The following is an 81,495-nucleotide window of genomic DNA, read 5'->3' as shown; positions in this document are numbered from 1 at the left end:
AGACACCCAAAATGGCCCGCCGCGCCGTCATGCGCTACGTCACCCGAGACATCTACCGCTACCTCGAAGACAACAGCCCACAACCAGCCCCCACCGCTTGACAAAATCGATAAGAGCGTCGAGACCCGGGGCGCGATCACCCCACGGGCTGATGGACACGGCGGCAGAAGTCGACCAGCAGCGCCGTCGCGCGGCGGTGCGGGTCGAGCATCAGGCCGCCGTGTGCCTGCCCGTCGAGGACGTGGAACTCGCCGCGGGGCAGGTGCCGGGCGGCCTCGCGACTGCCCGCGGGCGGGAAGAAGACGTCGTTCTGATAGGCGATCACCAATGTCGGCGCGTCGATCGCCGCCAGACGCTCGACGGTCGGCTCGCCGGCGGTCATCCAGGCGTGCGAAGCGGTGAGCTGGCCGCGCAGCCCGTCGTCGGACGCCCACGGGGTCTGCGAGCCCTCGGTCATCTGCCGCCAGCCGCGCACGGTGGCGTCGTCGGTGAGCATCGACGGGTCCAGGGTGGTCATCAACTGCTCGAACGCGACGACGGTGTCGGGCACGGTCCCGAGACGGTCGATCAGATTCAGTTCCATCTCGTTCACCAATTCGCCGATCGCCGACGACCGCAGGCCCGCGACCATGGCGACGCCGCGGACCCGGCCCGGCCACGTCGAGACCAGCGCCTGCGTGATGTAGCAACCCATCGAATAGCCGACGAGGACCGCCTCGTCGACGCCGAAGTGGGCGAGGACGGCGGCGGCGTCGTCGGCCATCTGTGCCACCGAATAGGGTGCGGGCGGCGCCGACGAGGGCTTCAGCCCGCGCGCGGTGTAGGTGATCACCGAACACCCCGACTCGATCAAGGCGTCGGGCAATCCGCTGAACTGCCATGTGCCCGAGGGCATTCCGAGGCCGGGACTGAGCAGTACCGCAGGACCGGCGCCCTGCCGGGCGGCGGCGATGCGGACGCCGGGAGCGGTCGTGATCAGTTCCAGCCTCGGGGTGTTCACGATGGTGAACCTACTCGTGCGCGGACAGGCCGTGGATCATCGCGTCGATCGACTCCTTGGTTCGGGCCATCACCACGGCGCCCTCGGTGACCACCAGGGGCCGCTGGATCAGCGACGGATGCGCGACCATCGCCTCCAGCAGGGCCTCGTCGTCGGCGTCGTCGAGGCCGAGTCGGGCGTACTCCGGCTCGCCGGTCCGGATCGCGTCCCGTGCGGTCAGGCCCGCCGACGCGAACAGCTTGCGCAGCTCGTCCTTGCCGGGGGTGTCGGTCAAGTACTCGACCACGTTCACCTCGGCGCCCGCCTCGCGGAGGGTCTCGAGGGCGTGGCGGGACTTGCTGCAGCTGGGGTTGTAGTAGATCGTCGCGTCCATCGCGATGCCTTTCGGGTCGGGTCGGGTCGGGTGGTGGTGGCCGGTCGGGTAGCCGGACCGAAGTCAGTCGAGCAGGCTAGACAGTGCGACGTCGGGGTCGGCGAGTGCGGCGGCGTCGACGGGCTTGCGAGCGGCGACGAGGGCCGACAGATCGTCGCCGGCGTCCCAGATGTTGACGTTCATCGCGGCCAGCACGGCACCGGCGTCGTCGACCCAGAAGGCCAGGAAGTTCAATCCGGGCACGTCGCCGCGGGTGATCACCCTGCTGTACCCGGTCGCGTCGCCGCGGTACTCCATGCCCAAGTCGTACTGGTCGGTGAAGAAGTACGGCATCCGGGTGTACTGGCTGTCGGTGCCGACGATCCCGGCGGCGGCGACGGCCGGCTGATTGAGCGCATTGGCCCAGTGTTCGGTCCGCACGACGGTGCCGAGCACGGGGTGTTCGGCGGCGGCGATGTCGCCGACCGCATACACATCCGGTGCGGAGGTGCGCAGCGAGGCGTCGGTGCGGACACCACCCGCCTCGGTCGCCAGCCCGGCAGCGGTGGCCAGCTCGATTGCCGGCCGCGCGCCGACGGCCACCAGGACGGCGTCGGCGGGCACGGTGGAGCCGTCGTCCAAGGTCAGTCCGGTCGCCCGACCGGCGTCGGTGGTGATCGCCGAGACCTTGCGTCCGGTGCGCAGGTCGACGCCGTGCGCCCGGTGCAGATCGGCGAACGCGGCGCCGATCTCGGGTCCCAGCGGACCCTGCAGCGGCTGGTCGGCGGCTTCCACGACGGTCACCGCGGTGCCGGCGTTGCGGGCGCCGGCGGCCACCTCCAGCCCGATCCATCCGCCGCCGATGATGGCCAGCGCCTTGCCCTCGCCGAAGGTCTCGCGCAGCGCGGTGGCGTCCTCGATGCTGCGCAGGTAGTAGACGCCGTCGGCGTCGGCGCCGTCGATCGGCGGATGCACCGACGTCGAACCGGTCGCCAGTACCAGCGACGAGTAGTCCAGGCCGGTGCCGTCGTCGAGTCGCACGGTGCGGGCCTCGGTGTCGATGGCCTCGGCACGAACGCCCTGACGCAGCTCCACATCGTGCTCGGCGTACCACTGCGCCTCGTGAACGGTGAAGTCGGGCAACGACTTCGAACCGGCGAGGAACTCCTTCGACAGCGGCGGACGCTCGTACGGCGCGGCGGCCTCACCGCTGACGAGGGTGACCGGACCGGTGTATCCCTGCTCGCGCAGCTGCTCGGCGGTCTTGGCGCCGGCCAGCCCGCCGCCGATGATCACGACCGGTGCGGAAGAGTTGCCTGAATTCGACATCGCGTTCTCCTTCTGGTGGAAACTGCTGCCAACGGGGTGCTCGCACGGGCGCAGGATCGCTCGGCGGGTGCCTGACTCGCCTGTTCTGCCCGGTGCGGCATGTCCCTACTTCGAATCTGCTCTGTTCGGGGCGGGTTGTCGAGGGCCTGCCGGGATCAGTGCTGGGGGGAGGGTGGTGTGGGGGTCAGCGCGGGTTGGCGCGGGCGCGGGTGAGTTCGAGGAACTCCGCTCGGGCGGGACCGCTCTCGCGAAGCAGGCCGCGCAGGGCCGAGGTGGTGGTCCACGAACCGGCCGAGCGGACGCCGCGCAACGACATGCACATGTGCTCGGCCTCGATCACCACGCCCACCCCGCGGGGCTGCAGCTGGTCGTCGAGCCAGTCGGCGATCTGCATGGTGAGCCGCTCCTGCACCTGCAGGTCGCGGGCGAACATCTCGGCGACGCGCGCCAGTTTCGACAGTCCCAGGATGCGACCGCCGGGCAGGTAGCCGATGTGTGCGACGCCCCGGAAGGGCAGCATGTGGTGCTCGCACAGGGACTGGATCTCGATGTCGCGGGCGAGGACGAGCTCGTCGTACCCGGATTCGTTGGGGAATGTGGTGAGATCGAATTCGCGCGGTGTCAGCATCTCGCGATAGGCGTGCGCCACCCGACGCGGCGTGTCGGCCAGGTGGGGCCCCTCGGGGTCGCGACCCAGGGCGCGAAGCAGGTCGGCGACGGCGCGCTCGGCGGCGGCATCGTCGATCGGCGGTCGGCCGTTCAGCTCGCGCAACTCTGCAGAGGTGATCGTCACAGTCATCCGGCAGTTCCTTCCACTAACGTCAACAATTATTGATTATAGAGCGACGGTAGCCGTCGCCGCAGTCGGCTGGCAAGTGGACAGCGAACCGGTTCACAGGGCGGACGCGATGAGCAGGCCGCCCAGGAGGCTCATCACCACCGCGATCGCGGTGTCGAGAGCCCGCCACGCCCGAACCGATGCGAACACCGGGGCCATCCGCCGGGCGCCCAGGCCCAGCATCAGGAACCACAGCAGCGATGCGATGCACGCGCCGAGGGTGAACGCCCACCGCGCATCCGCGTGGCTGTTGGCGAGAGAGCCGAGGGTCAGCACGGTGTCGAGGTAGGTGTGCGGGTTCAGCCAGGTCAGGGCTAGTGCGGTGCCCAGCGCCATCCACAGGCTCGCCGTCCGCTCGGTGGTCGCGCCGGGCGTGGCGAGCGGCGCCGCCCGCCAGGCGCGCCGCGCCGCGAATGCGCCGAGCACGATCAGGTAGCCGCCGCCGACGAGTTTCGCCGCCGACACCATCTCCGGGTGGGCGGTGACCACGGCGCCGAGCCCGGCGGTGCCCGCGCTGATCAGCACGATGTCGGAGGCCACGCAGACCCCGATCACCGGCAGCACGTGACTGCCGCTGATGCCCTGCCGGATGACGAAGACGTTCTGCGGGCCGATGGCGATGATGAGCCCGGTTCCGGTGACGAGGCCGGTGAGCAGGGCGAGGAGATACGTGTTGGTCACGTAGGTTCACGTTAAGAACTCCCGCACCATCAATCCAACGAATGATTCTTAGGAAACATTAGAGTTGCTAACTATGGATTTCGGGACGGAAGGTCTGGTCACCTTGGTCGCGGTGCTGCGCGAGGGGACCTTCGAGGCCGCCGCGGCATCGCTGCACGTGACGCCATCGGCGGTGAGCCAGCGCATCAAGGCGCTCGAGTCGGCGGTCGGGCGCGTGCTGCTTCGCCGCACCAAACCGGTCACCGCCACCGCCGACGGCGAGATCCTGGCCAGGCTCGGCGAACAGTGGGACGTCCTCGTCGCCGAGGCCCGGGGCGAGCTCCTGGGCGCCGCTCCCGGATTCGACGGCGACCCGCGACACCTGCCGCGGGTGGAGCTGTCGATCGCGTGCAACGCCGACTCGCTCGCCACCTGGTTCCTGCCGGTCCTGGCCCAGATGCACGACGAGCACGCGGTGTGCCTCGACGTGAACCGCGACGACGAGTCGGTCACCACCGCGCTGCTGCGCGCCGGCGACGTCATCGGCGCGGTGACCTCCGATCCCATCGGGGTCCGCGGCTGCCAGACCGTCGAGCTCGGTTCGCTGCGGTACTTTCCGGTCGCCTCGAGCGCCTACCTGGCGCGCTGGCTGCCCGACGGCGTCCGTGCCCGCGACCTGCGGTATGCGCCGATGGTGATGTTCGACCGCAACGATCACCTGCAGCTCAAGGCGCTCCGACAACTGGTGGTCGAGCCGATGTCGCCGCCGGTCAACTACGTCCCGGCGGCCGCCGAGTACCGGCGGGCCATCGCCGCGGGCATCGGTTGGGGCGCGGTCCCGGAGGTGGAGCTCGACGACGAGTACACCGGCCGCGACCTGGTGAAGCTCTCGCCCAAACCGATCGACGTCCCCCTGTTCTGGCAGTACTGGAAGCTGCGGTCGCCCGCCGTCGCAGCGCTCACCGACATCATCGTCGATCACGCCCACCGCAGTCTCGTGCCGCCGCGGCGAGCCACGTCGGCGCAGGCGCGGCCGCTCGGGAGCCGATGAGGCCCGAGCCGGTTCGCGTGTCGATAACAGTTCGCGACAATCGCGCTCCCCGAAGGCGCGCCGGCCGATAGCCTCGGTATCGTGACCGGGTTGAACGAGTTGTTGAGTCCAGAAGCCATCTCGCTCGACGTCGCCGCCGACGACTGGCGGCAGGCGATCACCGCGGCAGGCGACCTGTTGGTCGCGACCGGCGTCGCGACCGCCGAGTACACGGCGGAGATGATCGCCAGCGTCGACGAGAAGGGTCCGTACATCGTCATCGCGCCCGGGTTCGCGTTCGCGCACGCCCGCCCCTCGCCCGCGGTGCTGCGAACCGGCATGTCGTGGGTCAGGCTGGCCCAACCGGTCGCCTTCGGGCACCGCAGCAACGACCCCGTCGACCTCGTCGTGGCCCTCGCCGCGACCGACGCCAAAGCCCACACGGCGGCCATGGCCCAGCTGGCCAAGGTGATCGGCGATCCCCGCCGACGAGAACTCCTCGACACGGTGCTGACGCCCGCCGAGGTGATGGCGGTGCTCGACGACCAGGCGCCGCCGGCGGCGGAGGCTCCGGCGCACACTCCCACCAATCTGATCCTCACCGTCTGCGGCAACGGCCTGGGGACCAGCCTGTTCCTGAAGAACACCCTCGAGCAGGTGCTCGACCGCTGGGGATGGTCGAGGTTCATCACGGTCGAGGCCACCGACACGATCTCCGCCAAGGGCAAGGCCAAGGACGCGGATCTGATCCTGACCTCCGGGGAGATCGCGCGCACCCTCGGCGACGTCGGCATCCCGGTGACCGTCATCGAGAACTTCACCAGCACCGCCGAACTCGACGCGGCGCTGCGAGCCAACTACGACGTCTGAAACGAGGACTCATGAACTGGTTGGTCACGATCGCAGAGTTCATTGTCAATGAGATCCTCGCGGTGCCCGCGTATCTCATCGGCATCATCACCGCCGTCGGTCTGATCGCGCTGCGCAAGTCGGTCGGCGAGGTCATCGGCGGCGCGTTGAAGGCGACGCTGGGCTTCCTGCTCATCGGCGCCGGCGCCACCCTGGTGGTGGCCTCGCTGGAACCGCTCGGCGTCATGCTGCAGGGGGCGACCGGCGCGCACGGCGTGGTCCCGACCAACGAGGCCATCGTCGGCATCGCGCAGAACAAGTACGGAGCCCAGGTCGCGTGGTTGATGATCCTCGGCTTCGTCGTCAGCCTCGTCCTGGCCCGCTTCACGCCGCTGCGATACGTCTTCCTCACCGGCCACCACACCCTGTTCATGGCGACGCTGCTGACCATCGTCCTGGCGACCAGCGGACTCAACGCGGTCACCGTCGTCATCGCGGGCGGTGTCCTGCTCGGCGTGGTGATGGTGGCGCTCCCCGCCATCGCGCAACCGTGGACCCGCCGCGTCACCGGCGACAATTCGATCGCCATCGGTCACTTCGGCACCCTCGGCTACGTCGTCTCGGGCATCGTCGGCCGGTGGACCGGCGGCAAGCGCAGCCGCTCCACCGAGGACTTGAAGCTGCCCGAGTCCCTGCGCTTCCTGCGCGACTCGATGGTCGCCACCGCGCTGTCGATGGTGATCATGTACATCGTCGTCTCGCTGGTCTACGTCGGCCGAGTCGGCAGCAGCGAGGCCTTCCTGGCCTACGCCGCGGCCGACGGCACGGGCGGAGCCACCGGGATGGGCAACTTCCTGATGAACGGCGTCACCCAGGGGCTCGGCTTCGGCGTGGCCGTCGCGGTGATCCTGTTCGGTGTCCGCACCATCCTCGGCGAACTGGTGCCCGCCTTCCAGGGCATCGCCGAACGCGTGGTCCCCGGTGCGGTGCCCGCGCTGGATGCGCCGATCGTGTTCCCCTACGCCCAGAACGCGGTCCTGATCGGCTTCATCTCCAGCTTCGTCGCCGGGCTGGTGGGGCTGGCGGTGCTGACCATCTGGCTCGGACCGTCGTTCGGTTGGGCGTTGGTCCTGCCCGGGCTGGTGCCGCACTTCTTCACCGGCGGCGCCGCCGGCGTGTACGGCAACGCGACCGGCGGCCGGGTCGGCGCGGTGTGCGGCGCCTTCGCCAACGGCCTGCTCATCACCTTCCTGCCCGCCCTGCTGCTCGGGGTGCTGGGCAACTTCGGCGACGAGAACACCACCTTCGGTGACACCGACTTCGGCTGGTACGGCATCCTGCTCGGCAACGCCGGAAAGATCGGCGGGGTGTGGGGCGTGGTGGTGATGCTGGCGATCGGTGCGGCGATCCTCGGCCTGGCCGTCCTGGTGCAGAAGAAGCTGGGCGACACCGGGTGGGATCCGTCCCCGGGCCGCCCGACCTCGGGTGGAGCGATGCCCGCGGCGAGCACGGCGGGCCCGGCCGCCACGCGCACCTACGGCAAGATCCCGCCGCCGGCGGGCGCACCGAAGCCGCCGCCCCCGCCCGAGGGACGCGTACGACAGTGAAGTGCCATATCGGAAGAGCGAAGGAGAGACCGTGACCCATTTCCACGACACCGAGGACATGAAGTACCTTTCCGAGCTGCGGAAGGCCGCCCCGGAGGAGTTCAAGGCCTGGGTGAACTTCGATGCGATCGTTGGCCGCGAGGACGGTGCCATCCCGCACAAGTACCGGGAGCTGATCGCCATCGCGAGCGCCACCGTCACCCAGTGCGTGTACTGCCTGGACGCGCACACCGCTGCCGCCAAGAAGGCCGGTGCGACGCGTGAGGAGGTCGCCGAGGCCGGCCTGATCGCGGCCGCCCTGCGCGCCGGCGCCGGCGGCACCCACGCCACCCTCGCCTTGAAGATGTTCGACGCCGCGCCGGAATAGCGACCGTTCGGCAGCAGAGTTCACCGCTCAACGGGGTTCACAGTGCGGCATTGCCTCACTGTGGACCCCGCTCGGCGTCGGTGGGATCACAGTGGCAGCGGGCGATCGTCGGCGACAACCTTCATCACAAGGGTGGAGCTGAGCCGCTGCACCCCGGGGAGGCCGGCGAGACGGTCGTCGTACAGCTGTTGAAAGGCAGGCAGGTCTCGGGTTGCGACGCGGAGCAGATAATGGGATCGCCGAAGAGTCGTTGCGCCTGCAGGACGTTGTCGATGTCGATCACCGCAGACTCGAACGCTTGGAGCGTGACGTGATCGGCGGCGTGCATGGTCACGAAGACGAGTGCTTCGAAGGTCAGGCCGAGTGCGCGGGCGTCCAAAGCGGCGCGATACCCGGTGATGACGCCAGAAGCCTCCAATGCCCGGGCGCGGGAGCCGGGACGGTCGGCGGTGACGAGGTCAGCGACCGGCCCAGGCGATGCCGAGTGCGGCCGGATCGAACACCGTGAGATACGACAGGACGAGCACCGCGGCCGTGCAGGCGGCCAGCAGCAATCGGTCGGCGGGCCCGGACGCGGTGATCCGCAGCAGCGACGGCAACCGGACGTCGTACCAGCGTCGACCTCCGATCGGTAGCGGGGCGAACAGCGGAACGCCGCGCTTGGTGATCATGTCGCCGAGCAGATGGGTCAGGACACCGACGGTCACCGCCGCACCGAGCGCGACCGGGCTGGCCGACTCGGGCAACTGGGTCCACGTCGCGTAGGCCAGCACTGCGGCCAGACCGGTGACGAGGAACCAGTCGTTCTTCTTCGACCAGTTCGGAAACAGGCCACGCAGGGCGAGGCCGAGCGTCACGAACAGGATCGCGATCGCCGCGCTCTTGCCGAACGCCGTCGTCGCCGCGCCGGTCGCCAGCCCGGTGAGCACGGCGAACAGCAGGGTGTGGGTGGCGGTCCGGTGCCCGTTGTGGCGGCGGGCGTCCTTCGGCGACCTCGTCGCGGTGTGCAGCAGCTGGGCGGTGTTCTCCGTGACGCGGGCCAGCACCTGGCTGGCCGGACCGAAGCTGCGGGCGATCGTGGCCTGCGGGCTGTCGAGGTCGGGAAGCAAGGCGGCGCCCGCGGTGACGCTGACGAAGACGAAGGTTCCAGCGATCGAGGTGGGGCCGCCCCACTCCGGCGGCAACAGCGTCGCCATCACCAGGCCCGCGGTGGCGCCGCTCATGGCATGCGTCGGCCCCATCACCATCTGGTCGCCGTCCCTTCGGGCGAGTGAGTTGTCATGGCCCCATCGTTGCAGCACCCTCTGACAATTCGTGATGACGCAGAAGTGCGGCAGGCCAAAGGCTTTCGTCTCGTCGAGTGGTCGGTCGGGCGGTCTCGATACGCGGCCTCGCTTCGCTCGGTCGCTACTCGACCGGCCTGGGGGAGTTGCGCTAGGTCGCTGCGCGGCCGGCCTGCCAGGGTGATCGAGTAGCCCGCGAACGGAGTGAGCGAGTGTATCGAGATCCGGGCGGGCGCAGTCGAACCGCTACGCGGACTCCAGAATCATCGTGACCGGCCATGCCGCTGCCCGCGCAGATCGACATCAGGGCGCGCGAGCCCGGCTTGCCCGCAAGCAGCTTCGAGACCGTCGCCACGATGCGACCGCCGGTGGCGCCGAACGGGTGTCCGGTCGCCAGCGAGCCGCCGCGGACGTTGAGCTTGGTGCGATCGATCTCGCCGAGCGCACCGTCGAGATTCAAGTGCGTGCGGCAGAAGTCGTCGTCGGCCCAGGCGGCGAGGGTCGAGATCACCTGCGAGGCGAAAGCCTCGTGGATCTCGTAGAAGTCGAAGTCCTGCAACGACAATCCGTTGCGCCGCAGCAGCTCGGCCACCGCGTAGACCGGCGCCATCAGCACGCCCTGCGTCTTCGGATCCCCGTCGACGTAGTCGACCGCCCAACTCTGCGCGTCCACCACCCGCGCGAGCGGGGTCAGCCCGCGCCGCTGCGCCCAGCTCGCGGTTCCCAGCAGCACCGCGGACGCGCCGTCGGTGAGCGTCGTCGAATTGGCGGGCGTCATCGTCCCGTCCGGTCCGCCGACGCACGGCGCCAGCGCGGCGACGCGGTCGGCGGTGAGGCCGCGTCGCAGATTGTCGTCCTCGGTGAGCCCGGCGAACGGGGTCACCAGATCGTCGAAGAAGCCGTCGTCGTAGGCGGCAGCGAGATTGCGGTGCGAGTCGAGTGCGATCGCGTCCTGCTCGGCGCGACCGACACCCCACGCCGCGCCGGTGATGGCCTGCGCGGCACCGGGTACCAGGCTGGTGCGACGTTCGGCCGGGCTGGGGATGTCGAAATCGAGCGACAGCGGGATCTGGGCGGCCTCACGCAGTCGGTCGCTCAGACTGCGGGCGGCGTTGACCCGGACCAGCCGATTGCGCAGCTTGGGGCCGAAACCGATCGGCGGATCGGAGGTGGTGTCGGCGCCGCAGGCGACACCCGACTCGATCTGCCCGCACGCGATCTTGTTGGCGATGTGGACCACCGCCTGACCGCCTGTCGCGCACTGCTGCTGCACGTCGACGGTGGGGGTCGCGCGCGAGAGCTGGGTGTCGAGCAGGGCCTCGCGGGTCAGGCTGTGATCGCGCGCCAGCTTCACCACGGCGCCGCCGGCCACTTCGCCGAGCCGGCTCTCGTGCAGCGAGTACCGGTCGACGAGCCCGTTGAGCGTCGCGGTCAGCATGCTCTGGTTCGTCTCGCCCAGGTACGCGCCGTTCGACCGGGCGAACGGGATGCGATTGCCGCCCAAGACGTATACGTTCTGCAGTTCGCGAGATGCCATGCGAAGAAAGCTACCATCGACTGATGTAAAGGTTTCTTGGCGGCCTCGGCGCGTCGGTAGAGTCGGTGCTTGTGCAAGGACGACGAGCCCGGTGCGCCTTCATCGGCGTGATGCTGGCCCTGGCGGGGATCTGCTACTCGTCGTGGGTCCTGGACTACTTCCTGCATTCCGGGCTCGATCCCATGCGGTCGTTCCTGTCCGAACTGAGCAGCGCACACATGCCGCACCGCAACGTCTACGTCGCGGGCGACGTGCTGACGGGGATCTTCTCGATCCTGGCCGCGGGCGGCCTGCTGTTTCCACCGAGGCTGGTGCGCAACAGGTTCTCCGTCACCGCCGCGGTCGCCGTCGGACTGTTCGGGGCATCGACTATCGCCGATGCGCTGATGCCGATCGAATGCATCCCCGGCCGTGACGCCGGTTGCCCCGACCAGTCCCGCGGGCTGCTGCCACAGTTGCACCACATCCACGCGCTGACCAGTTCGCTCGCCGTGTTCGGGATCTTCATCGCGATGATCGCCGCATCGCTGGCCGCCTGGCGGGCCCGGGACTGGCAGTGGCTGCGATACGGCGGCGGCCTCGTGTTCGTGATCGTCGTGCTCGCGACCGTCTGGATGCTGGGCGCCGACCGGCTCGGCGGCGACTACCGGCTCGGGCTCGCCCAGCGCATCCAAGTCGGCGGGATGAGCCTGTGGCTCGTGTTCTGGGGGGTGGCGGTGGCGTCGTGGCAGGCCGGTGGGCCGACGCCGCGGCGAGGCCCGGGAGCGAGCCCCGCCGACGAGATCAGCGACGATACGTCGTCGTGAACGCCTGACGCGAGCCCGGTCGGGTGGCCGACACCTCGTGCGCGGTCAGCGACACCGCGTCGGCGCCGATGTCGAGCGTCATGAAGCCGCGGTCGGTGTAATTCTCGTACCGCGCGCGGTATCGCTTCGACGACTTGCCGTTCACCGACTTGGCGGCCGCCCCGGACACGATCTGGCGGGTGCCCTTGAGTCCGCTGACGTTCTCGAGGACCTGTTGGCTGTGGTCGTGCCCCGACAGCAGGAAGTGGGCGCGGCCGGCCACGTGCTTCTCGATGAAGCGCTTCATCTCGACGCCGTTGAGCGGGGCGGGCAGACCGTCGAAATCGCCTGCCGGACCGTGCGGTCCGTTGTTCGCGTAGGGGTGATGGGTGCACACGATCTTCCACGGTGCGGTGGACGTGCGCAGCGCCCTGTCGAGCCAGGCGGCCTGCCGCGTCATGTAGTGGCCGCCCGGCTGCCACTCCGGTGACAGGAAGGGTGGGATGTACGCCGCGAGGGGGTTCATGTCGAGGACGAAGAAGTCGGCGACGCCCAGGGCGACCGAGTAGTACCGCGCGGGCATGTGCCACCGGCGCGACCCTCGGTGGTAGGCCACCTCGGCGTCCCCGCGAAGCAGCCAGCCGCCGTCGCCGGGGAAGATCGCGGTGTTGTCGTGGTTGCCCAGCGCCATCAGCCAGGGGAAGTCGAGGCCGGTGTTCGGCTTCTCGAACTTGGTGGTGAACTGGTGGTCGTCCGGACCGCTGGGGCCGGCCTCGTAGATGTTGTCGCCCAGTCCCAGTGCGATGTCGAAGGGCTTGGCGGAGTGAATCTCTCGGGCGGCTGCAGTGACCGCGTACTGGGGCTTCTCGCCGGTGCCCGCATCGCCGGTGACGAGCACGTGCACGCGGTCGGCGCCGGTCGGGAGGGGGAAACGGGTGGCCGCAGCGGCGCGCGGAGCGACGGTCGCGCCGAGTCCGGCGACTGCTCCCGCGGCGGCCGCGCCGGCGAGGAACGATCGGCGGCCGACGCCGCGGGACGAGGGCTGGGGGCTGTTCTCGGTCATGGAGCGTGATGCTTTCACGGCCAGATGAACGAAAAGTGCCCGATGGGGAGTTTGACCGTAAGGTTGGCGCCGCCTTGGCTTTACCCGCGAGTAACTTGAAGCTGCCAGCGTTGCATTGGTGTCTGAAATACGAAACTCCCTCCCCGTCTCCGGTTCCGAGCCCGCTGCCGGTCGAGTCTCTCGCCGCGTGTTCATGGGTGCCGCCGGTGCCGGTGCTCTCGCTCTCGGTGCGCCCGCCGTCGTCGGGGCTGCCGGCTCCGCGCAGGCGGCACCGAGAGCCGCCGCGGCGTTCCGGCACGGCGTCGCCTCCGGCGACCCGCTGCCCGGCGGCGTCATCCTCTGGACCCGCCTGACGCCGAGCGCCGACGCCGACCCCGGCTCCGGTCGCGGGGCCGCCTCCACCCTGGTCTGGGAAGTGGCCGCAGACAAGCGCTTCGGCCGAATCGTCCAGACGGGCTCGGCGGGCACCGGGGCCGCGTCCGATCACACGGTCAAGGTCGACGTGGCAGGTCTGGCGGCGGGCACGGTCTACTGGTATCGCTTCCGCGTCACCGGTGGTCCGGCCGTGGGGGCCGTATCGCCGATCGGGCGCACCAAGACCGCGCCCGCCGACGACGCCGACCTCGCCAAGGCCCGCTTCGGCGTGGTGAGCTGCTCCAACTGGGAAGCCGGGTACTTCGCGGCCTACCGTCACCTGGCCGCGCAGCGCGATCTCGACGCCGTCGTGCATCTCGGCGACTACATCTACGAGTACGGTGCCGGGGAGTACGGCGGCAAGAACGGTCCGGTCCGCACGCATCGGCCGGCCCACGACATCGTCTCACTGGCCGACTACCGAATCAGGCACGGCCAGTACAAGACCGACCCGGACCTGCAGACGTTGCACGCGGAGTACCCGTTCATCGTCACCTGGGACGACCATGAGACGGCCGACAACTCTTACCGCACCGGCGCGAACAACCACGACCCGCGCACCCAGGGCAGCTGGGCGGTGCGAAAGGCCAACGCGGACAAGGCGTACTACGAGTGGATGCCGGTGCGGCCGGTCGTCACCGCGACCAACCGTCACATCTACCGGCGCCTGCGCTACGGCAAGCTGCTGGAACTGTCGATGCTCGACCTGCGGACCTATCGCGACCAGGAGACCTCCCGGTTCAGCAAGCGGTCGGAGAGCGACCAGGTGTCCATCACCGGCCGCGCCCAGATGGAATGGGCCACCGGTGGCATCACCACCTCGACCACCCGCTGGCAACTGGTGGGCAACTCGGTGATGATCACTCCGCTGCTGATGCCGCCGCTGAACCCCGCCACCACCGGGGCGCTCACCGACCTGATCGGCATCCCCGAGAACGGCATTCCGTTCAACACCGATCAGTGGGACGGCTACACCAGGGATCGCGCGCGACTGCTCGACGCCGCCGACAGGGCGGGCAAGCGCAACGTCGTCTTCCTGACCGGCGACATCCACATGTCCTGGGCCAATGAGATCCCGCGCAAGCCCGCCGACTACCCCGGTGCAGGCACCCTCGGCACCGAGTTCGTCGTGACGTCGGTGACCTCGAACAACGTCGACGACATGGTGAAGGCGCCCGAGGGGACGGTCGGACAGGTGGCGGCTGCGGCGCTGACGTCGACCAACCGTCACGCCCGCTGGGTCGACACCGACGCCCACGGATACGCGGTGCTCACCGTGACCGGGGCGGCGGCGCAGATGGACTGGTACTCGGTCCGCGACCGCACCGACCCGCGGACCGGTCAGTACCACTCGCAGTCGTGGAAGGTGCTCTCCGGCACTCGGCGGATGACGAGGGCGGCCGGCCCGGCGTCGTGAGGTCGAGCGTGGTCGCCCGTCGAACTGGCAAATAGCAAAGTGATATCATTTCGCTAGTGGCTGGCGACGGGTCGGCCGGACTGGGAGGTAGTCGTGGAGTTTCGGAAAGCGTGGCGGACCAACGGGTTCGTCGGACTGGTCGTCGCACTGGTGGTCCTGCTGGCCGCCGCGGCGGTGACCATCGGCAGCATCGCGCTGGTCGCGGACGGGTCGTCGCCCGCGCTGATCGTCGTCACGGTGCTCGCCGTGCTGATCGGCGTCGTGGCGCTGCTGGCGATGACGGGGCTGACCGTGGTCAGCCCCAATGAGGCCAAGGTCCTGCAGTTCTTCGGCCGTTACGTCGGATCGGTGAGCGAGGCCGGCTTCTACCTCGTGACGCCGCTGACCGACCGCCGCACCATCTCCCTGCGAATCCGGAACTTCGAGACCCAGAAGCTGAAGGTCAACGATGCCGACGGCAATCCCGTCGAGATCGCCGCCGTCGTGGTGTACCGGGTCGTCGACAGCTTCAAGGCGGCCTTCGCCGTCGACGACTACGAGGAGTACGTGGCCATCCAGTCCGAGGCCGCCGTCCGCCATCTCGCGACCGCATACCCGTACGACTCGCACGAGACGAACACCGTGAGCCTGCGCGACGGCGCCACCATCGCCGAGGAGATGACCGTCGAACTGCGTGAACGCACCCAGATGGCGGGCATCGAGATCATCGAGGCGCGCATCACCCACCTGGCGTACGCGCCGGAGATCGCGCAGGCGATGCTGGTGCGCCAGCAGGCCGCGCAGGTGGTCGCCGCCCGCCAGCAGATCGTCGAGGGCGCCGTGGGCATGGTCGGACTCGCCCTCGACCGTCTCGCCGAACAGGGCGTCGTCGAACTCGACGAGGAACGACGCGCGGCGATGGTCTCGAACCTGCTCGTCGTGCTGTGCGGTGACCGAGCCACCCAGCCGGTGGTCAACACGGGCTCCCTCTACGCCTGATGAACCCGAAGTCGGACGCCTCCCGTCCGGCCAAGCGGGAGGCCAAGAAGGTGCTGCTGCGCCTCGACCCGGAGGTCCATGCGGCGATCGCGAAATGGGCCGCCGACGACCTGCGCAGCATCAACGGGCAGTTGGAGTACGCATTGCGGCTGGCGCTCAAACAGGTGGGCCGGGAACCCTGACACCGCCCTGATCGTTCGCACCACTTCTGTTGTGCGCCCCATGTCGCGACATGGAGCGCACAACAGAAGTGGTGCGGGCGCGCTCTCAACGCGCGGGCGCCAGACAGCTCGCCGGCGCGGCCACCAACGAGCAGAAGGTGGCCGGCCGCGTCGGGCGGTAGGTGCGGCCGACGCCGTTCGCGGCGATGACCTCCCGGTACGCGGCGACGGCATCGGTGGGATGGCGGGCGAGCGTGGGATCGGACAGCACGTTGACCGTGTACAGGCCGAACCGCGGTGTGTAGCTGCCCCACTCGTAGTTGTCGGTGAGGCTCCAGTAGTTGAAGCCGATCACCGGCACCCCGTCCCGCCGCGCCCGCTGCAGCCAGTAGACGAGGTCGCGCAGATGATCGGCGCGCCGGTAGCGGTCGGGGCGGGGCTTGCCGTTCTCGGTGGCCATACCGGCCTCGACCACGTACAGCGGTTTGCCGGGGAAGCGGCCGGCCATGTCGCGCAGCGAGTAGTAGAGGCCGTCGGCGGCCACCGACGCCTTCCAGAACTCGCCGGTGCCCGCGCTCACCGCGCTGATATCCGTCGGCGAGACCGAGTAGTAGTAGTCGAGTCCCACGTAGTCGAGGCGGTCGCGGACCCGGTCGAGGAACAGACCGTCCAGGCCCGGCTCGACGGTCGGGATGTAGGCGACGTTGGAGCTGACCTGCGCGCCCGGATCCTTGCGGTGGATGTATGCGTACATGGTGCGGTGCGCGCTGACCAGGCGGTCGAACATCGTGCGGGCCGCGCGGGCGGGAAGTCCGCCGAACTGGACCTCCTTCATCACGTAGGCGCTCGGCTCGTTGACGGTGATCCACAGCGGGTGATACTTCGCGTACCGGTCGACGATGATCCGGTTGTGTCGCAGCCACGCCGGCAGGGTGCCCGGGTCGGCCCAGCCGCCGCGGTCGGCGATCCAGCCCGGATACACCCAGTGATCCAGGGTGATCATCGGTCGCATGCCGGCGGCGACGATCGCCTTGACGACCGCGTCGTAATAGTCGAGTTCGCGGGCGGCGAGCATCCCCGGCCGAGGTTCCACCCGCGCCCACTCCACTCCGATGCGATACACCTTCGTGCCCAGGCTCGCCGCCCGCGCGATGTCGTCGAGATACCGGTGCCGGAAGTCGACCGACGTCCCGATCGGATCGGCGGTCTTGCCCGCGGCGATGTATCTGGTCCAGTTGCTGTCGGGCGAGTGCCCCTCGGATTGGAACCCCGACGACGCGACGCCCCACAGGAAGCCTGCGGGCAGTGGACCGGGCGATCGGGCCGGTGCCGCCGATGTCGGCGCCGCAGGCAGTGCTGATAGGGCGAGAATCGCGCTCAGTACGACGGCCGCGACCACGGAGTAAACAGTTCCGTGACCGCGGCCGACGAGGGACATGCCTGCGACGATAGCCGCTTATCGAGCACTGCGGTCGGGGTTCGAGGTCACAGATTACGTCCACTGTTCGGAGGTATGCCGATCAGATTCGTGCCGTACCGTCTGCGCAGGTGGAGTATGCAGCGCCGGGCACCTTAGATTCACCTCAACTGTGACGGTGCAACCGAAGGAATCTCATATGTCACGCAGGAACGTCAGCCGAGTCGTCGGCGCAGCCGGAGCCGCCGCGCTCGCGGTCGGCATGGTCGGGGCGCTGGTCCCCGGCGCTGCGAACGCAGCTTCCGACTCGAAGAGTGACACCGCGAACAACTGGAAGGTCACGCGGACCGTTTCGGACACGACCCCGAAACCCGGCGACGTTGTGACCGTCTCCGCAAAGTTCGAACGCACGGGCACTCCAGATCGGTTCCTCACCGTGATCAAGGACCTGCATCCCAGCTGCATGGTGTACGTCCCGGGGTCGGCATCCGGGTTCAACTTCAAGACCGTGGTGGCCACCGCGAATGATCCGGAAGCTCCGGGCATGGGCAACGTCCGAGTCACGTTCCCGGACGCACGTGTGTCCAACCTCTTGGGGTCCGTCCAGACGCAGACGTTCACGCTCAAGTACACGGTCGGCGAGAACTGCGCACGAGAGGTTCCGCTGTCCGGTGGAACGCACCTGTCGTCGTCGATCGGCCCGGATACGGCGTTCAACAACCTCGGTCCGTCGATCACCATCGCCAAGAACACCACCACGACGTCCCTCGCTGCGATCAGCGGTGCTCAGGTCGGTAATGAGACGACGCTGACCGCGACGGTCAACGGCGGTGCGGCCGGAGATCCGGTCGAGTTCTACAACGGCGCTGCCAAGATCGGCACGGAGAACCTGAACGCCGACGGCAAGGCCGTCTACAAGTGGACGCCGGGAACCAAGGGTGCGGCGGCGATCAAGGCGGTGTTCCCGAACACCAGCCGGGCCAACTCTTCCGAGTCCGCCGTCCAGAACATCACCGTCACCCAGGCCAACCAGGCCTCCTCGACCACCGTCACGGCGGCTGCAGGCGCGCAGGTCGGCACCGGCACCCTGCTGACCGCGACCGTCACCCCCGGCGGGAACGGCGGCACCGTGACCTTCAAGGACGGCACCACCGTCCTGGCGACCGCGCCGGTCACCGCAGGCAAGGCCACCTACACCTGGGTTCCGCAGACCAGCGGCAACCGCACCATCCACGCCGACTTCTCCGGCCGCGAGGGCGTCTCGGCGTCGAACGGGCAGACCACCGTCAGCGTCGCCGACAAGCCGGCCGAGACCACGTCGTCCACGACGGACCTGACCGTGGGCGCCGCGCCGACCGTCGGCGCCGCCACCACGCTGACGGCCAAGGTCACCCCGGCCGACGCCGGCGGCACCGTGACCTTCAAGGACAACGGCGAGGTCATCGGTTCGGCGACGGTCAACGACCAGGGCATCGCGACGGTGCAGTGGAAGCCGGAGAACGCAGGCCAGCGGACCATCAGGGCCGAGTACTCCGGTGCGGGCAAGGTTCAGGCCTCGGATGACAGTGTGTCGGTGGACGTGATCGGTCTTCCCGGCGGCGGCGATAACGGCGGCGGGGACAACGGTGGCAACACCGGTGGCGACAAGGGCGGCAGCCTCGGCAGCGGCAGCCTGGGCGGCAGCGGCAGCCTCGGCGGCGGCAGCCTCGGGGACCTGTTCGGCTCGAGCAAGTAGTCCCCGCAGATCTGATCTGCACCCCTGAGCACGCAAGGCGGGCCCGGCGACAGCCGGGCCCGCCTTGCCTCACTCACCACCCATTGGCCCGGTCAGGGAGTCGCCGATCCCATCGGCTCGATCCGCCCGCGGGCGTCCCGGACCGACACTATGGTCGGCCACATGCATCGATTCAGCGGGGCCGTGAGGAGATGGGCGGGCGTGCTCGCGGTGCTGGCACTGGTGGCCGGGCCGACGACCTCAGTCGCGGCAGCCGCCCCCGCCGACACGATCACCGTCGCCGGCGACACCGGCAACACCCTCGTCGGTCTGCGACTGCTCGGCGCCGGCGACGCCCTCAGCCTGCCCGGTCTGGAATCGGAGACCGGCCTGACCATCGCGGTCCCCGACGGGCTCACCCCGCGCGCGATCATCGGCGCGGTCAGCGTCCCCGCCTCCTCGCGCGGCGTCGTCGACGTCCGGCAGGACGGCCGGCTCCTGTCCCGCACCACGCTGCCGGCCGCGGTCCCGGCAGATCTGCTCCTGCCGCTGCCCGGCCTGCGCGTCGACCGGCAGCGCCGCTCGGCCGACGTGGTGATCTCCACCCGCCTGCAGAGCGACGGCCTCTGCACCGACGACCCCGACGACGGCGTCCGATTGACCGAGCCGCAGGTGCGATACTCGGGCACCGAAACCCGGCCCGCCGCGGTCGGTGCGTTCCTGCCGCCGGTCCTCGGGGCCCTGACGATCACCGTGCCCGACGACGTCAACGCCGCCGAGGCGCAGGCCGCGGTCGGGCTGGCGACCGCCGTCGCCGCCCGCTACGGCAGCGCCCCGGTCGACATCCGCCTGCGGACCGCGCCGCGTACCGCACTGCGCCCCGAACGCTCCGGCCCACTGACACGGCAACTCCTGATCAGCACCGCCCTGCCCGCCGGCCTGCACCTGCGCACCGACGACGGCGTCGACTACCTCGCGGTCGGCGGCACCGACACCGAACTGGCCGCTCAGGCCGGTTTCCTCACCTCCGATCTGTCGCCGCTGGCCTCCACTCCCGGGGTGATCGCCGGGCAACTGCGCGACGCACCGCAGTTGCCGCGCGACGTGCAGACCCTCGCCGACCTCGGTGTCCCGGACCAGCGCGTCACCGCCGCCGGCCGGCCGCGGTTGACCATCGGCATCGACCAGACCCGGCTGGCCCGCCCCGCCCACGCTGTCCGCGTCCAACTGCACGGCACCTACACCCCGCCGTCGGAGGCTGCCGGCCGCATCGTCGCCACCGTGGGCGAGCGTGTCGTCGGCTCCTGGGCCGCCGACGCCGGCGGCACCTTCGATGAATGGGTACAGATCCCCGACGACCTCCTGTCCCGCTACACCGCCCTCACCGTGACCGCCGAATACGGAGGCACCCGCGCCCAATGCGGCCAGGCCGACCTGGCGACCCTGACATTGGACTCGTCGGGGCAGGTCGAGGCCGCACCGGTGGACCCGCCGGTCCCGGCCGGTCTGCAGTCGATGCCGCAGGCGCTGATGCCGCGCGTGCAACTCGGCTGGAGTCGCGGAGACGCCGCCGACGTGCGCCGCGCGGTGTCGATCATGAGCCACCTGCAACAGCTGTCGGCGGTACGCCTCGGCGTCGACGTCGGCCCGGTCGACGACGCCGCGCAATCACCGCACCCCGCAGTCCTGATCGCGGCCGACGGCAAGAACCTGCCCCGAAACCTGACGCTGCCGGTGTCGGCGGACGGGAACCGGCTCACCGTCATCGGCGGCGGAGCGGGCCGGGCCGACCGCACCCTGACATTGAGTCCGGGCACCCGGTACGGCGCACTGCAGGCGGCCCGGGCCGGGGACCGCAGCGTCCTGGTGGCCTCCTCGGCCGGTGACGCCGCCGACCTCGACGGACTGCTCGACTGGCTCACCGCCGATCCCGACCGCTGGTCCGGCCTGTCCGGCGACGCCGTCGTCAAGGCCCCCGGACAGGAGCCGGTGTCGGTGACGGCCGCGCCGGAGGCGTCGGCCGAGCGCAGCCACACCGGGTTGTACGTCGGGGTCGCGGTGGCGGTGGGGCTCGGCCTCCTGGTGGGCGCGGGACTGCTCGTCTGGATGCTGCGCCGCCGACGCAGACAGTCCTGAGGCGGCCGGGAGTGCACGGATGACCAGCGAATCCATCATCGGGGACGTCCCGGCCATCGAAGACGCATCCGGCCGGTCCGCCGACGACCGCAGAGGCGGTCAGACCGCGACGATCGTCGGCCGAGTGCTGCTGCGATGGCTGATCATCGCCGTCCTGCTGGTGTTCGCGTACTACGACACGCTGGTCGCGGTCGTCTCGGAGATCCGCGCGCAGACCCTCCTCACCTATCTGCCCGCCGCGCTGGCGCTGGTGCTGATCGCCGCCCTCGGGGTGAGCCTGCGCAACGACGACGAACTGCCGATCTACGACCGCCAGACCGATGTGATCGTCGGCGGCATCCTGTTGACGTTGGCGGCGAGCCTGCAGGCGATGCTCAACGTCCGCTACAGCCAGATGTACCTGGCGGTGCACATCGATCTGCTGTCGCTGTGGCTGTTCCTGCTCGCCGCCGCGATCCTGATGTTCGGGCTGCGGCCGACGGCACGCTACCGCTGGGTGTGGCTGCTGCTGCTGTCGATCTTCCCGCTGCCCTTCCGCATCGTGGTCCTGACCTTCGGCTCCGACCGTTACGCCGCGGGACTGGCGATGCTCATCCTGGCCGTCGGCTGCTCGGCCGTCGCGGTGGGCCGCTCACCCCGGCATGCGGCCGTCGGCGCGCTGCTGTCGGCGGCCGCGGGCGCCGTGGCCCTGCTGCTGATCATCGTGCTGCACCGCGACATGACCCGATTCGGGTATGTCGCCATCCCGTCGCTCGCGGCCGCCCTGCTGACCGCCGCCGTGATGTACGTCGATCAACGTCGCGATGCGGGCTCGCTGCGACCGTATCCGCACCGGCCGGTCAATCCGCTCACCGCCGGCAACGTGCGGGCCGGCGCGGTGCTGCTCGCCGTGGGAGCGGTGCTGATCAGCCTGGTGCACGTGCCGTCGGTCCAGGTCCGCCGGGGGCCGACCTTCCCGCAGCTGAGCACGGCCCTACCGCTGGCCGTCCCGGCGGGCTGGAAGCAGACCGGGCTCGAACCGTTGGGCTTCGACCGCTACTTCGGCCAGCATGCGCGGTCGGTGCGGCAGATCCTGCAGCAGACCCACGGCGACCCGCGCTTCGACAAACTCGCCCGGCCGCGCACCGTCGTCGCCGACTCGGTGACCACCGAACGGCCGATCACCCTGGATGTCTATCACCCGGTCATCGTCTACGACACCGTCAGTGACCGCACCAGTGCCGCCCGCGCGGTCGACCTGGGCCACGGCATCACCGGGCAGCTGCAGACCATCGTCGACGACAAACGCGTGCTCACCTTCAACCGGCTGATCTGGCGGTGGAACAGCGGGGCGACGACCATGCAGGTGGTCCTGTTCTCGGTCGACAATCATCTGCCCGGGGCGCCCTTTCCGCGATCGGCCCGCAATCCGCTGCGCATCATCAATCCGATGCTGACGATCCTGCTGCGCGGCAACGCCGTCACCGCCGACCAGACCCCGTCGTTCAAGGATTGGCAGCTGTTGACCGAATGCGCCGCCGCCCTGATCGAGGCGCAACTCGCCGTGAGCGGGGAGGCGTCGTGACCGAACCCGTGCGCGATCCCGCCGACCTGCTCGCCGACCCCGACTATCGGGCCCGCGCCCTGCACGATGCCGTCGACGGACTGCGGGAACGTGATCCGGCGATGTCGGCGTCGGTGGCGTTCACCCCCGTGCAGAAGGCGATCGGTCTCGGCGGCGCGGGAATCCTGGCGGTGGCCGCCGCCCTCGCGCCGGGCGTCACCGGCGCCGTCGTGGTGTCGGTGCTGACGGTCGTGTACATCCTCGCGCTGCTCGACCGGCTGGTCCTGTTCCGGCGGGGTCTGATGAACGGCGCGCTCACGATCTCCGACGACCGCGCCCGCGCCGTACCCGAGGACGAGCTCCCGTCGTACACGGTGCTGGTGCCGGCCTACAACGAGCCGGAGGTGGTCGGCGAGCTGATCGGCAACATGCGGGCCCTGGACTATCCGGTCGGCAAGCTGCAGGTGCTGCTGCTGTTGGAGGAGGACGATCAGGTCACCATCGATGCGGCGAAAGCGGTGGCCGCCGACGATCTGGTGACGGTGGTGCTGGTGCCGCCGGCCGACCCGCGCACCAAACCGAAGGCCTGCAACTACGGGTTGCACTTCGCCACCGGCGACATCGTCACCATCTACGACGCCGAGGACCGGCCCGATCCGCTGCAGTTGCGGCGGGTGGCCGCCGCTTTCGCCGACCTCGACGACGACGTGGTCTGCATCCAGGGCAAACTCAGCTTCCACAACGGCACCGACAACGTGCTCACCGCCTGGTTCACCGCCGACTACGGCATCTGGTTCGGGTATCTGCTGCCCGGGGTGATGGCCAGCCGCGCCCCGATTCCGTTGGGCGGCACCTCCAATCATTTCCGGCGGTCGTTGCTCGACGAGATCGGCGCCTGGGATCCGTTCAACGTCACCGAGGACGCCGATCTGGGATTGCGGATCGCGGCGCGCGGCTATCGGACCGCGGTCATCGACTCGGTGACGATGGAGGAGGCCAACGTCGACGCCATCAACTGGATCCGGCAGCGTTCGCGCTGGTACAAGGGCTATATGCAGACGTGGCTGGTGCACATGCGTCATCCGCGCGCCCTGCTGGAGACCCTCGGCCCGGTCTCCATGTACCGGTTCACCATGCTGCTGGCGGGCACCCCGGTCATCGCGTGCGTCAACATGATGTTCTGGCTGATCGCGGCGGTGTGGGTGGCCGGGCAGCTGCCGGTGATCTCGACCCTGTTTCCGGGCCCGATCTACTATTTCGCGTTGATCTCCCTGGTCTTCGGCAACAGCGTCATGGTCTACATGAACATCATCGCGCTGCGCGAAGACGGTCGCGGCGACCTGTTCTGGCCCGCGCTGATCGTGCCCGCGTACTGGCTGATGATGAGTGTGGCCGCGATCAAGGGCATGTGGCAGCTGATCCGCAATCCGTCGTACTGGGAGAAGACCTTCCACGGGATCGCCAAAAGCGCTGAGGAGCCGGGCGCAGGGGAGCCGGGACCAGGGGAGTCGAGCGCAGGGGCGGGTTCGTGACTGTGCCCGGACTGCGGCGGCGCAGCTGCGGCGCGATCGCGGTGTTCGTCGCCGCGGCGCTCGGCTATCTGCTGGTCGGCGCCTATCTCACGGTGGACCGCCAGTTCTTCGCCGGCGACGCCCTCTCCCGGGTGCAGTCGGCGCAGGCGGTGCTGTTCAGCCGTGATCCGCACCTGTCGGCGATCGGCTTCATCTTCACCCCGCTGACCGCGGTGGCCGAACTGCCGTTGGCGGCGTTGGCACCGTGGTGGCCGGCCCTGATCACCCAGGCGCTCACCGCCGTCGTCATGTCGGCACTGTTCATGGCCGGCTCGGTGACCCAGCTGGCGGGTATCGCTCGCGACCGCGGCCTGTCGCCTCTGGTCGGCACGGTGGTGGTCCTGGCGTATGTGCTCAACCCGATGATCGTCTTCTACGGTGCCAACGGGATGAGCGAGGCGCCCTACCTGTTCTGTCTGCTGTGGGCGGTGCGGCGGCTGATCCGCTGGGCCGACACCGACGACGTCCACGACCTGGTGACCGCGGGCGCCGCCCTCGGATTGAGTTATCTGACCCGATACGACGGCGGCGCGGCCGCCCTGGCGGCGACGGGATTCGTCGCCGCCGTCAGCTACCGGCGCCGGCCCGCCGCCGCCGACGGCGTCGACGTGCGTCGCAGGCGGGCGGTGATCGATGCGGCGGTCGTGGCGATTCCGACCGCGACGACGTTCCTCGTCTGGGCCGTGACCAGCTGGCTGATCACCGGAAACCTGTTCGCGCAGTTCACCTCCGAATACGGCAATGCGGCGATCATCGCGCAGCTCGGCGGCACCGGCTCGGACACCGTGCCCGCGGCGGTGGCGTTCTCGGCGGCGGCGACGGCCATCATGGCGCCGCTGCTGGTGCTGCTGGTGCCGACCGCCGTGCTCACCCGCCGTCACCGGTTGCGGGCGGTGGCCGCCGGTCTGCTGGTGTTCGGGGCCGTCCTGGCCTTTCAGGTCCTGGCGTATGCGCGCGGCACCACGTTCGGTTTCCTGCGTTTCTATCTGACGGTGATCCCGCTGTCGGCGGTGCTGACTGCGCTGATCGCGCCCGCCGGACGGCTGATGCCGTACCGGCGGCTGGGGCCCGGCAGCGAACTGCCCGAGGTCCCGGAGCGGCCGCGCCGATGGGCGCGGCCGGTGACGGTGGCAGCGGTCTTGGCGCTGGTGGCCGGGGTGTTCACCACGTGGGCGGGGATGGCGTCGCCGAAGTATGCGCCGCAGGAGTTCGCGTTGCGGGCGGTGATCGCGCCGGATCGGCAGTCCACGGCGCCGCTGCAGTTGGATGCACGGAAGGTGGCGCGCTCGTTCTCCACCGAACGGGAGATCGCCGCCTACCTGGATGCGCTGGCGCTCCCGGACGGTGCGGTCCTGTGCGACACCGTTTACGGTTTCGCCGTCGTCGTCCGATCCCGGCATCCGCGCCAGTTCGTGATCCCGTCCGATCAAGACTTCGCCCGAATCCTCAACAATCCGGCCGCGCACGGTGTGCACTACCTGCTGGCCGTCCCGAACGAGGGCCGTGGCCGCAGCGACGCCCTCAACGTGCGGTTCCCGACCCTCTACGAGAACGGCGCGCAGATCGCCGCGCTGGCCCTCGAGGCCCGCAACCAGGGCGCCGACCTGCCCGATTGGCGGCTGTACCGGGTGATCGATCAGGAGTGAGCGCTCGTCGGGAGTCGAGCGCTCGGGAGTCGAGTGCCCGGGAGGCGACTCCTCAGGGCCTGGCGAGGGACTGCCAGGCCGGGTCCTGCGGGCCGATGTCGTAGGTGCATTCGGTGGTGCGGGGGTCGGGGACGAACGCCCACAGCAGGGCGCCGGCGACGCCGTCGGCACGGTGGGCACGCAGCCGCGCGGCGAACCGGTCGGCTCGGGCCGTCGTCGACAGGCAGGCGCCGGCCTTGATGCCGAGCTCGCCGACGAGCAGCGGCTTGCCCGCCTGCCGCGCCTGGGCGAGCCGCCCGGTCAGGGTGTCGATTTCGGCGGGCGTTCCAGACTCGTCCGGATAGTCGTGGAAGTCCAGGACGTCGACGCCGGGGGAGCGGGCCAGCAGTAGATAGCCGTCGCCGACGGTGCCGCACTGGTCGCCGCCGGCGGTCCCGGTGAACACCAGGCTGCCCGGCGCCGTGCGGTGGATGCGGCCGCCGACGTCGTCGAAGAAGGTGCGCAGCACCTGTGCGGCGTCGGGGGCGCAGGTGCGTTCGGGCCAGGTGCAGCCGGCCCGAGTGCAGTCGCCGGGTTCGGGTTCGCCGACCGGTTCCCAGCCGGCGAGTGAGGGCTCGTTCCGCCAACGGCGCACCGCGGTGTCCACCCATTGGGCGAAGGTGCCGTGCGGACCGGTTTTCGCGGTGCGCCACCCTGATCGGTACCAGTCCCGGTCTTTGAACTGCTCGTCCTCGCAGGGCCCCTCGCCGCCGGTCAGGACCGGGAGCAGCAGCTGGTGGTGGCGTGCCGCGGCGCCGAACACCGCGTCGACCGCCCGGTAGTCGGGCAGGCCGGTGGCCTTGTCGACGGCGAGGGCGGCGAACAGGTTGAATCGGGTCAGCGACCGCGGGGGCAGTGCACCGAAATAGCGGTCGAGGTCCACCTGCGCGCCGCATCCGACGTTGACGGACCAATCGGTCGCGAGCTGGTAGGCGTCGAATCCGGTCGGCCACCACGGGCGATGGTCGAGCATCAGCCCGGCCGCCGAAGCAGAGACCCGGCCGGCGGCCCGGTCGGGGACGCTGCTGGAAGCCGCGCAGGCCGTCGCCGGGCCGAGGACGAGAGCGATGAGGAGCACGGCGAGCAGCCGCAACACCGAAACACCCGGCACCGGAACATGCAGCGCACGGCGTGCGGGGGAAGCCATAGCGTGGAAGCTTACCGGCGTCCCCGCACGCCGTGCGGTGTCTGTGGGGTTCAGGCCGGGATCTTGCCGCCGTCGTAGAGGACGTCGAAGAACTGGGTGGCGACGAGCTGTTCGCCCTTGTCGCGGTTCATGCCGAGCGCCTTACGGTAGGCGAGCACGTGCTGCAACGACAGCGCCGAGTACAGCAGCGGCATGTGATCGTGCTTCTGGTCGTAGACATCCGAAGCGCCCTTCGCGGCATCCCAGTCGACCTTCAGCCGGGTGGGATGGCGCAGCATGTCGCGCATGACGGCGGTCTTGATCATCTTGCGGCGGCCGGCCGGGACGGTGACCAACTCGCCCGGGTTGAACAGGGCGGTGTCGAACTCCTCGGCGGTGGCGATGGTGCAGCCGGAGGTGGGTCGCGGATTGCACTCGACCATGTGGTGGACGCCGTCGTCGGTCACCAGGTAGTCGAAGCTGATCTGGCCGTGCCAGTTCAGCTCGCGGGCGATCTTCTGCGCCGCGGCCAGCGACTCGGGCGAGTCGACCGATTCGAAGACGATGCCGCCGCGGTCGTCGATCGACAGCGGATGCTCGTAGCAGGAGTGCAGGACGATCTCGCCGTGGTGGGCGACGCTCCAGCTGCAGCGGTCCACACCCTTGAGGAACTCCTGGACCAGCCAGGGATCCTCGGCGGTCGGGATGATCGTCGACAGGTCGGCCTCGTCGGCCAGCGGCCCGGTGTTCGTGGCGATGTCAAGGCCGCCGCGGCCGTAGGCGGCGCGGGCGAACCAGTGATCCCAGCGGCCGAGCGCGGCGGTGAACTCCTCGGGGCTCGTCGCGGTGATCGACTCGGCGACCGGCAGATCGAGGCTGCGGCACAGGTCGGCGAAGGCCACCTTGTCGTGCACCCGGTGCAGGGTCTCGAAGTCGGGGAAGAAGAGCTCGGTGTCGGGGTGGGCGGCGGCGATCTTGTCGCGGTTGGCCGCCAGGTAGAAGACGTCTTCGAACATCGGCAGCACCCAGTTGATGTCGTGCTTGCCGATCAGCGCGACCACCTCGTCGATGAATGCCGCCGTCTCCTGGGTGGGAGCCGGTGTGACGGTGTGGTCGGCGGCGCCGCGCGAGTGGCTGCCGGGCGAGGCTTTGAAGGTGTCGGTGGCGAGGACGTAGCGGCCCGTCTCGCCGAGTTTGTGAATCTCGTCGACGGCGAAGGGCATGCGGGAGGTGGTGGCGAGAACTCGCGGATCTGTGACGGCCATGCGGCACACGGTAGCCGAGGTCCCGTCGCGGCGTTTGCCGCAATCGACAGGTTGGCGCGATTGGGCGCCTCTCCGTCACACATGGGGGTTACAGTCGGACAGTGACCGTCACCACACGCTCTCGCGTTGCTCTGACCTCACTCTGTCTCGCAGTCTCGGTGGTGACCGTCGTCGGTGCGGGGCGCGCGGCGGCGTCGCCGAACCACGGTCCGGGGGTCGTCGTCACGGTCGACGCCGCGGTCCCCGGCCGGGTGATCCCGACCGATTTCGTAGGGCTCTCGTTCGAGGCGAACCAATTGCACCGGACCTGGACCGATCCGCAGCGCGGCAACGTCGCCGCGCTGCTCGGGAACCTCGGGGTCGGCAACCTGCGGTTCAGCGCCAACCAGGTCGATCAGACCGCGTGGATGCCGCGGCCCGACGAGCCGACGCCGTCGTGGGCGGTGAACCGGCAGCGGATCGAGCCCGACGACCTGTCCCGGGTGGGCAGGCTGGCCGCGAACACCGGCTGGAGCGTGGACCTCGGCGTCAACCTCGGACACTTCGACCCGGCGGCCGCAGCGGATCAGAGCGCCGCCGCGAAGGCCCGCATCGGTGCCGGACTGCGGTCCATCCAGATCGGCAACGAACCCAACCTGTTCGTGCTCAACGCCCCGACCGGAACTCGACGCGCGTACAACCCGCAGTCGTATGTGCGCGATGTCTTGGTGTACCGCAAGGCGATTCGCGCGGCGGCGTCCGGGGTGCCGATCGAGGGTCCCGACACCGCCGGTGCGGGCCTCGGGGTGCCGCCGCTCGACGCCGCGGCCTGGCCAGGCCTCGTGCAACCGTGGCTGACCGCCTACACCGCCGCATTCGGTGATCGGAGTCGAACCCTCAACCAGCACTACTATCCGTACGTCAACGTCACGCGGGTCGGCGTCCCCGGCGCGGCGGCCGACGCCCTCGGTGCGTTGCCCACCGTCGAGCGCCTGCTCGACCCGGACACCCGGGCCAAACAGCGCACCTTTCTGCGGCAGTTCTCGGCCACCGCCTCGCGTGCCGGGCTGAAACCGCTGCTCAGTGAGGCCAATTCGGTCGCCAAGGAAGGCAGGGATGGTGTCACCGACACCTTCGGCGCCGCGCTGTGGACCGTCGACTTCCTGATGGCCGCCGCCCGCGAGGGAATCGTCGGCGTCAACCTGCACAATCAGGTCGACGACTGTCGGAGTTACCCGCTGTTCTGCTTCCCCGACTCCGCCGCGCGCCGAGCGGACACCGCCCGGGTGAACCCGAATTACTATGCGGCGCTGATGGTCTCGCAGATGGTCGGGGGAGCTCTGCTGTCGACGTCGGTCTCTGGCGGCGCGCACGTCACCGCCTACGCGGTGCGGATGCCGACCGGCGAGATCAAGGTGATCGTCGACGACTTCGACCGCGCCTTCCGCGGTTCGGTCACCGTCCGGCTGAAGGGTGCGCGGGCCGGCGCGGCCTCGGTGCAGCGGTTGACCGGCCCATCGATCCATGCGGTGCGCGGCACCCGATTCGCCGAGGCGACGGTGACGCCGGCCGGTCGATTCACCGCGCGGCCGGGGACTGCGATCGTCGGGACGGCAGGCGACTACCGCATCGGGCTCAGCAGGCCGGGTGCCGCGCTGCTGACCGCGCGGTGACCCGGTTACCGGCATACCGGTGCACTGCGACTCCGGTGCTCCGCGGCGGCTGCCGTCGGCGGCGAACTTTGGCTGCATGGAGGCCCTATGGAGGGGTCGATGCAGCAAACGTTGTGTGCCGGTCCGGATCGCCTGGGGTGAACGCGAAATCCCCCGGCCAGAATCACTCTGACCAGGGGATTTCGTGGAGCCGATGACGGGAATCGAACCCGCACTCTCAGCTTGGGAAGCTGATGTTCTACCACTAAACTACATCGGCAGCGCGCCTCGAACCGCGAGGCGAACTTGCGGAACCAACCCTAGCAAACGTCGGCCGGGGTGCGTCGCGCGACACGGTCGACATGCGCGGGCGCGGAACCGCGGCGCAACGACTCGTCCGACATACTGTGACGATGGACTTCCTGAACACCTTCGTGCTGACCGCCGGAGACAAGCTGTGGACGTGGCTGGTGCTGCCGGTCGTCGTCGGGCTCGGCCTCTACTTCACGGCGCGGTCGGGAGTCGTCCAGTTCCGTCTGCTGCCGGAGATGTTCCGGACGCTGCGCGACAAGACCCCGGTCGATGAGAACGGTGAGCCGCAGTCGGTGTCGGCGTTCGGTGCGTTCACCATCTCGGCCGCCTCGCGCGTCGGGGTCGGCAACATCGCCGGCGTCGGGACGGCGATCGCCGTCGGCGGCGCCGGTGCCGTGTTCTGGATGTGGGTGATGGCGTTCATCGGCGGCGCGTCGAGCTTCATCGAGTCGACCCTGGCCCAGCTGTTCAAGGTGCGCGACCGCGGCGAGTTCCGCGGCGGCCCGGCCTACTACATGCAGCACGGACTGCGCAGCCGCGCGATGGGCATCGCCTTCGCGATCATCCTCATCGTCTGCTTCCCCTTCGCCTTCAGCTCACTGCAGGCCAACACCATCACGGCGACGGTCACGAGCACGGTCGGCGAGTCGCCGTCCTGGCTGCCGTGGGCGATCGGTGCGGGCATCGCCGTCCTGACCGCGGCCGTCGTCTTCGGCGGTGTGCGCCGCATCGCGTCGGTCACCCAGACCCTGGTACCGCTGATGGCGCTGGTCTACCTGCTGCTGGGCCTGGCGGTGGTGGCGGTCAACATCACTGAGTTGCCGACCGTCGTCGAGCAGATCCTCGGCAGCGCGTGGGGACCGAACGAGGTGGTCGGCGCGAGCCTGGGCTACGTGGTGCTCACCGGCATCAAACGTGGCATGTTCTCCAACGAGGCGGGTCTGGGCTCGGCGCCCAACGCCGGCGCGAGCGCCGCCGTCACCCACCCGGTGAAGCAGGGCCTGGTCCAGACCCTCGGCGTCTACTTCGACACCTTCCTCGTCTGTTCGATCACCGCGTTCATCATCCTGGTCTCCGCGCCCGACCTCGCCGACGCCGAACGCGGCATCGGCCTGACCCAGAACGCGCTCGTCGACGCGCTCGGCTCCTGGACGAACGTCGCGCTCGCGATCATCGTCTTCATGCTCGCGTTCTCGTCGATCCTCGGCAACTACTACTACGGCGAGTCGAACATCGAGTTCATCACCCGTCGCCGCCAGGTGCTGGTCGGCTACCGCGTGCTCGTGGTGGTCGCGGTGCTCCTCGGCTCGGTGGCCTCGGCCGACCTCATCTGGAACTCCGCCGACGCGGTGATGGGCGTCATGGCGTTGATCAACCTCGTCGCGATCGCGGCGCTCTCGCCGATCGCCTTCCGACTCCTGCGCGACTACCGCGCCCAGCGGGCGAACGGCCGCGACCCCGTCTTCACCCGGGACCGGATGTCCGACATCAGGGGCGTCTCGTGCTGGGAAGACGAAGCCTCCGTGACCGGTGAGATGCCGACCGTGCGCTGACCGATGACGAACTCGCAGGAGCATCCTACCGTCGACGGCCTGGCCCTCGTCGCGCTGCTGCGCCCGATCGGCGCGATGATCGTGCTGCTCGTCGGATACTTCCTGCTGCCGATCGGGCGCGACAACGACGGGCGGCTGGCCGGCATGATCGCGGGCGGCTGTCTGCTGGCCGCCTTCTGCCTGTGGGAGATCAGGCACTTCGCACGCGAGCGCACTCGCCCGGTCGAAGCCGCCGTCGAGATGCTGGCGGCCGTCATGTGCTTCTACATCGTCTCCTTCGCCACGACGTACTTCCTGCTCAGCGAGTACGGGGCCGGGTCGTTCACCGAACGACTCACCCGGGTCGACGCCCTCTACTTCTGCTTGACGGTCTTCACCACGACGGGGCTCGGGGACATCACGGCGGCCTCGCAGGGTGCACGGATCGCGGTCTCGATCCAGATGGCCAGTACGCTGATCCTGTTGGGCCTGGGCATCCGGTTCGTCAACATCCTGGTGAAGGATCGGATCTCGGGCAGGGAGCGGCTCCGGGAGTACCAGCGACGCTCGGTGCAGGCGGACTTCGACGACGACTAGGACACCCAGCCGAAGGGAAGGCCGCCGCAGATGACCGCACCCGTTCCCGCGCACGCCGGGCGTTCCCCGTTCGGGCCGCAGCCGCCGACCTCCCGTCCCCTGCTGTACGGCCGCGCCGAGCCGCCGCCGCAGTTGGCCGAAGGCGTGGCTGTCACCTGCGGCGGCAAGACCTTTGTTCCGCGTGAAACCGTCGTCTGGATCGACGTCGACGGGTACCCGCTGCCCCCGATGCCGTGGGGCCGGATCGAGGTGCAGGTGATCCCGGGTCGGTACCGGTTCCGCGTCTTCCTCCGTCGCGGCGAGGAGATCGTCAGCGTCGCCGAGGCCGACGAGGAGGTCCGACCGGGCGAGCTGCTCGAACTCGCCTACGGCTTTCCGGCGTACCCCGGCAACAGCGATTCCGCTCGGCCGCAGGGCCGCAGGGCCTTCCTTGTCGCCGAGCCGTCCCACGGCGGTCGGGTCGCAGTCGTCGCGCTGCTGTTCGGGTTCATCGCCGTGACGATGCTGCTGCTGATCGGTGCCGCACTGCTGCTGCGGTGAGCCGCGGCGGGCCGGCGCCCGTCGAATGCAGCCACCCGAGCCGACCGACTACCCTTGATCCCGTGCTGCTATCAGACCGCGACATTCGTGCCGAACTCGAGGCCGGACGTCTCGGCATCGATCCGCTCGATCCGGGACTGGTCCAGCCGTCGAGCGTCGACGTGCGCCTGGACTCCCTGTTTCGGGTCTTCAACAACACCAAGTACACGCACATCGATCCGGCGAGGCAGCAGGACGAGCTGACCACCCTGGTGGAGCCCGCCGACGGCGAGCCCTTCGTTCTGCACCCCGGGGAGTTCGTGCTCGGTTCGACGATGGAGCGATGCTCGCTGCCCGACTTCCTGGCCGGACGGCTCGAAGGCAAATCGTCGCTGGGACGACTGGGGCTGCTGACACATTCGACCGCCGGTTTCATCGACCCCGGGTTCTCCGGGCACATCACGCTGGAACTGTCGAACGTCGCGAACCTGCCGATCACGCTGTGGCCGGGGATGAAGATCGGGCAGCTGTGCCTGTTCCGACTCACCAGCCCCGCGGAGAATCCGTACGGCAGCGCGGCGGTCGGGTCCAAGTACCAGGGGCAACGGGGACCGACCCCGTCGAAGGCCTACCTGAACTTCGTGAAATGAAACCGAGCCCCGGTTCAGTGAGCCGATAGAAAGGGGGCGTCATGGCGGGTCCGTTCACTCGTCGGCCGGACTGGCTGACCGGGTTCGACCTGCCCGACGCCCCGACCGGCGCGGTCATGGCCCTCGACCTGGGACCGGCCGGGCTGTGGGCGGCCCGCATCGTCGACGGCGCGGCCGTCGCCGCGGATACCGAGAGCCGCATCCACCCCGGCGTCCTCGACGCGCGGATCGCCGGCTACCTGCGCGACACGGGCCGCGTCGAGGTCTCCGACGACGCGGTGTTCGCCGCGCTGATGACGGTGGCCGCGCACGCACGGGAGGCGCTGGCCGACCGGGACACCGCCCTCGTCATGGGCGGCGAGGGACTGCGGTTGGTGACCGTGACGATCGACGACGTCGTGGAGGCGACCGTCCCGGAGGCCAATCGGGCGCACGGCATGATCGTCGAACTCGCTGGGCCGCTGCCGGTCGACGCGGTCCTGCTGGGCCCCGGTCTCGACGACTGGCCCGGCCTGTGGGAGGCCCTGACCGAACGGGGCTTCTCGGCGCTGATGCCCGGCGACCGATTCCCCGAGACCTTCGGCGGCGACGACGCACCCACCGACCTCCTCGACGCGGTGCCCCCGCAGCCGGAGGTCCGGGCCTGGGACAACAGCGGGCAGAACGCCGCGCTCGTCGACCCCGCAGACTACGGGCTCGATCGATTCGGGAACACCGTCGACGTCTACCGCGACGAGGCCGCCGACGAGCCGTCGACCCGCGGTGCGGAGGCCGAGGGCGGCGACGACGACTCGGGCGAGTCGGCCCCCGGCATGCGGGGACGGATGATCGCGGCGGCCGCGGTGACGCTCCTGGCCGTCGGCGGAGGCGGTGTCGCGCTGGCGCTGAACGCGAACGTGCGCTCGGGTCCGGAGGCGACCTCGACCAAGGCTCGCGAGGCCGACGGGGTAGCGGCGATGACGCCGACGTCGACCCTGGAACACATCAACAGTTCGGTGAGTCCGGCCGATCTCGCTGCTGCGCGGGCGCCGATGGCCAAGTACACCACGCCGCCGCCACCCCCGCCGCCGAAGCCGACCAGCACGCGGACCGCAGTGCCGAAGACCGGGCCGGAACCGCAGGCGCCGACCACGCATCGGCGGCGCATCATCCCGAATCCGATTCCCGGTTTCCCGCCGATCGTGATCGGCTAACCGACGCCGGGCTGTGCGGTCTCCGGGCGGGGCGCGTCGTCGTTCTGGTCCCGCCGCTGTTCGCGGCGCTCGCGCGCGACGGCGAGATAGTCGTCGACCTGGCGTGCCAGTTCACGATCCAGTGCTCGATACAGGGTGTTGTGGGCCGCCACCCGTCCGGTGCTGCGCAGGGCGCCGAGGAACGACGAGGCCCAGTCGGATTCGGCCCCGCTCTCGGGGATCCAACCGTCGAACCGGCCCTCGGTGATCGCGCGGCGGCCGGCGCTGATGAGCGTCTTGGCTGCCCGCAGCATGTCCTCGTCGAGCTGGCGCTGCATCCCCAGGATGTACGGCAACGGGATCCCGATCTGCATGAGCCGCTGGTAGGCGTCGATCGACTCGACGTCGTTGATGCGGTACTGCGCGGGCGGATCGTCGTCGCCGATCGGTTCGACGAGCCCGAACTCCTGCAGCTGGCCGAGCAGTTGGGGATCGCTGGTGTTGAGCTTGGCGTGCAGGTCCGACGCTGAAACCGTGTCGGTCGCGGTCTGCGACCACGGCTGCGAGACGACCTCGCGCAGGCCCAGGGACTCGGCGATGTCGTCGCCGGTCTGCACGCGTTTGAAGAAGTCGCCGATGTGGGTCATCGTGAAACCGCGGGCCAGCAGGTCGTTGATCACCCGCAGCTTCGCCAGATGCTCGTCGCCGTAGATCGCGACCCTGCCGCGGCGGACCGGCCGGGGGATGAGGCCCCGGTCCTGGTAGCCGCGGACATTGCGCGTGGTGGTGCCCGCGGCACGCGCCAGATCGTCGATTCGGTACTCGGTCATGAAGTGCATTGTCCCAAACCGGCTGCACGGAGTCGTGCCGGTTGCGCGTGCAGGGTGCGGGCCGGGTGGCCGTGGTGCGGGGATCTCGTCACTTTGCTCCGGGCAACATGCAGGGTGGTCGAGTAGGGCTGGCGGGGATCTCGATGCGCGGCCGTCGCTTCGCTCCGGTCGCGTACTCGATCAGCCTGGAGTGGAGGAGCGCAGCGACGGAACGCATCGAGACCCGGCGAGTCACATGTCGACGGTCAGCGAGTCCCCGGTGCACCGCGAGACGCAGGGCAAGAACCAGCCGTCGTCGCGTTCGGGCTGGGTCAACAGGCTGTCGCGATGATCGACGTCGCCCGCGAGCGTGCGCATCCGGCAGGTTCCGCAGAAACCCTGCTGGCACGAATACGGGACCGCCGGATCGACCCGGCGCAGCACGGTCAGCACCGATTCGTCGGCGGCGACGGTCTGCACGGCGCCGGTGGAGCCGATGGTCACGGTGAACTCGGTGCCGTCGAGGATGGGCGGCGGCGAGAACCGCTCGAAGTGCAGTTCGATGTCGTCGCGGTCGGTCAGGAACACGCGCAGGGCTTCGAGCATCGGGACCGGGCCGCAGCAGTACACCGACAGTCCGGCGTCGTCGTCGGGGGTGGGCCCGACGAGGTCGGCCATCGACGGCAGTCCGTCGACGTCGTCGGTCCGGACGGTCACCTTGTCGCCGTAGCGGGACAGTTCCTCGATGAACGGGATCGAGTCGGCGCTGCGGCCCGAGTACACCATCGACCAGTCGAGGCCGTAGCGGTCGGCCATGGCGACCATCGGCAGGATCGGCGTGATCCCGATGCCCGCGGCGACGAACCGCAGTCTCCGCGACGGCGATCCGAAACCCGGAAGGACCAGCGGAAAGGCATTCCGCGGTCCCTTGACCTGCACCGAGTCGCCCACCCGAAGCCCCTCGTGCACCTCGATCGACCCGCCGCCGCCGTCCGGGATGCGGCGCACCGCGATCCGGTAGGTGCGGCGGTCGGCCGGGTCGCCGCACAGCGAGTACTCGCGCATCTTCCCCGACGGCAACAGCAGATCCAGATGAGCCCCCGGATGCCACTGCGGCAGAATCGCACGGTCGGGCGCGGCGAAGGTCAGCGCGATCACGTTCTCGTCGACCGCGACCACCTCGCGGTCGACGATGTCGAGGGTGAGGATGCCGTCGTCGGCGGCCCGTTCGCGCAGCGGCGACACCGGATTCCAAATCGGGAACCACACCTTGCCGACGCCGGTGAGGAAGCGCATGAGCGGATCGCGTCGATACTTGCCGTACAGGTGCGGCGGCTCGGTCGACAGGTCGATCGAGCGGGGCGCGCGAACGGAGTCCATGATCGTCACGCCGCTCGTCGGGCCCCCGGCGACGCGGCCAGGAAGGCCACGGCCTGCGCGGTGTCGCCGATGTCGGTGGGGGAGAAACCCGGCTTGAAGTAGGTGGCCGTGGCGATCGCGAGCTTGGAGATCTTCGGGAACACCCCGAGCCGGGAGTCGCGGAAGTAGCCGGTGACCGTCAGGTATGCCTTCTTCACGGCGCTCTTGTCCGCCATCGTCGGGTCCTGACTGTTGATGAACCGGTATCCGCGCAGCATCAGCCACACCAGGAAGGGCAGGGCCAGGCTCATCGCGCGGGCGCGGCGCAGCGGGCTGTCGGCGAAGTAGGCGGCGGCGTCGTGGGCGACGGCCCGATGCTCCACCTCCTCGGCGCCGTGCCAGGTGAACATGTCGGTCATGTTCGGGTCGGCGCAGTTCTCGGCCCACGTGCAGTTCAGGGTGAAATCACCCAGCAGTGCGGTGTAGTGCTCGATCGCGGCGATCAACCACAGCCGCTCCACCAGGTGCTTCTGCTTCTGCTCGGGCGTGCCCTCGCGCGGTCCGAGCACGCTGCGGAAGATCCACTCCATCTGCTTGAGGTAGCCGGTCGGGTCGACGCCGCGGTCGCGCAGCCAGTTCTCGACGGCCCGGTCGTGGACCTCGGCGTGCATGGCCTCCTGCCCGACGAAGCCGCGCATGTCGGCGGCGAGCGCCTCGTCCTTGATCAGCGGGAGGGCCTCGTTGAACGTCTCGACGAACCAGCGTTCCCCTTCGGGCAGCAGCAGGTTCAGCACGGTGATCATGTTCGACGACAGCGGGTGGCCGGGAATCCAGTGCAGCGGTGTGTCCGAAAGGTCGAATGCGACGTTGCGGGCGTGCAACTCGACCTTGCCGGGGTCGGTGTCGGCGGTCGCGTGGGAATGTTCGGTGGTCATGGGTGCCTCCGGAGTTCGAGGAGTCAGCGGTCGGAGCGGATCAGGCGGCCGGATCAGCCGGCGAGCCTCTGGCGTGCGCCGATGCGCGAGGCCCACGGGAAGAACCGGTACACCCGGTAGCCGACCTCGGCCTCCGGAGTCACCGGCACCACGGCCCTGTTGCCTCGGATGGCCGCCACGATGTCGGCCGCGACGCGGTCGGGAGTGAAGTTGCGCTTCTCGTAGAAGCCGTCGACTTTCTTGCGGGTGGCGTCCTCGTCGGCGGCGCCCGCGAACTCGGTCTTCGACGTGATGTTGGTGTGCACGATGCCGGGGCAGATCGCGGTGACCCCGATCCGATGCTCGGCCAGCTCGGCACGCAACGACTCGGAGAACATCAACACGCCGGCCTTGCTCGCCGAGTACAGGCCCAGTTCACGGGAGGGCGTGAACGCGGCGGCCGAAGCGAGGTTGACGATGTGTCCGCCGGCGCCCCGCTTGACCATCTGCTTGCCGAACGCGCGGCTGCCGCTGATGACGCCCCGGAGGTTGATCGCCAGCAGACGGTCCACCTGCTCGTCGGACGCGGCCAGCGCCGACCCCGCCAAGGCGATGCCCGCGTTGTTGACGACGATGTCGGCGACGCCGTGAGCGGCCCGCACCTTGTCGGCGAACTTGGTGACGGCCTTGGTGTTCGAGACGTCGAGCCGGTAGGCCGTCGCCAGCACACCCCTGCTCTTGCACTCGGTGGCCGTGGCCTTGACGGCCTCGAGGTCGATGTCGGCGAGGACCACCTCGGCACCGAGGTCGGCCAGGGCGTACGCGGTCTCGCGACCGATGCCGCTGCCGGCGCCGGTGACGACCGCCAGCTTGCCGATCAGCTCGGGTGCCGGGCCGGTGACGTGCGCGCGGTCGATGGTGTTCGGTGCGCTCGAGGAGCCGGAGGCGATCATGTCGATGAACTCGCGCGCGGTGTCGGCCAGGTAGTCGGGGTTGGTGTACGGCAGCCAGTGGCCGGTGGTGCTGCGCTTGCGCCACAGCTTGTCGGCGTGGGTGTGGGTGTGTTCGTAGATCGCCGGGCGCAGGGCGATGTCGCGGTCGTTGACGATCTCCAGGACCGGTACGCGGGTCGGCCGCGGAGTCGGCTTCGCCAGCTTGCCGCGGATGTTCGCGCGGTACAGCTTCAGGCCGTTGACCATGTCGTCGCGCAGGGTGGGGCCGAATTGGGCGTTCTCACGCGGCGTGCCCTCGATGGCGTGCAGGAAGCGGGTCCACGTCTGTTCGGAACCGAAGGTGCGGAAGAACAGATCGGACGCTCCGGGCAGCTGGAAGAAGGCCGTGTAGGCGGACGAGGCGACCTGCGAGAGCGCCTGGCCGATGTTGCCGGGGGTCGGCCGGGCGATCTTGCCGTGCGCCCATTCGCCGAGGAAGTCGAGGTTGGGGCCGGACACGGAGGTGAACGAGGCGACGACGTCGTCGGCGCCGGGGGTGGTGACGGTCTCCCAGGCCTGGACCGAACCCCAGTCATGGGCGATGAGGTGCGTCTTCCCGTCCGGGTTCACCGCGGCCAGGACCGCGAACATGTCCTTCGCCAAGACGTCGAGGCGGTAGGACGGGACGTCGGTCGGGCGGTCGCTGTCGCCGAAGCCGCGAGTGTCGTAGGCGTAGACGCGGTAGTGCTCGGCCAACTGCGGGGCCACGATGTCCCACAGGTGGTGGGAGTCGGGCCAGCCGTGCACGAGCAGGACCGTCGGCCTGTCGGCGGTGGGCTCGCCGGGCGTTCCGTATGAGAACGCCGCGAGTTCCACCCCGTCACCGGTGACAGTGAAGCGATGCCAGTCGGTCATGTCCGTCTCCTTGCAGATCCGCGGATTTGAATAGACGTTACCACCCGTCACGGACAACTGCTAGCAGTAGTTAGCACCCGATGCGAGAAGCCCCGGACCAGCCGTGTCGGCGAGTCCGGGGCTTCCCTGAGCGTGAGATTCAGGCGGTCACTGACGGTAGGACGACAGGAAGTTGCCGATGCGTTCGATGGCCTCGGACAGGTCGCGGGCCCACGGCAGCGTGACGATCCGGAAATGGTGCGTGTCGGGCAGATTGAAGCCCGAACCCTGGACCACCAGGATCTTCTCCTGCAGCAGCAGATCCTGGACGAACTGCTCGTCGTCGTGGATCTCGTGGACCTCCGGATCCAGCCGCGGGAACGCGTACAGGGCGCCCATCGGCTTCACGCAGCTCACGCCCGGGATCTCGTTGAGCTTCTGCCAGGTCACGTTCCGCTGCTCGTACAGCCGGCCGCCGGGCTCGGTGAGCGCATCGATGCTCTGGTAGCCGCCGAGCGCCACCTGGATCGCGTGCTGGGCCGGGACGTTGGCGCACAACCTGGTGGACGCCAGGATGCCCATGCCCTCGATGAATCCCTTGGCGTGGTCCTTGGGGCCGGTGCGGACCACCCAGCCCGACCGGTACCCGCACACCCGGTACGCCTTCGACAGGCCGTTGAAGGTGAGGACCAGCAGGTCGGGGGCCAGCGAGGCGATGCTGATGTGCTGGGCGTCGTCGTAGAGGATCTTGTCGTAGATCTCGTCGGCCAGGATCAGCAGCGAATGACGTCGCGCGACGTCGACCAGGCGCTCGAGGATCTCGCGGGAGTAGACGGCGCCGGTCGGGTTGTTCGGGTTGATCACGACGATCGCCTTGGTGCGGTCGGTGATCTTGGACTCGATGTCCTCGATGCTCGGATTCCAGCCGTTGTTCTCGTCGCACTTGTAGTGCACGGCCGTGCCGCCGGACAGCGCCGTCATGGCCGTCCACAGCGGGTAGTCGGGCGACGGGATCAGGACTTCGTCGCCGTTGTTGAGCAGCGCCTGCATGGTCATGGTGATCAGTTCGGAGACACCGTTGCCCAGCAGCACGTCGTCGACGTCGAAGTACGGGAAGTCGATCATCTCGTAGCGGGTCACGACCGCGCGTCGCGCCGACAGGACGCCGGCCGACTCGGAGTACCCCTGCGAGAAGGGTAGAGCGCGGATCATGTCGCGCATGATCACATCGGGGGCCTCGAAGCCGAACAGCGCAGGATTGCCGATGTTGAGCTTCATGATCCGGTGGCCGTCGGCCTCCAGGCGTGCTGCGTGCTCGTGCACCGGACCGCGGATCTCGTAACAGACGTTCTGCAGCTTCTCGGACTGCTCGAGCGGGCGCAGATTAACGGTGGGATGCGATACACGAGGGCGGCTCATGACGTCCATTCTGTCAGCCCGGGGCAAGTGATTTGAATTCGACGCCGGAGGCGCAAGGTGTGTCGCCCAGTGCTTCTGGGGCATTCTGGCCTCGTGGGATCAGCGGAGATGACGGTCGGCTCGTTCAACGTCAACGGCATTCGGGCCGCGCGGCGACGCGGCTTCGACGAGTGGCTCGCCAGGTGCGCGCCCGACGTCGTCGGGCTGCAGGAACTGCGGTGCCCACCCGGCGAGGTCGGCGAATTCCCTGGGTACACGGTCTCTTTCGACACCGGGTCGATCCCCGGGCGCAACGGCGTGGCGATCGCGACTCGGGTGCCGCCGACTGCGGTCCGGTCATGGGCGAGCCACCCGCCGAAGGCGCGCGGGCTGGCCGCGTACGCAGACCACGGCCGCTACCTCGAATGTGACCTGGCCGACGAACCGGTCACGATTGCCTGTTTGTACCTGCCCAAAGGTGGACTGCCCGCGCAGTTGCAGCGGCCCGGGAACATTCGGGAGAAACCGGACGGCGGCGCGAAGTATCGACGCAAGATGGCCTTCCTGGACGGCTTCGCGCGCGAACTGAACCGCAACCGACTCGCCGCCAAGCGCGCCGGGCGCGAGTTCGTCCTGATCGGCGACCTCAACGTGGCGCACCTGGAGCACGACGTCACCAACTGGCGTGCCGCGCGGCGGATGGAGGGCTTCCTGTCGGAAGAACGTGAGTGGCTGGGAGCGCAGCTCTCGCCACGCAAGCTGGTCGATGTGGTCCGGGCGCTGCACGGCGATCGCCCGGGTCCGTTGACGTGGTGGAGTTGGGCCGGCGAGTCGTTCACGAAGGACGTCGGCTGGCGGATCGACCATCAGCTGGCCACGCCCGGGATGGCCGAGCGTGCGAGATGGGTCCGGGTGGACAAGGAGTCGGGGCCCGACCGGCGATTGTCGGACCATGCGCCCCTGGTCGTCGGGTACGAGCGGTTCTCGTAGCCGAGACAGAACGTTGGCTGCATGAAGGCCCTATACGGGGGTCGATGCAGCCAACGTGCGTGTCGCGGAACCGAATGCCCGTCCGCTGCGTCTAAACGACCATGGGGGACAACACGGTATGCGGCGATCGGCCGGAACTGGCGGTGGCGCGGCATCTGGCCGACCGGGACGGGGTGATCACCGCAGCCGAGGCGCGCGAGCGCGGGCTGTCGCACAAGAGGATTCAGCAGAGACTCGATGACGGGCTCTGGACCTCCGAAGCGCTGGGTGTGTACCTGTCCGCCGAGCATCACCTGACCGAGGCCGCACGGCTGCGGATCGCGGTCGCCTCGCACGGCGGGGTGGCCGATCGGACCGCGGCCGCGTGGTGGCACGGACTGATCGCCGAACTCCCCTCGCCGGTCACGATCTCGGTACCCCGCTCGAAGCGGGGGAGCCGCTGCGGATTCGACGTCCACGCCAAACGGCGCACCTTTCCGGCCGAGGACGTGTGCACGGTCCGCGGACTGCCGGTGACGGGCGTGCCGCTGACGGTCCTCGCCGCGGCGGCTGAACTCGAGGACGGCATCTCGATGATGGACCGCGCGCTGCAATGCGGACGAGTTCATCTGACCGATCTGCGCCGAAGTCTCGAGCGGAACAGCGGCGCACACGGCATGAGGCGGGCGCGCGTGCTGCTCACCGCCGCCGAAGATCCCTCGGAATCGGTCGCCGAGCGCCTGTTCGCGAAGCTGTTGCGCCTGCGAGGCGTCGACGGCTGGACCCAGCAGGTGCCGTTCTGCGGATACCGCCTCGACTTCGCGTGGATCGAGGAACAGATCGGCATCGAGATTCACGGGTGGAACTTCCACCACACCCACGACCAGTGGGAACGCGACCAGCGCAAGACCAATCAGCTGGCCCGGATGGGATGGCTTCCGTTGATCTACACGTGGTCGAGGCTCGTCAGCGAGCCGGAGGCCTGCGTGGGGGAGGTCATCGAAGCGGTCGAAGCACGACGTGCCATGTAGTCGGCGGGGGCGTGCCGGGGCAGCCTGGCGGGTCGGACCGTCTGCCGGGTGGTCGAGGAGCCATTGAGCGCAGCGAGACGGCGTATCGAGGCGGGGGCATCTCGATACGCTCGCTCACTTCGTTCGCGGGCTACTCGATGAGCCTGGGCCGCTCGCCTGCTTCTGCTCGGGCGGGTTACTCGATGAGCCTGGGCCGCTCGCCTGCTTCTGCTCGGGCGGGTTACTCGATGAGCCTGGGCCGCTCGCCTGCTTCTGCTCGGGCGGGTTGCTGGATGAGCCTGGGCCGGTTGCCGGGTTTTGTTTCGGGCGGGTTATTCGATGAGCCTGGGCCGCTGCTGGATGAGCCTGGGGTGGGTCCGCGGGTCGGACCGTGTGCAGGGCGGTCGAGTAGCCATCGAGCGCAGCGAGACGGCGTATCGAGACCCGGGGTCCGGGCAGACTCGATGCGGCTGAACAACGATGGCGACATCAAGGCCCTGTGGGGGCCTCGATGTCGCCATCGTTACGAGGTGGAGCGGTACTACTTCTTGCCGGGGCGCTTCTTGCCCGCGGCCAGGCCGAAGCCCTTGGCCTTGGACTCGCCGACCTCCGCGATCGTGCGGCTGTCGTCCCCGCCGGCGGACGCCGCCGGAGCGGCGGTCTCCGCAACCGCAGGCGCCTCGGTCTCCGCCGGGGCCGGGGTCTCCTCGACCGCTGCCGGGGCAGCCTCGGCGGGCTCCGGAGCTGCGGGTTCCGGGGCTGCGGGCTTCGGGGCGCCGGGCTTCTTCGCACCCGGCTTCTTGATGCCGCCGGCCATGCCGAATCCCTTGGCCTTGCCCACCGTTCCCTCGGTCACCGTGGCGGCGGCCGGCTCGGAGGCCGGAGCCTCGGTGGTCGCCGGAGCCGGAGTCGCGGCAGCGGGAGCCTCGGCAGCGGGAGCAGGCGCGGGCGCGGCGGCCTTGGCTGCGCCGGGCTTCTTGGCGCCCGGCTTCTTCAGCCCGCCGGCCATGCCGAAGCCCTTGGCCTTGCCCTCGGTGGCCGCGGTCTCGGCCGGAGCCGACGCCGACGCGGTCTCGGCAGCGGGAGTCGCGGCAGGCTCTGCGGCCGGAGCCGGTGCGGCGGCCTTGGCCGCGCCGCCGGGCTTGGGTGCCCCGCCCGGCTTCTTCAGTCCGCCGGGCTTCTTGAGCCCGCCACCCATCGCCAGTCCCTTGGCGGGAGCTGCCGCAGTGGTCTCAGCCGCAGCGGTAGCGGCTGCGGGTGCTGCCGCCGGAGTCGCGCCGCCGGGCTTGGGTGCCCCGCCGGGCTTCTTGAGGCCGCCGGGCTTCTTGAGCCCGCCACCCTTGGGTGCCAGTCCCACGGCCGGCTTGGCCTCGGCGGGTGCCGCCGCTGCCGGAGCAGCCGCGGCCTTCGGAGCAGCGGCGGGAGCCGCGACCACCGGCTCGGGAGCCCGCTCGGTCTGGATGGGGCCCAGGAACTTGCCGCCGCGCGTGACCTGCTGGCGGCCGCGGTTGACGCCCTCCAGGATCAGCTGGGCGACGTCGACGACCTCGACCTGACCCTCGTCCTCGGTGCCCGAGGTCTGGGCGGTCACGCCGTCGGTGAGCATCACGCGGCAGAACGGGCAGCCGGTGGCGATCTTGCGGACCTGCTTGGCGCCGTCGGCGCCCACCGGTCGCGAGTTCAGCGTGTCGAGCGCCTCGTCGACGCGGTCGACGTTGATGCGCTTGCCGATCTGCTCTTCCATCCACATCCGCGCACCGCCGGCGCCACAGCACATGGACCGTTCGCCGTGACGCGGCATCTCGGTCAGCGTGGAGCCCGACGACTCGACCAGCTCGCGCGGGGCGTCGTAGACCTTGTTGTGGCGCCCCAGGTAGCAGGGGTCGTGGTAGGTGACCTGCTCGCCGGCCGGCGCGGCGACCGGGACCAGCCGCTTCTCGCGCACCAGGCGGTTCAGCAGCTGCGTGTGGTGGACGACCTCGTACTTGCCGCCCATCTGCGGGTACTCGTTGCCGATGGCGTTGAAGCAGTGCGCACAGGTCACGACGATCTTCTTGCGCTGCTGCGGGGCGGTCGCGAACAGCTCGTCGAAGGTCTCGATGTTCTGCTGCGCGAGCATCTGGAACAGGAACTCGTTGCCCGCACGGCGAGCGGAGTCGCCGTTGCAGGTCTCGCCCTGGCCCAGGACCATGAAGTCGACGGCGGCGATGTCGAGCAGTTCGGCGACGGCCTTCGTGGTCTTCTTGGCGCGGTCCTCGTAGGCGCCGGCGCAGCCGACCCAGAACAGGTACTCGTAGCCCTCGAACGAGTCGACGTCCTGGCCGTAGACCGGGATGTTGATGTCCATCTCGTCGATCCAGGCGGTGCGCTGCGAGGCGTTCTGGCCCCACGGGTTGCCCTTGTTCTCGAGGTTCTTGAACATGCCCGCCAGCTCGGACGGGAAGTCCGACTCGATCAGCACCTGGTAGCGGCGCATGTCGATGAAGTGGTCGACGTGCTCGATGTCGACCGGGCACTGCTCCACGCAGGCGCCGCACATGGTGCAGCTCCACAGGGCCTCGGCGTCGATGACGGCACCGGTGGTGCCCTCCGACTCGCCGACCAGCTTGCGCTCGGCCTCCAGGCGCGCGGCCTCGGGGACCTTCGCCAGCCGCGCCTCGTCGACGTTGCCGTCCTTGTCGACGATGCCGACCTCGTCGCCGGCCATGTCCTTGCGGCCGCCGGCGAACAGATACGGGGCCTTGGCCTGGCCGTGGTCGCGCAGCGACATCATCATCAGCTTGGGCGAGAGCGGCTTGCCGGTGTTCCACGCCGGGCACTGGCTCTGGCAGCGACCGCACTCGGTGCAGGTGGTGAAGTCGAGCCAGCCCTTCCAGCTGAAGTCCTCGATCTTGCCCGCGCCGAAGGCGTCCACGTCCGGGTCGGCGGTCTCCATGTCCAGGACCTTGCCGCCGCTCATCATCGGCTTGGCCGCACCCAGTGCGACGTCGCCGTCCGACTCACGCTTGAAGAAGATGTTCGGGAACGCGGCGAAACGGTGCCAGGCGACGCCCCAGTCTATGTTCAGACCGACGACGGCCAGCCAGATCATGCCGCTCATCAGCTTGACGACCGCGGCGGCGGTCACCCAGTAGACGGAGGAGCCCTCGAAGAGCTGCGCGAAGTAGTGGGTGAAGAACGAGGTCCAGACCGGCGGATCCTCCAGGCCGGAGGAGATCTTGAAGGTCTTGACGAAGATCATGCCCAGGCCCTCGATGAGGACGACGAGCTCGACGAAGTACGCCGCGCCGAATCGCGAGCCGGAGAAGCGCGACAGGCGCGACGGGAGGCGCGGGTGGTTGAGCTGACGGATGATGATCAGCACGGTGATACCGATGACGGTGCCGAGTCCGAGCACCTCGTCGGCGAAGATGTAGATGTTCCAGGCACCGATGACCGGCCAGTGGAACGACGGGTCGAAGATCTGTCCGTAGGCCTCGAACCAGAAGATCGCGCCGATCATGAAGCCGAACATCACCAGCCAGTGAGCCCAGCCGACGGTGCGGAACTTGGTCATGCGGGTGTGTGCGACGAACTCCTTCATCATCGTCGCGAAGCGCTTGCCGGGATAGGCGAATCGCGAGGACTCGACCTTCTGTCCCTGGGCGATGGAACGAACCATCGTACCGACGCCGCGAAGGAAGAGCGCCCAACACATGAGGCTGACTAATGCGGCGGTTGTTCCGATCGCAACGGTAGTCGTCGTCACTGGAAGTACCGGCCTTTCTATCCAGGTCGTACCGAGACAGAGTGAGGCGATGGCCGTCGCACCCCTCTGTCAACCTTTGTTCCTGGTAACCGTAAAGGTTCCACCCTGCTCAGCGCTGCCAAGGTTTACCTAACTACGCTGACGAGTCGTCGAATGCGGCCCAGTGGAAACCGATGTTACTCATCGGTAACCTTGTGGTCCAGTCGGACGCCGCCGACGCGGGTGCGATCAGGCGGGCGGCAACTCCTCGAGTTCCTGCAACGCGGTCTCCAGATGCGCGAGGATCCGCTGCAGTCCCGGCAGCTGTGCGCGGGCGCCGATGATGCCGAAACCGGCCTTGCCTCCGATCGTGGTGATGGTGATGTTCATCGCCAGCCCCTCGGTCGGGATCGACACCGGATAGCACCCGTCGAGGGCGGCGCCGTTCCAGTACAGCGGCGCATCCGGGCCGGGGACGTTCGAGATCATCAGATTGAACCCGCGCGGGGTGTACTCGACGAAGCCGGGGACGCTCGCGAAAGCCAGCGGCCAGCCCGTCGCCGCGCCCAGCGCCAACGCCTGCAGCGGCTTCAGACTGCGGACCACCTTCTTGGCGCCCGCGCTCGAGGCCTTGATCGCGGCGACGCGGTCGGCCGCCGAGTCGAGATCGGTCGCCATCCGGACCGCGATGAGCGTGACCGCGTTCCCGTCGGTGTCGTTGTCGGTGTGCAATGAGACCGGTACCGCCGCGACGAGCGACTCGTCGGGCAGTCCGTCGTGATCGGCGAGATACGTGCGCAGGGCGCCCGAGCACATGGCGACGATGACGTCGTTGACGGTCATCCGCTGGGCCTGCGCCACCGCGCGCAGGCGCGTCACCGGCCAGTCCTGGGCGGCGAATCGGCGCGCCGAGCCGATCGGCTGGTTGAGCATCGTCCACGGCGCCATCTGCATCGGCGCCACGTAGTCCTTGTCGAAGACGCCCGCGGTCGCGATCCGCGCGGCGGCCGGCGCCATCCCGAGCAGCTGTCCGGCGGTGTCGACGACGGCTCCGGCCGCGCCGGTGAGGGTGTCGAGCAGACTGCGGTCGGGCTTCGCCGCGGCTTTGCGCCGGCGTCGTCGGCGTTCCAGCTCCATGTCCCACATCGCGGTGCCGGTGCGGTCGTCGGGATCGGTCGACAGCGACCGCTGCAGCAGGCGCAGGGCGGTGACGCCGTCGACCACCGAGTGATGGATCTTGGTGTACAGGGCGACGCGACCGTCCTGCAGGCCCTCGATGATGTGGACCTCCCACATCGGCCGTCGGCGGTCGAGCAGCGCGCCGTGATTCTGGGAGACGTAGCGCAGGAGGTTCTTGATCTCGCCCGGGCGCGGCAGAATGGTGCGCCGGATGTGGTAGTCGAAGTCGATCTCGTCGTCGTACGTCCACGCGGTGTACCCGGCCAGCTGTGCCGGGGTCGCGGGCCGCTTGCGGAACATCGGGGCGATGTCGGTGGCGGCGTGGAAGCGTTCGCCGATCTCGTCGGCGAGCTCTTCGGCCGACTGTCCCGCGCGGGGAATGAACAACTGCAGGCCGCCGACGTGCATCGGCTGATCGCGCGTCTCGGCGATCAAGAACATCGACTCGGTGACCGGCATGTATTCCATCGACATCTCCCCACATCCCTGCGGCACCGGCGGCGCGCTGCGAGCATTGTGGCATGAACCCCGGCCGGTCGCGGGCCGCTGAACGGTATGCGTGAGTTCAGCGGACTCGCCCGGGTCGATTACCGTGAATCGGTGCCCGCCGTCCCGATCGTCTCGCGCCGCACGCGCAAGCTCGTCTGCGTGGCGGTGATCCTCGTCGAGGCCGTCGTCGCAGTCGCCTCGCTGCTGGTGACCGTCGGCGCGCGCGGACGGGTGGTCGGTGCCGGCGACCTGCCCGACGACGCGCCTCGCACGATGATCGTGCTCGGCGCCAAAGTCCGTGACGGCAGGGTCGGCGACTACGTCGGCGCCCGGCTCGACGTGGTCGTCGACGCCTACCGCGACGGTCGGGTGGATCGCATCGTGAACTCGGGCAACGACGCCGACAGCGCAGGCAACGAGGTGCGCGTCATGCGGGCCTACCTGGAGGCCCACGGCATCCCGGCGACGGCGATCGTCGACGATCCGCTGGGGTTGAACACGAACGCCACCTGCCGCCGTGCCGCGACGATGTACGACGTCTCCGCCGCGATGATCGTCACGCAGAACTTCCACATCGCCCGCGCGGTCACCCTGTGCCGGGCGTGGGGGATCGACGTGCTGGGCGTGGTGGCCCCGTGCGACGAGTGCTCGGTGCCGAGCCTGATCCGCAACCAGCTGCGGGAGGCCCTGGCGTCGCGCCCGCGGGCCGTCCTCGACTCGCTGCGCGCGATCGCGCGGGGCTGACCGGGCGTCGTCGGCCGGGTGGCCTCGGCCGGGCGGCCCGACCGGTGTTCGACGCGGGCGCGGCGGCGCGCCCGCGTCGACCGGAGTCAGCGCCAGTAGTTGTTGGCGGCGGCCACCGTCTGGAAGTTCAACGCCACGACCTGCGATCCGGCGATCAGCGAGTCGGCGTCGTTGGCGTAGTCGGGGCGCAGCTTGTGCAGGACCTCGCCGTCGGGCTGGGTGTACTTGACGCCCCGCCGACTCAGCGTGATCGCCAGCTCGAAACCCTCTTGCGGACTCGCGGTGATGAGGCTGGTGAGCCAGGTGTCGGACATGGGATCTCCCTCTCGGTCGCTTCAGGCCCGTAAAATTGCATCGGGCATGCGCATTTTACCCAGACGGTCCGACATTCCTGTCAGATCACCGGCCGGAAGGGCAGCCGCGGGCGCCCGGTCAGCGACAGCGAGCCCGGAAGTCGGCGAAGGACCTCGACCACGAGCAGTGAGACGGCGAGCGTGCACAGGTAGACCGTCAGCGTCGCGAAGGGCTGCGGGATGTGTGCGATCAGCCACTTCTGGCCATCGTCGGAGGTCGGGCGGAGCAGGAAGAACAGCACCATCACGTGGACCAGGAACACCGGGAACGACCGGTTGGACGCGTAGCTGACGACCTTCGCGGTGATCGGGGTGCGGTCGCGGTGCCGCTCGGCCCAATGCAGGCCCATCGCGTACAGCGAGACGGCCGCGACCACGATGAACGGAAGCAGCGTCAGCTCGAAGGCGCTGCGCGGATCGTTCACCGGCGCATCGTTGAACACCACCCGGTGCACGTAGGTGCCCACCGCCAGCAGACCGGTGCCGAGCAGCAGCCAGCCCAACAGCTCGCCGCGCCCGCGGAGCCATTCTCCGACCGCGATGCGGTGGTCGGCGGCCAGCGCGCCCAGCACGATCAGCAGCTGATACGGCAGGAAGGTCGCGTACAGGTGGCCCCACAGCTCGGCGAACCCGGCGGGCGGAGTCCAATAGCAGATCAGGCTCAGCACCGTGACCTGCACGACGACGCTGCCCGCCAACAGCAGCCAGTGGTGTCCGCGGGTGGCGGCGATCAGCTTCCGAAGCAGCGGGAACAGCAGATACACCTGCAGCATGACGAACAAGAAGTAAAGGTGGTAGGCGGCCGTGCCCCACGCGATGCGCTCCCACAGTTCGGACACGCTGGTCGGGATCTCGCCGACGCGGCCGTCCGCCCACATCACGGTGACGATCCAGTACAGCACCGACCACACCAGGTACGGCACGATGACGAGCTTGATCCGGCGCCGCCAGAACCCCGTCGCCCGGAAGTCGGAACGATCGAGGTACTGATACATCAGGACGAAGCCGGTGAGCGCGAAAAAGATGTTGCGGGTCGCGTGGAACAGCAGCGCGGTGCCGTTGGTGCCCATGCTGGAGAACTCGGCGGTCGTCGAGGTCAGCGTGTGGACGAAGATGACGAGCGCGAAGGTCGTCGTCCGGATGAGATCGACGTGGTGCAGATAGGGACGCTTGGCGGTCGTCGGTCCTGCGCCGACGGTGCCGGTAGCCACCACGGGGAGGGCAGCTGTGGTCGACATCGAAACCTCAACGAACTGACTAGACGATTCGGGTCCGGGCGGACCCAGGGGGCCACGCTAACAGCCGTCCCTGTGCACTCCCTGTGCACCGACCGCGGGCGCGTCGCCCTCCCGGTTACCACCAACCGGTGGCTTTACGCAGGTCAGGCTCCAAGAACGGCACCAGGCTCCGCATGAACGCCGTCGTCACGTGGTGGTAGTCGTGCCACACCAGGATGTTGCCGACGACCGCCGGGCAGTACGTCGGCGTGCAGAATCCGTTGCTGTAGTCCAAGAACGTCATGTTCGGGAACTCGGGGATCAGCTCGTCGGCGGGGTTCTCGGGGGAGAGCGCCCGGGCGCGGGGGACGCCGCACACCCGCGGCAGCTTCCCGGAGGCGATGCATTCGGGCGGCGACTGCGGACCGCGCGGCCACGGCGTGTCGCGCACCGCGATCACCTTCTGGCCCCGATCCCGGAACTCGGTGAAGAAGTCGATGTAGCCGCGCGGCACCACGTCGCCGCGCTGGCCGTCGGGCGCCGGGCGGGTGGCGGTGGTGAAGACGAAGTCGGGCTTGTCGACCGCCAGCTTGTCGACGACCCGGCGCGACCAGTCGTTGCACTCGGTGAGCGTGCGCCCGTCGAGGACGACCTCGGCTTCGGTCGAGAGCGCGCAACCGGCCTTCATATAGGTGGTGACGCGGAAGCCGCGCGTCTTGCCGATCTTGTCCAGCGCCGTCATCCAGTGCTCGGAGTGCGAGCCGCCGACCAGCGCGATGGTGCGCGTCGCCGTCGCATCGCCGTACGAGCCGACCTTGATCGCGGGATCGCCGAAGTTGGAGAAGTGCGGCAGATGGCTGACGGGCCAGTCCTCGGCGGCGGCCTCCGGCGGCGGCGCGATCGGCACCGCGGGCACCGGCGCGTCGGCCAGGAAGGCGCGGGCGCCCGGGTACTCGCGCGGATCGAGGTTGGTGGTGTCGACGACCATCCGACTCTGGCGGTACTGCCAGTAGCCCGCGCTGGTGAAGGCGAACAGCGAGGCGACGACCAGCACCAGTGTCAGGATGCGGCGGTAGCGCATGGTGAAGCCGTCGCCGCGTCCGGCCCGCAGTGGTGCCTCCACGAACTTGGTCATCAGCCACGCCAGGATCACCGAGATGACGAGGACGGCGGTGCCCTCGACGAAGGTGACGTCGTCGATGAATCGCCAGTTCATGTAGAAGATCAGCAGCGGCCAGTGGATCAGGTACAGCGAGTAGGCGATCGAGCCGAGCCACACGATCCACGGATGCGCGAGCACCCGGCCGGCCAGGCTGAGGTCGTTGCCGGGGACCGGGCGCGGCGCGGTCGCCGACGAGCCGATCCAGATGAGCAGCAGCGTCGAGCCGGCGGGAACGAGCGCGAGCATGGCCGGATACTCCTGGACGCCGGCGATCCAGATGCCCGAAGTCGCGATCATCGCGACCGCGAACACGGTCAGCAGATTGCGCAGCCAATCGGCCATCCGCAGCTTCGGCATCCAGATCGCGAGCAGACCACCCGACATCGGTTCCCAGATGCGGGCGACGGTGTCGTAGTAGTTGAAGGGCTGGTTGATCCCGTGTCGGTAGTTCGCCCACGCGAACGAGACGAGGGTCACCACCAGCAGGGAGCCGCCGACGATGGCCCGGATCACGTTGTAGCTGGTCAGCACCTCCCAGCGGGTGGCACCCCACTTGAGCAAGCCGCCGAGAGCCAACGCGGTCAGCAGGGTCAGCGCGAAGAACTGCCCCTGCATCGACATCGACCACAGGTGCTGCATCGGGCTGATCGCCGAGTCGGCTGCGCCGTAGTCCTGAGACAGGAAGCCCAGGTGATAGTTCTGGTAGTACAGCGCCGAGGCGATGATCTCTTTGCCGAGCGGGCCCCAGCGGGTGCTCGGCATCAGCCACCAGACGCCGGCTGCGATGAACGCCAGCAGCAGGAACATCGCCGGAATGAGGCGACGGAGCAGTCGGCTGAGCCGCGGCCAGGGATCGATCGCGGCGCGCCAGGAGACCTCGGCGGGCTGCGTCTTGACCACGTGCTTGAGCAGTGAGGCGACGAAGAAGTAGCCCGACAGCGTGAGGAAGACGTCGACGCCGCCGGAGACACGGCCGAACCACACGTGGAAGACGGCGACGAGGAAGATCGCGATGCCGCGGAGGCCGTCGAGATCGAGCCGGTACCCGGACGTGTTGCCGGTGGCCGCGTCCTCGTTGTGGCGAGACGGGACGGGGCTCGTCAGGTCGGTTCCGGCAGACTTCACATGCCGGATGCTACTGGGACGGCGAGGTCGATTTCCATTTCCGACCCCGGCGAGGCGCCGATCGCACAGGTCAGGACGCCACCGGGTCGGCGCGGGTCGCGCCGGCCGGGTCAGCGGCTTCCGTGGGCGGCGTCGACGATCGTCGCGAGGAGTGCGCGGTACGCCGGCGAGCTCGATCGGAACATCGACGTGTGCGTCTGTCCGGGCAGCAAGCGCAGCTCGGCACGACCGCTGCGCAGCAGGTACTCGGCGACGAACCGCTCGGAGTTGATCATCGAGACCAGATGGTCGGAGGTGCCGTGCACGGCGATGATGCGCGGCCCGGTCGCCGGGGTCGCGGTCGTCTGGAGCACTGCGAGAGGGTCGACCGCCCGGTAGCGGCCCGGCACCGTGCTCGGGGTTCCGCCCAGCACGCGCACCACGCGGGAGTCGCCGTGGTCGGCGGCCCAGCGCATGTCGAGCGGACCGGCCACGCTGACCACGGTGGTCGGCGTCCACCGCGGCGCGCTCAGTTCGGGACCGGGACCCGCGGCCGTGCGCAGCGCATCCCACACCGCCAGTTGGGCGCCGGCGCTGTGGCCCACCAGGACCGAATCCTGCAGGGTCAGCTGCCGATGGCGGGCGATCACCGCGGGCAGGTTGTCCAGGGCCGCGCCGACGTCGGTGAAGGTCGTCGGCCAGCCGCCGCCGGTCCCGACCCGGCGGTACTCCACGTTGTAGACGGCCACCCCGCGGGCGGTCAGATCGCGGGCGACGCGGTCGAAGCTGCGCGCGGTGACCCCGCGCGCCCACGAGCCGCCGTGGACCAGCGCGACCACCGGCACTCCGGTCCGCTGCTGGTAGTCGCCGGGCAGGTACAGGTCGGCGCAGTTCTGGGCGGGATCGGGGTTCGCGGCCGGATACGGGATGCAGCGCTGCACGATCGGCGCGGGCGCGCGGTCGTGATGTGCGGCGGCGGTGACGGTCGCGGTGTGCGAGTGCGGAGCGGGGGCGGAGTGCGGGGACGCGGGCGTCGCGAATCCCCACAGCAGGATCGTCGCGCACGCCAAGGCCACCAGCAGCGTGGACACGATGCCGGTGACGATCGGGTGGGGGCGCGGGATCCTCATGACTGTCGATTTTCTGCTTCCGTCCTGGCATTTTCCTTAACGGACCGATTCCCGGCGGGGAACAAGTACGGACGATGCCCCCGCACCGGCGCCGATCCGCCGAAACGGGATGCGCCGACTCCGAATCGGGAGACGATGAAGGTGGGTCGTCTCGTGTGACGACCGGCACATCACCGAGGGAAGGCGTGATCGCGATGAAGACGAAGGCCGCAGTTCTGCACGGAGTGAATGAGGAATGGAAGGTCGAGGAAGTCGAACTCGGCGATCCGGTCGCCGGTGAAGTGCAGGTCCGGCTCGTCAGCTCCGGGCTGTGCCACTCCGACCACCACCTGCGGACCGGGCAGAGTCCGGCGCCGATGCCGGTGGTCGGCGGGCACGAGGGCGCCGGTGTGGTCGTCAAGGTGGGCGAGGGCGTCACCCGGTTCGCCGAGGGCGATCACGTCGTGACCGCGTTCATCCCCGCCTGCGGTGTCTGCGGCCCCTGCTCGCGCGGGGCGCAGAACATCTGCGACGAGGGCGCCGGGCTGCTCACGGGCCTGTCGATCTCCGACAAGACCCACCGCGTGACCCAGAACGGTCAGGGCCTGACCCAGATGTGCCTGCTCGGCACCTTCTCCCCGTACATCACCGTCAACCAGGCGTCGCTGGTGAAGATCGAGGACGACATCCCATTGCAGCAGGCCGCGCTGCTCGGCTGCGGGGTGGCGACCGGCTGGGGTTCGGTGACCGAGATCGGCGGCACTCGCGTCGGCGACACGGTGGTCGTCGTCGGCATCGGCGGTGTCGGCATCAACTCGATCCAGGGCGCCAAGGCCGCGGGGGCGCGGCACGTCGTCGCCGTCGATCCGGTGAAGTTCAAGCGGGACATGGCCGAGAAGCTCGGTGCCACCCACACGTTCGAGAGCATGGAGGACGCGATCCCGGCCGTCGGCGAGATGACGTGGGGAACCATGGCGAACACCGTCGTCCTCACGGTGGGGGAGATGAAGGGCGAGTACATCGCGCCGGCCATGGCGATGGCGGGGAAGGGCGGGCAGGTCGTGGTCGTCGGCATGGGCGACTACGCGGCCATGGACGTCAAGCTCAATCTGTTCGAGATGACGCTCCTGCAGAAGCGCGTCCAGGGCGCGATCTTCGGCGGCGCCGGCCCCCGCACCCAGGTGCCGAAGCTGCTCAACGAGTACCGGGCCGGGCAGCTCAACCTCGCCGACCTGGTCACGCAGACCTATCGCCTCGAGGACATCAACAAGGCGTACGACGACATGCTCGAGGGCAACAACATTCGCGGCATGGTCGTCTTCGACGAGGCCGACTGGTAGTCGGGCGGCGATTCCCGTGCGCTGAATGAATCCGGGGCGCTGACAATCCGGTGCGCCTGTGCGGAGCGGGGCCGCACAGGCGCACCGACTCTCGGCTCGCGGATACGCGCTGATCGCCGAGGGAGAACACACTTCTGAAATAAATGCAATACCCCCGAGGTTGAGTCGGTCAGACTGAACTTTGGAGGTGTCATGTCAGAACACATTTCCGTCCCCGTCCTGTTCGTGCCCGACCTCGTGGTGCTGCCGGGCATGGTGGTTCCGGTGCCGCTCGACGATGCGGCGCAAGCGGCGGTCGACGCCGCCCGCGCCACCGAGAGCGAGGAGTTCGGCGGCGGCAGGATCCTGGTCGCGCCGCGCCTGGCCGACCGCTACCCGACGCACGGTGTGATCGCGTCGATTCTGCAGGCCGGGCGGATGCCGGGGCGCGACGGCTACGTGGCCGTCGTCCGCGGTGAACAGCGCGCGCTCATCGGAGCCGGAACGTCCGGACCGGGGGCGGCGCTCTGGGTGCAGGTGGAGCCGGTGGTCCAGCCGGAGACCACCGAGACCACCCGCGAACTGGCCGCCGAGTACCGCAAGGTGGTTCTCGCGATGCTGCAGCGCCGTGAGGCGTGGCAGGTCATCGACGCGGTCAACCAGATCTCCGACCCGTCGGCGCTGGCCGACACGGCGGGCTACTCGTCGTGGCTCAGCGATGAACAGAAGCGGCAGCTGTTGGAGGCGGCCGACGTCGACGAGCGGCTGCGGCTGCTCATCGACTGGACCGGCGAGCATCTGGCCGAGACCGAGGTGAGCGACAAGATCGCGACCGACGTCCGCGAAGGCATGGAGAAGACGCAGAAGGAGTTCCTCCTGCGCCAGCAGCTCAACGCCATCCGCAAGGAACTCGGTGAGGACGAGCCCGACGGCGCCGACGACTACCGAGGACGCGTGGAGGCGGCGGATCTGCCCGACAAGGTCCGCGAGGCCGCGTTGCGGGAGGTCGGCAAGCTCGAGCGCGGCAGCGATCAGAGTCCGGAGGCGGGCTGGATCCGCACCTGGCTCGACACGGTCCTCGACCTGCCGTGGTCGGTGACCACCGACGATTCGACCGATCTGGCCGGCGCTCGGGCCATCCTGGACGCCGACCACCACGGTCTCGACGACGTGAAGGACCGCATCGTGGAGTACCTGGCGGTGCGGGCGCGGCGTGCCGAGCGCGGCCTATCGGTGGTCGGCGGACGAGGGTCGGGCGCGGTGATGGTGCTGGCCGGTCCGCCCGGTGTCGGCAAGACCTCGCTCGGCGAATCGGTCGCGCGGGCGCTCGGCCGCAGGTTCGTACGCGTCGCTCTCGGCGGTGTGCGCGACGAGGCCGAGATCCGCGGGCATCGGCGCACCTATGTCGGCGCGCTGCCCGGCCGGATCGTGCGCGCGATCGGCGAGGCCGGTTCGATGAATCCGGTGGTGCTGCTCGACGAGATCGACAAGGTCGGTTCCGACTACCGGGGCGACCCGGCGGCGGCGCTGCTCGAGGTCCTGGACCCGGCGCAGAACCACACGTTCCGCGACCACTATCTCGACCTCGATCTGGACCTGTCCGACGTCGTCTTCCTGGCGACCGCCAATGTCGTGGAGAACATCCCGTCGGCGCTGCTCGATCGCATGGAGCTGGTCACCATCGACGGCTACACCGAGGACGACAAGGTCGCGATCGCTCGCGACTACCTGGTTCCGCGTCAGTTGGAGCGGGCGGCGTTGACTTCCGCGGAGGTCACGGTCACCGAGGAGGCGTTGCGCGAGATCGCCGCGAACTACACCCGTGAACCGGGTGTGCGGCAGTTCGAGCGGATGCTGGCCAAGGTGGCGCGGAAGGTCGCGGTGAAGGAGATCGGTGCCGCGGAACCGGTGATCGTCGACGCCGCGTCGTTGGCCGAGTACCTCGGTCGGCCGCGCTTCACGCCCGAGATCGCCGAGCGCACCGAGGTGCCCGGCGTCGCCACCGGACTCGCCGTGACCGGGATGGGAGGTGACGTGCTGTTCATCGAAGCGCTCCGGGTCGACAGTGCGTCGGACAGGGGCGGTACATCAGACAAGGGCGGCGGCACGGTGGGGCCGCAGCTCAAACTGACCGGCCAGCTCGGCGATGTGATGAAGGAGTCGGCGCAGATCGCGCTCAGCTACGTGCAGGCGCACGCCGCGAAGTTCGGCATCGATCCGGCCGCGCTCAACGGCACCGTGCACATCCACTTCCCGGCCGGTGCGGTGCCGAAGGACGGGCCGTCGGCGGGCGTCACGATGGTGACGGCGCTGGTGTCGATGCTGACCGGGCGTCGGGTGCGCAGCGACGTCGGCATGACCGGCGAGGTGACCCTCAACGGTCGGGTCCTGCCGATCGGCGGGGTCAAGCAGAAGCTGCTGGCCGCGCAGCGCAACGGTTTGAAGACGGTGTTCATCCCGAAGCGCAACGAGCCCGACCTCGATGAGGTGCCCGCGGAGGTCCTCGACGCGCTGGAGGTGAAGCCGATGACCGATGTCGCGGCGATCGTCGCGCAGGCGCTGGAAGGGGCCGACGGGGTGCAGGCGGCGGCCTGACGGAGGACGGCCCGACGGCGGCGAGCGCGATGGGGCAAGAGTAGAGACGACGATGCCCGGACGGTTCATGGTGAGCCGTCCGGGCGTCGTCGTCTCGCGAGGTCGGGCCGATCAGTGCACGGGCTCGGCCGGGGTGTTGTCGTCGTCGGTCAGGCTCTGCGCGTAGGCGACGCCGAGCGACAGCAGCACCAGGCCGGCGACGATGAAGGCGATGACTCGCAGGACCCCGTCGAGGGCGGCGAGGTCGAACAGGAACAGTTTGGCGACGGCGATCACGATCACCGACAGGCCGGTGATGAGCGGCAGCGTCCGCGCCGATCCGCGCGCGGTCCGGGCCGCCATGAGTGCCGCGGCGGCGGCGCCGAACCAGATCAGGGTGGCGGCCAGGTGTCCGCCGCGGAACCCGGCGGCGGTGCCGCCGGAGGCGAGGTCGCCGATGCTGATGCACACCGCGGTCACCAGCCAGAGGTCGATCAGGCCGCCGACCAGCCAGATCCGCTGTGCTTCGCGGGGGACGCCGATGCCCCACTCGTAGGCCAGGACCGTCGTGACGGCCGCCCCGAGGAGGGCTCCGATCAGGATCGTCGTCTGCCCGGCGGAGTCGACGGAGCCGGCGACGAGCAGTTGGCTGCCGCCGCCGATGCCGGCGAGCATGGTCAGCCCGAGCCCGGCGAAGACGGTGGCGACGACGCGGACGGCGTGCTCCAGATCGTCCGACCACCGGGCGGCGCCGACGAGCACGACCGAGAGTGCGAGGAAGCCGAGGTGCTGGCTCGACGCGGACATCGCGGTGCCCAGGGCGAGGGCGGCGAGCACGGCTCCCCAGCTCAGCCACGCCACCCGGCACGAGAAGGGCACCGCGGTGCTTCGCCGGGTGCCGACCGCGGCGGCGATGAACAGCAGTGCGCCCAACGCGGTGACGGCCACGGCGGTGGGGGTGTCGGTGAGCCCTTGATCGCCGATCAGGGGCAGGGGGACGCCCGCGACGACGGCGACCAGTCCCACCAGCACGGCCCGGCTGCTGCCGGGTGCCAGCAGAACGGCTGAACCCAGTGCCAGCGCCGCGTTGACCAGCGCGGCGAGTGCCGGAAACCATGCCGCCGAGTCGTTCGCGGTGAACACCAGGACGATCAGCGGAAGGGTCGTCGCAGCCGTGTTGACCAGGTACAGGGCGGTCCAGTCGCGGCCGATCTGCATCCAGAGCGTGCTCGCCGCGTACGCGAGCATGAAGCAGACCAGCAACGGGTCGACGCCGCCGGCCGCCGCGGGAGCGAAGATCAGGAGCGGCACGGACACCATCAGTCCGAGCGTCTGACTGTCCCACCGCTGGGCCAGGGCCAGTCCGGTGGCGCCGATCGCGCCGCCGATCAGCAGCGCCGCGATCTCCGGCAGCCAGTGGTAGATGGAGGTGGCGGCCAGGACGTCGAACAGTGCCGCGGCCACGCCGGTCGCGACGAGGGCGACCGCCCCCGAACGCTTCTGCGGTCGGCGACCGATCCGGTAGCCGACGGCGGCCAGTGCCGCGGCGAAGACGGCGCCGCCCGCAACCCTCAGTTCGGGGCGCAGCAGCCCGGCCTGCGCGGCCAGGACCAGCAGCAACACCACGCCGATCAGTGTGATGCCGACGCCGACCGCGGCCAGGACGCGGCCGATCACACCGCGTTCGGCGGCGTCGGACAGGCGTTCGCCGACGCTGCGGGTCGGGACCGGCGGTGCGGCCGAGTGCCACTGCGGGGCGGGGCCGGCCGGGGGCGTCGGGGCGCTCGTCGGCGCACCCGGGAACGGACCGAACGGTGCCGTGACGTACTGCAACTGCGGTTGCGGCGGGTACGGTCCCGGCGTCGGCGGAGGAGGAGGCGGCGTCGTCGGGTGGGGTGCCTGCGGACGGTGGTCGGACCACGGGTCGGGCGCGCGCGGCGCCTGGACCGGCGCTGGCGTCTGGGCGGGGGCCGGTGGCACCTGGACGGGGGCGGACGGTTCGACTCGACCGGCCGGAGTGCCGGCGAGCTGTTCGACGAGTACTGCGAAGTCGGCGGAGACCGTCGACATCCTGCCCGCGATGCTCGACAGCTCGTCGCGGAGGCGGGCGGCCGCGGCGGCTGAATCGGTGCTGTTCGTCATGCCTCTCACCCTTCCGCGCGGCGGCCTGCCGGACATGCGCAGAACTACGCAGATCGAGTGGTGAGTTGCGCGTGGGGAGAAGCCGAACGGAGGCTCAGGCGGTGGTCGGATCTGCGCCCCAGGCCCGGGTCCGACGGGCCTGCTACTCCTGGTCGAGGCCGTGCTCGATCGCGTACCGGGCCAGCTCCACCCGGTTGCCGAGCTGCAGTTTTCGCAGTGCCGCGCCGACGTGGTTCTCGACGGTCCGCGGACTGATCTGCAGTCGTGTCGCGATCTGCCGCGACGAGAGGCCCTTCGCGACGTGGCGCAGCACTTCGGTCTCCCGCTGAGTGAGGGTCGGCGTGTCGGGTGCGGGGGACCGGGCGATGCGGCGGTACTCGCCGAGGACCAGGCCGGCCAGACCCGGGGTGAAGACGGCCTGACCGTCGCCGGTGGCGCGGACCGCGGCCACCAGCTCGGCGCGCTGGGCGCTCTTGACGAGGTATCCGGTGGCGCCGGCCTTGATGGCCTCCAGGACGTCGTCGCGCTCGTCGGAGGCGGACAGGATCAGCACGCGCGCTCCGGGGTGGGCCTGCAGCACCTTCGCGGTGGCTTCGGCGCCGGTGCCGTCGCCCAGCTGCATGTCCATCAGGACCACGTCGGGCCGGGCGGCGGCCGCGCGCGCCGCGGCGCCGGCAACCCCGTCGGCGGTCGCGACCACGTCGAAGCCCTCTTCGGTGAGGTCGCGGGCGACGCCTTCGCGCCAGATCGGATGGTCGTCGACCACCATCACCCGAAGTGTCTTCACTCCTGGTCCTTTCGCCGGTTGACCGGGACCGTCAGCTCCCATTCTGTCCCGGCGTCGGGCGCCGATTCCAGTCGCGCACGGCCGCCCAGTTCTTCGATGCGGCCGATGATCGACCGTGAGATGCCCATCCGTCCCTCGTCGACGGCTTCGGCGAGCCTGCCCGGTTCGATCCCGACGCCGTCGTCGCGGACGCTGACGACGATCGCGTCGTCGAGGTCCTCCAGCAGCACGAAGGCGCGGGCATCCGGGCCGGCGTGGCGCGCCGCGTTGTCGAGGATGTTGCCGACCGCGGCCAGGACCTGGTCGACGACGGCGGCGTCCAACAGCACCGGCTCGCCCGGTGCGCTCACCTGCACGCGGTCGGAGGCGAGAGCCCGCAGCGCCCGTCCCAGATCGGCGTCGTCAGCCGCGGCGGAGACCGGTGGGGCGGCGGCGATCAACTGCCTCAGCACTCGTTCCTGTTCGGCGGCCAGCGTCGCGAGTTCCTGTGTGGGGCCGCCGATCTCACGTCCCCGCCGGGCGATCAGCGCCAGCACCTGCAGGACGCCGTCGTGCACCTCACGGGCCAGTCGTTCGCGTTCGGCCGACTGCGCGGCCAGCGCTATCGCCTCGGCCAGCCGATCGTGGGTGAGGCGGGCGCGGGAGGCGGCCATGCCGACGGCCATCGCCGCAGCGATCAGCAGGATCGCGGTCGCGTTGCGGCCGAAGTTCACCATCAGGACGCCCTTGACGTAATAGTTCGTCAGGCCGATGGCGGCGGCCCCGACGAATCCCCAGCGGGCGCCGCCGATCACCGCGGCCGACAGCGCGGCGTTCGACATCCACAGGGTGGTCGGCCAGGTCTGGTTGTCGGCGATCCAGTCGCGGGTCGCGACGAACTCGGTCGAGAGCATCATCGCGACCGACACGACCACCTCGACGGCGACGAACCACGGCCGCCGCCCGAACCCGGCGAGGTAGCCGGTGGTCCACCAGATGTTCGCGATCGTCATGACGGCGAACAGGATCCAGACGACGACCGGTCGTTGCAGGTCGCCGTTGACCGCGATCTGGAAGCCGAGCGCGTAGACGAAGCTGACGAGTCGGAAGATCTGGGCCGCGCGCCACAGCGGTCCCACGGGATCGTCGTCGTCGAGCCCGCGCCACAGCGCGGCCGGGTCTGTCGCGGTGCGGCTCGTTGTCATCGCGTCACCTTCTTCGGGATGGTGCGGGGGTCTCGATACGCTGCCTCGCTTGGCTCGGTAGCTACTCGACCGGCCTGGGGTGTTTCAGGGTTGTCGAGTAAGCGGGGGAGCGGAGCGGAGGAGCGCATCGAGGCTGCGGGGTCTCGATACGCTGCCTCGCTTCGCTCGGTAGCTACTCGACCAGCCTGGTGGGGCGCGGCGCTCGAACTCGGCCCGGTGGCCGAACCCGTCACACCTGCCGGTCTTCGAACTGCGGCACCTCCTTGGCGATTCCCGCCTTGCGGGCGATGGCGGCGTTGCGACCGCGCAGCAGGCGCAGTTGCAAGGCTTTTTCCACGGGAAACGACAGTCGGGAGCCGTTGTACCAGGTGTTCTCGAACAACGACTTCGACAAGGCGACCGCATCGGGGGAGCGTTGCTTGACCAGGTCGATGAACGCGTCGGCGGCCGCGAACGGATCGTCGTGGACCTCACTGACCAGACCCCAGGTCAGCGCCTGCGCGGCCGAGAACTTCTCGCCGGTCATGGTCAGCCGCTTGGCGACATCGATGCTGGTGAGCTGGGCGATGCTCGCCGACAGCGACATGTCGGGGATCAGACCCCACTTGGCCTCCATGATGGAGAAGTCGGCGTCGGGCGTCGCGTAGCGGAAGTCTGCGCCGAGCGCGATCTGCAGGCCGCCGCCGAAACAGTGCCCGGTGATCACCGCGATCACCGGGACCGGGACACCGCGCCACGCCCAGCCGGCGGCCTGGAAGTTGTTGGCCGCCGACGAGCGCTTCGGGATCATGTTGCGCAGCAGCCGGCCGCGTTCCCGGCCCGCCGAGGCGAAGTCGAGGCCGGAGCAGAACGACGGCCCCTCGCCGGACAGGATCACCGCGCGCAGGCTCTTGTCCTTGGCGGCGCGGTCGGCGGCCTCGGCGAGATCGTCGATCATGTCGAGGGTGAGCCCGTTGTGCTTGTCGGGCCGGTTGAGACGGACGTGGGCGACCCGGTCGCGGACCTCGTAGTCGATGTGGATCATGTGATTCATCATGACTGGTCCGGCCACAGCGCACATAGGCCTGTGCGGCACCGAGACCGGCCCCGTGTCTTCACCCCCAGGGGTGAAGACACGGGACTCATCGCGGCCATAGGGTGAATTTCGGGCGCCGGGATCGGAGCGAAGTCAGCTCGGATTCCGGTGTTCGGATTTCGGGCCGGAGATCATCCGGCCTGCATGAGCTGCCGGATGAAAGGAATGGACGAATGATCGCTCTGGGCGTGATCCTGTTGATCATCGGATTCATCATCAAGATCCCCATCTTGTGGACCCTCGGTGTCATCGCCGTGGTGATCGGACTGGTGCTGTTCGTCGCCGGAATGCTGGGCCGGGAGGTCGGCGGTCGGCGTCACTGGTACTGACCGTCTGCCGATACTGACCGTCTGCTGATGGTGATCTTCTGATCGAGAGGACTCGACAGAGCTGCCGTCACGGCGTATCGGTTGAGAGGGGGAGCTCGCCGAGTGCGTCGGTGAATTCGCCGAATCGATGTCATCTCATTCATCTTCAAGGGAAAGGACTCCACTCATGGGTTTGCAAGACAAGTTCGAGAACAAGGCCGAGGAGCTGAAGGGCCGCGCCAAGGAGACTGCGGGCGCCGCATCCGGCGATGAGGACCTGAAGCACGAAGGCCAGATGGATCAGGCGAAGTCGGCGCTGCACAAGGGCACCGAGAAGCTCAAGGACAAGGCCAACGAGGTCGCCGACAAGGTCCTCGGCAACGAGGACGAGTAGACCTCGAACCCGTCAGGGCGATCGTCCCGGAAGTGGAGATCGCCCTTGAATGGGGGATCGGCGCAGCCCCGCGACGTGCAGACGACGCGGGGCTGCGACGAGCAGAATCCAATCCGGTGGCCATGCCGCCGGATTCCGGAGCGAGTCGGCGGGCGTGACAGGACCCCGTCGGCTCGCTGCTCGTCTGTGGGCCGGTCTCCACTGTTCGTCGGCGGCCGGCGCCGCCCGTCGGCTATGTCTCGTCCACGGACTGCGCTGTCACGTCTCGTCCACGGACTTTCGTGACCGATCGGGGACGAATCCGTGGGCCACCCCCCACAGCACGGCCTGGGTGCGTGTCGTCACCCCGATCCGGCGATAACAACTGCGGATGTGCGTTTTGATCGAGTTGATCGACAGCGCCGACCGCTCGGCGATGTCGGCATTGCTCAGTCCCTGCGTGATCAGCGCGAGCACCTCCGCTTCGCGGTGCGAGAGCCCTTCTTCCCGTCCTGGCCAGTCGCCCGCGACGATCTTGGTCTCGCCCCCGTCGATCGGATGGAGCGTCTGGTCGCCGCGGTGCACCGATTCGAGGGCGTCGACCAGACGGGCGGCCGGCAGTCCCTTGGAGATGTAGCCGTCGGCGCCGTTCGCGAAAGCACGGGAGATCCGATGATCATCGAAATTCCAGGTGTAGACGACGGTCTTCCCGATCCGGGGATTGGCTGCCAGATCGCGCACCTGAATGCTGTCGCCCTGCGGATTGGCGAATGAGTCGTACAGGGCGATGTCGACGCGTTCGGCGACGTCGGCATTCGTGTCCAACTCCACCACCTGCACTCGTTCTCGGTAATTGCGGATCATCGCGGCCAGACCTTGGACGACCACTTCGTAATCGTCGACCAGTGCCAGGGAAAGGTGTGCCATAGGACGATTTTATCCCCGGTGTCTTCACCCCTCGGGGTGACGACGCCGCCGGACCGGGGCGTCGGCCTCATTCGAGGAGTTCATCGATCACCCGGTTCTCGATCAGCCGGTTCTCGATCACCCGGTTCTCGATCACCCGTAGGTGAACGAGAACACCTGCAGGGCCGGGGAGACCGACACCTCCAGGTGGCCTGCCTCGTTGCGGCCCGGACCGGCGATCCGATGCAGGGTCGGCGGGCCGCTGATCGGGATTGTCGAGACGGCGCCGTCGCGGGTGACGGTGACACTGCCCGTGCCGCCGACGACCAGATAGACGTCCGCCGCGTGATAGTTCAGGGAGATGGAACCGCCGGTGCCCGCGGTGGCGCCCTGGTAGTCGAGCGTCCAGGGCCCGCGGAGCGCGAACGTGTCGGCGCGCTGCTTGTCCGGATAGGCGAAGTCGGCGGTGCCCGCCCGGTACGGGGCGGCGCCGTCGTAGTTGACGACCTTGCCGACTCCCAGATACGTCTCGGGGGTGGTGGGTGCGGTGGGGGTGGTGTCGGCCTGCTCGGTCGGCGGCGGGAGCTCGATGCCGGGATGCGCGTCGGTCAACAGCTGCCGGATCAGCTTCTCGGACTGGGCATAGCCGCCCTCGCCGAATTCGATGTGCCGCACCGTGCCCGATGCGTCGATCAGATACTGCGCCGGCCAGTAGCTGTTGCGGTAGTTGGTCCACGTCGAATACGCGGGATCCAGCGCGACCGGATAGTCGATGCTCAGCTTGTCTGCCGCAGCGATCACATTCGACGGCACCCTCTCGAACGCGTACTCGGGAGTGTGGACGCCGATCACCTGGAGCCCGCTGCTGCGATAGGTGTCATACCAGTCCACGACGTGCGGGATGGCCCGCTGACAGTTGATGCACGAGTACGCCCAGAAGTCGATCAGCACCACTTTGCCGCGGAGGTCGGTCAACGGCAGCGGGGTGTCGCCGGGAGTGTTGAACCATTGGGTGATGCCGGTCAGACGGGGTGCGGTGCCGCAGCTCTGCAGTTCGGCGGCACCGTCGGTGCAGTTCGAGAGTTCCCGATTCTCATCGGTGACGATGCCGCCCAGGTTCAGCCTGCCGTTCAACTCGTCGGTGCCGCCGACCGAGTTCTGCAGCGAACTGGTGTAGTCGGGGATGGCGCGCTGCAGCATGGCCGGAACGTTGAACACCAGTCCGACGGCGAGCGCGATCATCACGATGCCGCCGACGATGCGGATCTGCCGCTGCCGCTTGCGGAATGCGTTGACGCGCTCGGCGACTCGGCGGCCGGCGAGAGCGAAGACGAGCAGTGGGAGCGCCGCGCCGACTGCGAACGACAAGGTCAGCGCCACCGTCGACAGGCCGATCTCGCCGGTGGCGCCGGCGACGACGATCGCCGCCAGGACCGGTCCGGCACACGGCACGTAGAGCACGCCCAAGGCCAGTCCGAGACCGAAACCGGAGCGGCCCTGCCCCACCGAGCGCTGGGGCAGTCGGGCGAAGGGCTTCTCCAGCAGCTGCTCCACCGTCGGGAAGATCAACCCCAGCCCGATGGCGGTCAACACGATCAGTCCCGCCCAGCGGATGCTGTCTTGCGGCAGGTGCACCAGCGACAGCAGGCTCGACCCGATCAGGGTGACGACCGAGAAGCTGACCACCAGTCCGGCGATGACCCGATAGGGGCGCGAACTCTCGGCGAACCGTTGTCGGCGCGACGGTGCGGCCGGCTCGACGGCCACGGCCACCGACCCGGCTCCGGCCGGGGTGGGCTCGCCGGAATCCCCCGGCGAGTCGGTGTCGCCATTGCGGCGGGAATCCTCGCGGGCGTTCTGGGCGCCGGAGAAGAACAGCACCGGCAGAACCGGGAGGATGCACGGTGAGATGCCGGTGATGAGACCGCCGACGAAGCCGATCGCGATCAAAGAGTTCATGAACGGCATTCGGTGAGGCCGGTCGCCCGGATGGGTATTCGCACCGACCACGCGAGGTCGGTGCGACCCCGTCGCCGCGCGCACCGAAGCCCGACCGCGCGGATGCGTGAGACGGTGCCCGGAAAATTTCTGGTGATCTGACCCATCCGCCTTCGCCGCCGCCCCGAACGACTGATGTCACTGCTGACCGACACCGACGCCAGTCGGGGTCGACGACAAGGGAGATCAGTCGATGAGAACCACCACGAAGACGGGCACGAAGATCGTTGCGATGGGCTTCGCCTTCGCTGTCGCAGCCACCATGACCGCATGTTCGAGCACGGATTCCGGCACCACGGCCTCGAGTTCGGCGATGCCCACCACCGCGATGAGCTCGTCGGCGATGAGCTCGTCGGGGATGACCGCCGATCCGGCCGCAGACCTGGTGGGTGCGGGCTGCAAGGCGTACGCCGAGCAGGTGCCGACCGGCCCGGGTTCGGTGACCGGCATGTCCACCGAACCGGTCGCCGTGGCCGCCTCCAACAATCCGATGCTCACCACGCTCACCTCGGCGGTGTCGGGCAAGCTCAACCCGCAGGTCAATCTCGTCGACACCCTCAACGGCGGTGAGTTCACGGTCTTCGCGCCGGTCAACGCGGCCTTCGAGAAGGTCGACTCGGCCGCCCTCGACTCGCTCAAGACCGACGCGCCCGCACTCACCTCGCTGCTGACCTACCACGTCGTGCCCGGCCAGCTCGGCCCCGACAAGATCGCCGGTGAGCACAAGACCGTCCAGGGCGACACCGTGGACGTCACCGGCAGCGGCGACGACCTGAAGGTCAACGGTGCGAGCGTGATCTGCGGTGGCGTGCACACCGCCAACGCGACCGTCTACATGATCGACCAGGTGCTGATGCCTCCGGCCAAGAAGTAGCGGGTCGCAACTCCGACAGGAAGACAGAATCTGCGGTGCGCCGACCCGAAGCCGGGCCGGCGCATCGCTCCCTCCCGACAAAGGTGCGGAAAGCATGTCTCGATCGAGCAGAATCCTCCCCGGCCGGACCGGCCGTCACCATTCCCGGCTTCGTCGGGGGACGGTGTTACTTTCAGTCCTGATCGTCCTCGTCACCCTCGGCGGTGGAGTGGGTACCGCGCAGGCCCTGCCTGCACCGCCGGCCCCCGTTCCGCACCTCGACATCACGCGCTACGCGGGACTGTGGCACCAGCTCGCCGCTGTTCCTCAACCATTCAATCTGGCCTGTGCGCGAGACACCAGGGCACGATATTCCCTTGATGCTCGGGGCGAGGTCGTGGTTCAGAATTCGTGCACCACCTGGCAGGGGGCCACGAACGCAATCACCGGAAGAGCGACCGTGGTGGACCAGCGGACGGGGGCCCAGCTTCACGTCAGCTTCCCCGGAGTCCCTACGCAAGAGAACAGGTTCGGTCCACCGAACTATGTGGTCGTCGCGCTCGGGCCCGACTATTCGTGGGCGCTGGTGACCGATCCCTATCGCGTCTCGGGCTTCGTCTTGTCGCGAAAGCCATCGCTGTCGGCCGACCAGTGGCGTTCGGTGCGCACTGAGATCGCGAAAGCCGGCGAGAACGCGTGCTGGTACCTGACATCGCCGGTCACCGGGGGCATCGGAGAAATTCGTCCACTGTGCTCGCGATGACCATTGTGTTCGCAATGACCGCCGTGCTCGCGATGACCACTGTGCTCGCGATGACCGCCGTGCCACAGCTGTGACGACGAAAGGGAAGAGGCGATGAGCGCACTCGACACCGTGCTCGATCGTTCGGTGATCGGCGGATATTCGCGGCTCGGTTACGCTGCTCGAGCGCGAAGATGGTCGGCGAAGGACCCGCGACCCGGATCGCTGGCCGACCGCACCGTGGCCGTCACTGGTGCGACGTCCGGGATCGGCGCGGCCATCGCCGCGGGAGTCGTCGAACTGGGTGGGCAGGCGATCCTGGTGGGGCGTGACCGTGATCGGGCCGACGCCGTCCGCGCGTCGATCCGGTCGCGACACTCGAACGCGAAGGTGGAGATCGAGCTGGCCGACGTGTCGGACCCGGCACAGGTGACGACGCTGGCCGAGCAGCTGGCCGGATATGAGATCGACTCGCTGATCCACAATGCCGGCGTGATGCCGCCGGAGCGGACCGAATCGGTGGACGGTCATGAGCTGTCCCTGGCAACCCATGTGCTGGGACCGCTCCGGCTCACCGACCTGCTCGTCGAGCGGCTGGCGCACAGTGTCGACCCCCGCGTGATCTTCATGTCCTCAGGCGGAATGTATACGGCCGCGCTGCCGACCGACGACATCGAGTACCGCAGCGGCCGGTACCGTGGCGCGCGAGCCTACGCCCGCAGCAAGCGGATTCAGACGGCCCTGCTGCCGATCCTGGCCGACCGGTGGGCATCGGCAGGGGTGATGGTGGCCGCTATGCATCCGGGCTGGGTCGATACTCCGGGCGTAGCCGACTCCCTGCCGGGCTTCAAGACTGTCGCCGGGCCCCTGCTGCGCTCGGCGGAGGAGGGGGCCGACACCGCCCTCTGGCTGACAGCCACTTCCGAGACGCTGCCTTCGGGCCGGTTCTGGCATGACCGTGAGATCCGCCCACTGCACTACCTGCCGGGTACTCGTTTCAGTGAGGCCGACCGCCGCGCGATCTGGCGGACCGTGAGCGCGGCAGCCGGAGTCGGCGAGGAGCTCGACAAGCCATGAGGGTGATCGTTTTCGGCGCGACCGGTTATATCGGCGGCCGCCTCGTCCCGGAACTGTTGGCGCAAGGCCATGAGGTGCGGATCATGGCCAGGACACCGACGAAGCTCACCGACGTCCCTTGGCGTGCCGGCGTCGACGTGGTCCGCGGCGACGTCACCGACCCGGTATCGGTCGCGGCGGCGTTGGCCGACGGCGACGTGCTCTACTACCTCGTCCACTCCTTGGTGCAGCGGGACTTCGTCGACGTCGACCGGCGTGCGGCGCAACTGGTCGGTGAGGCAGCACATGCCGCCGGTCTGCGTCGCATCGTCTATCTCGGCGGCCTGGTCCCGAATGAAGCGCATTTGTCGCCGCACCTGGCGTCGCGGGCCGAGGTCGGTGCGATTCTACGGTCGAGCGGAGTGCCCGCGGTGGAGCTTCGGGCGGCCGTGATCCTCGGTTCCGGGTCGGCCAGCTTCGAGATGCTGCGCTACCTGTCCGAACGTCTGCCCGCCATGATCACACCGCGCTGGGTGAACAATCGCATTCAGCCGATTGCTGTGCGGGATGTTCTCCACTACCTGACTCACGCGTTGAGCCTGCCCGCCGAAGTGAATCGGGCGTTCGACATCGGCGGCCCGGACGTGTTGACCTACCTGGACATGATGCGTGAGTACGCGGTCATCGCCGGGTTGCGACGCCGGCTGGTGCTTCCGGTGCCGGTGCTGACGCCCTGGTTGTCGGCACAGTGGGTCAACTTGGTGACTCCGGTACCCCGGTCGATCGCGGTACCCCTGATGGAGTCGCTCATCCATGAGGTCGTCTGCCGAGACCACGACATCGCCGAATACATTCCCGATCCATCGGAGGGATTGACTGGCTACGCGCGAGCTGTCGAACTGGCGCTCGCCCGGATCCGCGACCTGGACATCCCGACCCGTTGGTCGGACGCGACGGCACGAGCCGCCCCCTCTGACCCGTCTCCGCTCGATCCGCTGTGGTCGGGTGGAACGCTGTACAAGGATGAACGGCAAGTGACCACCTCGGCCTCCCCGGAGTCCCTGTGGGATGTCATCGAGGCGATCGGTGGAGAGACCGGCTGGTACTCGTTTCCACTGGCGTGGAGCGTGCGCGGCTGGATCGATCGTTTGACCGGTGGCGTCGGCCTCCGTCGCGGGCGACGCGATCCACGTCGTCTACGGGTCGGCGAGGCGCTGGACTGGTGGAGGGTGGAAGAACTCGATCGACCCCGATCACTGAGACTGCACGCGGAGATGAAAGTCCCCGGACAAGCATGGCTGGAGCTGTCGCTGACGCCGACAGCCGACGGCGGGTCCATCTACCGGCAGCGCGCATTGTTCAAACCCAATGGTCTTGCTGGACAGGCTTATTGGGCGTCAATAATGCCTTTTCACGGCATCATCTTCAGCGGTATGGCGCGCAACATCACCGGTCAGGCGGAGAAGCAGCAGAAGGCCGGGCCCACGGAAGGGAATCAGTCGTGATCGAAATGCAGTGCACCGTGACGACGACGGCTCCGGCGCACGCGGTGTTCGACTATCTGGCCGATTTCACCAACGCCCAGTTCTGGGATCCGAACGCCGTCCGGGTGATCCGCTGCGGCGGCGACGGCGGTATCGGCACCGAGTATCGCGTCACCAGCAGATTCGCCGGTCGCACTACCGAACTCGGGTACCGGCTCACCGATCTCGAGCCGCCCCTGTTGATCCGGTTGCGGGGGGAGAAGAACTCGGTGACCGCCGTCGACACCATCGTGATCGAGCAGACCGAAGCTGCCGGACCGGAGACCGGACCGCCCGAGACCTCGGTCACGTACGCGGTGGCCTTCGACTTCCACGGCGTCCTCGGGATCCTCGAGCCGCTGCTGCGCTCGGCCGTACGTCGACTGCTGGTTCAGGGGGCCGACGGTCTGCGCGCAGAACTGCAGAAGCTGCGGTAAGCGCCGACCGGTGCGACGGGCCGGGGCGCGGTCAGCGTTCGGCGACCGCCTTCATCCGCTCCAACGTCCGCCGCATGTCGTTGCGGACGCGGCGTCCCCGCAACCCGCCGAGCAGGATCCAGTAGGGGCGCAGCCACAGCGTCGAGGTGAAGGCGAAGGTCTCGGTCACGTCGACGCCGCCCGGCCGCGGCGTCAGACGGTATCCCCAGCGGGTCAACGGATTGGCGGAGGCGCCGACCCCGAATTCGAAGACCCGGCCCGGCTCGCACGCCAGGACCGTACAGGTGGTCCAGTACACCGGGCCGATCTCGTTGCGGCGCACATGTCCGCGGAACCGGGCCCCGACCGCCGGCCCGACGGCGTCGCCGAGCCATTCGGCTTCGAAGGTCTCGGGCGAGAACTCGCCGATCCGGGTCACATCGCTGACCAGACTCCACACCTCCTCGACGGACGCGTGCATGGTGACGGTGACTTCTTCTTGCTTCATGGTTCTACGGCCTCCCTTCGTGCGGTGCGATCATCGGTTCGCCCCAGCTGGTGGCGCAGGCACGCGTCGAGGGTCGGGCGACGGAACCGGTGCCGGGACCTCGCGAGCACGGCCGGTGTCACCCGTTGGTCGGCCAGGGCCAGTTCGCGGGCGCCCTGCCTGCCGAGTATCAGTGCGGGGCCGAACGCCGGCGTCGGCAGCAGTGCGGGACGGCCCATCACGGCGGCCAGGGTGCGCGCGTAGTCGGCGGCGGTCACCGGGTCGGGCGCGGTGGCGTTGACCGGCCCGATCAGCTGGGTGTCATAGAGTGCCCGGTGATAGACGTCGATCAGATCGTCCAGATCGATCCACGACAACATCTGCCTGCCGTTGCCGAGCCGACCACCGAGCCCGGCGGCGAACAGTGGTCGCTGCAGGCGCAGGGTGCCGCCGAGCGGGCTCTGCACGATTCCGGTGCGGACCTGCACCACGCGCAGACCGGCTTCGCGTGCGGGCGCGGTGGCCGCCTCCCAGTCCCGCACCACTTCGGCGAGGAAGTCGTCGCCGGAATCGGCTGTCTCGGTCAGGGTTTCGCCGGGACGGGCATGGCCGTAGAAGCCGACGGCGGAGGCGCTGACGAAGACGGCCGGGCCGGTGCGGCTCTCGGCGGCGAGCGCGGCCAGCCGCCGGGTCGGTCCGACGCGGCTGTTCCGGATCGCCGCCTTGTGGCTGTCGGTGAAGCGGCCGGCGATGGGGGCGCCGGCCAGGTGGATGACGGCGTCGACGCCGTCGAGCAGCCCGGCGGCGGGGGCCTCGGGGTCCCACGTCCGCTCATCGCGGCCGTCGGCGTTGCGGCGGACCAGCCGGATCACCCGATGCCCGCCGGTGGTGAGGAAGGCGCACAGCTGTGTGCCGACCATTCCGGAGGCGCCGGTGACGGCGACCGTCAGCGGCGCCAGGCTCGCTGCGCGCGCCTCGGCGTGCCGGGCGAGGTCGTCGGCGACCTGCCGGTGCCGGAACTCGAAGGTGGGGCGCAGCAGTCGTGCCGGGACCGGGGTGTGCACATGATCGGTCATCCGGGTGCGGCCGCCGGGCGCGTCGTCGAAGAGATGTGCGTGACGCCACGGCCCGGACAGTTCGGCGGGCAGGCCGCGCACACCGTCGACGACGCGTTCGTCGACGAAGCGGTGCGGTGGGTCGTAGTCGGCTCGCCGATGGCCGGCGTGCCAGCGCAATCCGCCCGGCAGCCCGAGGATCGCGTGGCCGTCGGCCAGCGACTGGGCTTCGCTGATCGCCCGCATCGGCTGCCACGGCGGCAGTAGGCGGTGCAGTGCTCCGGGGCGGGCATGCCAGGCGAACACCTCCGAGCGCGGGACGTCGACGATACTGGAGTGGACGATGCTCATGGTCGGATGTCCTTTCCAAGCTGGGGAAGCACGTGCTGACTGAATTCAGTTCGGCGGACAGCGCCGAGGTGGCACTGTCCGCCGATCGCGGCACCGCTATGCGGGAAGCGAACTGATCACCCATTGGTAGAGGTCAACCAATGGCATGTGGATCGACATGAACACTTGCTCGAACAGCTCACGCATCACCCGCTCCTTTCGGGAAGTCGCCGTGTGCGCCCTCCATGAGGCATTCGGTGCCGCACCGAATTCGGATGACTCTGATTTCGGAGCACGCTGTTCCGCCGCTGGACCGCCACGATCACAGCCTCGCGTATCGGTCCAGTGCCTCCTGTCGTTCGAGCGCGTGGTCGACGATCGGCGCCGGATAGGCGCGGCGTGCGCCGGCGTCGAACAGTCCGGTGTCGGGCTGCTTCCATGGCCGGTGGACGGCTCTGCCTTCGATGTCACGGAGTTCGGGTACCCATCGGCGCACGTAGTCACCCGTCGGGTCGAACCGTTCGCCTTGGGTGATGGGGTTGAACACCCGGAAGTAGGGGGCGGCGTCGGTGCCGCAACCGGCGGTCCACTGCCAGCCGTGCTGGTTGGACGCGAGGTCGCCGTCGACGAGGCAGGTCATGAAGTGGCGGGCGCCGCGCCACCAGGGCAGGTGGAGGTCTTTGGTGAGGAACGACGCGACGATCATCCGGACACGGTTGTGCATCCATCCCTGTGCGAGGAGTTGGCGCATGCCGGCGTCGACGATCGGGTAGCCGGTGCGGCCGGTGCGCCAGGCGTCGAAGGCGGCGTCGGCGGTGGGCCCGGCGTCGTATTCGAGGCCGTCGAACTTGGGGTTGTAGTTGCCGCGTGCGGTGTCGGGGCGGTGGTGGAGCACGTCGGCGTAGAAGTCGCGCCAGGCGAGTTCGCTGCGCAGGGTGACGGCACCGGGATCGGTGCGGGTCCGGATGTCGTGCAGGAGGGTTCGGGGATGGATGCAGCCGAACTTGAGGTAGGGCGACAGGCGGGTGGTGGTGTCGAGGTCGGGACGGTCGCGGTCGTCGGCGTAGCGGTCGAGGCTGCTGTGTGGGCCGTGTCGGAAGGCGTGCCAGCGGAGCCGGGCGGCGTCCTCGCCGGGGGAGTTCAGCGGGGCGGCGTCCTCGCCGGGGGAGTTCAGCGGGGCGGCGTCCTCGCCGGGGGAGTTCAGCGGGGCGGCGTCCTCGCCGGGGGAGTTCAGTGCGGCGGCGTCCTCGCGAGGCTCGGGGAGCGCGGCGGCTTCGGGTAGTCCGCGTGTCGTGGCGGGGTCGAGCCAGTCGAGGGTGTCGGGGCCGGTGCGGGCGGGGGTGTGCCAGCCGTGATCGAGCCAGGCGCGGCGGTAGGGGGTGAACACCTGGTAGGGCCGACCGGTCTTGGTGTGGATGCGGCCGGGGGAGACGGCGTAGGGCGAGCCGGTCCGGATCAGCGGCACCGGTGTCGGGAGCGCGGCGAGGGCGGCCTCGACGGCTCGGTCGCGGGCGGAGCCGTAGGGCCCGAAGTCGGCGCTGATGTGCACTGCCTGCGCGTCGACGGCGGCGGCGAGCCGGGGGAGCTGCTGGACGGGATCGCCGGCCACCAGGAGCAGGCGGCCGTCGAGGGCGGCGTCGAGGGCGCGCAGGCAGCCGGTGAGGAAGGCCACGCGCGGCGCACCGGACGGGGTGAGCAGGGCGTCGTCGAGGACGAATACGGCCAGGGCGGTGTCGGTGTGGTCGGCGGCGGCGAGCAGCGTCGGCAGGTCGGACAGTCGCAGGTCCCGGCGGAACCAGACGATCGCGGGAGCACTCATGGATCCAGTGTGCGTCACGACACCCATCCGGTGGCGACGCGGTTCCGAATGCCTGATGTGACTGACGTAGATGCTTTCTCCTCCGCGGGCCGGGTGGCCGTCATCGGCAGCGGCGTGGCCGGGTTGACCGCGGGTTACCTGCTTTCGCAACGCCATCGGGTGACGGTGTTCGAGGCCGACGGCCGGCTCGGCGGGCACGCGCACACGCACCGGCTGCCGGCGGCGGACGGTTCGGAGGTGGCGGTCGACTCCGGGTTCATCGTCCACAACGACCGCACCTATCCCACGCTGTGCCGATTGTTCGATCAGCTCGGGGTGGCGACGCAGGAGACCGACATGTCGATGTCGGTTCGCTCGGAGCTGACCGGCCTCGAGTTCGCGGGGGCGCGCGGCGCCGCGGGGCTGTTCCCCACCTGGCGCAATCTGACGCGAGGCCGCTACCTGCTGATGCTGGCGGAGATCAAACGGTTCCACACCCTGGCCCGCCGCGTCTTGGATGAGCCGGTCGGTGGGGAAGCCGCCGACGAGCCGCTCGGCGAGTTCGTCCGACGCAGCCGCCTGTCGGGCTATTTCCGCGACAACTTCCTGTTGCCGCTGGTGGCGGCGGTGTGGTCGTGTGATGAGGCCACCGCCGAACGCTATCCGGCCCGCTACCTGTTCACCTTCCTCGACCATCACGGGATGCTGTCGGTGTACGGTTCGCCGTCGTGGCGGACGGTGACCGGCGGTTCGGCGACGTACGTGCAGGCTGTTGCCGACCATGTCGAAGGCCGCGGCGGCCGGTTCCTGTTCGCGACGCCGGTGACCGGCGTGCGGGAGACCGGCGGCGGTGTCACGGTGACTGCCGGCGGCACCGAGACCGCGTTCGATGCGGTGGTGATCGCCACCCATCCGCATCACGCGTTGACGATGCTCGAATCACCGACCACAGCGCAGCAGGAGGTGCTGGGCGCGATCGGCTACGCCCCCAAGCCCGCCGTCCTGCACACCGACGAGTCGCTGCTGCCGCGTGCCGCTCGGGCGCGGGCGTCGTGGAACTACCAGATCCGCGACGACCGGTATGAGGGGCGCTCGGAGACCGATCCGGCCGCGGTGGCGGTGACCTATGACATGACCCGGCTGATGCGGTTGCCCACCGGCACAGCAGCTTCCGGTGATTCTCAGGGCCCCGGCCGGGCGCGTCCGATGCCGCCGCGCTACCTGGTGACGATGGGACGGGTCGACCTCGTCGACCCGGACACCGTTCTGGCGTCGATGACCTACGAGCATCCCGTCTACGACACCGCTTCGGTGGCCGCCCAGCGCAGGCTGCCGTCGATCGACACCGGCGTCGTCGCCTTCGCCGGCGCCTACCACGGGTGGGGATTCCACGAGGACGGTGCGGCAGCCGGTGCGCGCGCGGCCGAGCGGTTCGGCGGCGTCTGGCCCGACCGGGTGTCGCCCGACGATGTCGGCGCCTTGAGCCGGGTGCCGTCATGAGTGTGGCGACGCCGGCGCTGGTACGCACCCGCATCGGCCACATCCGGCGTGAACCCGTCGACCATCGGTTCGCCCACCGCAGTCTGAGCTGGCTCGTCGACGTCGACGAGTTGCCCGTCCTGCCGCGCGGGCTGCGGTGGGCGGCCCGCTTCCGCGCCGCCGACCACTTCCCGCAGGCCCCGCATCCCGGCGACACCTTCCGGAGCCGGCTCGTCGACTACCTCGTCGAGGTGGGTGCCGAGCCTCCCAGCGGCACGGTGACCGCGCTGCTCTCACCGCGGGTGGCCGGATACGTGTTCAACCCGCTGACGGTGTTCTGGTGCCACGACCGGGCCGGTCGGCTGCAGTACGTGGTCGCCGAAGTCCACAACACCTACGGCGGGCGCCACTGCTACCTGGTGGAGACCGACGACGCCGGTCGCGCGCAGGTCGACAAGGCGTTCTACGTCTCCCCGTTCAACGACGTCTCCGGCCGCTACCGGCTGGTGCTGCCCGAACCGGACGCCGGCGGCCGCATCCGGCTGGTCGTGACCCTCGACCGTCCCGGGCACGCCCCGTTCACCGCGACTCTGGACGGTCGGGCCCGCCCGGCCACCACCGCGGCGGTGATCGGCGCGCAGTTGCGTACGCCGCTGGCCCCGTGGCTGGTGGCGGTGCGTATCCGGGTCCACGGCGTCTGGCTGTGGGCTCGCGGCGTGCGCATCCAACCCCGACCGGCCCTGCCCGATCCCGAACGCAAAGGACTCCCGCGATGACCGTCAACGACCACCGCGAACCCGCCGACCAGCGCGAACCCACCGACTGCCGCGACGTGGACCCGCAGGCGTGGCCCGACGTGGCGCATCCGCCTGCGGCGCGCCTGCGCGGCCTGGCCGCCCGCAGCCTGTTCTCGGCGGCCGTCCGTCGACTGCCGATCTGCGTCGAGTATCCCGACGGCACCCGTCTCGGGCAGCGGTCCGGGCGCGTCGTCCCGCGGATGATCGTGCGCCGGCCGCAAGCCCTGTTCGCGCGGGTCGGGTCGGCGGGCCTGATCGGTTTCGGGGAGGCGTTCATGGCCGGCGACTGGACGACCGACGAACTGGTGGGAGTGCTGACGCCCTTCGCCGAGCGGGTCGCCGAGCTGGTGCCCGCGCCGCTGCAGCGGTTGCGGCCGCTGGTGCTGCCGCGGCATCCGGCCGACGAGCAGAACACCGTCGCCAACACGCGCTCCAACATCGCCCGGCACTACGACCTCTCGAATGAGCTGTTCGCGACCTTCTTGGACGAGACGCTGAGCTATTCCAGCGCCTACTTCGGGTCCGACGCCGTCGCCGACACCGCCGACTGGCCGCAGTTGGCCGACGCGCAGCGCGCCAAGATCGACCGGCTCCTCGACCAGGCCGGCGTCGGTCCGGGCACCCGGCTGCTGGAGATCGGCACCGGCTGGGGCGAACTGTGCCTGCGGGCCGCCCGCCGCGGCGCCCAGGTGCGCTCGCTGACCCTGTCCAGTGAGCAGCGTGAGCTGGCGTTGCAGCGGATCGCCGACGCCGGACTCGCCGACCAGGTGCGCGTCGACCTGCTGGACTATCGGCTCGTCGACGGCGAATACGACGCGGTGGTGTCGGTGGAGATGCTCGAGGCGGTGGGCCGCGAGTTCTGGCCGACGTACTTCCAGACCGTCGAGCGGGTGCTAGCGCCGGGCGGTCGCGCCGCGATTCAGGTGATCACCATGCCGCACGCCCGGATGCTGGCCTCGGCCGGCACGTACACCTGGGTGCACAAGTACATCTTCCCCGGCGGGCAGCTGCCGTCGATCGAGGCGTTGCGGCAGGTGACCGCCGAGCACACGAGCCTGCGGATGGTCGACGAACTGTCGATGGGCAGGCATTACGCCCGCACGCTGCGCCTGTGGCGTGAACGCTTCGCCCACCGGTCGGCGGCCGTGACGCAGTTGGGCTTCGACACCGTCTTCCAACGGATGTGGACGTTCTATCTGGCGTACTCGGAGGCCGGTTTCCGGTCGGGCTATCTCGATGTGGTTCAGCTCCGTCTCGACAAGCCGCCCGCGCCCGGTAGACGCGGACCGTCATGACCGCGGTGCTCGCGACGGCTAGGCTGTCAATCGATGACATCCTTGCAAGCGCGGGCGCGCCGCCGGTGACCGCCGAAACCGAGCAGTTGGGGCGCCTGCTGCTGGCCACCGCCGACGGTGACCGCGCCGCCTTCGCCGACTTCTACGACCGCACCAGTGCCCGCGTCTTCGGCATGGTGGTCCGCGTGCTGCGCGATGAGGGGTACAGCGAAGAGGTGACCCAGGAGGTGTACCTGCAGGTCTGGCGTGATGCTGGCGGGTTCCGCACCGAGCAGGGCAGCGCGATGTCGTGGCTGTTGACGATCGCGCACCGGCGGGCCGTCGATCGGGTGCGCTCGGAGTCGTCGGCGGCGGCTCGCGACACCCGCTATGGGTTGCGGGATCTGGTGGAGGTGAATGCGGGCGTCGAAGACGAGGTGACCGCGCGTGAGGAGAGCCGGCGAGCCCGCCACTGTCTGGGTACGCTCACCGCGTTGCAGGCCGAGGCCGTCACCCTGGCGTATTACGACGGGCTGACTTATCGCGAGGTGGCGCAACAACTTTCGGTGGCGTTGCCGACGATCAAGAGTCGTATCCGAGACGGACTCAAGCGACTGAGGGGGTGTCTGGCCGGTGAGTGATGAGACCGGCGGAGCCGTCGACCCCGGCGGTCCCGGCGACGATCTGACCGCCTATGCGCCGCTGCTGGCGTTGGACGCCCTCGACGAGGTGGAGCGGGCCCGACTGCTGCGCGCGGTGGCGCGGGCTCACCCGGATGAGCGTGCGGCGTTCGACGCCGAGGTTCGCGCGGTGCGTGAGGCGATGGCCGAGCTGAGCGAGGCGACCGCGGCGCTGCCGCCGGCCGGGTTGCGGGACCGGCTGCTGCAGCGGATCGACGGCGACCTGGCCGGTGCCGACACCGCGGAACCGCCGGTTCGGGTCGTCGACGAGCAGACTGTCCGGCCCGACGGTTCGGCCGACCCCGGCCGGTCACGCGGGCGCGGCGGTTTCACCAGGATGCGGATGGTCGCGGCCGCTGCCGCAGCAGCCGTCGTGCTGGGGGTGGGCGGCGCGGTGATCGGCTACTCGATCGCACATCAGCCGGCGCCGGAGTCGAAGACCGAGCAGATCTTCGCCGCCCCCGACGTGCGGACCACCAGCGGCACGCTGGCCGGCGGGCGCGCGACGGTCACCTATTCGCCGTCGACCGGCGAGGGCGTGCTGGTGATGAACGACGTCCCGCAGCCGACGGCAGGCACCCTCTATCAGATGTGGCTCGTCGGACCGGACGGGCCGCGGCTGGCGGGCACCATGACCGACGCCGACGTGTCGGCGTCGACCACCGCGGTCATCAGTGGCATGCACGGTGCGACGGCGGTCGCGTTCACCGTCGGTGATGCGGCGACGCCGGAGAAGATGATCAGCGCGCCGGTCGCCCAACTGCCGCTGAGCTGACCGGTGCCCGGTCGCATCGGGTGAGCGGAGTCAGGGCTGTGCGGGGTCAGGGATGTGCGGGGTCGTCGACGAATACGGTCAGAGCGAGCGGTGCGCGGCCGTGGAATTCGATCATTGCGACGGCGTGCTCGGTGCCGCGGGTCAGGCTCGCGGTGACGAATGTTCCGGCGGCGATGAACTTGTCGGCCTCCCACCCGGTCAGTAGATCGGTGGAAGTCGCTGCGGCCGTGGCTGTTCCGTACTGCACGCGCAGGTTCTGCGGGAGGGCGTCGTCCGCTGCGGCAGTGCGCAGGAGTTGTGCTGCCGTGCGCTTGTGCGCGGCGCCGACCCTGTGGAAGCCACGCGCGAATCCCGCAGTGCCGGTGAGTTTCTGGTTCTGCAGCAGGCGTCCGGTGAGCCGGGTGGCAACGGGTATCGCCGGCAGCCCCTTGCTCAGCAGCTGCGTCACCATGCCGGGCAGCTCCCAGTGCGCGGACAGTGACGCCAGCTTCTCGGAGGAGGCCATCTCGTAGCGCAGGTGTACCGGAACCTGCAGTGCCACAGCGTCGCTCATGGTGATTTCGAGCGTGCAGTCGCGGATAACGGTATCGCCGCACACGATGTCGTGGCGGGGCCGGAAGGCGATCCGGTTGGGGGCGATGAACGTGTCGTAGAACCGCGCCAGTTGCGCGTGCCCGCGGTGCGGGCTCGACCCGACGGGGTCGGTGACGACCGCATCCGGGGCGAACAGGTCCAGCCATGCCTGCTTGTTGTGCGCGGCGACGGCCGCCGGCGAGCCCTCGACGATTGCGAGCTTCTGCGCGCGGGAGTTCATCGTTGCTCCATTCGGTCCCACATGAACTGAAACACGTTCTAGTTTAGCTTTCATTTTCTTAGGTTGGTTGAGCCCGGCGAAGCGAAGCGGAGCCGGTGTCGAAACCTCGCGACATCCGCTGAAACTCCAAACCGCCTGCTCACCACCACCACCATCAGCACGGAATTGTCAGACCCTCGCGCTAGTCTTCACACATAGAATCGAACACCTAGTGAACCACCGCACATTGAAGGGGAGGTGACCGGCATGACCAGCCCGTTCCAGGCTCTGCCCGATGATCCGGCCGAGCTCGCCGCTCTCGCTGATGCGGTGTTCGGCAAGTTGGCTGCCGCCCCGATGGCGGCGGTCACCGAAGACGGTCTCCTGGCTGTGGTCGACACTCTGGAGGCGGCGCGTCGTCGTCTCGACGGCGTCGACGCCGCCGTGCTCACCGAGGTCTCCGATCGTGCCGCGTTCCGCAAGGCCGGCTACCTGTCCCTGCACGCCTACCTGTCCGCCGGTCTGCGCCTGGGTGATGGTGCGGCCAAACGCCGCCGCACCTCGGTGGCCGCGATCGGCCGGTTCACCAACCTGCAGGGCCAAACCCTGGCGCCGGCGTGCCCGGCCACCGCGGCGGCGGTCGCCGACGGCGCGATCGGCGCCGACCATGTTCGCGAGATCGACGCGGTGATGGACAAGATCCCCGCCGCCGTCGACCCGCAGACCCGGGGGCGAGCCGAAGCCCAGCTCGCCGCGGTGGCCCGCGACCTGACCCCGGACGGTGTCCGGATGGCCGGCGTGCGGTTGTTGGCGCATCTGGATCCGGATGGGCAGCTCACCGATGATCGGGACCGCCGCCGGC

Annotated in this window: 70 protein-coding genes, 1 tRNA gene and 1 pseudogene; 37 read left to right on the top strand and 35 right to left on the bottom strand. The window is 69.3% G+C overall.

What is annotated here, in order from left to right; all coding sequences use genetic code 11:
* Positions 1–136: 136 nt before the first annotated feature.
* The 5 genes from AAFO60_RS18255 to AAFO60_RS18235 form a co-directional block, all read right to left on the bottom strand.
* Positions 137–1,000: an alpha/beta fold hydrolase gene (locus AAFO60_RS18255; protein ID WP_347957657.1), complete on the bottom strand. Its 864-nt coding sequence runs from the start codon at positions 998–1,000 to the stop codon at positions 137–139.
* 10 nt (positions 1,001–1,010) lie between these two features.
* Positions 1,011–1,373 (bottom strand): arsenate reductase (glutaredoxin), encoded by a 363-nt coding sequence (gene arsC, locus AAFO60_RS18250; RefSeq protein ID WP_347957656.1) that lies wholly within the window; start codon positions 1,371–1,373, stop codon positions 1,011–1,013.
* A gap of 63 nt (positions 1,374–1,436) precedes the next feature.
* Entirely contained in the window at positions 1,437–2,681 is a 1,245-nt protein-coding gene (locus AAFO60_RS18245; protein ID WP_347957655.1) for an NAD(P)/FAD-dependent oxidoreductase, read from the bottom strand.
* A 184-nt stretch (positions 2,682–2,865) separates the two neighbouring features.
* Positions 2,866–3,480: a GTP cyclohydrolase I FolE gene (folE, locus tag AAFO60_RS18240; RefSeq protein WP_347957654.1), complete on the bottom strand. Its 615-nt coding sequence runs from the start codon at positions 3,478–3,480 to the stop codon at positions 2,866–2,868.
* A gap of 93 nt (positions 3,481–3,573) precedes the next feature.
* On the bottom strand, positions 3,574–4,200 hold the full coding sequence (locus tag AAFO60_RS18235; RefSeq protein ID WP_347957653.1) for a LysE/ArgO family amino acid transporter: 627 nt from the start codon (positions 4,198–4,200) through the stop codon (positions 3,574–3,576).
* Between the two features lie 73 nt (positions 4,201–4,273).
* On the opposite strand from AAFO60_RS18235, the gene AAFO60_RS18230 reads away from it, so the two are divergent.
* The 4 genes from AAFO60_RS18230 to AAFO60_RS18215 all read left to right on the top strand — a co-directional run bounded on the left by AAFO60_RS18230 (position 4,274) and on the right by AAFO60_RS18215 (position 8,032).
* The gene (locus AAFO60_RS18230; RefSeq protein WP_347957652.1) at positions 4,274–5,230 is read left to right on the top strand and encodes a LysR family transcriptional regulator ArgP; all 957 of its coding nucleotides are present in this window, start codon (positions 4,274–4,276) and stop codon (positions 5,228–5,230) included.
* Positions 5,231–5,311: 81 nt separating this feature from the next.
* Complete coding sequence (locus tag AAFO60_RS18225) at positions 5,312–6,079, top strand: PTS sugar transporter subunit IIA (protein ID WP_347957651.1); 768 nt, start codon at positions 5,312–5,314, stop codon at positions 6,077–6,079.
* Between the two features lie 11 nt (positions 6,080–6,090).
* Entirely contained in the window at positions 6,091–7,665 is a 1,575-nt protein-coding gene (locus AAFO60_RS18220) for a PTS ascorbate transporter subunit IIC (RefSeq protein WP_347957650.1), read from the top strand.
* Between the two features lie 31 nt (positions 7,666–7,696).
* Entirely contained in the window at positions 7,697–8,032 is a 336-nt protein-coding gene (locus AAFO60_RS18215; protein ID WP_347957649.1) for a carboxymuconolactone decarboxylase family protein, read from the top strand.
* A gap of 86 nt (positions 8,033–8,118) precedes the next feature.
* On the opposite strand, the gene AAFO60_RS18210 is transcribed toward AAFO60_RS18215, so the two are convergent.
* From AAFO60_RS18210 to AAFO60_RS18200, 3 genes and pseudogenes are all read right to left on the bottom strand, one after another.
* Positions 8,119–8,217 carry a hypothetical protein gene (locus tag AAFO60_RS18210; protein ID WP_347957664.1) on the bottom strand — a complete coding sequence of 33 codons (99 nt, stop codon included), beginning with the start codon at positions 8,215–8,217 and terminating at the stop codon, positions 8,119–8,121.
* A gap of 273 nt (positions 8,218–8,490) precedes the next feature.
* Complete coding sequence (locus AAFO60_RS18205) at positions 8,491–9,333, bottom strand: metal-dependent hydrolase (RefSeq protein ID WP_347957648.1); 843 nt, start codon at positions 9,331–9,333, stop codon at positions 8,491–8,493.
* 228 nt (positions 9,334–9,561) lie between these two features.
* Positions 9,562–10,852 (bottom strand): annotated as a pseudogene (locus AAFO60_RS18200) (acetyl-CoA C-acetyltransferase).
* A 110-nt stretch (positions 10,853–10,962) separates the two neighbouring features.
* Between AAFO60_RS18200 and AAFO60_RS18195 the strand changes: the two are divergent.
* A complete protein-coding gene (locus AAFO60_RS18195; RefSeq protein ID WP_347957663.1) occupies positions 10,963–11,658 on the top strand; it encodes a DUF998 domain-containing protein in 696 nt (231 codons plus the stop codon).
* Here AAFO60_RS18195 and AAFO60_RS18190 read toward each other — a convergent pair.
* The gene (locus tag AAFO60_RS18190) at positions 11,636–12,700 is read right to left on the bottom strand and encodes a metallophosphoesterase (RefSeq protein WP_347957646.1); all 1,065 of its coding nucleotides are present in this window, start codon (positions 12,698–12,700) and stop codon (positions 11,636–11,638) included. The two genes, AAFO60_RS18195 and AAFO60_RS18190, sit on opposite strands and share 23 nt — an antisense overlap.
* A 193-nt stretch (positions 12,701–12,893) precedes the next feature.
* Here AAFO60_RS18190 and AAFO60_RS18185 point away from each other — a divergent pair, with 193 nt between their 5' ends.
* The 3 genes from AAFO60_RS18185 (at position 12,894) to AAFO60_RS18175 (ending at position 15,691) form a co-directional block, all read left to right on the top strand.
* Complete coding sequence (locus AAFO60_RS18185; protein ID WP_347957662.1) at positions 12,894–14,531, top strand: alkaline phosphatase D family protein; 1,638 nt, start codon at positions 12,894–12,896, stop codon at positions 14,529–14,531.
* A 93-nt stretch (positions 14,532–14,624) separates the two neighbouring features.
* Positions 14,625–15,509, top strand: a complete 885-nt coding sequence (locus AAFO60_RS18180) for an SPFH domain-containing protein (RefSeq protein ID WP_347957645.1) — start codon at positions 14,625–14,627, stop codon at positions 15,507–15,509.
* Positions 15,509–15,691, top strand: coding sequence for a toxin-antitoxin system HicB family antitoxin (locus AAFO60_RS18175; RefSeq protein ID WP_347957644.1), 183 nt, complete (start codon positions 15,509–15,511; stop codon positions 15,689–15,691). The genes AAFO60_RS18180 and AAFO60_RS18175 overlap by 1 nt, the downstream gene beginning before the upstream one ends.
* An 85-nt stretch (positions 15,692–15,776) precedes the next feature.
* Here AAFO60_RS18175 and AAFO60_RS18170 read toward each other — a convergent pair whose 3' ends face one another.
* Positions 15,777–17,108, bottom strand: coding sequence for a family 1 glycosylhydrolase (locus AAFO60_RS18170; RefSeq protein WP_347957643.1), 1,332 nt, complete (start codon positions 17,106–17,108; stop codon positions 15,777–15,779).
* Positions 17,109–17,286: 178 nt separating this feature from the next.
* Here AAFO60_RS18170 and AAFO60_RS18165 point away from each other — a divergent pair, with 178 nt between their 5' ends.
* From AAFO60_RS18165 to AAFO60_RS18145, 5 genes are all read left to right on the top strand, one after another.
* Positions 17,287–18,822 carry an Ig-like domain-containing protein gene (locus tag AAFO60_RS18165; RefSeq protein ID WP_347957642.1) on the top strand — a complete coding sequence of 512 codons (1,536 nt, stop codon included), beginning with the start codon at positions 17,287–17,289 and terminating at the stop codon, positions 18,820–18,822.
* 162 nt (positions 18,823–18,984) lie between these two features.
* The gene (locus AAFO60_RS18160; RefSeq protein ID WP_347957641.1) at positions 18,985–20,937 is read left to right on the top strand and encodes a hypothetical protein; all 1,953 of its coding nucleotides are present in this window, start codon (positions 18,985–18,987) and stop codon (positions 20,935–20,937) included.
* A 19-nt stretch (positions 20,938–20,956) separates the two neighbouring features.
* Entirely contained in the window at positions 20,957–22,501 is a 1,545-nt protein-coding gene (locus AAFO60_RS18155; RefSeq protein WP_347957640.1) for a hypothetical protein, read from the top strand.
* Positions 22,447–24,012, top strand: coding sequence for a glycosyltransferase (locus AAFO60_RS18150; RefSeq protein WP_432211725.1), 1,566 nt, complete (start codon positions 22,447–22,449; stop codon positions 24,010–24,012). The genes AAFO60_RS18155 and AAFO60_RS18150 overlap by 55 nt, the downstream gene beginning before the upstream one ends.
* Before the next feature lie 11 nt (positions 24,013–24,023).
* Positions 24,024–25,697 (top strand): glycosyltransferase family 39 protein, encoded by a 1,674-nt coding sequence (locus AAFO60_RS18145; protein WP_432211726.1) that lies wholly within the window; start codon positions 24,024–24,026, stop codon positions 25,695–25,697.
* A 52-nt stretch (positions 25,698–25,749) separates the two neighbouring features.
* Here AAFO60_RS18145 and AAFO60_RS18140 read toward each other — a convergent pair whose 3' ends face one another.
* Positions 25,750–26,883 carry a beta-mannosidase gene (locus AAFO60_RS18140; RefSeq protein WP_347957637.1) on the bottom strand — a complete coding sequence of 378 codons (1,134 nt, stop codon included), beginning with the start codon at positions 26,881–26,883 and terminating at the stop codon, positions 25,750–25,752.
* Between the two features lie 50 nt (positions 26,884–26,933).
* The gene (locus tag AAFO60_RS18135; RefSeq protein ID WP_347957636.1) at positions 26,934–28,127 is read right to left on the bottom strand and encodes an ATP-grasp domain-containing protein; all 1,194 of its coding nucleotides are present in this window, start codon (positions 28,125–28,127) and stop codon (positions 26,934–26,936) included.
* Between the two features lie 101 nt (positions 28,128–28,228).
* Between AAFO60_RS18135 and AAFO60_RS18130 the strand changes: the two genes are divergently transcribed.
* Entirely contained in the window at positions 28,229–29,779 is a 1,551-nt protein-coding gene (locus AAFO60_RS18130; RefSeq protein WP_347957635.1) for a hypothetical protein, read from the top strand.
* A gap of 185 nt (positions 29,780–29,964) precedes the next feature.
* On the opposite strand, the gene AAFO60_RS18125 is transcribed toward AAFO60_RS18130, so the two are convergent.
* A tRNA-Gly gene (locus AAFO60_RS18125) sits at positions 29,965–30,038 on the bottom strand.
* Positions 30,039–30,171: 133 nt separating this feature from the next.
* On the opposite strand from AAFO60_RS18125, the gene AAFO60_RS18120 reads away from it, so the two are divergent.
* The 5 genes from AAFO60_RS18120 to AAFO60_RS18100 all read left to right on the top strand — a co-directional run bounded on the left by AAFO60_RS18120 (position 30,172) and on the right by AAFO60_RS18100 (position 34,561).
* Complete coding sequence (locus AAFO60_RS18120; RefSeq protein ID WP_347957634.1) at positions 30,172–31,623, top strand: alanine/glycine:cation symporter family protein; 1,452 nt, start codon at positions 30,172–30,174, stop codon at positions 31,621–31,623.
* 3 nt (positions 31,624–31,626) lie between these two features.
* Positions 31,627–32,199, top strand: a complete 573-nt coding sequence (locus AAFO60_RS18115; RefSeq protein ID WP_347957633.1) for a potassium channel family protein — start codon at positions 31,627–31,629, stop codon at positions 32,197–32,199.
* A 30-nt stretch (positions 32,200–32,229) separates the two neighbouring features.
* Entirely contained in the window at positions 32,230–32,739 is a 510-nt protein-coding gene (locus tag AAFO60_RS18110; protein WP_347957632.1) for a hypothetical protein, read from the top strand.
* 62 nt (positions 32,740–32,801) lie between these two features.
* A complete protein-coding gene (gene dcd / locus AAFO60_RS18105) occupies positions 32,802–33,368 on the top strand; it encodes a dCTP deaminase (protein ID WP_347957631.1) in 567 nt (188 codons plus the stop codon).
* Positions 33,369–33,409: 41 nt separating this feature from the next.
* Positions 33,410–34,561 carry a hypothetical protein gene (locus AAFO60_RS18100; protein ID WP_347957630.1) on the top strand — a complete coding sequence of 384 codons (1,152 nt, stop codon included), beginning with the start codon at positions 33,410–33,412 and terminating at the stop codon, positions 34,559–34,561.
* Here AAFO60_RS18100 and AAFO60_RS18095 read toward each other — a convergent pair.
* From AAFO60_RS18095 to AAFO60_RS18075, 5 genes are all read right to left on the bottom strand, one after another.
* A complete protein-coding gene (locus AAFO60_RS18095) occupies positions 34,558–35,370 on the bottom strand; it encodes a MerR family transcriptional regulator (protein WP_347957629.1) in 813 nt (270 codons plus the stop codon). The genes AAFO60_RS18100 and AAFO60_RS18095 overlap by 4 nt on opposite strands.
* Positions 35,371–35,601: 231 nt before the next feature.
* Entirely contained in the window at positions 35,602–36,729 is a 1,128-nt protein-coding gene (locus tag AAFO60_RS18090) for a PDR/VanB family oxidoreductase (RefSeq protein WP_347957628.1), read from the bottom strand.
* A 5-nt stretch (positions 36,730–36,734) separates the two neighbouring features.
* Positions 36,735–37,643: a metal-dependent hydrolase gene (locus AAFO60_RS18085; RefSeq protein WP_347957627.1), complete on the bottom strand. Its 909-nt coding sequence runs from the start codon at positions 37,641–37,643 to the stop codon at positions 36,735–36,737.
* Positions 37,644–37,696: 53 nt separating this feature from the next.
* Positions 37,697–39,469, bottom strand: a complete 1,773-nt coding sequence (locus AAFO60_RS18080; RefSeq protein WP_347957626.1) for an SDR family oxidoreductase — start codon at positions 39,467–39,469, stop codon at positions 37,697–37,699.
* 147 nt (positions 39,470–39,616) lie between these two features.
* A complete protein-coding gene (locus tag AAFO60_RS18075; protein WP_347957625.1) occupies positions 39,617–40,867 on the bottom strand; it encodes a pyridoxal phosphate-dependent aminotransferase in 1,251 nt (416 codons plus the stop codon).
* 108 nt (positions 40,868–40,975) lie between these two features.
* On the opposite strand from AAFO60_RS18075, the gene AAFO60_RS18070 reads away from it, so the two are divergent.
* Together AAFO60_RS18070 and AAFO60_RS18065 are read left to right on the top strand one after the other, a co-directional pair.
* On the top strand, positions 40,976–41,836 hold the full coding sequence (locus tag AAFO60_RS18070) for an exodeoxyribonuclease III (protein ID WP_424326683.1): 861 nt from the start codon (positions 40,976–40,978) through the stop codon (positions 41,834–41,836).
* A 101-nt stretch (positions 41,837–41,937) separates the two neighbouring features.
* Positions 41,938–42,846, top strand: coding sequence for a DUF559 domain-containing protein (locus AAFO60_RS18065; protein WP_347957623.1), 909 nt, complete (start codon positions 41,938–41,940; stop codon positions 42,844–42,846).
* 520 nt (positions 42,847–43,366) lie between these two features.
* Here the strand turns inward: AAFO60_RS18065 and AAFO60_RS18060 are convergent.
* Positions 43,367–46,573, bottom strand: a complete 3,207-nt coding sequence (locus tag AAFO60_RS18060) for a (Fe-S)-binding protein (protein ID WP_347957622.1) — start codon at positions 46,571–46,573, stop codon at positions 43,367–43,369.
* A gap of 228 nt (positions 46,574–46,801) precedes the next feature.
* Positions 46,802–48,199, bottom strand: coding sequence for a WS/DGAT/MGAT family O-acyltransferase (locus AAFO60_RS18055; protein WP_347957621.1), 1,398 nt, complete (start codon positions 48,197–48,199; stop codon positions 46,802–46,804).
* 132 nt (positions 48,200–48,331) lie between these two features.
* Here AAFO60_RS18055 and AAFO60_RS18050 point away from each other — a divergent pair, with 132 nt between their 5' ends.
* The gene (locus tag AAFO60_RS18050; RefSeq protein WP_347957620.1) at positions 48,332–48,964 is read left to right on the top strand and encodes a SanA/YdcF family protein; all 633 of its coding nucleotides are present in this window, start codon (positions 48,332–48,334) and stop codon (positions 48,962–48,964) included.
* 86 nt (positions 48,965–49,050) lie between these two features.
* Here the strand turns inward: AAFO60_RS18050 and AAFO60_RS18045 are convergent, their stop codons facing one another.
* The 4 genes from AAFO60_RS18045 to AAFO60_RS18030 form a co-directional block, all read right to left on the bottom strand.
* Entirely contained in the window at positions 49,051–49,278 is a 228-nt protein-coding gene (locus tag AAFO60_RS18045) for a hexameric tyrosine-coordinated heme protein (RefSeq protein WP_347957619.1), read from the bottom strand.
* 80 nt (positions 49,279–49,358) lie between these two features.
* Positions 49,359–50,555 (bottom strand): acyltransferase, encoded by a 1,197-nt coding sequence (locus AAFO60_RS18040; RefSeq protein ID WP_347957618.1) that lies wholly within the window; start codon positions 50,553–50,555, stop codon positions 49,359–49,361.
* 115 nt (positions 50,556–50,670) lie between these two features.
* Positions 50,671–52,821 carry an acyltransferase family protein gene (locus tag AAFO60_RS18035; protein ID WP_347957617.1) on the bottom strand — a complete coding sequence of 717 codons (2,151 nt, stop codon included), beginning with the start codon at positions 52,819–52,821 and terminating at the stop codon, positions 50,671–50,673.
* Positions 52,822–52,931: 110 nt separating this feature from the next.
* Positions 52,932–53,930 (bottom strand): alpha/beta hydrolase family protein, encoded by a 999-nt coding sequence (locus AAFO60_RS18030; protein WP_347957616.1) that lies wholly within the window; start codon positions 53,928–53,930, stop codon positions 52,932–52,934.
* A 194-nt stretch (positions 53,931–54,124) separates the two neighbouring features.
* On the opposite strand from AAFO60_RS18030, the gene AAFO60_RS18025 reads away from it, so the two are divergent.
* Positions 54,125–55,249 carry an NDMA-dependent alcohol dehydrogenase gene (locus tag AAFO60_RS18025; protein ID WP_347957615.1) on the top strand — a complete coding sequence of 375 codons (1,125 nt, stop codon included), beginning with the start codon at positions 54,125–54,127 and terminating at the stop codon, positions 55,247–55,249.
* A gap of 192 nt (positions 55,250–55,441) precedes the next feature.
* The gene (lon, locus tag AAFO60_RS18020) at positions 55,442–57,823 is read left to right on the top strand and encodes an endopeptidase La (protein WP_347957614.1); all 2,382 of its coding nucleotides are present in this window, start codon (positions 55,442–55,444) and stop codon (positions 57,821–57,823) included.
* A gap of 111 nt (positions 57,824–57,934) precedes the next feature.
* Here lon and AAFO60_RS18015 read toward each other — a convergent pair whose 3' ends face one another.
* The 4 genes from AAFO60_RS18015 to AAFO60_RS18000 all read right to left on the bottom strand — a co-directional run bounded on the left by AAFO60_RS18015 (position 57,935) and on the right by AAFO60_RS18000 (position 62,939).
* Positions 57,935–59,944 carry a DUF2339 domain-containing protein gene (locus tag AAFO60_RS18015; RefSeq protein WP_347957613.1) on the bottom strand — a complete coding sequence of 670 codons (2,010 nt, stop codon included), beginning with the start codon at positions 59,942–59,944 and terminating at the stop codon, positions 57,935–57,937.
* Positions 59,945–60,086: 142 nt separating this feature from the next.
* Complete coding sequence (locus AAFO60_RS18010; protein ID WP_347957612.1) at positions 60,087–60,773, bottom strand: response regulator transcription factor; 687 nt, start codon at positions 60,771–60,773, stop codon at positions 60,087–60,089.
* Positions 60,728–61,915 carry a MacS family sensor histidine kinase gene (gene macS / locus AAFO60_RS18005; protein WP_347957611.1) on the bottom strand — a complete coding sequence of 396 codons (1,188 nt, stop codon included), beginning with the start codon at positions 61,913–61,915 and terminating at the stop codon, positions 60,728–60,730. Before macS ends, AAFO60_RS18010 begins: the two co-directional genes overlap by 46 nt.
* A gap of 229 nt (positions 61,916–62,144) precedes the next feature.
* Positions 62,145–62,939: a crotonase/enoyl-CoA hydratase family protein gene (locus AAFO60_RS18000; RefSeq protein WP_347957661.1), complete on the bottom strand. Its 795-nt coding sequence runs from the start codon at positions 62,937–62,939 to the stop codon at positions 62,145–62,147.
* Positions 62,940–63,163: 224 nt separating this feature from the next.
* Here AAFO60_RS18000 and AAFO60_RS17995 point away from each other — a divergent pair, with 224 nt between their 5' ends.
* Together AAFO60_RS17995 and AAFO60_RS17990 are read left to right on the top strand one after the other, a co-directional pair.
* Entirely contained in the window at positions 63,164–63,319 is a 156-nt protein-coding gene (locus AAFO60_RS17995) for a hypothetical protein (protein WP_347957610.1), read from the top strand.
* Between the two features lie 166 nt (positions 63,320–63,485).
* Entirely contained in the window at positions 63,486–63,692 is a 207-nt protein-coding gene (locus AAFO60_RS17990) for a CsbD family protein (RefSeq protein WP_347957609.1), read from the top strand.
* Positions 63,693–63,950: 258 nt separating this feature from the next.
* On the opposite strand, the gene AAFO60_RS17985 is transcribed toward AAFO60_RS17990, so the two are convergent.
* The 3 genes from AAFO60_RS17985 to AAFO60_RS17975 all read right to left on the bottom strand — a co-directional run bounded on the left by AAFO60_RS17985 (position 63,951) and on the right by AAFO60_RS17975 (position 66,896).
* Entirely contained in the window at positions 63,951–64,598 is a 648-nt protein-coding gene (locus AAFO60_RS17985; protein ID WP_347957608.1) for a response regulator transcription factor, read from the bottom strand.
* 132 nt (positions 64,599–64,730) lie between these two features.
* Positions 64,731–66,536 (bottom strand): cytochrome c biogenesis protein DipZ, encoded by a 1,806-nt coding sequence (locus tag AAFO60_RS17980; RefSeq protein WP_347957607.1) that lies wholly within the window; start codon positions 66,534–66,536, stop codon positions 64,731–64,733.
* Positions 66,537–66,761: 225 nt separating this feature from the next.
* A complete protein-coding gene (locus AAFO60_RS17975) occupies positions 66,762–66,896 on the bottom strand; it encodes a hypothetical protein (protein WP_347957665.1) in 135 nt (44 codons plus the stop codon).
* Here AAFO60_RS17975 and AAFO60_RS17970 point away from each other — a divergent pair.
* The 5 genes from AAFO60_RS17970 (at position 66,838) to AAFO60_RS17950 (ending at position 71,186) form a co-directional block, all read left to right on the top strand.
* Entirely contained in the window at positions 66,838–67,449 is a 612-nt protein-coding gene (locus tag AAFO60_RS17970) for a fasciclin domain-containing protein (RefSeq protein ID WP_347957660.1), read from the top strand. The two genes, AAFO60_RS17975 and AAFO60_RS17970, sit on opposite strands and share 59 nt — an antisense overlap.
* Before the next feature lie 163 nt (positions 67,450–67,612).
* Positions 67,613–68,191 carry a lipocalin family protein gene (locus AAFO60_RS17965; RefSeq protein WP_424308847.1) on the top strand — a complete coding sequence of 193 codons (579 nt, stop codon included), beginning with the start codon at positions 67,613–67,615 and terminating at the stop codon, positions 68,189–68,191.
* Positions 68,192–68,284: 93 nt separating this feature from the next.
* On the top strand, positions 68,285–69,247 hold the full coding sequence (locus AAFO60_RS17960) for an SDR family NAD(P)-dependent oxidoreductase (RefSeq protein ID WP_347957606.1): 963 nt from the start codon (positions 68,285–68,287) through the stop codon (positions 69,245–69,247).
* A complete protein-coding gene (locus AAFO60_RS17955) occupies positions 69,244–70,731 on the top strand; it encodes an SDR family oxidoreductase (protein WP_347957605.1) in 1,488 nt (495 codons plus the stop codon). Before AAFO60_RS17960 ends, AAFO60_RS17955 begins: the two co-directional genes overlap by 4 nt.
* Positions 70,732–70,736: 5 nt before the next feature.
* Positions 70,737–71,186, top strand: a complete 450-nt coding sequence (locus tag AAFO60_RS17950) for an SRPBCC family protein (protein WP_347957658.1) — start codon at positions 70,737–70,739, stop codon at positions 71,184–71,186.
* A 31-nt stretch (positions 71,187–71,217) separates the two neighbouring features.
* Here AAFO60_RS17950 and AAFO60_RS17945 read toward each other — a convergent pair whose 3' ends face one another.
* The 3 genes from AAFO60_RS17945 to AAFO60_RS17935 all read right to left on the bottom strand — a co-directional run bounded on the left by AAFO60_RS17945 (position 71,218) and on the right by AAFO60_RS17935 (position 74,856).
* Positions 71,218–71,673, bottom strand: coding sequence for an SRPBCC family protein (locus tag AAFO60_RS17945; protein WP_347957604.1), 456 nt, complete (start codon positions 71,671–71,673; stop codon positions 71,218–71,220).
* The gene (locus tag AAFO60_RS17940) at positions 71,670–73,058 is read right to left on the bottom strand and encodes a TIGR01777 family oxidoreductase (RefSeq protein ID WP_347957603.1); all 1,389 of its coding nucleotides are present in this window, start codon (positions 73,056–73,058) and stop codon (positions 71,670–71,672) included. The genes AAFO60_RS17945 and AAFO60_RS17940 overlap by 4 nt, the downstream gene beginning before the upstream one ends.
* Positions 73,059–73,359: 301 nt before the next feature.
* Positions 73,360–74,856 carry a cryptochrome/photolyase family protein gene (locus AAFO60_RS17935; RefSeq protein WP_347957602.1) on the bottom strand — a complete coding sequence of 499 codons (1,497 nt, stop codon included), beginning with the start codon at positions 74,854–74,856 and terminating at the stop codon, positions 73,360–73,362.
* Positions 74,857–74,904: 48 nt separating this feature from the next.
* Between AAFO60_RS17935 and AAFO60_RS17930 the strand changes: the two genes are divergently transcribed.
* Genes AAFO60_RS17930 through AAFO60_RS17910 form a run of 5 tightly spaced genes read left to right on the top strand, consistent with a single transcriptional unit; the run spans position 74,905 to position 79,840 of the window.
* Positions 74,905–76,335, top strand: coding sequence for an NAD(P)/FAD-dependent oxidoreductase (locus AAFO60_RS17930; RefSeq protein ID WP_424310776.1), 1,431 nt, complete (start codon positions 74,905–74,907; stop codon positions 76,333–76,335).
* Positions 76,332–77,090, top strand: a complete 759-nt coding sequence (locus AAFO60_RS17925) for a DUF1365 domain-containing protein (protein ID WP_347957600.1) — start codon at positions 76,332–76,334, stop codon at positions 77,088–77,090. The genes AAFO60_RS17930 and AAFO60_RS17925 overlap by 4 nt, the downstream gene beginning before the upstream one ends.
* Positions 77,087–78,406, top strand: a complete 1,320-nt coding sequence (locus AAFO60_RS17920; protein WP_347957599.1) for a class I SAM-dependent methyltransferase — start codon at positions 77,087–77,089, stop codon at positions 78,404–78,406. The genes AAFO60_RS17925 and AAFO60_RS17920 overlap by 4 nt, the downstream gene beginning before the upstream one ends.
* Positions 78,403–79,026 (top strand): ECF RNA polymerase sigma factor SigK, encoded by a 624-nt coding sequence (gene sigK, locus AAFO60_RS17915; RefSeq protein WP_424310782.1) that lies wholly within the window; start codon positions 78,403–78,405, stop codon positions 79,024–79,026. The genes AAFO60_RS17920 and sigK overlap by 4 nt, the downstream gene beginning before the upstream one ends.
* Positions 79,019–79,840: an anti-sigma factor gene (locus AAFO60_RS17910; protein WP_347957597.1), complete on the top strand. Its 822-nt coding sequence runs from the start codon at positions 79,019–79,021 to the stop codon at positions 79,838–79,840. Before sigK ends, AAFO60_RS17910 begins: the two co-directional genes overlap by 8 nt.
* Positions 79,841–79,886: 46 nt before the next feature.
* Here AAFO60_RS17910 and AAFO60_RS17905 read toward each other — a convergent pair whose 3' ends face one another.
* On the bottom strand, positions 79,887–80,654 hold the full coding sequence (locus AAFO60_RS17905) for a nuclear transport factor 2 family protein (protein WP_347957596.1): 768 nt from the start codon (positions 80,652–80,654) through the stop codon (positions 79,887–79,889).
* Positions 80,655–80,900: 246 nt separating this feature from the next.
* On the opposite strand from AAFO60_RS17905, the gene AAFO60_RS17900 reads away from it, so the two are divergent.
* A partial coding sequence (locus AAFO60_RS17900; RefSeq protein WP_347957595.1) for a DUF222 domain-containing protein occupies positions 80,901–81,495 on the top strand: 595 nt, incomplete at its 3' end.

The organism is Gordonia aichiensis, assembly GCF_039946255.1.
Taxonomy (GTDB): Bacteria; Actinomycetota; Actinomycetes; order Mycobacteriales; family Mycobacteriaceae; genus Gordonia; species Gordonia aichiensis_A.
This window is presented reverse-complemented; position numbering and strand designations above follow the sequence as displayed.

Excerpts from the sequence above, each read along its gene's own strand:
- AAFO60_RS18175 (WP_347957644.1), top strand. The coding sequence starts at position 15,509 with ATGAACCCGAAGTCGGACGCCTCCCGTCCGGCCAAGCGGGAGGCCAAG.
- AAFO60_RS18090 (WP_347957628.1), bottom strand. The coding sequence starts at position 36,729 with ATGGACTCCGTTCGCGCGCCCCGCTCGATCGACCTGTCGACCGAGCCG.
- AAFO60_RS18135 (WP_347957636.1), bottom strand. The coding sequence starts at position 28,127 with ATGGCCGTCACAGATCCGCGAGTTCTCGCCACCACCTCCCGCATGCCC.
- AAFO60_RS17970 (WP_347957660.1), top strand. The coding sequence starts at position 66,838 with ATGACCGCATGTTCGAGCACGGATTCCGGCACCACGGCCTCGAGTTCG.
- AAFO60_RS17905 (WP_347957596.1), bottom strand. The coding sequence starts at position 80,654 with ATGAACTCCCGCGCGCAGAAGCTCGCAATCGTCGAGGGCTCGCCGGCG.
- AAFO60_RS18085 (WP_347957627.1), bottom strand. The coding sequence starts at position 37,643 with ATGACCACCGAACATTCCCACGCGACCGCCGACACCGACCCCGGCAAG.
- AAFO60_RS18040 (WP_347957618.1), bottom strand. The coding sequence starts at position 50,555 with ATGTCGACCACAGCTGCCCTCCCCGTGGTGGCTACCGGCACCGTCGGC.
- AAFO60_RS18245 (WP_347957655.1), bottom strand. The coding sequence starts at position 2,681 with ATGTCGAATTCAGGCAACTCTTCCGCACCGGTCGTGATCATCGGCGGC.
- AAFO60_RS18100 (WP_347957630.1), top strand. The coding sequence starts at position 33,410 with ATGGCGGGTCCGTTCACTCGTCGGCCGGACTGGCTGACCGGGTTCGAC.
- AAFO60_RS18160 (WP_347957641.1), top strand. The coding sequence starts at position 18,985 with ATGCATCGATTCAGCGGGGCCGTGAGGAGATGGGCGGGCGTGCTCGCG.
- AAFO60_RS17945 (WP_347957604.1), bottom strand. The coding sequence starts at position 71,673 with ATGAAGCAAGAAGAAGTCACCGTCACCATGCACGCGTCCGTCGAGGAG.
- AAFO60_RS18015 (WP_347957613.1), bottom strand. The coding sequence starts at position 59,944 with ATGACGAACAGCACCGATTCAGCCGCCGCGGCCGCCCGCCTCCGCGAC.
- AAFO60_RS18230 (WP_347957652.1), top strand. The coding sequence starts at position 4,274 with ATGGATTTCGGGACGGAAGGTCTGGTCACCTTGGTCGCGGTGCTGCGC.
- AAFO60_RS17985 (WP_347957608.1), bottom strand. The coding sequence starts at position 64,598 with ATGGCACACCTTTCCCTGGCACTGGTCGACGATTACGAAGTGGTCGTC.
- AAFO60_RS18195 (WP_347957663.1), top strand. The coding sequence starts at position 10,963 with ATGCTGGCCCTGGCGGGGATCTGCTACTCGTCGTGGGTCCTGGACTAC.
- lon (WP_347957614.1), top strand. The coding sequence starts at position 55,442 with ATGTCAGAACACATTTCCGTCCCCGTCCTGTTCGTGCCCGACCTCGTG.
- AAFO60_RS18045 (WP_347957619.1), bottom strand. The coding sequence starts at position 49,278 with ATGTCCGACACCTGGCTCACCAGCCTCATCACCGCGAGTCCGCAAGAG.
- AAFO60_RS18000 (WP_347957661.1), bottom strand. The coding sequence starts at position 62,939 with ATGATCCACATCGACTACGAGGTCCGCGACCGGGTCGCCCACGTCCGT.
- AAFO60_RS18120 (WP_347957634.1), top strand. The coding sequence starts at position 30,172 with ATGGACTTCCTGAACACCTTCGTGCTGACCGCCGGAGACAAGCTGTGG.
- AAFO60_RS18010 (WP_347957612.1), bottom strand. The coding sequence starts at position 60,773 with ATGGGAGCTGACGGTCCCGGTCAACCGGCGAAAGGACCAGGAGTGAAG.
- AAFO60_RS17995 (WP_347957610.1), top strand. The coding sequence starts at position 63,164 with ATGATCGCTCTGGGCGTGATCCTGTTGATCATCGGATTCATCATCAAG.
- AAFO60_RS18070 (WP_424326683.1), top strand. The coding sequence starts at position 40,976 with ATGACGGTCGGCTCGTTCAACGTCAACGGCATTCGGGCCGCGCGGCGA.
- AAFO60_RS18110 (WP_347957632.1), top strand. The coding sequence starts at position 32,230 with ATGACCGCACCCGTTCCCGCGCACGCCGGGCGTTCCCCGTTCGGGCCG.
- AAFO60_RS18220 (WP_347957650.1), top strand. The coding sequence starts at position 6,091 with ATGAACTGGTTGGTCACGATCGCAGAGTTCATTGTCAATGAGATCCTC.
- AAFO60_RS18185 (WP_347957662.1), top strand. The coding sequence starts at position 12,894 with ATGGGTGCCGCCGGTGCCGGTGCTCTCGCTCTCGGTGCGCCCGCCGTC.
- AAFO60_RS17955 (WP_347957605.1), top strand. The coding sequence starts at position 69,244 with ATGAGGGTGATCGTTTTCGGCGCGACCGGTTATATCGGCGGCCGCCTC.
- AAFO60_RS18165 (WP_347957642.1), top strand. The coding sequence starts at position 17,287 with ATGTCACGCAGGAACGTCAGCCGAGTCGTCGGCGCAGCCGGAGCCGCC.
- AAFO60_RS18115 (WP_347957633.1), top strand. The coding sequence starts at position 31,627 with ATGACGAACTCGCAGGAGCATCCTACCGTCGACGGCCTGGCCCTCGTC.
- AAFO60_RS18155 (WP_347957640.1), top strand. The coding sequence starts at position 20,957 with ATGACCAGCGAATCCATCATCGGGGACGTCCCGGCCATCGAAGACGCA.
- AAFO60_RS18025 (WP_347957615.1), top strand. The coding sequence starts at position 54,125 with ATGAAGACGAAGGCCGCAGTTCTGCACGGAGTGAATGAGGAATGGAAG.
- AAFO60_RS18170 (WP_347957643.1), bottom strand. The coding sequence starts at position 17,108 with ATGTCCCTCGTCGGCCGCGGTCACGGAACTGTTTACTCCGTGGTCGCG.
- AAFO60_RS18075 (WP_347957625.1), bottom strand. The coding sequence starts at position 40,867 with ATGAGCCGCCCTCGTGTATCGCATCCCACCGTTAATCTGCGCCCGCTC.
- AAFO60_RS18150 (WP_432211725.1), top strand. The coding sequence starts at position 22,447 with ATGCGCCGCCGCCCTGATCGAGGCGCAACTCGCCGTGAGCGGGGAGGC.
- AAFO60_RS18055 (WP_347957621.1), bottom strand. The coding sequence starts at position 48,199 with ATGGAATACATGCCGGTCACCGAGTCGATGTTCTTGATCGCCGAGACG.
- AAFO60_RS17980 (WP_347957607.1), bottom strand. The coding sequence starts at position 66,536 with ATGAACTCTTTGATCGCGATCGGCTTCGTCGGCGGTCTCATCACCGGC.
- folE (WP_347957654.1), bottom strand. The coding sequence starts at position 3,480 with ATGACTGTGACGATCACCTCTGCAGAGTTGCGCGAGCTGAACGGCCGA.
- macS (WP_347957611.1), bottom strand. The coding sequence starts at position 61,915 with ATGACAACGAGCCGCACCGCGACAGACCCGGCCGCGCTGTGGCGCGGG.
- AAFO60_RS17925 (WP_347957600.1), top strand. The coding sequence starts at position 76,332 with ATGAGTGTGGCGACGCCGGCGCTGGTACGCACCCGCATCGGCCACATC.
- AAFO60_RS17930 (WP_424310776.1), top strand. The coding sequence starts at position 74,905 with ATGCCTGATGTGACTGACGTAGATGCTTTCTCCTCCGCGGGCCGGGTG.
- AAFO60_RS17990 (WP_347957609.1), top strand. The coding sequence starts at position 63,486 with ATGGGTTTGCAAGACAAGTTCGAGAACAAGGCCGAGGAGCTGAAGGGC.
- AAFO60_RS17940 (WP_347957603.1), bottom strand. The coding sequence starts at position 73,058 with ATGAGCATCGTCCACTCCAGTATCGTCGACGTCCCGCGCTCGGAGGTG.
- sigK (WP_424310782.1), top strand. The coding sequence starts at position 78,403 with ATGACCGCGGTGCTCGCGACGGCTAGGCTGTCAATCGATGACATCCTT.
- AAFO60_RS18065 (WP_347957623.1), top strand. The coding sequence starts at position 41,938 with ATGGGGGACAACACGGTATGCGGCGATCGGCCGGAACTGGCGGTGGCG.
- AAFO60_RS17935 (WP_347957602.1), bottom strand. The coding sequence starts at position 74,856 with ATGAGTGCTCCCGCGATCGTCTGGTTCCGCCGGGACCTGCGACTGTCC.
- AAFO60_RS18140 (WP_347957637.1), bottom strand. The coding sequence starts at position 26,883 with ATGGCTTCCCCCGCACGCCGTGCGCTGCATGTTCCGGTGCCGGGTGTT.
- AAFO60_RS17960 (WP_347957606.1), top strand. The coding sequence starts at position 68,285 with ATGAGCGCACTCGACACCGTGCTCGATCGTTCGGTGATCGGCGGATAT.
- AAFO60_RS18080 (WP_347957626.1), bottom strand. The coding sequence starts at position 39,469 with ATGACCGACTGGCATCGCTTCACTGTCACCGGTGACGGGGTGGAACTC.
- arsC (WP_347957656.1), bottom strand. The coding sequence starts at position 1,373 with ATGGACGCGACGATCTACTACAACCCCAGCTGCAGCAAGTCCCGCCAC.
- AAFO60_RS18030 (WP_347957616.1), bottom strand. The coding sequence starts at position 53,930 with ATGAGGATCCCGCGCCCCCACCCGATCGTCACCGGCATCGTGTCCACG.
- AAFO60_RS17950 (WP_347957658.1), top strand. The coding sequence starts at position 70,737 with ATGCAGTGCACCGTGACGACGACGGCTCCGGCGCACGCGGTGTTCGAC.
- AAFO60_RS18095 (WP_347957629.1), bottom strand. The coding sequence starts at position 35,370 with ATGACCGAGTACCGAATCGACGATCTGGCGCGTGCCGCGGGCACCACC.
- AAFO60_RS18190 (WP_347957646.1), bottom strand. The coding sequence starts at position 12,700 with ATGACCGAGAACAGCCCCCAGCCCTCGTCCCGCGGCGTCGGCCGCCGA.
- AAFO60_RS17920 (WP_347957599.1), top strand. The coding sequence starts at position 77,087 with ATGACCGTCAACGACCACCGCGAACCCGCCGACCAGCGCGAACCCACC.